129 protein-coding genes and 1 tRNA gene (2 of these 130 running past the window's edge) are annotated in these 112528 nt (G+C 43.0%); 95 read left to right on the plus strand and 35 right to left on the minus strand.

Annotation, left to right across the window (positions count from 1 at the left end):
• Positions 1–794, plus strand: the 3' portion of a protein-coding gene (locus MgSA37_RS04680) for a glycoside hydrolase family 30 protein (protein WP_232010784.1). 628 nt of this gene lie to the left of the window's left edge; the window shows 794 of its 1422 coding nt (coding positions 629–1422); the start codon falls outside the window, past its left edge; its stop codon occupies positions 792–794.
• Positions 795–899: 105 nt separating this feature from the next.
• Here the strand turns inward: MgSA37_RS04680 and MgSA37_RS04685 are convergent, their stop codons facing one another.
• The 3 genes from MgSA37_RS04685 to MgSA37_RS04695 all read right to left on the minus strand — a co-directional run bounded on the left by MgSA37_RS04685 (position 900) and on the right by MgSA37_RS04695 (position 5756).
• Positions 900–1484, minus strand: coding sequence for a Uma2 family endonuclease (locus MgSA37_RS04685; RefSeq protein WP_096350077.1), 585 nt, complete (start codon positions 1482–1484; stop codon positions 900–902).
• Between the two features lie 304 nt (positions 1485–1788).
• Positions 1789–4452, minus strand: coding sequence for a TonB-dependent receptor (locus MgSA37_RS04690; protein ID WP_096350078.1), 2664 nt, complete (start codon positions 4450–4452; stop codon positions 1789–1791).
• A gap of 104 nt (positions 4453–4556) precedes the next feature.
• Positions 4557–5756 (minus strand): metallophosphoesterase family protein, encoded by a 1200-nt coding sequence (locus MgSA37_RS04695; RefSeq protein WP_096350079.1) that lies wholly within the window; start codon positions 5754–5756, stop codon positions 4557–4559.
• A 173-nt stretch (positions 5757–5929) separates the two neighbouring features.
• On the opposite strand from MgSA37_RS04695, the gene MgSA37_RS04700 reads away from it, so the two are divergent.
• Complete coding sequence (locus MgSA37_RS04700) at positions 5930–6502, plus strand: pyridoxamine 5'-phosphate oxidase family protein (protein ID WP_232010785.1); 573 nt, start codon at positions 5930–5932, stop codon at positions 6500–6502.
• Positions 6503–6812: 310 nt separating this feature from the next.
• On the opposite strand, the gene MgSA37_RS04705 is transcribed toward MgSA37_RS04700, so the two are convergent.
• Positions 6813–7562 carry a PIG-L deacetylase family protein gene (locus tag MgSA37_RS04705; protein WP_096350081.1) on the minus strand — a complete coding sequence of 250 codons (750 nt, stop codon included), beginning with the start codon at positions 7560–7562 and terminating at the stop codon, positions 6813–6815.
• 130 nt (positions 7563–7692) lie between these two features.
• Between MgSA37_RS04705 and MgSA37_RS04710 the strand changes: the two genes are divergently transcribed.
• Positions 7693–8589: an NAD(P)H-binding protein gene (locus MgSA37_RS04710; protein WP_096357279.1), complete on the plus strand. Its 897-nt coding sequence runs from the start codon at positions 7693–7695 to the stop codon at positions 8587–8589.
• 12 nt (positions 8590–8601) lie between these two features.
• On the plus strand, positions 8602–9525 hold the full coding sequence (locus MgSA37_RS04715; RefSeq protein ID WP_096350082.1) for a helix-turn-helix domain-containing protein: 924 nt from the start codon (positions 8602–8604) through the stop codon (positions 9523–9525).
• Between the two features lie 108 nt (positions 9526–9633).
• Here the strand turns inward: MgSA37_RS04715 and purU are convergent, their stop codons facing one another.
• Entirely contained in the window at positions 9634–10461 is an 828-nt protein-coding gene (gene purU / locus MgSA37_RS04720) for a formyltetrahydrofolate deformylase (protein WP_096350083.1), read from the minus strand.
• A 121-nt stretch (positions 10462–10582) separates the two neighbouring features.
• Between purU and MgSA37_RS28740 the strand changes: the two genes are divergently transcribed.
• From MgSA37_RS28740 to MgSA37_RS04785, 13 genes are all read left to right on the plus strand, one after another.
• Positions 10583–10912, plus strand: a complete 330-nt coding sequence (locus tag MgSA37_RS28740) for a YqaE/Pmp3 family membrane protein (protein WP_197706088.1) — start codon at positions 10583–10585, stop codon at positions 10910–10912.
• A gap of 18 nt (positions 10913–10930) precedes the next feature.
• Complete coding sequence (locus MgSA37_RS04730; RefSeq protein WP_096350084.1) at positions 10931–11323, plus strand: DHCW motif cupin fold protein; 393 nt, start codon at positions 10931–10933, stop codon at positions 11321–11323.
• A gap of 92 nt (positions 11324–11415) precedes the next feature.
• Complete coding sequence (locus MgSA37_RS04735; RefSeq protein ID WP_157750437.1) at positions 11416–11817, plus strand: hypothetical protein; 402 nt, start codon at positions 11416–11418, stop codon at positions 11815–11817.
• Positions 11818–11984: 167 nt separating this feature from the next.
• On the plus strand, positions 11985–13316 hold the full coding sequence (locus tag MgSA37_RS04740) for a Gfo/Idh/MocA family oxidoreductase (RefSeq protein WP_096350086.1): 1332 nt from the start codon (positions 11985–11987) through the stop codon (positions 13314–13316).
• A gap of 273 nt (positions 13317–13589) precedes the next feature.
• Complete coding sequence (locus MgSA37_RS04745; protein WP_096350087.1) at positions 13590–14939, plus strand: sigma-54-dependent transcriptional regulator; 1350 nt, start codon at positions 13590–13592, stop codon at positions 14937–14939.
• A 125-nt stretch (positions 14940–15064) separates the two neighbouring features.
• Positions 15065–16321, plus strand: coding sequence for a cation:proton antiporter (locus MgSA37_RS04750; protein ID WP_096350088.1), 1257 nt, complete (start codon positions 15065–15067; stop codon positions 16319–16321).
• 805 nt (positions 16322–17126) lie between these two features.
• The gene (locus tag MgSA37_RS29685; protein ID WP_091380852.1) at positions 17127–17204 is read left to right on the plus strand and encodes a potassium-transporting ATPase subunit F; all 78 of its coding nucleotides are present in this window, start codon (positions 17127–17129) and stop codon (positions 17202–17204) included.
• 34 nt (positions 17205–17238) lie between these two features.
• Positions 17239–18954: a potassium-transporting ATPase subunit KdpA gene (kdpA, locus tag MgSA37_RS04760; RefSeq protein ID WP_096350089.1), complete on the plus strand. Its 1716-nt coding sequence runs from the start codon at positions 17239–17241 to the stop codon at positions 18952–18954.
• A gap of 19 nt (positions 18955–18973) precedes the next feature.
• Positions 18974–21004, plus strand: coding sequence for a potassium-transporting ATPase subunit KdpB (kdpB, locus tag MgSA37_RS04765; protein WP_096350090.1), 2031 nt, complete (start codon positions 18974–18976; stop codon positions 21002–21004).
• Between the two features lie 95 nt (positions 21005–21099).
• The gene (kdpC, locus tag MgSA37_RS04770; RefSeq protein WP_096350091.1) at positions 21100–21669 is read left to right on the plus strand and encodes a potassium-transporting ATPase subunit KdpC; all 570 of its coding nucleotides are present in this window, start codon (positions 21100–21102) and stop codon (positions 21667–21669) included.
• 110 nt (positions 21670–21779) lie between these two features.
• Positions 21780–22868 carry a porin gene (locus MgSA37_RS04775; RefSeq protein WP_096357285.1) on the plus strand — a complete coding sequence of 363 codons (1089 nt, stop codon included), beginning with the start codon at positions 21780–21782 and terminating at the stop codon, positions 22866–22868.
• Positions 22869–23294: 426 nt separating this feature from the next.
• Positions 23295–24425, plus strand: coding sequence for a histidine kinase (locus MgSA37_RS04780; RefSeq protein ID WP_096350092.1), 1131 nt, complete (start codon positions 23295–23297; stop codon positions 24423–24425).
• Positions 24425–26140: a HAMP domain-containing sensor histidine kinase gene (locus MgSA37_RS04785; RefSeq protein ID WP_096350093.1), complete on the plus strand. Its 1716-nt coding sequence runs from the start codon at positions 24425–24427 to the stop codon at positions 26138–26140. Before MgSA37_RS04780 ends, MgSA37_RS04785 begins: the two co-directional genes overlap by 1 nt.
• A gap of 39 nt (positions 26141–26179) precedes the next feature.
• Here the strand turns inward: MgSA37_RS04785 and MgSA37_RS04790 are convergent, their stop codons facing one another.
• Together MgSA37_RS04790 and MgSA37_RS04795 are read right to left on the minus strand one after the other, a co-directional pair.
• Complete coding sequence (locus MgSA37_RS04790) at positions 26180–26563, minus strand: helix-turn-helix domain-containing protein (RefSeq protein ID WP_096350094.1); 384 nt, start codon at positions 26561–26563, stop codon at positions 26180–26182.
• A 64-nt stretch (positions 26564–26627) separates the two neighbouring features.
• Positions 26628–27113, minus strand: coding sequence for a hypothetical protein (locus MgSA37_RS04795; RefSeq protein WP_096350095.1), 486 nt, complete (start codon positions 27111–27113; stop codon positions 26628–26630).
• Between the two features lie 168 nt (positions 27114–27281).
• Here MgSA37_RS04795 and MgSA37_RS04800 point away from each other — a divergent pair, with 168 nt between their 5' ends.
• From MgSA37_RS04800 to MgSA37_RS04865, 15 genes are all read left to right on the plus strand, one after another.
• A complete protein-coding gene (locus MgSA37_RS04800) occupies positions 27282–28391 on the plus strand; it encodes an acyltransferase family protein (protein ID WP_172885292.1) in 1110 nt (369 codons plus the stop codon).
• Positions 28392–28486: 95 nt separating this feature from the next.
• Positions 28487–28990, plus strand: a complete 504-nt coding sequence (locus tag MgSA37_RS04805) for a hypothetical protein (protein ID WP_096350096.1) — start codon at positions 28487–28489, stop codon at positions 28988–28990.
• A 240-nt stretch (positions 28991–29230) separates the two neighbouring features.
• Positions 29231–30187: an acetyl-CoA carboxylase carboxyltransferase subunit alpha gene (locus MgSA37_RS04810; RefSeq protein WP_096350097.1), complete on the plus strand. Its 957-nt coding sequence runs from the start codon at positions 29231–29233 to the stop codon at positions 30185–30187.
• Positions 30188–30370: 183 nt separating this feature from the next.
• Positions 30371–31021, plus strand: coding sequence for an outer membrane beta-barrel protein (locus tag MgSA37_RS04815; protein ID WP_096350098.1), 651 nt, complete (start codon positions 30371–30373; stop codon positions 31019–31021).
• 100 nt (positions 31022–31121) lie between these two features.
• Positions 31122–31192 (plus strand) — tRNA-Gln (locus tag MgSA37_RS04820).
• 152 nt (positions 31193–31344) lie between these two features.
• Positions 31345–32289 carry a ribose-phosphate pyrophosphokinase gene (locus MgSA37_RS04825; protein WP_096350099.1) on the plus strand — a complete coding sequence of 315 codons (945 nt, stop codon included), beginning with the start codon at positions 31345–31347 and terminating at the stop codon, positions 32287–32289.
• 168 nt (positions 32290–32457) lie between these two features.
• Positions 32458–33042, plus strand: coding sequence for a 50S ribosomal protein L25/general stress protein Ctc (locus tag MgSA37_RS04830; RefSeq protein WP_096350100.1), 585 nt, complete (start codon positions 32458–32460; stop codon positions 33040–33042).
• A 185-nt stretch (positions 33043–33227) separates the two neighbouring features.
• A complete protein-coding gene (pth, locus tag MgSA37_RS04835; protein WP_096350101.1) occupies positions 33228–33788 on the plus strand; it encodes an aminoacyl-tRNA hydrolase in 561 nt (186 codons plus the stop codon).
• Positions 33789–33871: 83 nt separating this feature from the next.
• Positions 33872–34315 (plus strand): DUF6934 family protein, encoded by a 444-nt coding sequence (locus tag MgSA37_RS04840; protein WP_096350102.1) that lies wholly within the window; start codon positions 33872–33874, stop codon positions 34313–34315.
• A 42-nt stretch (positions 34316–34357) separates the two neighbouring features.
• A complete protein-coding gene (locus tag MgSA37_RS28550) occupies positions 34358–34525 on the plus strand; it encodes a hypothetical protein (protein ID WP_172885293.1) in 168 nt (55 codons plus the stop codon).
• A gap of 1645 nt (positions 34526–36170) precedes the next feature.
• Entirely contained in the window at positions 36171–37280 is a 1110-nt protein-coding gene (locus MgSA37_RS04845) for an outer membrane beta-barrel family protein (RefSeq protein WP_096350103.1), read from the plus strand.
• Positions 37281–37435: 155 nt separating this feature from the next.
• Positions 37436–37780 carry a Spx/MgsR family RNA polymerase-binding regulatory protein gene (locus MgSA37_RS04850; protein WP_096350104.1) on the plus strand — a complete coding sequence of 115 codons (345 nt, stop codon included), beginning with the start codon at positions 37436–37438 and terminating at the stop codon, positions 37778–37780.
• Between the two features lie 165 nt (positions 37781–37945).
• Positions 37946–39931, plus strand: a complete 1986-nt coding sequence (locus MgSA37_RS04855; RefSeq protein WP_096350105.1) for a M1 family metallopeptidase — start codon at positions 37946–37948, stop codon at positions 39929–39931.
• Positions 39932–40079: 148 nt separating this feature from the next.
• Positions 40080–40766: a peptidase associated/transthyretin-like domain-containing protein gene (locus MgSA37_RS04860; RefSeq protein ID WP_096350106.1), complete on the plus strand. Its 687-nt coding sequence runs from the start codon at positions 40080–40082 to the stop codon at positions 40764–40766.
• A 43-nt stretch (positions 40767–40809) separates the two neighbouring features.
• Entirely contained in the window at positions 40810–41193 is a 384-nt protein-coding gene (locus MgSA37_RS04865; RefSeq protein WP_096350107.1) for a hypothetical protein, read from the plus strand.
• A 173-nt stretch (positions 41194–41366) separates the two neighbouring features.
• Here MgSA37_RS04865 and MgSA37_RS04870 read toward each other — a convergent pair whose 3' ends face one another.
• A complete protein-coding gene (locus MgSA37_RS04870) occupies positions 41367–43121 on the minus strand; it encodes a DUF885 domain-containing protein (RefSeq protein ID WP_096350108.1) in 1755 nt (584 codons plus the stop codon).
• Between the two features lie 214 nt (positions 43122–43335).
• Between MgSA37_RS04870 and MgSA37_RS04875 the strand changes: the two genes are divergently transcribed.
• From MgSA37_RS04875 to MgSA37_RS28095, 3 genes are read left to right on the plus strand one after another with little or no spacing between them, the layout of a single operon-like run.
• Positions 43336–45846 (plus strand): XrtN system VIT domain-containing protein, encoded by a 2511-nt coding sequence (locus MgSA37_RS04875; protein WP_096350109.1) that lies wholly within the window; start codon positions 43336–43338, stop codon positions 45844–45846.
• Positions 45843–47156: an exosortase N gene (gene xrtN, locus MgSA37_RS04880; RefSeq protein ID WP_096350110.1), complete on the plus strand. Its 1314-nt coding sequence runs from the start codon at positions 45843–45845 to the stop codon at positions 47154–47156. The genes MgSA37_RS04875 and xrtN overlap by 4 nt, the downstream gene beginning before the upstream one ends.
• 12 nt (positions 47157–47168) lie before the next feature.
• On the plus strand, positions 47169–47312 hold the full coding sequence (locus tag MgSA37_RS28095) for a hypothetical protein (protein WP_157750438.1): 144 nt from the start codon (positions 47169–47171) through the stop codon (positions 47310–47312).
• Between the two features lie 130 nt (positions 47313–47442).
• Here the strand turns inward: MgSA37_RS28095 and MgSA37_RS04885 are convergent, their stop codons facing one another.
• Positions 47443–47970, minus strand: a complete 528-nt coding sequence (locus MgSA37_RS04885) for a hypothetical protein (RefSeq protein WP_096350111.1) — start codon at positions 47968–47970, stop codon at positions 47443–47445.
• A 191-nt stretch (positions 47971–48161) separates the two neighbouring features.
• Between MgSA37_RS04885 and MgSA37_RS29355 the strand changes: the two genes are divergently transcribed.
• Entirely contained in the window at positions 48162–48293 is a 132-nt protein-coding gene (locus MgSA37_RS29355) for a hypothetical protein (protein WP_260146977.1), read from the plus strand.
• Between the two features lie 199 nt (positions 48294–48492).
• Complete coding sequence (locus MgSA37_RS04890) at positions 48493–49248, plus strand: hypothetical protein (RefSeq protein WP_157750439.1); 756 nt, start codon at positions 48493–48495, stop codon at positions 49246–49248.
• Between the two features lie 28 nt (positions 49249–49276).
• Here MgSA37_RS04890 and MgSA37_RS04895 read toward each other — a convergent pair whose 3' ends face one another.
• On the minus strand, positions 49277–49816 hold the full coding sequence (locus MgSA37_RS04895; protein WP_096350113.1) for a DcrB-related protein: 540 nt from the start codon (positions 49814–49816) through the stop codon (positions 49277–49279).
• A 142-nt stretch (positions 49817–49958) separates the two neighbouring features.
• On the opposite strand from MgSA37_RS04895, the gene MgSA37_RS04900 reads away from it, so the two are divergent.
• The 6 genes from MgSA37_RS04900 (at position 49959) to rpsJ (ending at position 55087) form a co-directional block, all read left to right on the plus strand.
• Entirely contained in the window at positions 49959–50180 is a 222-nt protein-coding gene (locus MgSA37_RS04900; RefSeq protein WP_096350114.1) for a hypothetical protein, read from the plus strand.
• Positions 50170–50511, plus strand: coding sequence for a type II toxin-antitoxin system RelE/ParE family toxin (locus tag MgSA37_RS04905; protein ID WP_096350115.1), 342 nt, complete (start codon positions 50170–50172; stop codon positions 50509–50511). Before MgSA37_RS04900 ends, MgSA37_RS04905 begins: the two co-directional genes overlap by 11 nt.
• 992 nt (positions 50512–51503) lie before the next feature.
• Positions 51504–51926 carry a 30S ribosomal protein S12 gene (rpsL, locus tag MgSA37_RS04910; protein WP_096350116.1) on the plus strand — a complete coding sequence of 141 codons (423 nt, stop codon included), beginning with the start codon at positions 51504–51506 and terminating at the stop codon, positions 51924–51926.
• Positions 51927–51944: 18 nt separating this feature from the next.
• Positions 51945–52412: a 30S ribosomal protein S7 gene (gene rpsG, locus MgSA37_RS04915; RefSeq protein WP_096350117.1), complete on the plus strand. Its 468-nt coding sequence runs from the start codon at positions 51945–51947 to the stop codon at positions 52410–52412.
• Between the two features lie 103 nt (positions 52413–52515).
• Positions 52516–54627, plus strand: a complete 2112-nt coding sequence (fusA, locus tag MgSA37_RS04920) for an elongation factor G (protein ID WP_096350118.1) — start codon at positions 52516–52518, stop codon at positions 54625–54627.
• A 154-nt stretch (positions 54628–54781) separates the two neighbouring features.
• A complete protein-coding gene (rpsJ, locus tag MgSA37_RS04925) occupies positions 54782–55087 on the plus strand; it encodes a 30S ribosomal protein S10 (RefSeq protein ID WP_078347761.1) in 306 nt (101 codons plus the stop codon).
• Between the two features lie 267 nt (positions 55088–55354).
• On the opposite strand, the gene tnpA is transcribed toward rpsJ, so the two are convergent.
• Positions 55355–55822, minus strand: coding sequence for an IS200/IS605 family transposase (gene tnpA / locus MgSA37_RS04930; RefSeq protein WP_096350119.1), 468 nt, complete (start codon positions 55820–55822; stop codon positions 55355–55357).
• 267 nt (positions 55823–56089) lie between these two features.
• On the opposite strand from tnpA, the gene MgSA37_RS04935 reads away from it, so the two are divergent.
• The gene (locus MgSA37_RS04935) at positions 56090–56299 is read left to right on the plus strand and encodes a hypothetical protein (protein ID WP_096350120.1); all 210 of its coding nucleotides are present in this window, start codon (positions 56090–56092) and stop codon (positions 56297–56299) included.
• 22 nt (positions 56300–56321) lie between these two features.
• Here the strand turns inward: MgSA37_RS04935 and MgSA37_RS04940 are convergent, their stop codons facing one another.
• The 3 genes from MgSA37_RS04940 to MgSA37_RS04950 form a co-directional block, all read right to left on the minus strand.
• Entirely contained in the window at positions 56322–56768 is a 447-nt protein-coding gene (locus tag MgSA37_RS04940; RefSeq protein WP_096350121.1) for an EVE domain-containing protein, read from the minus strand.
• A 10-nt stretch (positions 56769–56778) separates the two neighbouring features.
• On the minus strand, positions 56779–56946 hold the full coding sequence (locus tag MgSA37_RS28745) for a glyoxalase superfamily protein (protein ID WP_183476416.1): 168 nt from the start codon (positions 56944–56946) through the stop codon (positions 56779–56781).
• Between the two features lie 67 nt (positions 56947–57013).
• Positions 57014–57763: a hypothetical protein gene (locus MgSA37_RS04950; RefSeq protein ID WP_096350122.1), complete on the minus strand. Its 750-nt coding sequence runs from the start codon at positions 57761–57763 to the stop codon at positions 57014–57016.
• Between the two features lie 191 nt (positions 57764–57954).
• On the opposite strand from MgSA37_RS04950, the gene MgSA37_RS04955 reads away from it, so the two are divergent.
• Entirely contained in the window at positions 57955–59214 is a 1260-nt protein-coding gene (locus MgSA37_RS04955) for a prephenate dehydrogenase (RefSeq protein ID WP_096350123.1), read from the plus strand.
• A 101-nt stretch (positions 59215–59315) separates the two neighbouring features.
• On the opposite strand, the gene MgSA37_RS04960 is transcribed toward MgSA37_RS04955, so the two are convergent.
• Both MgSA37_RS04960 and MgSA37_RS04965 read right to left on the minus strand, forming a co-directional pair.
• Positions 59316–60728, minus strand: a complete 1413-nt coding sequence (locus MgSA37_RS04960; protein ID WP_096350124.1) for a C45 family autoproteolytic acyltransferase/hydolase — start codon at positions 60726–60728, stop codon at positions 59316–59318.
• The gene (locus MgSA37_RS04965; protein WP_157750440.1) at positions 60725–61369 is read right to left on the minus strand and encodes an energy transducer TonB; all 645 of its coding nucleotides are present in this window, start codon (positions 61367–61369) and stop codon (positions 60725–60727) included. The genes MgSA37_RS04960 and MgSA37_RS04965 overlap by 4 nt, the downstream gene beginning before the upstream one ends.
• Before the next feature lie 192 nt (positions 61370–61561).
• On the opposite strand from MgSA37_RS04965, the gene MgSA37_RS04970 reads away from it, so the two are divergent.
• Positions 61562–62146, plus strand: a complete 585-nt coding sequence (locus MgSA37_RS04970; protein WP_096350126.1) for a c-type cytochrome — start codon at positions 61562–61564, stop codon at positions 62144–62146.
• A gap of 62 nt (positions 62147–62208) precedes the next feature.
• Entirely contained in the window at positions 62209–62337 is a 129-nt protein-coding gene (locus MgSA37_RS29360; protein ID WP_260146976.1) for a type II toxin-antitoxin system Phd/YefM family antitoxin, read from the plus strand.
• 500 nt (positions 62338–62837) lie between these two features.
• Here the strand turns inward: MgSA37_RS29360 and MgSA37_RS04975 are convergent, their stop codons facing one another.
• Both MgSA37_RS04975 and MgSA37_RS04980 read right to left on the minus strand, forming a co-directional pair.
• Positions 62838–63338 (minus strand): DUF6155 family protein, encoded by a 501-nt coding sequence (locus MgSA37_RS04975; protein ID WP_096350127.1) that lies wholly within the window; start codon positions 63336–63338, stop codon positions 62838–62840.
• Between the two features lie 316 nt (positions 63339–63654).
• Positions 63655–64734, minus strand: a complete 1080-nt coding sequence (locus tag MgSA37_RS04980) for an IS110 family RNA-guided transposase (RefSeq protein WP_096350128.1) — start codon at positions 64732–64734, stop codon at positions 63655–63657.
• 583 nt (positions 64735–65317) lie between these two features.
• Here MgSA37_RS04980 and MgSA37_RS04985 point away from each other — a divergent pair.
• The 36 genes from MgSA37_RS04985 (at position 65318) to dnaK (ending at position 84872) form a co-directional block, all read left to right on the plus strand.
• A complete protein-coding gene (locus MgSA37_RS04985) occupies positions 65318–65533 on the plus strand; it encodes a hypothetical protein (RefSeq protein WP_096350129.1) in 216 nt (71 codons plus the stop codon).
• The gene (locus tag MgSA37_RS04990) at positions 65530–65808 is read left to right on the plus strand and encodes a type II toxin-antitoxin system RelE/ParE family toxin (protein ID WP_157750441.1); all 279 of its coding nucleotides are present in this window, start codon (positions 65530–65532) and stop codon (positions 65806–65808) included. The genes MgSA37_RS04985 and MgSA37_RS04990 overlap by 4 nt, the downstream gene beginning before the upstream one ends.
• Positions 65809–65879: 71 nt before the next feature.
• Positions 65880–66164, plus strand: a complete 285-nt coding sequence (locus tag MgSA37_RS04995; RefSeq protein ID WP_197706089.1) for a barstar family protein — start codon at positions 65880–65882, stop codon at positions 66162–66164.
• Positions 66165–66348: 184 nt separating this feature from the next.
• Positions 66349–66966, plus strand: a complete 618-nt coding sequence (rplC, locus tag MgSA37_RS05000; protein ID WP_096350132.1) for a 50S ribosomal protein L3 — start codon at positions 66349–66351, stop codon at positions 66964–66966.
• Position 66967: 1 nt separating this feature from the next.
• Positions 66968–67597 (plus strand): 50S ribosomal protein L4, encoded by a 630-nt coding sequence (gene rplD / locus MgSA37_RS05005; RefSeq protein WP_096350133.1) that lies wholly within the window; start codon positions 66968–66970, stop codon positions 67595–67597.
• Positions 67598–67599: 2 nt separating this feature from the next.
• A complete protein-coding gene (rplW, locus tag MgSA37_RS05010; protein WP_096350134.1) occupies positions 67600–67890 on the plus strand; it encodes a 50S ribosomal protein L23 in 291 nt (96 codons plus the stop codon).
• A gap of 8 nt (positions 67891–67898) precedes the next feature.
• A complete protein-coding gene (gene rplB / locus MgSA37_RS05015; protein ID WP_096350135.1) occupies positions 67899–68726 on the plus strand; it encodes a 50S ribosomal protein L2 in 828 nt (275 codons plus the stop codon).
• Positions 68726–68992, plus strand: coding sequence for a 30S ribosomal protein S19 (gene rpsS / locus MgSA37_RS05020; protein ID WP_096350136.1), 267 nt, complete (start codon positions 68726–68728; stop codon positions 68990–68992). The genes rplB and rpsS overlap by 1 nt, the downstream gene beginning before the upstream one ends.
• A gap of 6 nt (positions 68993–68998) precedes the next feature.
• Positions 68999–69430 (plus strand): 50S ribosomal protein L22, encoded by a 432-nt coding sequence (rplV, locus tag MgSA37_RS05025; protein WP_197706090.1) that lies wholly within the window; start codon positions 68999–69001, stop codon positions 69428–69430.
• A gap of 6 nt (positions 69431–69436) precedes the next feature.
• Positions 69437–70357: a 30S ribosomal protein S3 gene (gene rpsC, locus MgSA37_RS05030; RefSeq protein WP_096350137.1), complete on the plus strand. Its 921-nt coding sequence runs from the start codon at positions 69437–69439 to the stop codon at positions 70355–70357.
• A 171-nt stretch (positions 70358–70528) separates the two neighbouring features.
• Positions 70529–70951, plus strand: a complete 423-nt coding sequence (gene rplP, locus MgSA37_RS05035; RefSeq protein ID WP_096350138.1) for a 50S ribosomal protein L16 — start codon at positions 70529–70531, stop codon at positions 70949–70951.
• A gap of 111 nt (positions 70952–71062) precedes the next feature.
• Positions 71063–71266, plus strand: a complete 204-nt coding sequence (gene rpmC / locus MgSA37_RS05040) for a 50S ribosomal protein L29 (protein ID WP_096350139.1) — start codon at positions 71063–71065, stop codon at positions 71264–71266.
• 18 nt (positions 71267–71284) lie between these two features.
• Complete coding sequence (gene rpsQ / locus MgSA37_RS05045; protein ID WP_096350140.1) at positions 71285–71539, plus strand: 30S ribosomal protein S17; 255 nt, start codon at positions 71285–71287, stop codon at positions 71537–71539.
• Position 71540: 1 nt separating this feature from the next.
• Entirely contained in the window at positions 71541–71909 is a 369-nt protein-coding gene (rplN, locus tag MgSA37_RS05050; RefSeq protein ID WP_073405786.1) for a 50S ribosomal protein L14, read from the plus strand.
• Position 71910: 1 nt separating this feature from the next.
• A complete protein-coding gene (gene rplX / locus MgSA37_RS05055; RefSeq protein WP_096350141.1) occupies positions 71911–72255 on the plus strand; it encodes a 50S ribosomal protein L24 in 345 nt (114 codons plus the stop codon).
• The gene (rplE, locus tag MgSA37_RS05060) at positions 72255–72824 is read left to right on the plus strand and encodes a 50S ribosomal protein L5 (RefSeq protein WP_096350142.1); all 570 of its coding nucleotides are present in this window, start codon (positions 72255–72257) and stop codon (positions 72822–72824) included. Before rplX ends, rplE begins: the two co-directional genes overlap by 1 nt.
• Positions 72817–73086: a 30S ribosomal protein S14 gene (gene rpsN / locus MgSA37_RS05065; RefSeq protein ID WP_096350143.1), complete on the plus strand. Its 270-nt coding sequence runs from the start codon at positions 72817–72819 to the stop codon at positions 73084–73086. Before rplE ends, rpsN begins: the two co-directional genes overlap by 8 nt.
• Before the next feature lie 126 nt (positions 73087–73212).
• Complete coding sequence (rpsH, locus tag MgSA37_RS05070) at positions 73213–73611, plus strand: 30S ribosomal protein S8 (protein ID WP_096350144.1); 399 nt, start codon at positions 73213–73215, stop codon at positions 73609–73611.
• Positions 73612–73628: 17 nt separating this feature from the next.
• Complete coding sequence (rplF, locus tag MgSA37_RS05075) at positions 73629–74186, plus strand: 50S ribosomal protein L6 (protein ID WP_096350145.1); 558 nt, start codon at positions 73629–73631, stop codon at positions 74184–74186.
• Positions 74187–74191: 5 nt separating this feature from the next.
• On the plus strand, positions 74192–74545 hold the full coding sequence (gene rplR / locus MgSA37_RS05080) for a 50S ribosomal protein L18 (RefSeq protein WP_096350146.1): 354 nt from the start codon (positions 74192–74194) through the stop codon (positions 74543–74545).
• Between the two features lie 12 nt (positions 74546–74557).
• Complete coding sequence (gene rpsE / locus MgSA37_RS05085) at positions 74558–75076, plus strand: 30S ribosomal protein S5 (protein ID WP_096350147.1); 519 nt, start codon at positions 74558–74560, stop codon at positions 75074–75076.
• Positions 75077–75082: 6 nt separating this feature from the next.
• Positions 75083–75262, plus strand: a complete 180-nt coding sequence (rpmD, locus tag MgSA37_RS05090) for a 50S ribosomal protein L30 (protein ID WP_096350148.1) — start codon at positions 75083–75085, stop codon at positions 75260–75262.
• Positions 75263–75266: 4 nt separating this feature from the next.
• Positions 75267–75713: a 50S ribosomal protein L15 gene (rplO, locus tag MgSA37_RS05095; RefSeq protein WP_096350149.1), complete on the plus strand. Its 447-nt coding sequence runs from the start codon at positions 75267–75269 to the stop codon at positions 75711–75713.
• Between the two features lie 6 nt (positions 75714–75719).
• Positions 75720–77057, plus strand: a complete 1338-nt coding sequence (gene secY, locus MgSA37_RS05100; RefSeq protein ID WP_096350150.1) for a preprotein translocase subunit SecY — start codon at positions 75720–75722, stop codon at positions 77055–77057.
• A 9-nt stretch (positions 77058–77066) separates the two neighbouring features.
• Entirely contained in the window at positions 77067–77858 is a 792-nt protein-coding gene (map, locus tag MgSA37_RS05105) for a type I methionyl aminopeptidase (RefSeq protein ID WP_096350151.1), read from the plus strand.
• A 63-nt stretch (positions 77859–77921) separates the two neighbouring features.
• Complete coding sequence (infA, locus tag MgSA37_RS05110; protein WP_008506260.1) at positions 77922–78140, plus strand: translation initiation factor IF-1; 219 nt, start codon at positions 77922–77924, stop codon at positions 78138–78140.
• Positions 78141–78147: 7 nt separating this feature from the next.
• Positions 78148–78264, plus strand: a complete 117-nt coding sequence (gene rpmJ / locus MgSA37_RS05115; RefSeq protein WP_096350152.1) for a 50S ribosomal protein L36 — start codon at positions 78148–78150, stop codon at positions 78262–78264.
• A gap of 73 nt (positions 78265–78337) precedes the next feature.
• Positions 78338–78715 (plus strand): 30S ribosomal protein S13, encoded by a 378-nt coding sequence (gene rpsM, locus MgSA37_RS05120; protein ID WP_096350153.1) that lies wholly within the window; start codon positions 78338–78340, stop codon positions 78713–78715.
• A 166-nt stretch (positions 78716–78881) separates the two neighbouring features.
• On the plus strand, positions 78882–79271 hold the full coding sequence (gene rpsK / locus MgSA37_RS05125) for a 30S ribosomal protein S11 (protein ID WP_096350154.1): 390 nt from the start codon (positions 78882–78884) through the stop codon (positions 79269–79271).
• A 68-nt stretch (positions 79272–79339) separates the two neighbouring features.
• Positions 79340–79948: a 30S ribosomal protein S4 gene (gene rpsD / locus MgSA37_RS05130; RefSeq protein WP_096350155.1), complete on the plus strand. Its 609-nt coding sequence runs from the start codon at positions 79340–79342 to the stop codon at positions 79946–79948.
• Between the two features lie 177 nt (positions 79949–80125).
• Entirely contained in the window at positions 80126–81118 is a 993-nt protein-coding gene (locus MgSA37_RS05135; protein ID WP_096350156.1) for a DNA-directed RNA polymerase subunit alpha, read from the plus strand.
• A 186-nt stretch (positions 81119–81304) separates the two neighbouring features.
• Positions 81305–81889, plus strand: coding sequence for a 50S ribosomal protein L17 (rplQ, locus tag MgSA37_RS05140; RefSeq protein ID WP_096350157.1), 585 nt, complete (start codon positions 81305–81307; stop codon positions 81887–81889).
• Positions 81890–82013: 124 nt separating this feature from the next.
• Complete coding sequence (locus MgSA37_RS05145; protein ID WP_096350158.1) at positions 82014–82292, plus strand: type II toxin-antitoxin system RelE/ParE family toxin; 279 nt, start codon at positions 82014–82016, stop codon at positions 82290–82292.
• A 9-nt stretch (positions 82293–82301) separates the two neighbouring features.
• The gene (locus tag MgSA37_RS05150) at positions 82302–82598 is read left to right on the plus strand and encodes a HigA family addiction module antitoxin (protein WP_197706091.1); all 297 of its coding nucleotides are present in this window, start codon (positions 82302–82304) and stop codon (positions 82596–82598) included.
• Positions 82595–82717 carry a hypothetical protein gene (locus tag MgSA37_RS29365; protein ID WP_260146897.1) on the plus strand — a complete coding sequence of 41 codons (123 nt, stop codon included), beginning with the start codon at positions 82595–82597 and terminating at the stop codon, positions 82715–82717. Before MgSA37_RS05150 ends, MgSA37_RS29365 begins: the two co-directional genes overlap by 4 nt.
• A gap of 247 nt (positions 82718–82964) precedes the next feature.
• On the plus strand, positions 82965–84872 hold the full coding sequence (dnaK, locus tag MgSA37_RS05155) for a molecular chaperone DnaK (RefSeq protein ID WP_096350160.1): 1908 nt from the start codon (positions 82965–82967) through the stop codon (positions 84870–84872).
• A 133-nt stretch (positions 84873–85005) separates the two neighbouring features.
• Here dnaK and MgSA37_RS05160 read toward each other — a convergent pair whose 3' ends face one another.
• From MgSA37_RS05160 to MgSA37_RS05175, 4 genes are all read right to left on the minus strand, one after another.
• Positions 85006–85512 (minus strand): hypothetical protein, encoded by a 507-nt coding sequence (locus MgSA37_RS05160; protein WP_096350161.1) that lies wholly within the window; start codon positions 85510–85512, stop codon positions 85006–85008.
• 21 nt (positions 85513–85533) lie between these two features.
• On the minus strand, positions 85534–85722 hold the full coding sequence (locus MgSA37_RS05165) for a type II toxin-antitoxin system HicB family antitoxin (protein ID WP_096350162.1): 189 nt from the start codon (positions 85720–85722) through the stop codon (positions 85534–85536).
• 354 nt (positions 85723–86076) lie between these two features.
• Positions 86077–86979, minus strand: a complete 903-nt coding sequence (locus MgSA37_RS05170; RefSeq protein WP_096350163.1) for a nucleotidyltransferase family protein — start codon at positions 86977–86979, stop codon at positions 86077–86079.
• A 108-nt stretch (positions 86980–87087) separates the two neighbouring features.
• Entirely contained in the window at positions 87088–88203 is a 1116-nt protein-coding gene (locus MgSA37_RS05175; RefSeq protein WP_096350164.1) for a M42 family metallopeptidase, read from the minus strand.
• Between the two features lie 297 nt (positions 88204–88500).
• Here MgSA37_RS05175 and MgSA37_RS05180 point away from each other — a divergent pair, with 297 nt between their 5' ends.
• Complete coding sequence (locus MgSA37_RS05180) at positions 88501–89412, plus strand: hypothetical protein (protein WP_096350165.1); 912 nt, start codon at positions 88501–88503, stop codon at positions 89410–89412.
• Here the strand turns inward: MgSA37_RS05180 and MgSA37_RS05185 are convergent.
• From MgSA37_RS05185 to MgSA37_RS05215, 8 genes are all read right to left on the minus strand, one after another.
• Positions 89390–89815 (minus strand): GNAT family N-acetyltransferase, encoded by a 426-nt coding sequence (locus MgSA37_RS05185; RefSeq protein WP_096350166.1) that lies wholly within the window; start codon positions 89813–89815, stop codon positions 89390–89392. The genes MgSA37_RS05180 and MgSA37_RS05185 overlap by 23 nt on opposite strands.
• A 137-nt stretch (positions 89816–89952) precedes the next feature.
• On the minus strand, positions 89953–91494 hold the full coding sequence (locus MgSA37_RS05190; protein WP_096350167.1) for an acyl-CoA carboxylase subunit beta: 1542 nt from the start codon (positions 91492–91494) through the stop codon (positions 89953–89955).
• A gap of 150 nt (positions 91495–91644) precedes the next feature.
• The gene (locus MgSA37_RS05195) at positions 91645–92823 is read right to left on the minus strand and encodes an MFS transporter (protein ID WP_096350168.1); all 1179 of its coding nucleotides are present in this window, start codon (positions 92821–92823) and stop codon (positions 91645–91647) included.
• Between the two features lie 96 nt (positions 92824–92919).
• Positions 92920–93096, minus strand: a complete 177-nt coding sequence (locus tag MgSA37_RS05200; RefSeq protein ID WP_157750442.1) for a hypothetical protein — start codon at positions 93094–93096, stop codon at positions 92920–92922.
• Between the two features lie 160 nt (positions 93097–93256).
• The gene (locus MgSA37_RS05205; protein WP_096350170.1) at positions 93257–93625 is read right to left on the minus strand and encodes a PIN domain-containing protein; all 369 of its coding nucleotides are present in this window, start codon (positions 93623–93625) and stop codon (positions 93257–93259) included.
• A complete protein-coding gene (locus MgSA37_RS28100; RefSeq protein WP_157750443.1) occupies positions 93612–93779 on the minus strand; it encodes a hypothetical protein in 168 nt (55 codons plus the stop codon). The genes MgSA37_RS05205 and MgSA37_RS28100 overlap by 14 nt, the downstream gene beginning before the upstream one ends.
• A gap of 82 nt (positions 93780–93861) precedes the next feature.
• Positions 93862–94566, minus strand: coding sequence for a DsbA family oxidoreductase (locus MgSA37_RS05210; protein ID WP_096350171.1), 705 nt, complete (start codon positions 94564–94566; stop codon positions 93862–93864).
• Between the two features lie 382 nt (positions 94567–94948).
• Positions 94949–95827 (minus strand): ankyrin repeat domain-containing protein, encoded by an 879-nt coding sequence (locus tag MgSA37_RS05215; RefSeq protein ID WP_096350172.1) that lies wholly within the window; start codon positions 95825–95827, stop codon positions 94949–94951.
• A gap of 146 nt (positions 95828–95973) precedes the next feature.
• On the opposite strand from MgSA37_RS05215, the gene MgSA37_RS05220 reads away from it, so the two are divergent.
• Complete coding sequence (locus MgSA37_RS05220) at positions 95974–96471, plus strand: DUF6932 family protein (protein WP_157750444.1); 498 nt, start codon at positions 95974–95976, stop codon at positions 96469–96471.
• A gap of 10 nt (positions 96472–96481) precedes the next feature.
• Positions 96482–96775 (plus strand): hypothetical protein, encoded by a 294-nt coding sequence (locus MgSA37_RS05225; RefSeq protein WP_096350174.1) that lies wholly within the window; start codon positions 96482–96484, stop codon positions 96773–96775.
• 106 nt (positions 96776–96881) lie between these two features.
• Here MgSA37_RS05225 and MgSA37_RS05230 read toward each other — a convergent pair whose 3' ends face one another.
• From MgSA37_RS05230 to MgSA37_RS05240, 3 genes are all read right to left on the minus strand, one after another.
• Entirely contained in the window at positions 96882–97349 is a 468-nt protein-coding gene (locus MgSA37_RS05230) for a type 2 periplasmic-binding domain-containing protein (protein WP_096350175.1), read from the minus strand.
• Between the two features lie 120 nt (positions 97350–97469).
• Entirely contained in the window at positions 97470–98897 is a 1428-nt protein-coding gene (locus MgSA37_RS05235; protein ID WP_096350176.1) for a M16 family metallopeptidase, read from the minus strand.
• Positions 98898–98920: 23 nt separating this feature from the next.
• The gene (locus MgSA37_RS05240) at positions 98921–100255 is read right to left on the minus strand and encodes a M16 family metallopeptidase (RefSeq protein ID WP_096350177.1); all 1335 of its coding nucleotides are present in this window, start codon (positions 100253–100255) and stop codon (positions 98921–98923) included.
• Positions 100256–100395: 140 nt separating this feature from the next.
• On the opposite strand from MgSA37_RS05240, the gene MgSA37_RS05245 reads away from it, so the two are divergent.
• Together MgSA37_RS05245 and MgSA37_RS05250 are read left to right on the plus strand one after the other, a co-directional pair.
• Positions 100396–100788, plus strand: a complete 393-nt coding sequence (locus MgSA37_RS05245) for a DUF1801 domain-containing protein (protein ID WP_096350178.1) — start codon at positions 100396–100398, stop codon at positions 100786–100788.
• Positions 100789–100957: 169 nt separating this feature from the next.
• Entirely contained in the window at positions 100958–101662 is a 705-nt protein-coding gene (locus tag MgSA37_RS05250; RefSeq protein ID WP_096350179.1) for a hypothetical protein, read from the plus strand.
• Between the two features lie 414 nt (positions 101663–102076).
• Here the strand turns inward: MgSA37_RS05250 and MgSA37_RS05255 are convergent, their stop codons facing one another.
• Complete coding sequence (locus tag MgSA37_RS05255; RefSeq protein WP_096350180.1) at positions 102077–103687, minus strand: tetratricopeptide repeat protein; 1611 nt, start codon at positions 103685–103687, stop codon at positions 102077–102079.
• A 178-nt stretch (positions 103688–103865) separates the two neighbouring features.
• Here MgSA37_RS05255 and MgSA37_RS05260 point away from each other — a divergent pair, with 178 nt between their 5' ends.
• The 7 genes from MgSA37_RS05260 to MgSA37_RS05290 all read left to right on the plus strand — a co-directional run bounded on the left by MgSA37_RS05260 (position 103866) and on the right by MgSA37_RS05290 (position 112008).
• Positions 103866–104432 (plus strand): carboxymuconolactone decarboxylase family protein, encoded by a 567-nt coding sequence (locus tag MgSA37_RS05260; protein WP_096350181.1) that lies wholly within the window; start codon positions 103866–103868, stop codon positions 104430–104432.
• Positions 104432–105631, plus strand: a complete 1200-nt coding sequence (locus MgSA37_RS05265) for a DUF3179 domain-containing (seleno)protein (RefSeq protein WP_096350182.1) — start codon at positions 104432–104434, stop codon at positions 105629–105631. The genes MgSA37_RS05260 and MgSA37_RS05265 overlap by 1 nt, the downstream gene beginning before the upstream one ends.
• A 257-nt stretch (positions 105632–105888) precedes the next feature.
• Positions 105889–107586: a GMC oxidoreductase gene (locus MgSA37_RS05270; RefSeq protein WP_096350183.1), complete on the plus strand. Its 1698-nt coding sequence runs from the start codon at positions 105889–105891 to the stop codon at positions 107584–107586.
• 190 nt (positions 107587–107776) lie between these two features.
• Complete coding sequence (locus tag MgSA37_RS05275; RefSeq protein ID WP_096350184.1) at positions 107777–108805, plus strand: class I fructose-bisphosphate aldolase; 1029 nt, start codon at positions 107777–107779, stop codon at positions 108803–108805.
• 88 nt (positions 108806–108893) lie between these two features.
• Complete coding sequence (locus MgSA37_RS05280) at positions 108894–109898, plus strand: type I phosphomannose isomerase catalytic subunit (RefSeq protein ID WP_096350185.1); 1005 nt, start codon at positions 108894–108896, stop codon at positions 109896–109898.
• Positions 109899–110236: 338 nt separating this feature from the next.
• A complete protein-coding gene (locus MgSA37_RS05285; RefSeq protein ID WP_096350186.1) occupies positions 110237–111004 on the plus strand; it encodes an HAD-IIB family hydrolase in 768 nt (255 codons plus the stop codon).
• A gap of 2 nt (positions 111005–111006) precedes the next feature.
• Complete coding sequence (locus MgSA37_RS05290; protein ID WP_096350187.1) at positions 111007–112008, plus strand: glycoside hydrolase family 130 protein; 1002 nt, start codon at positions 111007–111009, stop codon at positions 112006–112008.
• Positions 112009–112157: 149 nt separating this feature from the next.
• Here the strand turns inward: MgSA37_RS05290 and MgSA37_RS05295 are convergent, their stop codons facing one another.
• Positions 112158–112528, minus strand: the end of a protein-coding gene (locus MgSA37_RS05295) for a glycoside hydrolase family 3 C-terminal domain-containing protein (RefSeq protein WP_221199444.1). 1783 nt of this gene lie beyond the right edge of the window; the window shows 371 of its 2154 coding nt (coding positions 1784–2154); the start codon falls outside the window, past its right edge; its stop codon occupies positions 112158–112160.

Consider the following 112528-nt stretch of genomic DNA (forward strand, 5'->3'; position numbering starts at 1 on the left):
TACCGATTTGGGGATTGAGTGTACAAAATGAGCCGATGGCTACGCAAAGCTGGGAATCATGCCTGTATACAGCCGAAGATCAGCGTGATTTTATCAAGAATTTTTTGGGCCCCACTTTGTATAAGGCGGGTATGGCCAACAAAAAGCTGATCGCCTGGGACCATAACCGCGACCTGATGTACCAGCAGGCCAGCACTATATTGGAAGACCCTGAAGCAGCAAAATATGTTTGGGGTATAGGTTACCACTGGTACGAAACCTGGACCGGCGCCAATATGAATTTTGAAAACGAGCGCCGCGTGGCCGAATCTTTTCCCAATACGCATTTGATATTTACTGAAGGCTGCGCCGAAAAGTTTGACCTGAGCAAAGTAAATGATTGGGCACTTGGCGAAAAATACGGTACTTCAATGATCAATGATTTTAATGCAGGCACCGTTGGCTGGACCGACTGGAACGTATTGCTGGACGAAAAAGGCGGACCAAACCATGTGGGTAATTTCTGTTTCGCGCCGGTACATGCGGATACCAAAACCGGGCAGATCACCTATACCAATGCTTATTATTACATCGGGCATTTCTCCAAATTCATCCACCCGGGAGCGAGGCGCATCGTTAGCGCTGCCAGCCGCGACATGCTTTTGAGCACTGCTTATATCAATACTGACGGCAAAATAGCCGTAGTAGTAATGAACAAAACCGATAAGGATATTGATTACCTGCTATGGATAAAAGGTAAAGCAGCTAAAACAACCAGCCCTGCACATTCAATGGAAACGTTGGTGGTGGAATAGTTGATTAGTGATCAGAGACTGGAGATTAGTTAAAAAGGCTTGCAATGGTATAAAAAAACCTGCAAGCCTTTTTTGTAATTCCCAAAGACTTCCGAAGGCTGATATTTAATTTTCTTCGAAGATCTCGTTAATATCCATTGAAAAACCCGGCAATACATTTGAAGTTAGCTCATCCCCGGCTATAAGTAATCTTGAAGGCTGGAAAAGCCCTTTGTCATCAAGCGTATACTTTAGAAATGTGCGCTCACTTGGATGGATGATCCAATATTCTTTTACGCCGGCTTCTTCGTAAACCTCATATTTATTGCGAAGTTCTTTCTTATTATTGCCGGGAGAAAGTATCTCAACAACTATATCCGGTGCACCGATACAGCCGCGATCATCTAACTTTGAAAGATCGCAAACGACGCATATATCTGGCTGAACAACTGTAATAATTGCATTGTCTTCTTTGGATGAACGGGGCAACCGTACATCGAAAGGTGCAGTGTACACTTTACAAGGTTTTCCTTTTAAGTAGTTGCCGATTTTTAAAGTTATCGCCAGTGATATTTCCTGATGTGAACGGCTTGGCGCCGGACTCATTGTAAATATTTTGCCCTTAATAAGTTCAAGGCGCTCGTCAAACTGCCATTTAAAGTAATCGGCATAGGTATATGTTTTCGAGAAATCCAGATCTGATAATTGCATACCGTTAACCTTGTGAGTGGATAATTATTACAATAATACTAAAAATAATGTTTTATGTCAGGGCCGTGACAGGGAAATCGCGTTTAAAACTTGCCGCTCAAAATGTGGCTAAAGCCTTTATCTTTTTGTTTACTTTTTCCGTTCCTTAAAAGGAACGGCAATGAATTTTGGAAGCATGGCTTTTCATTTATTGCCGTTGGCTTTAGCCAACGGGTAAATTGAAGCAATAAAAATGGCTTTAGCCTCAATTAAATATGCCGGTTTTTTTAAACGCGATTTCCCTGATGGCTGTGAATCCCTTTCACTACTTAAACTTATTAAAATGATAGGTATAAGTTAAAAGCACATAACGTTTAAGCACCTGGTTTTGAACATCGTTTATACTGTTTGCAACCACGTAATGGCTGAAGCTTACATTTTGATTTAACATATCATAACAGATCAGCCCGATCTCTCCTTTGCCATCTTTCTGGATCCGCTTTGAGATGGAAAGATCGAGTAAATTGGCACTCCGCTGAAAGCCGGGGGCTACCAAAGGGTTGTAGTTATAATTATAGCTTACTCTCCACCTAAAATTTACCGGAAGGCTTACATCTGCGGCCATACCTGCTCCTTGCGTAGTGAAGCTAGTATTGGGGTAATTAACCAACTGATATTTGGTAATGGCGTAGTTAATATTGTACGAAGGTTCAAGTGTCACAACATCGTTCCAATCAAGGTCAAGCTCGGGCTTGAAAATGATATTTTGGGTATTTTGAAAGCCGTTCTGGCCATTCACAATGAAAAAATTATGCCCGGCAGCCGCCGAAAGGTTCGATACAAGCATCAGTTGCCATTTATTACGCTTTTTAAATTGCATGCTGAAGTTGCCGTTTAAGTAGGCAGTGAACCGGCCATTCCGGTTTATCGGGGTGGTAATATTAGCCCCCTCCGGGGTGATGGTCTGCTCATTAACGATGGTGTTTTTTTCGATGACGATATGCGAATTGATGTTAATATTCAGATGGGTTTGATAATTGTATTTGCGGTATTCCAAATTGATGTTATTAAAATAGGTGGGTTTTAGATCGGGGTTACCTATAAAAGTATAAAGCGGGCTATATACAATGGTGATGGGCTGCAAATTATTGATGGATGGTTGCTGCACCGATTCGCTATAACTTAAAGTAAAATCATTTACATGTACTTCCGCCGACGGCAGTGTATAGAAAAAGTTCTGGTTCAAATCATTGGTATAGCTGTTAAAGTGATTGCCAATTTGCTGGCCCAGCGCGGTAACGCCCGCCTTTATGGATATGTTATCGGTGAAATTATAAGTAAGCTGCGGCATCACGCTCTCTCCCCAAAGGTTGCGGATAAGGTTGCTGCTTTGGTCGGGCAGGAATATGGTGTACAGGCCAGTTTTCAGGTTTTCATCATAAGTAAGCAAATCGCCTTTGTTTTGGTCGTGTAAACCTATCAGCACAATGTCGCCGGACAATTTTTTAGTGATAGGATAATGATAGGCAACATTTAAACCGGCAGAAATATCGTTGCTGGTATTTTTTGCCGAGCGCCTCAGGGTATCGGATGCTAAAGCGGCGATGTAGGATAGCAGGTTGTCAGTATTAAAATCAAGGCTGTTTTCGGGATGTATGCCTACGCTGTTTCCGATGGTTATTGAAGCCCCTTTTTTGTTTAATTTACGGTAATAACTAAGGCTGTGCTGGTATTGAAACGAACTGCTGCTGCCACGATTGCTGCTGGTATCAGTATTCAGCAGCGGGAAATAGGTATTTGATTTAATACTGCCGGTGCTGCTTTTACTGTTGTTGTAACTATATGCCAGGTCTGGTACATACCTGATAATGGTGAGTGAATCAGGCTTCCATTCTGTTTCGGCGTGAAGCGTTTGTTCATTTGCCCTGTGGTGCTGTATGTTTTCTGTCAGGGTGTTAAACATCGTATCACTGATGTTTTGCTGTATCCTGGAATGGGTGGTATTATCACTGATGGTGTTGCTGAACCGGTATTCGATATGCAATTTTAATTTTTTAGTAATGTCTTTCGTGAAATCAAGGTTACCAGAGTTTGTTTTGTTGAGACCGCCATTGCCAAACTGAAACGTATTGAATCCGCCGTAATTCCCGGTGAAAAAGCCAGTGTTACTGAGGTTGTCTGCGCCAAGCCTGGCGCTTAACTGGAGGTCATCCTGAAATTTTGCTAAAAAACCTGCACCGGCATACCTATCCTCTGTACCTCCGCCGACGCCTAATGTGCTTAATATACCTTTGGCAAATTTCTTTTTAAATTTAAGGTTGATGATCTTTTTAACCTGGTAATCAGGGACCAGGTGATCCGGGTCGTCATCCCGGTCGTCATACACCTGCACTTTCGAGATCATATTTGCCTCCAGGTTTCGCGTGGCAATGGTGGGATCGTTCGCAAAAAACGTCTTACCGTTCACCTTTATTTTCGATATATCCCTGCCGTTTACGGTTATCTGACCGTTAAGGTCGACCTGTACGCCGGGTAACTTCCGGAGCAAATCTTCAACCAGTGCATTGGGCCGGGTTTTAAAGGCTTCGGCATCAAATTCAATGGCATCTTTTTTAATGATGACGGGGACACGCTCGCCCTTAACCACTACTTCGGTTAACATTTTTGTGTTTAGAAGTATTTTACCAAGATCAATGAGGCCTTCGCTATTAAATTTCAGACTGATATGCCTGCTCTGATACCCCACGTGTGAGATCAACAGGCGGGACGGCTCCTGGCGGAGGTTCCGTAACGTAAATACACCGTTTTTATCGGTAACGGTATAAGATACCAGCGAAGAATCTTTCAGCTCAAGCACCGAAACGGTGGCAAGCGGTATGGGTTGATTTGTTAAAGAGTCAAATACAGTTGCTTTTACTGTTCCATGATTTTGGGCTTTTAGTATTAATATTGACGCGGTAAGCAGCAGGAATGTAAAAATATAACGCATTCAAAAAGGCTTTGGATGCAGCAATATAAGGATAATAAACCCATCAACTAAAAGTTTAAGAGTTAATTTATCGTAATATTTTTGTTGCTATACCTCCGGTATCTTTAATTAAGCGATATGGTTTTACTTTCGCCGAAAATTACTTTGGCTGTGGGGGCGGTTGGGTTGGTGTCCCACAAACATTCTCTTGCAGTTAGTTTTAGGGCCACCGGATCAATTGAAATAAGCAGAAAAGACAGTTTGGTTTCATCTTTTGATGAGATTTCCCCTTTCATTGGTGAATCAACCCTGAATACCGGGAGCGAGATGTCTTTATCGGGGCCCTGGTAGGTATAAAACTCGTTAAAATTGGTGTTGCCATGTAAATACGCCTTTACATTGGGATGCGCTTTAAGGAATTTAACCCAGCCGCGCTGTTCCAAATCAGTTTGGCCTTTTACGGCGGCGTTGCCCTCTTTGTAATACTCGGTAACAAGGTTTTCAAACTTGTTTTGTTTGTTCATATCATGCGGAGCGGCCGGGTTGGTAAAATGTTTGGCCTCACTTTCGGGCTCGTCATGGCTAACAATTATTACCGGGGTGTTTTTAGCAACTTTATTGATATCCTTTTCCATCCAGATCCTTTCGGCAGAATCGGGCCAAAGGGTGATGAACATAAAATGAATGCCCTTTATATCCCTTGAGTAATTGATCTTATCGGTAGTATAGTTATAAGCCTCGTTAGTCATAGGTTTTGCCGGTTTCAGCATCAGGTTATAAATATTAACCATTGAACTTGGGTCGGTAAGTGGTTGCATCGGTTTATAAAAGCCAATAGCGTTGGTAATATCGTGGTTGCCGGGCACTATCAAAAACTGTGTCGGCTTTTGATCATGGCCCTTCAGGGTTATCCCATTAAAATAGGTTTCGCTAAACTGGGCAAATGAAGTGGCTGCACTCTGGATCGGAATTTCCATCCGGTTCGCAATATCCCCGCCTTCAATTAAATAATCAATCCCATCGATTTTTTTACCGGCATCAACGCCGTTATCGGCAGGGAAAGTTAAGCCCGGCAAACTGTTCATTTGGGCCACCATCGCTTTATTTACCTTTTCCGAAATTACGTTGCTATCGCCCCTGAAAGCTTTGCGGCTGATGCCAAAATGGGCATCCGAAGTAAATATCAACTCTATTGTTGAAGCATTTTTGGCCTGGCAAAAGCCTGTTGCGGGGATTAATAAGGCCAGGCAAAAAAGCAAGGCAATAGATAGGGTTGTTGTTGTTTTAATGTTCAGAAAGTGTTTACAGGAATAAATAGCCATCATAGATCGGGGGGGAAGTGTTAACCGCAAAAATAGGTTTGGCAAGGCATCTGTATATTACCGTTATATTAATAAATGGTAAACAAACCGGCCAATTGTTATACTATTATCAAATTCAGGGTAAAAAAGGGGGGCCGGGTGTTATTTTCCGCGCCTGAAAAAAAATATCTCTAAATTTGATCAGCATTAAAATTATGGGCAAGTTTTATAACGAAATACCTGAACAGCAAAAGGCGTTTATTGAAAAACAAAAAATGTTTTTTGTGGCTTCGGCGCCGTTGAGTGCCGATGGGCATGTTAACCTGTCGCCAAAGGGAATGGATTGTTTCCGGGTGTTATCACCCAACCGGGTGGCTTATATGGATATTATCGGGAGCGGGAACGAAACCTCGGCGCATATCCTTGAGAATGGCCGGATCACCTTTATGTTTTGCGCTTATGACGGCCCGCCGATGATCCTGCGCCTTTACGGCAAAGGATATTCCGTAATACCGGGCGATGAAGAATGGGAAGCGCTGGCGCAAAACTTTAACCTCGTCATGTCGACCCGGCAAATTATAGTGGCCGATATTGATATGGTACAAACTTCCTGCGGTTATGTGGTGCCCTACTATCAATACGGGGGCGAACGGGATACCATGCCAAAATGGGTCGCCAGTAAAGGCGCAGAGGCGCTTGAAACGTACAAGGCCGAAAAGAATATGCAGAGTATTGACGGCTTGCCTACCGGATTAGTTAAAGGTAGTTAATGGTTCATGGATCATAGTTCATGGTAAAAACAGTTAGTGAGATGTCAATCTAAAATTGACGTTCAGGCTTTATGAGAACGGCTTAAAAATACCGGGAGAGGTTATGTAAAATAGTGTAAACCCTGATAGTGCGCAAATTGCTTATTATCAGATATTTACTAATATAAAATCCCTGAATGTGTAAACCCTTTGTAAACCCTTTTTGTGCTCTTTTGCGTTCAATTAACTTGTAAATTGACGTTGGTCAATTTATGGTTGACAGGACATTCGTGTTTTTTACACCCTTTACACCCTTTACAACAACTGCAACCTAAGCAGAAAAACCGCCCATGCCTTTTCCTGTCATCCTTACAAAACCTTCGGCGGCCTTTACGCCCAGCTCGCGACCGCGGAACTCTTCCATGGACGCATGCCCGCAGCCGTAAATGCCCGGAGGATCCTGGCTGGTGTGGCAGTAAACTGATTTGCGTTTTTGTTCCTGGGTATCGGTAATATCAATAAAATCGGTCGGTTTAAAGCCCATAGTTTGTTCACCTACGCAAACCTCAAAAAAATACAGCGGGAACTTATTGTCGCTCCGCACCCATGTTTGTATGGTGAGCAGGCTGGCGCACTGGTGGTCCTTATGCGAATCAATGGGCCAATGGGTAAAAACCAGGTGGGGCCTCTCGGCTGCTATTAAATCCTGCACATGTTTAAGGGTTTCGTTGCTCACAAAGGTGTCGCCATCTATCTGCCCGGCAAAAACAGGTTTTGCGTTTAGTATCTTACAGGCATTAATTGCTTCTTGTTTGCGGATGCGGGCGGCCTCATCATGGCCGGTGCCGGGAATGCCCGCTTCGCCGGTGGTTAAATAAATGATGGTTACCTCGTGCCCTGCATTGGCGAGCTTGGCCAGCGTTCCCCCGCAGCCGCTTTCCGGGTCGTCAGGATGAGCGCCAACACAAACGATCTTTTTCTTTTCTAATGGATTTCGGGGGTCAGCGCTTAAAATACCCGGCAAAGTAAGCAGGCCTAAGCCTGCGGCAGTGGTTTTTACAAAATTGCGGCGTGAACTCATGATGTTTTGGGTTTTGACGAATGTACAAGTTTACTAATTAAAAGCTGTTTTGGCTACAACAACAGCAGATCCGGTTACATCTGCCTATTTACCGATATGCACCTTTGTAATATCAAATAAACAGAACACCATGAAGATTATATTAACAGGGTCATTAGGACATATCGGAAAACCACTGACCGAAACGTTAGTGCAAAAAGGGCATGCGGTTACTGTGATCAGCAGTAACCCCGAAAAACAAAAGGACATCGAAGTATTAGGCGCCACCGCGGCCATCGGTTCAATAGAGGACGCTGATTTTTTAACCGCAACATTTGCCGGTGCAGATGCCGTTTACACCATGGTGATGGGCGGTAATTATTTCGACCCCAACTTCGACCTGACAGCCTATTGCAGCAATATCGCCCAAAATTACGTGCAGGCTATCCGGCTGTCCGGCGTAAAGCGGGTGGTTCACCTCAGCAGTATCGGGGCGCATATGGATAAAAATTCCGGTCTTATTCTGGCGCATCATAACGTGGAGGTCATCCTGGATAAACTGGCAGATGTTGCCATCACGTTTATGCGCCCCGTAGGCTTTTATTACAATTTATTCAGCTTTGTGCCGATGATCAAAAATACTGGGATGATCGCCTCCAACTATGGGGCCGATGAAATGCTGGTATGGGTTTCGCCGATAGATATTGCTGCCGCAGTTGTCGAAGAACTGGAAACGCCGCTTGTTGGCCGAAAAATAAGGTACGTGGTGAGCGACGAACTTACAGGCAACGAAACAGCAAGTATTTTAGGTGCAGCCATTGGGAAGCCGGATCTGAAATGGATCCTGGTCTCCAATGAACAAATGCAGGGTCGGCTGGAATCTATTGGGATGAACCCGAAGATTGCTGCCGGTATGGCCGAAATGTTTGCAGCCCAGCATAGCGGCGAACTAACCGCAGATCTTTACCGGAATAGACCGGCGGTTTTAGGTGAAATAAAGCTGGCAGATTTCGCAAAGGAATTTGCAGCCGTTTACAACCAAAAATAAGTATATTGTGATATGGCAAACATCCAACCTCATAGGATCAGGACGATAAGCGAATACCACCAGGTGATGGGGCTTCCCAAACCGGAGCACCCGTTGATCAGTGTGATCGATCTGGCAACCATCAAGCCTTCGCCCGGCCATGAACCGATCAATTTGGTCTTTGATTTTTATTCCATCTCGCTGAAAAGAGATTTTAATGCCAAAATAAAATACGGCCAGCAGCAGTATGATTTTGATGAAGGCGTGATGTTCTTTATTTCGCCAGGCCAGGTTTTTGGAATAGAAACAGATGATAAAGATAAAGCCATAAAACGATCGGGATGGCTGTTACTCATCCATCCCGATTTTTTATGGCATACTAATTTAGCCAAAGCCATCAAGCAATACGAATATTTTAGTTATTCGGTACATGAAGCCTTATTTCTGTCGGAAAAAGAGGAAGCAACCATTATCGGCATTATGCAAAACATCCGGCAGGAGTATCATTCCAATATTGATAAATTCAGCCAGGACATCATCATTGCCCAACTGGAGTTATTGCTCCATTTTTCAAACCGGTTTTATAACCGCCAGTTCATCACCCGCAAAATAACCAATCATGCCATCCTTACCCGCCTGGAAGACCTGCTTGATGACTATTTTAACAGCGATGCCCTGGTAAAACAAGGTTTACCTACAGTTCAGTACATTGCCGATGCCTTAAACGTATCGCCGGGTTATTTAAGCGGATCGTTGAAAGCATTAACGGGGCAGAGCACGCAGCAGCATATACATGACAGACTGATTGAAAAAGCAAAGGAAAGATTATCTACTACCGGGTTATCCGTAAGCGAAATTGCGTATGAACTGGGCTTTGAACACCCGCAATCATTCAGTAAGTTATTCAAAACAAAAACAAAGCTTTCGCCTTTGGAATTCAGGCATTCGTTCAATTGAGAAAAACGAATCGGATTTTTGATTGCAATTAAAGGAAATCAGGCTTTATCTATTCAGCGCCGTCGTAGAGACGTGATGCATCATGTCTCTACCCCCGTTTCTTTCCCGTCAATCAAACACCACTGTTTTATTCTTATACACAAACACCCGGTCTTCAAAAACCAGTTTAAGGGCGGTTGCCAGTACGGCAGTTTCAATCTCTTTACCGGCCTTTACCATGTCGGCCACGGTGTAAGAGTGGTTTACAGAGATAATTTGCTGCGCGATGATCGGCCCTTCATCCAGTTCATTGGATACAAAATGTGCAGTGGCCCCTATCAGTTTAACACCGCGCTCAAAAGCTTTTTTGTAGGGGTTTGCGCCGATAAAGGCAGGTAAAAAAGAGTGATGGATATTGATGATCCGCATCGGGAATTTTTCCACCAGTGCCGGGGATAAAATCCGCATAAACTTGGCCAGTACAATATAATCCGGGTCGTATTGATCAATAATGGTCGCGATCTTTTCTTCGAACTCCGGCTTGCTGATATTTTCGTGCGACACAGCGTAAAAGGGCATATCAAAGCGTTTGCAGATATCCTCCAACACGGCGTGATTGCCGATAACTGCCATTACTGTAGCGCCCAGCGTGCCGTAATAATTGCGGATCAAAATATCGGCCAGGCAATGGTATTCTTTGGTAACCATCACAACTACCCTTTTTTGCGGAAGCGGATTGATATGCACAATCGGGTTTGCAGGGAGGATATCACGCAGTTTCCTTTCAAGGTGTTCGGGGTCGCTTTCGTGGGATACTTCCAGCCGCATAAAAAAGCGGTTTTGTGCCTGGTCCACATGCTCGCGCATCGAAACGATATTAAGCTGCTCGCGTGCCATAACTTTCGTTATAGAGGCTACCAGGCCCACCTGGTCGGTACATTGGATAACAATGATCATAAATTGTGAAAACGAATACGGGTAAAGATAAATTTTATTAGGTGTTGTACGGTTGTAATGTTGGAAAGTTTAAAAGTTGCAGCAAATATGCTGTACCCCTTTTTACCACGAACTATGATCCATGAACTATGAACAACTCAATCAGCCATCCTCTCCATCAACTTATTCAACTAAATTTTTTATTTTTATCCGTAACAAAACCCTGCATTTTAATATCATAGCGAATAGGAACAACCATATTAACTCAATGATCATGCGTTACTTTTTATGCTTTTTGTGCCCGCCGATAGCCATATTGACCACCGGCAGAATGGGGTCGTTTGTGTTGAACATTATTTTAACACTTTTATTCTGGATCCCGGGCATCATCCACTCCATTTTGGTGGTGAACGATTTTTATGAAGACAGGCGTTTCAGGCGTTATGCAAGGGCAACCCGCAGAGGGTTTTAGTCATCCGGAACAAAACGGATGGATGCTGAAAATATACCCTTCCCGGTAATCAACTGGGAAAATGTTGCCAAAACAACGCACCCCGGAACTACCGGCGCTGCCTGGTGGCAAACCCTGCAATTTGAGGCTTTGCGGGTAAGGATAGTTGAATACAGTGAAGGTTATTTGGCCGATCACTGGTGCCGGAAAGGCCATATAGTACACTGCCTGGAAGGTGCGTTTACCACTGAATTGGAAACCGGCGAAAGTTTTCAATTAACCGCGGGGATGAGCTATATGGTATCTGACGAGTTAAGTTCCCATCGTTCCGTTACCCAAAGCGGGGTAAAATTGCTGATCATTGACGGTGATTTTTTGAAATTGAAAGCCGCTGTTCAAACTGAATATTTACAAACTATCCTCCCCAAATAGTTGCGGCCAATTATTTAATAAATGATATTTTTTTATCGCCCTGTATCGTAATTGCTGACAGCCACGTAATCACTCCAATTAACCTGCTGTTTATGAGAACATTCGTTTCTATGGTACTTGCATTAATCATTTTGACCGCCGTATCCTGCAAAAAATCTACCCAGCTACCTTCAAACGCTTTAATCGGTAAATGGCGCTGGGTAAGATCAGTAGGAGGGATAGGCGGTTTTACCTATACTCCCCAAAGCACAGGTAATAATTTCAGGGATGAATTTTATGCTGACAGTACTTATAAACGCTTTGAAAACGATTCCCTGCTCATCCAGGGCAGCTATTCCATCATAAAAGGCTATAATTATACGCCCACACAAAAAGTTGATGTTTTAAAGATCGGCGACTGGAGAAGCAGCATTTCTATCAAAAATGACACCTTATTCATTGACGACTTGTTTATCAGCGACGGTTTTGGCGACACCTATGTCAGAATCAGATAAAGCTGAAAGCGGATGTTTTAATTTTTCGACAGATTTTAGCATCAATAACAAAGATGTTACCAAAAATCTGAAAAGGGTTAACATTTTACCCTGTTAATTGCATCAAAAGTATCATCGGGCATCCATAAAATTAGTTTAAATTTATCGCAACCATATAAATTAAACTAATGAGTTCACGAAGAGATTTTTTGCAAAAATCGGCCATAGTGGCCGGGGGCAGCCTGCTGGCCTCAACCTTTAACAATAAAGCCTTTGCTATTTTTAAAAACCGGATGATGCCCAGCGACCAGCTGAACATTGGCGCTATCGGCATCAATGGCATGGGCTGGGCCGATGTAACCGCCGCCTTAAAAGTGCCCGGCGTAAACCTGGTGGCCATTTGCGATGTGGATAAAAATGTAATGGACAAACGGATGGCCGACCTGGCCAAAATGAACTATGATACCTCGAAGATAAGGCGGTATGATGATTACCAGGCGCTGTTGGATCAAAAAGATATTGATGCCGTGGTAATTGGCACGCCCGACCATTGGCACGCCATGATTATGATGCATGCGGTAGAAGCGGGAAAAGATGTTTATGTTGAAAAACCGGTAGGCAACTCCATAGGCGAGTGCAGGGCGATGGTAAAGGCGCAGGAACGGTATAACAAAGTAGTACAGGCCGGCCAATGGCAGCGCAGCCAGCAGCATTTTAAGGATGCGGTAGACTTTGTACACAGTGGTCAGCTGGGTAATATCCGTACGGTAAAAGTTTGGTGTTACCAGGGCTGGATGAAACCCGGCCCGGTGGTAGCCGACAGTGCTGCACCGGCCGGCGTTAACTATGCAGGCTGGCTCGGCCCGGCAAAAACGGTTCCGTTTAACGCAAGCCGGTTCCATTTTAATTTCCGCTGGTTTTGGGATTATGCAGGCGGGTTGATGACCGACTGGGGCGTTCACCTGCTGGATTATGGTTTACTCGGGATGAATTCGCCCGTGCCTAAATCGGTATCGGCACTGGGCGGGCGTTTTGCTTACCCCGAATTGTATGAAGAAACGCCCGATACCTTAACCACGCTGTATGAATTTGACGGCTTCAATATGGTTTGGGATTCGGCCATGGGTATTGATAATGGCTCCTACAACCGCGACCATGGGATTGCTTATATTGGCAATAATGGTACGCTGATACTAAACCGTGGCGGCTGGGAAGTTATTGAAGAGCGGCAAAGCAAAAGCAAGGTGGCAAAGCCATTTGTGGCCTCGTCAGATAACGGGCTGGATAAGCATTGGGAGAATTTTGTAAGCGTGGTAAAATCGCGCAAGATGGAGGATCTGCATTGCCCCATCCAGGCCGGCGCACATGTGGCTACCGTTGCGCAAATGGGAAATATTGCCTATCGCACCGGCAAAAAACTGGAATGGAATGATGCTGCGCATGAATTTACAGACAAAGGAGTAAACCGGGAATACCTGATGAAGGAATACCATAACGGGTATAAACTGCCGAAGGTTTAATTTCGGATTTGGGATTTTAATTTAAGATTTTGTCATTTCGATCCGCCCGGAGGCGGAGAGAAATCTATACACATGCATCACAGCTTTGCATGGTGGAATAAGGCCTGTATAGATTTCTCCTCGTTTCCTACCTACCGGCAGGCTCGTCGAAATTGACAGAAAATCTTTAATTCCGAAATCGAAACTGCATAGCATTCTTGAGCGCCATTAAAAATAAACCGCAAGCGAAAAATTCCGAATTCCGAAATTAATAATCACTTTTGCCTTTTGATCATGCAAAAGGACAAGCTGTTAATAATTGACGATGAGGAGCGCCTGCGTAACCTGCTGGCCAGGATCCTGCAACTTGAAGGGTATGATGTGCTGGTAGCTGCCAATGGAAAAGATGGATTGAAAAAACTCCAGCAGGAGAATGTTCCGGTTGTTATTAGTGACGTAAAGCTGCCTGATTATAATGGTATCGATCTTACCCTGCAGATAAAATCAATACGCCCTGCAACCGAGGTTATTGTTTTAACGGCATTTGGGACGATAAATGATGGCGTAAAAGCTATTAAATCGGGCGCGTTTGATTATATAACCAAGGGTGATGATAACGAAAAGATCATCCCGCTGGTGAGCAAAGCGATGGATAAGGCTTTGTTGCAATACCGTGTACAGGAATTGGAACAAAAGCTGAATGATAAATTCGGTTTCGACCGGCTGATCGGTAAATCAGCGGCGGTAACCGAAGTGATCAAGCTTGCGCAAAAAGTTGCATTAACCGATACTACCGTTTTGCTCCTAGGAGAAACCGGTACAGGGAAAGAGTTATTCGCTGAGGCGATACACCAGGCCAGCCCGCGCCACAATAAGGCATTTGTTGCCGTAAATTGCAGCGCCTTTACAAAGGAGTTATTAGAGAGTGAGTTATTCGGGCACAAGGCCGGGTCATTTACCGGTGCTGTAAAAGATAAAAAAGGGCTTTTTGAAGAAGCTAATGGCGGTACTATTTTTTTAGATGAAATAGGGGAGCTGGACCACGAACTGCAGGCCAAATTACTCCGTGTGCTTGAGTCGCAGCAGTTTTTAAAAATTGGCGACACCAAGCCTACCCAGGTAAATGTGCGCATATTGGCGGCCACCAACCGCAATTTACAGGAAGAAGTAAGTAAAGAGGGTTTCCGCTCTGACTTGTATTACCGTTTATCGGTATTCCAGATCACACTGCCGGCATTGCGCGACCGGAAAAAAGATATCAAACTGCTTGCTGAGTATTTTATGAATTATTTTGGCCTTAAAGTCAAAAAACAATTCACCGGGATGACTGACAAGTTTGTAGAAAAGCTGGAAGCCTATGGCTGGCCCGGCAACATCCGCGAATTAAAGAATGTGATTGAACGGGCGGTTATATTGGCTGATGAGGCAGTACTTGATGAAAGCCTGCTGCCTTACGAAATGCAGGAACCTTCGCCGGTAAAGGCCGGCAATTCCCTATCCGCATTCGACCTGGCATCTATAGAAAAACTTCATATCCAGCGGGTTTTAAATCATACCCACGGCAACCGCGCCGAAGCGGCTCGCCTGCTTAATATCGGCGTTGCTACGTTGTACCGAAAATTGAAAGATTACGGGATGGAATGATTTTGGAATTAATTAAGATTGTACTTGTAATTGATCCGGTTACTAATTCAAGAAAAAAATTCCTATTTTAAGCCTCATAATACCAAACTTCATTCGGTTGGAGATCTATAATTAAGCCGGGTTAAATGAATATTGACGAGATTTTAACAGCAACCATCGTTTTAACATCTGTTTTCGCTTATGTCAACCATAGGTGGATCAAATGGCCGCCAACCATCGGGATTATGGTGCTTGCGCTGTTGTTTTCCATTTTGCTGGCTATCGTGGGTAAATTCGACCCGTCGTTAACTAAAAAGGCTGTTTCAATCGTCGCTTCCATCGATTTTCAGAAGGCATTGATGAATTTTATGCTCAGCTTCCTGCTGTTTGCAGGGGCCATCCAGATCAATGCTAATAAGCTGAAAAAGGAAAGATGGCCAATCATTATATTATCTACCGTAGGTACTATTATTTCCACTTTCCTGGTAGGGGGGCTTTCCTGGTACCTTTTTAAATTTTTCGGGATAAATATTGATTTTATTTACTGCCTTTTATTTGGTGCGCTGATCTCGCCAACTGACCCGATTGCTGTACTGTCAATTTTAAAAGCAGCAAAGATCCCTTCATCGCTTGAGATCAAAATATCGGGCGAGTCCTTATTTAATGATGGCGTTGCTGTGGTATTGTTTATCAGCATTGCTGAGCTGGCCAAAAACGGAACTGCCGATTTCCATGCTTTCGGCCTTGTGAAATTATTTATGCAGGAAGCTGTAGGCGGCCTTTTATTTGGCGTTATTTTAGGATACACGGGTTATTTAGCGCTGCGAAGTATCGATAATTATGCGGTCGAGATTTTAATCACCCTGGCAATTGTAATGGGCGGCTATTCTATCGCGGGGTATTTGCATATTTCGGGGCCCCTCGCTATGGTAGTTGCCGGAATCATCACCGGGAATAAAGTCAAAGACGAAGTAATGTCTGACGTTACCCAGGACTATTTAAGTAAGTTTTGGGAACTCATAGACGAGATATTAAACGCCGTGCTTTTTTTACTGATCGGCATGGAAATGCTGATCATCAAAATTAACGCAATTGTATTTCTTATCGGGATGATCATCATCCTGATAGTCTTGCTTGCCAGGTGGATCTCTGTAATTATCCCTGTTTACTTTTTGAAATTTTGGATCAGCTTTGAAAAAAATGTAGTGCCCATCCTCACCTGGGGCGGGCTTAGGGGCGGATTATCAGTAGCTCTTGCTTTGTCCCTTTCGCCTGCCATGCATAAAGATGAATTTGTACTGGTAACTTATATCGTGGTTGTATTTTCAATACTGGTACAAGGCTTAACCATCGGTGATTTTGTACGACGGCTTGCCAAACGCCAGGAACTAAAAGCAAACTGAGGCCGTAATTGCGGGCTAACCATTGCCAGGCTGTTTCATGTTCTCAATCCTTAGCCTTTTATACACTTTTGCTGGTTTAACTATCAGGTTCCAAAGAAATCTGCCTAAATCCTGAAAATTCAGCAAATCTAAATGCCAACCATTTACATTTTGATAAAAGCCTATCAAAATGATAGTGTCCTATGCTGTTTTCCCAGCCTTTCATTTTTATAAAATTTAATTATGTAATTGATTTTCAGTTTGTTGTTGTTGTTGTGCTTTTTGTGGCATTTGCTTGGTATAGGTGCCTGCAATCAAATCAAACAAAATGAATATTATAGCTGCGCTCACTTATGTATTATGCTTCATAATCATATCCTGTCTCTACAGTAAATCAATCAAATCCCTGAGAAAGATTTTATCCGGGTCAAAACATTTCCAGTCACCGCTGAATGATAACTGTCATTTAATTAAGTGACCATTGATATTTGTATAACTAATTGATTTGTAAATATTTATATAGGATTTCAAATTCTAAAGAAACTCCGGGGAAACAATGAAAAAACAACAACTGAAATACTCCTTTAAAGATGTTTTAACCATCGCCATATCATGGCTTTTTGCACTGGCGGTACTTTATATCATCTACATAAAAATCAAAACTTTTTAGCCCTTATAAATACTATTAAACTAAAAAAACAATCCAGGCCCTTTAAATCAAAACAAAAATGGACACCATTCTTACGCTCGCCTACGTCATATGCTTCATTGTCATATTCTGGCTTTTTTTCAAAACAGTTAATTACTTCGAAAAAATTTAAAAATCATGATCGCATTATTTATCGTAGCCATCGCCGTATTTTTTTATATGGTTTATGTGCTCCTCAAACCCGAAAAATTTTAATAATAACTATTAATTATCATCAAAATAAAAAATTATGAATACTGAAATCTTAGGTGTCATTTTTATGTACCTGGCAATGGTTGGCCTGGCCATACCGCTGGGCATGTACATAGCCAGGGTATTTAAGGGTGAGAAAACCTGGCTCGACTTTATGGCCCCGTTGGAAAGGCTGATATACAAACTAAGCGGCATCGACCCTACCCGCGAAATGAACTGGAAACAACATTTAAAAGCAATGCTAACCATCAGCGTCATTTGGCTGTTTTATGCTTTTTTCTGTTTAATCTTCCAGGGGCATTTACCATTAAACCCCGATCATAACCCAGGGCAAACGCCTGATCTTGCTTTTAATACGGCGTTGAGCTTTTTAACAAACACCAACATGCAGGATTACTCGGGCGAAAGCGGGGTAACTTATTATACACAAGTATTTGTGTTAATGTTTTTTCAGTTTGTTAGTGCCGCAACAGGCATTGCAGCCATGATGGTGGTAGTTAAGGCAATGAAAGATAAGGTTACCGATAAACTGGGCAATTTCTGGGATTTTTTGGTGAAATCTGTTACCAGGATTTTACTGCCTTTGAGTTTTGTAGTGGCTGTTATTTTGGCTTTTAACGGCACACCAACCAGTTACAAAGGGAAGGACACCGTAATAGGATTACAGGGCGATACGGTTCACATTTCACGCGGTCCGGCAGCAGCTATGATCGCCATAAAACAAATGGGTACTAACGGCGGCGGCTGGTTTGGCACAAATTCGGCACACCCGCTCGAAAATCCTAACTATTTAACAAATATGGTTGAAAATATCAGCATCGTTCTTATTCCGATCGCGCTGGTGTTTGCACTGGGCTATTATCTGAACAAAAAGAAGCTGGCCTGGGTGATTTTTGGCGTGATGACGGTAGGATTTATGTCGATGCTTATCCCTTCTATCCGGGCGGAAATTGGCGGCAACCCGGCGATAGCGCATTTAGGTATCAGCCAGCCGGGCGGATCAATGGAAGGCAAGGAAGTTCGTTTCGGCCCGGCCGCTTCAGCTTACTGGGGTATTACTACCACTGTAACTTCTAACGGTTCATGTAATGCTATGCACGACAGCATGATGCCGATATCCGGCATGGGGCAGATGTTTGATATGATGATCAACGCCTTTTATGGCGGGGTTGGGGTGGGCTATCTTAACTTCTACATTTTTATCATCATTGCCGTATTTATATCGGGATTGATGGTTGGGCGGACGCCTGAGTTTTTGGGACGAAAGATTGAAGCGCGTGAAATGAAAATTGCTTCGCTTATTGCTTTGCTGCACCCTTTTTTAATATTGGTAGGTACCATGATCGCATCATGGGTGTTGGTGAATTACCCGAATATAAACTGGTCTGTTAAGCCGTCGGCGTGGTTAAATAACCCAGGCTTTCACGGCTTTTCCGAAATGTTATATCAGTTTAGCTCAGCTTCGGCCAATAACGGTTCCGGTTATGCAGGGTTAACAGCAAATAACATTTTCTGGAACTTCGGTACCGGTTTGGTGATCTTCCTTGGGCGGTTTTTACCGATTATTGGTCCGGTAGCCATCGCTGGAATCCTGGCCAACAAAAAATTCATTCCCGAATCAGCAGGAACACTTAAAACTGATACTGTAACATTTGGTTTAATGATTTTTGCTGTGATCGTCATAATTGCTGCACTGGCATTCTTCCCGGCATTGACTTTAGGGCCTATAGCTGAACACTTTTCACTTAAATAATTTATAGAAAGAAATTATCATGAGATCAAATCAAAATACATTATTTCAGCGCGACCAGGTGAAAGAGGCGTTCCTGCATTCTTTCACTAAGCTGAACCCACGCTTATTATTCCGTAACCCGGTGATGTTCACCGTGGAGATCGGTGCGGCGATTATGCTGGTGGTAACTGTTTTCTCGCTGTTCAATAAAACACAGGGAAGCTTTGCTTACAACCTCACTATATTCATTATTTTATACCTCACCGTACAATTTGCCACTTTTGCCGAAGCGATTGCCGAAGCGCGCGGCAAGGCACAGGCCGAAAGCCTGCGCAAAACCCGCGAGGAAACACCTGCCCGCCTGCTGGTTGACGGCAAAGAAAAGACAGTAATGTCCTCTTTATTAAGAAAAGGAGATGTTTTTATCTGCGAAGCAGGCGACAATATCCCAACCGACGGCGAGATCATTGAAGGTATTGCTACCATTGATGAGTCGGCAATTACCGGTGAATCTGCGCCGGTGATTCGCGAATCGGGCGGTGATAAATCATCGGTAACCGGTGGTACAAAGGTACTGTCGGATAAGATAAAGGTGATGGTGACTACCCAGCCGGGCGAAAGCTTCCTGGATAAGATGATTGCCCTGGTTGAAGGTGCATCGCGCCAGAAAACACCAAATGAAATAGCATTAACCATATTGCTGGCGGGTTTCACGCTGATCTTCGTGATCGTGTGCGTTACCTTAAAGCCATTTGGCGATTATGCCAATACCCCTATTACCATTGCGGCATTTATTTCACTATTTGTTTGTTTGATACCCACAACCATCGGTGGCCTGTTATCGGCCATCGGTATTGCGGGTATGGACAGGGCGTTGCGTGCCAATGTAATTACCAAATCAGGTAAAGCCGTTGAAACAGCCGGTGACCTTGACACCCTGTTGCTTGATAAAACCGGTACAATCACCATTGGTAACCGTAAGGCTACTAACTTTTATCCTGCAAGCGGAGTAAATGAACTGGATTTTATTACCGCCTGTGTTTTAAGCTCGCTGGCTGACGAAACTCCCGAAGGTAAATCCATCGTTGAGCTGGGTGAAAACGGTAAAACTAAAGTAAACGCTAAGGTGCCTGATGGTTCGGTGTTTATTAAGTTCACGGCCGAAACCCGTTCAAGCGGTTTGGATACCCCTGATGGTTTGCGCATCCGTAAAGGCGCTTTCGACTCTATCCGTAACATCGCCCTTAAGGCCGGAAATTCATTCCCTGCAGATGTGGAAGAAAATGTGAAAGTGATCTCTTCAAATGGCGGTACCCCTTTAGTGGTATCACAAAACGAAAAGATCCTGGGCGTAATTGAATTACAGGACATTATTAAACCGGGTATAGCCGAGCGTTTTGAACGCCTGCGCAAAATGGGTGTAAAAACGGTAATGGTAACTGGTGACAACCCTTTAACCGCCAAATTTATTGCCAATAAAGCCGGTGTGGATGATTTTATTGCCGAGGCTAAGCCCGAAGATAAAATGAACTACATTAAAGCTGAGCAACAGGGCGGAAAACTGGTCGCCATGATGGGCGACGGTACAAATGACGCGCCCGCTTTGGCCCAGGCTGACGTTGGCGTAGCAATGAACAGCGGCACGCAGGCCGCCAAAGAAGCCGGTAACATGGTTGATTTGGATAACGACCCTACCAAACTGATTGAGATCGTTGAGATAGGCAAGCAGTTGCTGATGACCCGCGGTACTTTAACCACCTTCTCTATCGCTAACGACGTGGCTAAATATTTTGCTATTGTTCCGGCTTTATTCATGGTTTCCATTCCGGCCTTAAAATCGCTGAATATTATGGACCTGCACAGCCCGCAATCGGCTATACTATCAGCTGTGATATTTAATGCCATTATTATCCCGATGCTTATTCCATTGGCTTTAAGAGGCGTTGAATACAAACCGATAGGAGCAAGCGCTTTATTGCGCCGTAACCTGTTTATCTATGGCCTGGGCGGCGTATTGGTTCCGTTCATAGGTATCAAATTAATCGATCTTTTGGTCGGAATATTAATATAGATGTGAGATGTTAGATATGAGATTTGAGACAAAGTGACCGTTTCAATCTCATATCTCAAATCTCATATCTCAAATCTATTTTAAATCTTAAAAAAATGAAAACATATTTTTTGCCTTCACTAAGAATAACAGTTGTACTGTTAGTGCTGTTATCAGGCCTTTATCCGCTGGTAATAGCAGGCATCGGAAAATTTACACCGGGACAAGGTGACGGCGTTACCGTTACTTACAAAGGGCGCGTTGTTGGTTATGCCAACATCGGCCAAAAATTCACAAAGGATCAGTATTTCTGGTCGCGCCCGTCTGCCGCCAATTACCAGGCAGATGCCGGCGTAGGTTCTAACAAAGGACCTTCAAATCCGGATTACCTGAAAGGCGTTGAAAAACTGATTGACACCTTTATGGTACATAACCCAACTGTAAAACGTGGTGAGATCCCTGCCGAACTGGTTACTTCATCAGGTTCAGGTTTGGATCCTAACTTATCGCCTGCTGGCGCCGAAGTTCAGGTAGCAAGGATTGCCAAAGTACGCAATATCCCTGCTGCACAGGTGGAAAAAATTATTGCTGATAATACCGAAGGGCCGGTTTTAGGCCTGTTCGGACCATCAAAAGTGAACGTTTTGAAAATGAACGTTGCTTTGGATGAATTGACTAATAAGTAAGTGGTTGATTAAGTTGATTAAGTGAATAGTAAAAATAACAAATTTTGCCATTGCCAGGCACCAGGGTTACTTACCGATGCCTGGCAATAACAAGTTCTATCTTAAAAAAAATGAAATATAAAATAACATTACTCATAATGGCCATTGCAGGCCTTACTATAACCGCCAACGCGCAGGATACTATTAAAACAACCGGGGATGCGCCCTTAGTGCTGAGCGGTTCGGTAGATACCTATTTTAAAACCGATTTTTCGGGAAAACCAAATATCCCGACCAGCTTTGCAAACGAATTAAACTCTATTTCGATCGGCATGGTCGACCTGGGATTAAAAAAATCAGTGGGCAAAGCCTCATTTGTGGGTGAACTTTCTTTCGGCCCCCGCGGACAACAGGAATCCATCCCAAATACTGATCCGGGTTTAGCTTATGTGGGTAATTCAACCGGTGTAGCTTATTCCAGCTACCACATCCAAAACTTGTATGTATCGTATGCATTTACTGATAAATTCAGCATGACAGCCGGTTACATGTCAACCTTTATCGGTTATGAAGTGATCAGCCCTGCTGCAAACTTCAACTATTCAACTTCTTATTTATTTACCAATGGCCCGTTCCAGAATGCCGGCTTAAAAGCCACTTATGCTTTTTCGGATAAAGTAAGCTTAATGGCGGGTATATTTAATGACTACTGGAATGTTTACCAGTCGGGCGGAAAGGTTAATACATTTGGCGCTCAGTTAACCGTAACCCCTGTAAAAAACTGGACAGCCTACCTGAACGTGGTAACCGGTTCATCCTACGGAACAGAATTTGACCTTACAACTGCCTATCAAATTACAAGTGCTTTCAAACTGGGTTTAAATGCTGCTGATTTCTCTGCATCAAACGGGGTAACCGGTGGATTTTCAGGCGTAGCCCTGTATCCACAATTAGCGGTATCAAAAGCGGTAACCCTGGGTTTAAGAGGAGAGTATTTTACAACCAAAACCGGAACTTATTCAACCGGTGGCTTAGGCCCAGCAGCCGGCGAATCGGTAACTGGCATTACATTTACAGCCAATGTTAAAGCAGGCCCGTTAACGCTGATCCCTGAAGTAAGATTTGACAATACATCAAAAAGCGACCAGTTTGTAGATGGCAACGGTAATTTCACCACCGGTGCTTCACAATTTGTTTTGGCTGCTGTGTATGCATTTTGATAAAAGGATTTAAATATAAAAACGACTCAATGAGGGGAGCGTGTGTGGTTAGCCTCACCCCGACCCTCTCCAAAGGAGAGGGAGGCATAAGCTCTTCGTTTTTAAGTCCTCTCCTTTGGAGAGGATTTAGGTGAGGCAAAACGAATTGATTGAGTTGTGGAGTTAAGAGAAACGCGGATTATTGTATTATAATTAATTATTGTTTGTTAATTATAGTTTGGTTTGATTGAGATTCGCGTAAAAAAGGGGGTGCCCGCACCCCCTTTATAAGGTTTTGATGGTTAGGTGAGTGGTTGATTAAGTTGATTAAGTGAATGGTTATAAATTGAGTTAATTTTGCTGCAAATATTTTAAACGGAGTACTGCAAGCCCATCCGAAAATTAAACTTAATCAACTACTCACCTAATCAACCTTAAACTAATACAATGAACGACGAAAATAAAGAGCAGTCGGTTGAGCATTTTCTCGAGTTGATTAAAAAATCAAGGCGGGGAAAGTTTAAGATCTATATTGGCATGAGTGCCGGTGTTGGTAAAACTTACCGCATGCTAACGGAGGCGCGTACGCTGTTACGCAATGGTATTGATGTTAAGATCGGGTATGTCGAAACGCATAAACGCAGGGAAACTGAAGTCCTGGTGGAAGGATTGCCTATCATTCCGCGGCGTAAGCTTTTTTATAAAGGCAAAGAGCTGGAAGAGATGGATCTGAACGCCATTATCAACCTTCGGCCCGAAGTGGTAGTGGTTGATGAACTGGCCCATACCAATATTGAGGGCAGTAAAAACGAAAAACGCTGGCAGGATGTAATGGATATTTTAAATGCCGGCATCAATGTGATCAGCGCAGTTAACATACAGCATATCGAAAGCCTGAACGAAGAGGTGGAGAAGATTACCGGCGCATCCATCAATGAGCGCATCCCTGATAAGGTATTGCAGATGGCCGATGAGGTAGTGAATATTGACCTTACTGCTGACGAACTGGTTGACCGCCTGAAGGAGGGAAAAATTTATGATGAGAAAAAAATCCAGCAGGCTTTAAATAACTTTTTCCAGGCAGAAAGGATCCTGCAGCTGCGCGAGCTGGCATTAAGGGAAGTTGCCAACCAGGTAGAGCGGAAAATTAATACCGAGGTGCCAAAAAACATCAAATTGCGCCCCGAGATATTTTTAGCCTGCATCAGCACCAACGAGGAATCAGCAAAGATCATCATCCGCAAAACAGCGCGGCTGGCATCTTATTACCATTCAAACTGGTTCCTGCTGTATGTGCAAACATCCAACGAAAGCAGCGATAAAATAAACCTGGCGTCGCAGCGCCACCTCATCAATAACTTTAAGTTAGCCACGCAATTGGGCGCCGAAGTTTTGAAGGTGAAAAGCAATAACATCGCCAAAACGATATGGGAAACTGCCGAAAAATACGACGTGACAACTATTTGTCTCGGCAAGCCACACTTTAAGTTCTACCAGTTGGTAATGAAAACCGCTGTTTTTACCCAATTGCTTAATAAAATGTCAAAAACACATATTGATCTTGTAATACTATCATAATGACTATTAAAAATAAACTCCGGATCGGCATCAGCTTTTTATTCCTGCTGGCTTTAATATGCTGCGGTTTGTCTATCTATTATCTTAACCGTCTTTCGGCCGATGCAAAAAATATATTGAAAGATAATTACGAAACCGTAACGTTTACTAAGAATATGGGTGCTGCCGTTGACGCGAGTCCGGGCGAGCTGGGTAGCCGGCAGATAAAGATCATTGAGGAAAACCTGGTGAAACAGGAACACAATATAACAGAACGCGGCGAAAAGGAACTCACGGATTCATTACGCCGGAAATTTGAGGAACTTAAGAAAATGCGCAATAATCAGCTGGCAGCCGCAGGACTTCACTCCGATATGAAGCGTCTTCTGTATAGCATCATGCAGCTGAATATGAACGCTATAGAGCATAAGTATGAGAGAGCGGAAGGGACAGCAAATGAAGCTACATTGCTGGTGGCTTTTGTTGGTTCGTTCCTGTTTTTGGTGGCCTTTAGCTTTGTGGTTAATTTCCCCGGCTATATTGCCAACCCGATAAAGGAACTGACGGAGCGGATTAAAGAAGTTTCGAACCGGAACTACCACCAGCAGCTCAACTTTAAATCGAATGATGAGTTTGGCGAACTGGGGCAGGCTTTTAATACCATGACGACCAAGCTGGATGAATACGAACACAGCAACCTGGCCAGTATTTTATTTGAAAAGAAAAGGATCGAAACTATTATCAACTCCATGCACGATGCCATTATAGGCCTGGATGAAAAGTCGTTCATTATTTTCGCCAACGAAGTGGCCTGCACGATGATCGGCATTCCTGAACAGGGCCTTACCGGCCGCTCGGCGCCCGAACTCTCACAGGAGAACGACTTGCTGCGGAACCTTTTGATCAGCGATCAGCAGAAAATGAAAATATTTGCCGACGGGCGCGAAAGTTATTATAATAAAGAAGTGCTGGAGGTAACAAACAATGATAAGGTAATTGGAAGAGTGATCATCCTTAAAAACATTACTGAATTTCAGCAACTGGATGATGCTAAAACCAATTTTATAGCCACCATCTCCCATGAGTTAAAAACGCCGATATCTTCCATAAAAATGAGCCTGAAATTGCTTGAGGACGACCGCATAGGCGCGGTAAACCCCGAACAAAGGCAATTGCTGGAAAATATTGATGAAGATGCGCGCAGGCTGCTGCAGATAACCGGTGAACTATTGGATATGGCACAGGTGGAGACCGGTAAATTGCAATTGAATTTTGGCAAAACGCATCCCGGCAATATTGTGGACTACGCAGTTAAGGCCCTGAAAACAACGGCCGAACAAAAACAGGTTACGATTAATGTGCAATGCGACCAAAGTTTGCCCGATGTACAGGCCGACCTGGACAAAACAACCTGGGTATTGATCAACCTGCTGTCAAACGCCATTAAATACAGCCATGAGAAATCTGTTGTTGACCTGGTAGTAAAGATCTACAAGGCTGATGAGATCGAGTTCTCGGTACAGGATCATGGCCGCGGGATCGACCAGCGGTACCTGTCGCGCATCTTCGACCGGTATTTTAAAGTGCCCGGCGCCACTACCGAGCAAACCGGGACAGGTTTGGGTCTTGCTATCGCTAAAGACTTTATTGAAGCCCAGGCAGGCAAAATAGGCGTTGAAAGCGAAATTGGCGAAGGCAGCCGTTTTTACTTTACGCTGAAAAGGTTTGGGAAATGATGGGGGTGAATAGTGAGTGGTGAATAGTGAGTTGCGTCTTTACGTTGTTTTTAAAGCATACTCCTTTATAAGCGCATCAACCGGCAACCTCAAAAGTTGACTGAATTTCCGGATCATGGTTAGTGACAGCGCCTGTTTATAGTTGAGCACTTTGCTAACAGTGCCTTTGTCACCGTAAGCGGCTGCCAAATCGGATGGTTTATACCCGAAATCGTCCATCCGGATTTTGATCATTTGTATTGGGTCAACTTCCGGAAAATCCCAAAGACTGTTTTCGTACTTTTCAATTAAATGTACTAAAAGCATTTTTTCTCTATGCTCATCGGTGTTTTTGGGCGAGCGCTTAACTTCCTCGTACCGGGCAATTGCTTTATCATAAGCCTGCTCGCTATCAATCAAAAACCACTGTGGATGAATATTCATATTTCTTTTGGTTAAAGCTGAAAACTATAAGGAATTTCGGGTAAATAAAATGTTTTAAATCGCATTAGCGGTGCTTGAGTTTTTTTATCAGTTCGTGATACCGGCCAATGTTTACGCTGCTTATCTGTAATTTTTTCCCGTTCTTAAGCAACAAAATAGCTGTTTCGCCGATCTTTACCATATTCCTTGAAAACCCTGTTCTGTCTATGTCTATTTGGCTGTCTTTTTCTGAAATATTACTGATATTGGCCCTCGGCACAACCCGCCTGAAAAATATAAAGGGCCTGCTAATTATCAATTCCGTGTCAGTCAGGTAACAAACTTTGAATGTTATAACTAGCCATAAAGCCATTAATCCAAAAAGAAGAATGACCCCTGCAAATATCACCCTAATCACCAATGTGGTTGTATTACCTGTATTTGAATTTGCATCTGATGAACTTGTCCAAAAGGAATAAGCACCCCATAAACAAAATAACCCAACGGATAGCATCAATACAAGAAAAAAATAAGCAGGCCTGGTCTTAAAAATATGTTCGTCTGATTTCACTAATACTTTTGCTATAACTTAATTGGGTATGCTTTTAATTGAATTTCCAATACAAATGTAAAAATAATGACCAAAGAGTGCAATTTGAACCGTTTCACACTGATATAAACTTTAGGCCAAACTTATTTTTAATTCTTACCTTGAAATAATTTTTAAACCTCGTTTACAATGCCTTCAACCCACACTCCGGCACCGCTCACCGGGCGCCTGCTTTCGCTTGATTTTCTCCGTGGTTTTATCATGGTGCTGCTCGCCATCGAATCTACCGGCATCTATGATTATTTATTTAACTATTCCAAAGGAACCGCGTTTAATAATTTCATTATCCAATTCACACACCACCCCTGGCATGGTCTCCATTTTTGGGACCTGGTACAGCCGGCGTTTATGTTTATGGCCGGTGTTTCCATGGCTTATTCGCTCAATAAACAATGGGCAAATGGCGTAACATGGAGTCAATCATTCAAAAAAACATTAAAGCGCTGTGCATTACTATTCTTTTGGGGCGTTTTTGATTATGCGGTAAGGCCGAAAGGGTTAAGCTTTGAACTTTGGGATGTGCTTACCCAATTGTCATTTACAACGCTGGTGGCATTCCTGATCTTCAGGTGGAGCAACCTGGCGCAGATCGGCGTTTGTATAGGGCTGTTGATACTTACCGAAGTTTTATACCGGTTTACCCATGTTCCCGGTTTTGATATGCCGTTTACCGATCAGCATAATTTTGGCAACTACATTGATACGATCTTGATGCATAAAATCAACAAGGGCGGCTGGGTGGCTATCAATTGTATCCCTACCGCTGTACATACCATTGCAGGTGCGCTGGTAGGTAAAATGTTACTGAACGGGAACAACAAGCTCCGGACTTTACTTTTATGGGGATTGATTTGCCTTGTTATTGGTTTTGGTTTGGATGAATTTGGTATTACACCCATTATCAAACGGATCGCGACCAGCTCATTTACCCTGGCCTCCCTTGGCTGGTGTTTATGGTTTTTAGCGCTTTCGTATTGGTGGATCGATATCAAGGCTCACCGCAAACACTTAACTTTTTTTACTATAGTGGGTATGAATTCGCTGTTTATCTACCTGTTTTTTGAGATCGTGGGCGACAGGTGGTTTACCGCCTATATTACATTTATATCCAATGGTGTTTTAAGCTGGGTTAACGCGGGCGACTTAATAAAAGCCCTGGTAGCCGCCATTTGTGTTTTTGGGTTGGAATGGGGGATGTGCTACTTTCTGTATCGAAAAAAGATATTTTTTAAGCTGTAGGTAAACAATCTTAATGGTTTTTTGGTTGATAGGCTTAAATTAAAATTTGTTTTAATCAGCAAACCCTATACTTGCAATTTAAAAGAACGTGCCCTATGAAGAAATTTTTACTTATAGTAATAATAATCCTATTCTATAGTAATGCCAAGGCGCAATCTACTGCCGACAGCACTTTAAAACACTCCCCTTTAAAGACATTAAATGATGCCCAATACAATGCGCTTATCAGCGGTGACGATATTTCGGGGATGTCATTAGCGGCTGAATTGAATAATTATCCCCTGCCTGACAACGTGCTGAAACTGAAAGAAGAATTGGGTTTGAGTGCAGTGCAGGCAAGCAAAATAAGCGCTATTGCTAAAGAATTACACCGGAAAAAGCTGGAAATGGGGTTGATCATCATCAATAATGAACGGACTTTAGACAGTATTTTCAGGTACCACCGGCTGGATAACGGCTCGCTGATCTTTTATGCCAACAGGTATGGATTGTACCAGGGAGAGCTCAGGAACGCGATTTTACAGGCTTGTTTGGCTACCCACGGCCTTTTAACACCACAGCAATTAAAGTGGTTTAAAGGTTTACATAAAGCTAATTAAGCAGGAGCCTCACCCCGCCCTCTCCAGGGGAGAGGGTTTAAAGAATGCGAAAAATCAACTGAAATATATGAAAAAAAGTCCTCTCCTTTGGAGAGGATTATTCACGGCTATTTTATTTAAGGTGTTCATGAATGCTTCGCAGTTTAGGTGAAGCGGGCATAAAGTGAAGCTTTACATAAAGCTAATTAAAAAATAACATTAGTTTTAGTTAATTTAGCGGCCCCCAAGAAAGTTAAATATATGAAGATAAGTTTTGACTTTGAAAAGCCCCTTGCCGACCTGCAGCAGCAGATCGAAAAGGTGAAACAGGTTGAAGATAAAAACAAGCTCGATATGTCGGCGACGATAACCGAGCTGGAAAATAAGCTGGAAACAACCCGCCACGAAATATATGCCAACCTTACAGGCTGGCAAAAAGTGCAGATCTCGCGCCATCCTGAGCGGCCTTATACCCTGCAATACCTGGAGTTGATGTGCGATGATTTTATCGAACTGCACGGCGATAGGACCGTAGGCGATGATAAAGCAATTGTAGGCGGCTTCGGCACCATTAACGGGCAAACTGCTATGTTTATCGGTCACCAGAAAGGCAAAAATACCAAGGACAGGCAATACCGTAACTTTGGTATGCCCAACCCCGAAGGTTACCGCAAGGCCTTAAGGCTGATGAAACTGGCCGAAAAATTCAACAAACCGGTTATTACATTGATTGATACTCCCGGAGCATTCCCCGGCCTTGAAGCTGAAGAGCGCGGACAAGGCGAGGCCATTGCCCGCAATTTGCTGGAAATGTCTGTTTTAAAGGTGCCCATCATTTGTGTGATCATAGGTGAAGGAGCGTCAGGCGGTGCATTAGGCATTGCCATAGGCGATAAGGTAATGATGCTGGAAAACTCCTGGTATTCGGTGATCTCACCAGAAAACTGCTCCACTATCCTTTGGAAAACATGGGAAAATAAAGAGCGTGCGGCCGAAGTTTTAAAGCTGACATCTACCGAGATGTATAAAAATAAGCTGATTGACGGTGTGATTAAAGAGCCCCTTGGCGGCGCACACCAGGATCCCGTTGCCATGGCAGCTACACTAAAAAAACAACTGTTAAAAGACCTTAAAATATTGAAAGAGAAGAATGTTGATGAACTGGTAACAGACCGCATCAACAAATTCTGTGCGATGGGCGTGGTGATAGAGGATTAAGCATTACCTTACACACAAAAGGAAGCTGTCTCCAAAAAAGGCAGCTTTTTTTATGCAGCTATTCTTTAACGACCACACTTTCAGGATTGTGACTGTATTTTCTTTCCGGGATTAAAAACTAAATTTTTAGTTTTTAATAATAAAAGGAATTTTATGCTGTTTTAGTGCTATATAAAACTTATCATGAAAAAAATACTTCTTCTAATTTTTTTGAGCGCTGCCATGCAGCAATTATTTGCACAAACCTTAAAATTTGGCATTAAAGCCGGGTGGAATGAGTCGACTGCCGATCTTGGCACCACAACTTCAACTGTTTCAAGTTATTCCGGGTTTAAAGGCGGCGTATTTGGCGATTTTGGATTTAATAAAATAGTTATTGAGACTGGTGTTTTTTTTACCACATATGGTTATAACACCAGTACGACGTTCACCGAAACTCAGCCGCAGCCGATCGTTGTTACCCTTAAAGGACAGGCAACGTATAACTACTTGCAGATACCTGTAGACGTTTTGTATCGCACTCCTTTTGGGCCTGTTAAGGTGTTTTTTGGCGGAGGGCCATATTACGGGCTTGCCATATCGGGTGGAAGAAGACTAATTACGATCTCAGATGGGGCCGTTACTGCTTACCGGTCCAGCAAAATAGACTTTGGCAACCCGGATGATTTTAGCAGGACAGATTTGGGATTAAATGCATTGGCGGGCGTTTCATTACACAACGGCCTGTTGTTTAGCGTTGATTATGGCCTTGGTTTGAAAAACATCTATAGCGGGAATAATTCGGAAGTTAAAAACAGGGCGCTGAGCTTATCGGTGGGGTATGCGTTCCTGTAAAAACTGCGTTTTTACAACTTTTTAAAAAAACCTTTTAACTTCAAAAAAATCCTCCTATATTTGCATTCCTTTTTGGAGAGGATAACTGTCCTGAGGAGATTGCCTGATAGTATAAAGGTAGTACGACGGTTTTTGGTACCGTTTGTCTAGGTTCGAATCCTGGTCGGGCAACAAGAATTATATTTCGGATTTACGATTTACGATTTCAGATTTTTTGAAATGGTAATCTAAATCCGAAATTCTTTTTTAAGAAAGCTATAAAATCGAATTTCGGTGCCAAAACAAAATTCTGAAATCGTAATTCGTAACTCGTAAATCAAAAAATGCCATTACAATTTAATACCGTTAAATTATTTGCAGGCTCGGGTACCAAGGAGCTTGCTGCAAATATTGCGCAATCGTACGGCCATGAGCTTGGCGATGTGGTATTAACCCGGTTTAGCGATGGCGAATTTCAGCCCCATTTTAATGAGTCGGTACGCGGTTGCGATGTATTTTTGATCCAAAGCACCAACCCGCCAACAGACAACCTGGTGGAGCTATTGATGATGACGGATGCCGCCCGCCGTGCATCTGCCCATTATGTAACTGCTGTTATTCCATATTTCGGTTTGGCACGACAGGACAGGAAAGATAAACCGCGTGTTGCGATAGGTGCAAAGCTGGTAGCCAATATTTTGGTTGCGGCCGGCATTAACCGCATCATGACGATGGACCTGCACGCCGCGCAGATCCAGGGATTTTTTGATATCCCGGTTGATCACCTGGATGCTTCCATCATATTTGTACCATACATTAAAGCGCTTGGCCTGGGTAATTTAACCATCGCTTCGCCCGATATGGGTGGTTCGTACAGGGCCCGCTCTTTCGCCAAATATTTTAATGCGGAAGTGGTGATCTGCGATAAGCGCCGTAAACGCGCCAATGAAATTGAATCAATGACTTTGATTGGTGATGTTACCGATCAGGATATTGTGCTGATTGATGATATTTGCGATACTGCCGGTACACTGGCAAAAGCAGCAGGATTAATTATGGAGCGTGGTGCACGCAGCGTCCGCGCGGTTTGTACACACCCGGTATTATCAGGCAAAGCATACGAGACGATAGAGAATTCGGTATTAACTGAATTGATTGTTACCGATACGATCCCGCTTAAACAGGAAAGCAGCAAGATCAGGGTGTTAAGCACCGCCGACCTGTTTGCCAAAGCGATAATGAATGTAAACGAACACGGCTCAATAAGCCAGTTGTTTAAAGTAGATTAGTTTTTAGTCCATGGTCCATGGTCGATAGTCCATGGAAGAAATTGAATTGCATACAGAAAATATACCGTGGTCGATAGTCCATGGCAAAAATTGAAAAGAATACAAATAAATAATACATACAATACCATGGTCTATGGACCATCGACCATGGACTTAATTAAAAATCAAATGAAATCAATTGCTATTAGCGGTTCTCCAAGAGAGAACGTAGGGAAACGTGACGCTAAAGAACTGCGTTATTTAGGCCTTGTGCCTGCAGTGCTTTACGGTGGGGCTACCCAAACCCACTTTTCAGTGTCCGCAGCTGATTTGAAACCCGTTGTTTATACACCGGTGGTTCATTTCATCGACTTAGAAATTGCCGGAGTAAAATCACAGGCGATCATTAAAGATCTTCAGTTCCATCCATTAACTGAGCAGATCATCCACGTTGACTTTTTGTTGCTGGATGAAAAGAAACCGATCACTATCGAGATCCCTGTTAAATTAACCGGAACTTCTCCAGGTGTTAAAACTGGTGGTAAACTGGTACAAAAATTACGCAAGCTGCGTATCAAAGCGTTACCAAAAGATCATTTGGATGCTATTGAAGTAAGCATTGCAACTTTGGAAGTTGGTAAATCAGTAAAAGTTGGCGACCTGAGCGTTGGCAAATTAGTGATCACCAATGCAAAAGAAGATACCATTGTATCTGTAACTACTTCACGTGCGTTACGCCAGGCTGAACAGGAAGCTGCAGCAGGTAAAAAATAATTTCAGGCCCCCTAACCCCCTAAAGGGGGAACAAAAGTGGGTTAGTGAATTAACAGCGATAGGTTTTTACTTATCGCTGTTTTTATTTTAATTAATATCTTCGCGTTTATAATTTGAAAGTTTGTGTTCATTTACCCATTGCCTCCAAAGCCATGAACCATGAACCATGAACCATGAACTAAAAAATGAAATATCTCATCGTTGGTTTAGGAAACATAGGGCCCGAATATGCCGATACCCGGCATAACATTGGGTTTATGATACTGGATGCGTTTGCAAAAGAGGAGGGCGCTAAGTTTTATAACGACCGCCTGGCCTATTACAGCGAAGTAAACCATAAGGCCCGTACCCTGTACCTTATCAAACCAACTACCTATATGAACAACAGCGGAAAAGCGGTTAGCTATTGGATGAAAACGCTGAAAGTGCCTGTTGAAAATGTGTTGGTTTTGGTAGATGATATTGCCCTGCCGTTTGGCACCCTGCGTTTAAAACCTAAGGGGAGCGCCGCCGGCCATAATGGACTAAAACACATTGAAGCCACCCTTGGCAATAACGAATATGCCCGCCTGCGCTTTGGCGTAGGTAACGATTTCCCTAAAGGCCGGCAGATAGATTATGTGCTGAATGGCTTTGATAAAGAAGAACTGCCCGAACTCCCCGCTTTGATTGACCGCTCGATTGAAATGATCAAAAGTTTTGCTACGATAGGCACTGAACTGACCATGACGAGGTATAATAAGTAAGAGAATTACTTCAAATCAAAATAACGTGGATGCAATAATTTATTATGTTTGAAAATCAATACTAAGCGGAAAATCATTACTAAATGAATTTAGAACGTTATCCTTATTTTGCCAGTAATGATTTTAAGGATTATGAGTTTTATAGCGATGGACCTAAGGGTAGGATTAGAAAAGTAATTATGTACACAAAGATTCAGGATAATCCTGCGATGTACAATTTATCTTTTGGCGATGCGGATGTCGAAACAGGTATAGTTTACGATGATGTAATAAGCAATAACCAGGATAGGGACACTGTTCTCGCAACTGTCGCTAACACTATAAACGAATTCTGTGACCATTATGGAAACCATTGGATTTTTGCTACTGGAAGCACACAATCAAGAACAAGACTTTATCAGATGGGTATAGCAAGGCTATGGAGGGAAATTAATATAGATTTCGATGTGTACGGCGAGAAAAATGGCAAATGGCAGCCATTTCATATGGGTGTCAATTATGATGCTTTTTTGGTAAAAAGAAGATAAATAAGTATATTTGAAATAAGAAAATCAGGAAAAAGGGATATTATGTCAGCAAAAGATAAGAAGGCAGAAGTCATTGAGACTGGATACGGCAGAGCTATCGTAAGCGATAAAGTCAGAAGTCACGCTAATGATCCATTTTTTGTAAAAAAGGTGGAAGGCGCAAAGGAATTCATGCGCAAACATCCTTTCCCTGATCATTTGAAGAAATAAGAAAAAGGATATATCAACGGCCGGAATTAGTTCTGGCCGTTTTTGCTTGAAGCCATTGTTGCAAAGAGGAGTTGCCCGAACGCCCCGCCTTGATTGACCGCCCGATAGAAATGATCAAAAGTTTTGCTACGACAGGCACTGAACTGACCATGACGAGGTATAATAAGTAACAACCCCGTTACAAAACTAATATTTTAGTTAAATAGTGTTAAAAGGTGTTAAATCAACGGCGTAGTTCGTCACACTTCTATTAATTTCGGCGTCAATTAGCCGGAAAATACCAACCAAAAATTATGAAAAAACTTTTACTGCTGGCATTTTGCTGCTTTATGTGGGCCGGAATACGTGCCCAAACCACCCCACAAATGCTAACGGTGAAGGGAATCTCCATCGACTCGGCAGCCAACAAGCCACTGGGTTATGTTACTGTGGCACTGTATGATACCACCTCGAAAAAATCAATAAAAGCGGGCCTTACCAAAGACGACGGCAGTTTTCAGTTAATAGCCCCGGCTGGTAAGGCTTACCAGCTGGTTTTGGCATCTATCGGCTATAAAAACAAAACCATCAATATTTCCGGAAAAGATGCTGAACTGAATGTCGGGAAAGTATTTTTGCAGGCAGCAAGCAAGCAATTAAACGAAGTATCAGTAACCGCTGTAAGGCCCATCATGAAACGGGAGGTTGACCGCATCAGTTACGACGTACAGGCCGATCCCGAAAGCAAGGCGCTCACCGCGCTGGATATGATGCGCAAGGTGCCGTTATTATCAGTTGATGCCAATGATAATATCAAACTAAAAGGTAATGGCAACTATAAGATCCTGGTAAATGGCAAAGAGTCGGCCCTCGTGGCCAAAAACCCATCGGATGTGTTACGTTCAATGCCGGCAACCAATATCGAAAGGATAGAGGTGATCACTACCCCGCCCGCGAAATACGATGCGGAGGGGCTGGCAGGCATCATTAACATTGTTACCAAAAAAAATGCCGACCAGGGCTATACCGCCAATATCAGCGGTCGGTACAACAGTATTTTTGGTCCGGGTCTTAACGTACAGGGAAGTGCCAAACAGGGTAAATTAGGCTTAACCATGTTTGCGGGCGGAAGCAATAATAATGCTTTTGTTGCCGGAAACAGTAATGTGCAGCAAATTTTTGGCGGCCAGAGCACAACCCAAACGGGTACGGGCAGTAACCAGTTTGGCCACCATTATGCTGAGGCGGAATTAAGCTACGAGATTGACAGCCTTAATTTATTGACGGCCTCCTTCGAAGATTTTCACGGCAGGCAGAACCAAACCGGCAGCCTTTTTTCCAGTACTTTTAATAACGATGGTACGCTTTCCCAACAGTATCAGCAGCAAACATCCGGCTACAATACGTTCGGCGGCCTGGATGCTTCCATAAACTACCAGATCGGCTTTAAGCGCAACAAGGACCAGTTGTTAACCCTATCGTACAAATTCAACTTTTCGCCGGGCATAAACACCAGCAACAATACGTTTTCGCAAAGGGTAAATGATTACCAGAGCGACCTGCCCGACTTTATGCAGTACAATAACCAGGGCGAAAGAGCGCATACCTTTCAGATTGACTATGCCCAGCCGTTTAAAATATTAACGCTTGAAGCAGGGCCAAGGCAATCCTTAGGAATGACTTTAGCAACTTTAACAGGTCTGACCGCGACTCGGCAACAAATGTTTATGTTTTTAACCCGAGGTACACTGATGTTTTCAGTTACCAGCAAGATGTTTACAGCTTGTATAACTCGTACCAGTTTAAATTTGATAAATGGACAGCAAAAGCGGGTTTAAGGCTTGAGCACACGAGTATCAACGGCGATTTTGCAACAGTTAACGCGACGATCAACCAGGGATATAATAACCTGATCCCGTCCGTATCCATACAGCGCAGTTTTAAAACCAGCAGCTACAACTTTGGGTTTACCCAGCGCATCCAGCGGCCGGGCATCTTTCAGTTAAACCCCTTTGTGGATACCTCTAACCCACTATTCATCAGCACAGGCAATCCCAACCTGCGGCCTGAACTAAACAATACCTTTGAATTGAACTACAGTAATTTTGCAGCAAGTTCATTTAACATTGGCCTTAGCTACCAGTTCTCCAATAATTCCATCCAGAATGTGTCAAGCCTGAGGCGGGATACTGCAATCATCAACCCGCACGATACTACGTTTACTACATACCGCAACCTGGGCAGTAACAGTAGCCTCGGCCTTAATGTTAACACCAACTTAAATATTACCAAAAAACTTTCACTTAGCCTCAACGGGTTTATCACTAAAATATGGCTTCGCGGTACTTATAACGGGCAATTTTACCAAAACAGCGGTTTTACCGGCAACGCATTCGCCAACGCCGGTTACAAGTTCGACAACGGATTCAGGATCGGCATCGATGCCGGATTTTTTAGCGGGGATGTTAACCTGCAAGGGCATTCAAGCGCCTTTATTTATAATTCACTGGTGTTAACTAAAGAGTTTTTAAATAAAAAGGCAACCATTTCCCTGGTGGCAAACAACCCTGAGACCAAGTACCATAACAATACCTCTACTACCACAACTGCCCAATATTATCAATATTCCCTAAACCAGGATCCATACCGGACTTTTGCCGTTAGGTTTAGCTATAAGATAGGTAAACTAAACAGTGAGATCAAAAAGAACCAGCACGGCATTAATAACGATGATACCAAGGGCGGTGGCAAATCAGGCGGTGGTTCGGGAGGATAGCGTGTAGAACCAAGAGTCAAGAGCCAAGAGTCAAGAGTCAAGAAATGAGAGCCGGCAAGATTAAGGGAATGAAATTTTGCCTCAGGATTGTACCTTTTTAAAGCTTTTTTCCGTCACTATTTTTTGTCTTGATTCCTGGCTCTTATCTTTACCGCATGAAAGTTTACGGCATCACCAATTGCAATACAGTAAAAAAAGCGCTCGACTGGCTAAAAGCCAATAAAGTAGATTATGAGTTTCACGACTTTAAAAAGCTGGGCATCAGCGCCGAAAAGCTGCACGAGTGGGATAGCAAAGCCGGTTACGAAAAGTTTATGAACAAACAGGGCCTCACCTGGAAGGAACTTGCCCCGGAAGTAAAGGAAAGCATCAAAACCAAAGAAGACGCGCTAAAACTCCTGCAGCAAAAAACCAGCATGATCAAACGCCCGGTAATTGAAAAAGATGGCTTTTTGTTTTTTGGGTTTGATGAAGGGGCCTGCGGCCAGTTAATTAGGTGAGGGGTTGACTAGGTTGATTAAGTTAGTTCCCCGTTTTAACTTAATCAACTCAATCCAACTTATTCAACCTAATCAACCCACCCACGTAACAATTATTTTACCTGCCGGGCCATTTCCCTAAATTATCCTATACTTGCTTTTTGTAACTGACCAAATTATTTAACAATGAAATTAAACCTGATTGCCGGATTTGCACTGGCTTTTTTGACGGTGGCTAGTGTTACCCATGCACAGGATGCGGCTAAACCGGCCCAGCCAACTACTAATTATGATTACCACGAAACTTTCGGTCCGCCGTTTTATACCAAAAACGGCACAGAATACCGGGCGGCAAACGGTGAGCCGGGCCCCAAATACTGGCAAAACCGCGCCGATTACCAGATAGCGGCTACCCTTAACGAGGATGCAAATCAAATTACCGGCTCCGAAGTTTTAACTTATACCAACAACAGCCCCCAAAAACTGGGTTATTTATGGATGAACCTGGAGCAAAACCTTTTTAAACTTGACTCGAGGGGAACAGCCATTGTGCCGCCAACAGGCAGCCGTAACTGGGGCCGCGGGCAGGATTTTGATGCCGGTTTTAAAATAAAATCCATCAAACTTATAGGCGCGAAAGGGGCCGAAACCGATGTTAAATATTCGGTATCAGACACCCGGATGCAGCTTTTTTTACCAAAAGAAGTTACTGCGGACGGTGGTGTTGTAAAATTGAAAATTGACTATTCTTTCGTATCGCCTGATTACGGGTCGGACCGTATGGGCATCCAGCAAACCAAAAACGGAAAGATCTTCCAGGTGGCGCAGTGGTACCCGCGCATGTGCGTATATGATGATGTGTCCGGCTGGAATACTATTCCTTATACCGGCCCGGGTGAATTTTACCTGGAATACGGCGATTTCGACCTGAAAATTACCGCGCCTGCAAAAGATATTGTAGTAGCATCCGGGCAATTACTAAACCCGCAGGAAGTTTATACGCCTGAGCAATTAAAACGTTGGGAAGCAGCGGAGAATAGCGAAAAAACAGTTGTGATCAGAACAGCGGATGAAGTTACCGATCCGAAATCGCGCCCGGCCGGCAAAACCGAATTGACCTGGCACTTTGTGATCAAAAATGCCCGCGATGCCTCATGGGGCGCTTCTGCTTCGTTTATAGTTGATGCCGCCAAAATGGACCTGCCAAGCGGTAAAAAGGCAATGGCCATTTCAGCCTACCCTGTAGAGAGCGATGGCAACGACGCCTATGGCCGGTCGACCGAATATGTTAAAAAATCGATAGAATTTAACTCGGCCAAATGGTTTGAGTTCCCTTACCCAAATGCTACAGTCGTTGCAGGGATCACCGGCGGGATGGAATACCCGGGCATCGTTTTCTGCGGATACAAGGCCAGGAAAGCAAGTTTATGGAGCGTTAACGACCATGAATTTGGCCACACGTGGTTCCCGATGATCGTAGGTTCAAACGAACGCCTGTATGGCTGGATGGACGAAGGTTTTAATACGTTCATCAATACGCTGTCAACAGCCGATTTTAATAATGGCGAGTACAAAAACAAAAGGGGTAATGATATGCACCGGATGGCGGGAATAGTAACAAATCCGGCCCTGGAGCCTATTTTAAGTCAGCCCGCTAATTTAAAAGAAAAAAATACCGGCATCCTTTTATACTTTAAACCTAGCCTGGGCTTAACCATGCTGCGCGAGCAAATTTTAGGCCCGGAACGTTTTGATTTTGCTTTCAGGAACTATATTGACAAATGGGCATTTAAACACCCCACACCCGATGACTTTTTCCGCTCGATGGAAAACGCAGCTGGAGAGAACCTGCAGTGGTTCTGGCGCGGCTGGTTTTTGAACAACTGGCAGCTGGATGTGGCCGTTCGTGACGTGAAATATGTGAGCGACACCCCTTCAAAAGGATCCATCATCACAATTGATAACCTGCAGAAAATGGCGATGCCTGTGATCCTCGAAATTAAAACCACCAGCGGCAAAGTAAGCAGGATAACCCTGCCGGTAGAGATTTGGGAACGCAACAGCACGTGGACATTCAATTATCCTTCTACAGAAGAAATTGAATCGGTTACTTACGATCCTGACAAGGTTTTACCGGATATTAACCCGGATAATAATGTTTGGAAGAAATAGAGGTTAGTGATTGGAGGTTAGAGATTAGAGGTTAGTTGTTTTAATGTAAAGAAACATTGCTAACCTCCAATCGATAACCTCTAATCTTTAAAAAACAAAACTATTTCTCACTAAAAAGAGTTAAATTAACAGGATAATTCTCTACCCCATGAAAAAGATCTGCTTGTTAACTGCCATGCTATTTAGCCTGGCTTTTTTTGTTAAAGCCCAAACCACTTTAAAGGGCACTGTTTACGAAAACGGAAGCAATATCCGCCTCGATAATGTATTTATTCACGATAAAAATAATAAGCAATACACCATAGCGGATAAAAATGGCAACTTCGAGATCAAAACAGAGGCCGGCCACCTGCTGATCTTTGATTCTCCGGGTTATGTTTCAGATACCCTTTATGTGGTAGACCTTACGCCCAAAAAGATCAGCCTGGTAGTTAAAACCATTGCCTTGCGCGAGGTAAATATCAGCTCAACCCGCCAGATGTTTGATCCGCACAAGGAATATCCCGAAATATATGAGAAGAGCAAGGTTTATATCATGTCGCCATCATCCTGGTTCAGTAAAGAAGGTAAGGATGCACGCCGGCTAAAAAAATATTTTGTAAAGGAAGAACAGGAACGCCATATTGATGCCGTATTTACACGGGCTTACGTAGGCAGCATTGTGCCGCTGAAAGGGCAGGAGTTGGAGAACTTTATGACGATTTACCGGCCCAGCTACGCATTTGTAACCAATAATAACGGCCCGTCAATGGCGGCTTATATCAATGACAGTTACAAGAAATACATGGCATTGCCACCTGAGAAACGCGTTTTGCAAAAGTTGAGTGATCACTAGCCCGAGCCTGTTAAATAACCTGGTTGCAGTTCAAAAATAGCAAATGAAAATCCTCCTGACAAATTGGATAAATATTTGCGGACTGTTTATAACGACCTTTTTTACCTGTGTTATAATTTCGCTTAATTCGGATTCGTCTCCCAATTTCATCCAGGCAATCCTGGCATCATTATTTTCTGTTTGCTTATACGGGATGATCTTTTGGGGGTTATTTGTAGTGCTGATTGTTTTTCTCGACTTGATCTTGGTCGTATATAACCAAAACTACCTGACTTTAAAGCTATTGATCGAATGGTTTTTAATAAGCAGCCCTTTTGTATATTGGTTTTTTAAGTATAATGAATGGATATTTGCGGTAGTGGTTGCGTCTTTTCTGATAACGCAGTTGATGCGGAAAAGGTTGATAGTAAAAGTAATTGGCGCTTAAACTATATGTTTTTTTGTCATTTCGAACGAAAGAGAGAAATCTTATACAACTGATATTACCGCCTGCACAGTCCGGATGCAAAGCGTATAAGATTTCTCCCTACGGTCGAAATGACAATGGGTTTATAATTCCGCAATCGGCATTCCGCAATCCGCATTTGCTTAAATCCGAAATCAAAGCACCTCTTTCCATGTACTGCTATCCTTCAGCATCACTTCGCGCAGCAGCCTTACCTGCGGCATGCCATGGTTCAGCACTTCATCGTGAAATTTTTTGAGGCTGAAATTGGCGCCTTCCTGTTTTTGGTAATCCGTACGCAGTTTCAGTATCTCCAGTTTGCCAATGGTATAAAACAAATAGCCGGGATCAAAGGTGCCGCGCAGGGCCTCCTGGTACGATGGTTTTTGGCCCTGGTACCAGTTATCCATAAAAAATTTGGTAGCAGCGTCAAGCTTCATGCCCTGGCAATGAGTTTTTATAGAAACGCACAGCCGGCAAAGGCGCAACAGTGCATCGCCTGCCTGGGCCAGGCGGTATTTAGCTGCCAGTACCGTATCTCCGTTGTGGCCATAGCCCGCATCGGCCATCATTTGTTCACAGTAGTGTGCCCATCCTTCAACATAGGCATAGCTGCCAAAGATCTTTTCAATCCGTGTGGCATCCGAAGCATTTAAATGCAAAAACTGGGTATAGTGGCCCGGGTAAGCTTCGTGTATGGTCACATTATCTGTGGTATAATAATCAAACTGGCGCAGCCAGTCTTCTTTTTGCTGTGCCGTCCATTTAGCATCAACCGGGGTTACATAATAAAAAGCTTCTGTTGCTTTCGTTTCAAACGGACCGGGGTCATCATTTGAAGCCGTGCTGGTGGCCCGTGCGTATTGCGGCGTTTCGGTCACTTTTAAATTTACGGTGGCCGGCATGGTCACAATGTTTTTATCTGTCAAAAACTTGCGGATGGCTTCCACATTTTTCTTCACATCGGGTATCAGGTTTTCGGCAGTGGGGTGGTCCTTTTGCAGGTCGTGGTACACATCAACAGGTTTTTTATTTGGGTTGATCGTTTTGGCAGCAGCATTAAACACATCCTGTTGATGTTTAAGTTCTGCGAGGCCAATGGCCAGTATTTTTTCGGGCGATATGGTCAATCCCTCGCTGTACAGCAGCATTTTTTTATAGCTGGCTTCGCCAAGGGCGTAGTTGTTATTGGCTTTAGGCAATTTTTCCTTTTTTAGCCAGGCTGCATAGGCGTTGATGGCATCAATGGCGGTTTTATTGGCCGCATTAAAGGCTTTCATCAGTGTGTCGTTCTTCACATCTTTAAGGGCCACTTTCAGGTCACCCGCTAAAAACTCCGTGGTACCCTGGGCTATTTGTATGGCTGTTTCAACGTAGGGTTTTGCAAGGGTGTCCTTTAAATTCTCTTTTGCTGCCGCGAAAACTTTCGTCGCATTTTTTTCAATAGCGATGATAGAACTTATCCGCTCCTCGATAGGGGCGAAGTCGCGTTTGATATAGATGCTCACATCCACTGCTTCGGCATACGTCATGGGATTTTTGTTATAGGCGCCCATATCCTCAAAATTCAGAATCTCGTTTTTGATGGCCGAGCGTAATATGCGGTAATCATAAAACATTTTAGGGCTCAGGCTGGTAGTGTCTGTAGCGCCCAGTTTTTGGTCGTAATCTTTTAAGCGGTCCAGTTCTTTGCCCAATGATTCCTTGCCCAGGTCCGTTACTTTCCCGTCGTATTGGTGATAGCCGAGCGCAACGCCATTGCCTGGGCGCCAGTTGAGATAACCCAGCAGGAAATCATCCGAAAGTTTTTGAAAGGCGGCATCGCCGGATATTTTGGGTTGTGTGGTTTTTGTTTGCTGGCAACTGAAAAGTGCAGCTATGGGGATGAACAGGAAGCTTATTTTTTTCATTTGTGGGTCAGTTGTAAAAACCTAAGGTAGGACATAAAAGCCATTTGGGCAAATTGCCTTTGTTTATGAAGATTTATTTCGCCGAAAGTTTGCAAGTATAAAATGCGTTTATTTACTTTGTAGTTCAAAGTACTTTTATTCAAATAGACAATCCGCCTTGCGCAGTTTTTTTGATATAATCACTTTGAAATGCAAAGTACTTTAATTAAAAAATATGGAAACTGAACAACCTATTCTTCAAAACAAAACATTTGTAACAGGCTTAATCCTGCTGGCCGTTTCTTTCGCAGTATTTATGTTGGGCGAATTGACTATTCTTAATTCGGGAGACGATCCGGCCTTTGGTTTTTTTATGATCAATTACATGATCGCGATCGCATACCTGGTTATCCTGTTTGTAAAATATCGGTGGAAGTTATTTACAGCTAACCAGCCCTGTGCGGTTTTATACATGCTGTTGCTGCTCATCAGCGCATATGCACTTAACCGTTGTATGGATGTTTTCGATCAATCCACCTGGTGGTTATGTATCTACCTGTTGCTATCCGCCTTTGCACTCATCGCATCCGCCTTCATTAACCAATTAAATAAAGTGCTTTCAGCAACAGTTATGTTTTTGCTGGGCGCAAGCTTAGTGCTGTTTATTTATTTAAGTATATACCTGGTGCCGATTTATGGCTTTGGTTTAATCGGCGTCTTAGCTATTGGTGTTTCCTTACATGCTTTTGTGCCGCTGGTTTTATCTGTTTACAATGTCCGCATTATTTTAAAAAATGTGGGTGTTAACAAAAGGTCATGGTATCCGGCTGTGGCCGGGGTGATTTTGCCGCTGGTATTGGCGGGCGCTTACTCTGTTCAATGGCGGCACATCAATGTGCAGGCTAACCGGTCGGTAAATAATCACATCATTAGTGAAAGCACCTTGCCTGCCTGGACCTCGGTGGCGCAGCATATCCCTAAAGGCTGGATCGCTGAAGAAATTTTGAAAACAAACCTGGTTTATCATGTGCCCGACGCGGATAGATTTTTTGAATGGAACATGCCAAACCATTCGTTCGACGAGCAAAAAAAGCATGACCCGCTGGTGGTTATTGCCAGCCTGTTTGCCGGCCGCAGCGATCTGGACGATGATAATAAAATAAAAGTTTTAGAATCGATGTACGATTCGCGGCAACAGGCGCAGGAACGTTTGTGGGCCGGTGATAAGCTGGAAACCAGCAACGTGATCAGCCATGTAAAATTCTTCCCCGAATACCGCCTGGCCTATACCGAAAAGATAGTAAGCATCCGCAATAATATGGCGCCAAAAAGCTGGAGACCGCAGCAAGAGGCCATTTACACATTCCATTTGCCCGAAGGTTCGGTGGTTACGTCGCTGTCGCTCTGGATAGATAATAAAGAGGAAAAAGCGAAGCTTACCACCAAAGGATTGGCAGATTCGGCTTACAAAACAATTGTCGGGGTAGAAAATCACGATCCATCGGTAATTCACTGGCAGGAAGGCAACACGGTATCCGTAAGGATTTTCCCTTGTACGCCCGATGAAAACCGGCGTTTTAAAATCGGTATAACCTCGCCCTTAAAAAAAACCGGCGGCAATTTAAGTTACGAGGATATTTATTTTGACGGCCCCGATGCCAGCCATGCCGACGAGAGCGTTGTGCTGGAGTTTTCGCAAACCCCGGCGGGGATTGATCTGCCAGGGAGTTTTACCTCTGACAAGATCAACACCTATAAATGTGAGCGAGGCTATGAGCCTTATTGGGAAACAACGTTCAAAGCGCCTAAGTTAGACACGGAAGCCTTTTCTTTCGATCACCATAGCTACCAAATGAGCGAATATGATAAGCATTTTGAAAACTTTGATCCCGCGAAAATTTACCTCGACCTAAACAGCTCATGGACCAAAGACGAATTGATGCAGGTTTGGAACGCTGTTAAAAACCGGGAGGTTTACATTTACCAGGATGAAATGGTGCGGGTGACTAACGACAACATCAATACTGCGTATGAGCAAAGTAAAGCCCTTAACTTCAGCTTGTTTCCGATACAGGCCATACACCATCCGCAGCAATCGCTCATCATTTCCAAAAGCACTGCAGCATCACCTAATTTGCAGGACCTGGGTGATAGCCAGTTTTCCAAAAGCCTGACAACGTACATGCAAACTGCTCCCAAAATACACCTGTTTAATATCGGCGGAGACCTGTCGCCCTATTTAAAAACATTGAAAGAACTGCGGACATTTATTTATGATGAGGGCAGTGTTGACGATTTGAACCAGTTATTACAGAAGAAGCGATATGCTGTGCAGCAGGAGAACGATTCGACAGTAGTGATCGGGCATGCCGGGGTTAAAATCGCTTCAGTTGCCGGGGCGGCAGTTTCAAAAGCACCTGATCACCTGATGCGGTTATTTGCCTATAATGATATTATGAGGAAGGTAGCCGCTAATTATTTTACGCCGAAAAGCATTAACGAGGATATTATTAACGAAGCGCAACAAGCCTATGTGGTGTCGCCGGCATCAAGCCTCATCGTTTTGGAAACACAGCAGGATTACCAACGTTTTGGCATTACTGATAACGAAAACAGCTTGAAAAATGCATCCACAAAATCGTCCGGATCGGTACCCGAGCCCCGCGAATGGCTGCTGATATTGTTAACCGCATGTGTGGTTATTTACCTGCTTTATAAACCCCGCATAAAACTAAATGTTAAATGATGGCCCTTAAATTAAGGGCCATACAACCAGGCTACTTTACCACGGGCCTGGTTGTAATTTGCTTGGTAATGTTTTTTGTAGTGACGCCCTTTTACATTGTTGATGTAAACGTGTACTTAGGTATTTTGCTTGCCCCTTATATTTTAACGGTTGAAAAGGGCTGTTTTTCAAAGCGCCTGGTTATACCCGTGCTGGCTTTATTGGTGCTTGTGTTTTTTGTGCCGGTACGCACCGTTTTTGGGCTGGTACTTATTGGCGTAGTTTTATTGATGATTGAAAACAGCCTCGGCCGCATCAATAACCCCTTTATGTTTTTAATGCTCGTAATTTCGCCGCTTTATAAATATTGGTCGGGTTTTATTGAGTTCCCGGTGCGCCTGAAGCTGACGGAAGTGACGGCGTGGCTGCTGAATTTTACAGGCGCACACGCCAGTGCCGCCGGCAATATCATTACACTTGGCAGGGCCGAGTTTTCGGTTGACCCGGCATGCGCCGGCTTAAATATGATGGAAGTATCCTTTTTTATCGCGCTTTTTATTGTTGCTTATTATCAGCGCACTACCGGCAAACCTGTAAAATCAATTATAACTGCGGGGATTTTACTTGCGACACTGGCATTAAATATCGTATCAAATCTTTTCCGCATCATCATCCTGGTCATGTTCAGTATTATGCCGCAAAACCCGCTGCACGAAATTAACGGCTTGCTTTGTATGACGGTTTATGTAGTGATACCCTTGCTGGTGCTGATCCGGTGGGTTTTTAGCAGGTTGAAAGTACCCGGGTTGGTTCATGATTCAAAAGTAAAGGCACGTGCCAATTGGTCAGTTAATTTATTTTTAACCGGGATGGTTATTTTTGCAGGCTGCCGCGTATCCGAGACACCGTTTAATCGCCTGCCAGACCGGAACTATAGTTTACCCGGATACCATCGGGAGATTTTGCCAACCGGGGTAATTAAATTCGAGGACAAAAAATCATTGATCTATTTTAAACCGACCGAGTTTTATGCAATGGGGCACGATCCATCTATCTGCTGGCGGGGCAGCGGATACGAGTTTAATGTGATCAGGCAGGAGACCATAAAAGGCACCATGATTTATATAGGAACAATGAATAAAGGGAAGGACCTTATTTATTCATCGTGGTGGTTTGATAACGGAAAATGCCGCACCATCAACCAGTTCGACTGGCGGTGGAAGGCGCTGAAGGGCGAAGGCGAATTTAGCCTGGTGAATGTAAATGCCGCCAATGAACAAGATTTAAGAATGGAGACCCAAAAGCTGTTGGGAATGAAACGCTTGTTGTAAGCAGCAGCCTGAATGATTCAGAGAAATTGCTGCAAACGAAAATTCATTGCGGTTGGCTTCAGCCAACGGGATATCAGGGGTAAAGATGTTGGCTTTAGCCAAAATTACCGCAATGCCTGGAGGTCAAATTATTCGGCTAAAGCCGAAAGCCTTTAATTTATCGCAACCCGTTGGCTGAAGCCAACGGCAATGAAGGATTGATGTTGTTTTTAGACAGCTTCTAAAAAAAAGTAAAGATTTAAATATTTTTGGTTGTTTTGGCACCCGTGCCCGGGAGCCTATAAACCTACTTCGTTAAGTATTCCTTCGGGATAGGGTTATCTTTTCGTTCACCATCAAAAAACCAGCCCAATATCCAAAACCTGGTGCCATCGTAAAACAATTCAATGCTGTTGATGCCGCGCTCAATTATAGGGCCGGTTTTGGTATTGCGCGATTCGTAAGTGCTCCATACATGATAAATGGCCCCGAATTTTTCCACCTTGCGGGAGATTTCGCGTTCATCAAATCCCTTTGACGCCAGGTACTCGTCAGACAGGCGGTGGTATTCTTTCAAACTCACATATTTGATAACCGTTTTACCGCCTTTTGATTTTGTTGCCCAGCCCACATTTACATTGGGTACATGCAGGCTGCTGTCGCGCTGGTAACTGGGTTTTTCGCCTTTTTTAACAGTAACCACATCATAATAGGCTTTCATGATGCCATTCAGGGTACCCACATTGTCGCCGTATTGATCAATGACCTGTGCCCGGCAATTGTAATTGATCGATACGATTAGTGTTAAGGGAATTAAAAAGGCTACTTTTTTCATTGGGATCTTGCTATTGGTTGACCAAATATATTAATTCTGAATTGATGATTACACTGATTGTTTGATGATTACACCGATTAAGGAGCGTTTGCCTGCAGATATTCTTCTTCCATATTAATCCTTTTCAATTTTAAAGCGTCCTATATACAAACACCGGCAAATTGAGGTGTTGACATTAAAATTTTAACGCCATGAAAAAGAGATTTTTTGCATTCGCATTAATTATAGCAGCATTTGTATCGGTAACTTCAGGATGTTATGTAGAAGGCGGTGGCGGCTACCGTTACCATCATTACCACCGTTGGGATCGTGACCGTGATTAATTGGTTTAAGTATTATAGTTTTTAGTTTGGTTTAGTGTGTGTGAGTTAAGGCCCCGGTTAGCGCCGGGGCCTATTTTTTGACCACAGATTAAATTGATTTTTATGATTTCGTTGAGTTTGGTGGATATTGCAGCTGGGATTTATATCTCTTAATTATTTTATTTAGCTTTGGGTACAGACTTCATTAACCTGAATGCGCATGAAAAAATCTGCCTATGTTTTAGCGCTGATTATAGCCGTATTTTTAACAATAGTATCCTGCACAAAAAGTGGCCAGCTGAATGCGCCCGCCGGACAAATTGCCGCTACTAAAACCGTTTTGAAAGTTAATGAGCCCGATTTGCTTGCTTTAGTTGGTGCAGATTCAACCAAAAGCGTTTTTTGGACCGTTACCCCTGCAGGCCATGATACCTTAACCACCCAAAAAAATGGCGCCCGCCTTGTATTTACCAAATCGGGGGATTATGCTGTCACCGCAAATCAAAGCGGCGCAGCACCGGCCAGTATCACCATAAAAGTGACGGATTCCGTTTATAACCCTGACTATAATCCTTATTTTACGCCGCTAACCGGCGATGAAATTAAGCTGACACCAGGTTATTATAAAAATGCTGCGGGTGATACCACTGCCCTCGCTTTTACGGCCACCACCACAAACACTTACTGCACAAACAGCATGCTTTCATTGGGCTATTCGCTGTATCTGAACAAGTATTCACTCAGCTTTGTGGGCGCCACGCGCTCCATTGTTTGCGGCGCCGGCAGCAGTACGTTAAGCCAGTATTTTAATTTTTCGGTTTACCAGGCTACTTTAGCCAACGGCACATTTCCTTTTGCAGCTACGCTAAATGGCACCACTTATACCGGGAGCATCGAAATAACTACCACCAATATTATATTCCACTGGAACTATACCTCGGGTGTAGTGATTTCGCCGCTGACATTAACCAGGTAACGGAATATTAAAGGCGTAACCGACTAAGTTATTTAACTTTTAGCGATGCCACCATGGCTTCGGCGGTGGTTTTCCATTTGGGCAGCAGCGCCTGGGGGCAATTAAAAGTAAACATTAGTAATTTGCCTTCGAGGATGGTATAAAAATAAAAGGCAAACACTTTTTGATCCGCCGCAGTAGTCATCATTTTAAAATAGCCCACCTGTTTACCGTTAATGGTTTTAACGCCGCTATCAAGCCATACGGCATCGGGCCGCGCGTGTTTTAGGGTGTTGATCATAAAATCTTTGTATTGGCCGATCTGGTCGGGTGTCATCGTTTGCCCGGTCTGGCTGATCACTAAATTTACTTCGCCTTTCGTATCGTTAAAAACAGCAGCCGGTTGCTGCCCTTCATGGGCATATTTTGCAGCGAGCGCCTGGGCAGGCATCTGCTTAAAATTAGCAGGCACCGATAGCTCAACCTTCCCGTTCAGCAGGCTGCGGCGCACCAGTTTGATTTGGGCCTGGCCGAAAAAGGGGAGGAGTAACAATATAAACAGGGATGAGGTTATAATTTTTTTGATCATGAGATGGGTTTGCGTTGATGGGGTTAAACATAAGGAAAAAGTCTCTTAAAAATGGGGATAAGGAATAAACTTCGTGAGTGGCCTCACGTTGTGGAATAAATTCTTTTTTTGCATAAATCTTGGATATTGAGTATCTTTGAATATGACCACAATAACCATTCAAGTCCCTGGAAAAGCAAAAAACAAGCTTTCAGCATTTGTCAAAGAACTTGGTGGTGAGGTCATTTCAGTTTCTTCTGAAAGAGAACAGGCAAAAAAAGCGAAATTACTGGATGAAATAAGACAAGGGTTAAAAGAAGCGAAGGAAATCCACGAAGGGAAGGCAAAGGGTTATTCAATGTCTGATCTTTTCGATGGCAAATAATGTACGCCTTACCGCATTTTTCTTAAAAAAAGCTAAGCGGCTTTTAAAAAAATATCACACGCTGCAATTTAACTTAAGTCAACTTGAGCAGGATCTTATCCAAAATCCGAGGCTCGGCGATAACTATGGTGCGAATATATATAAAATCAGGCTGGCAGATGAATCGAAGGGAAAGGGAAAAAGTGGCGGCTTTAGAATAATTACCTACCTAATACAGGAAAACACGGACTCAACCGATATCTATTTAATTACCATTTTTGATAAGTCTGAAGAATCGTCTGTTAGCAAGGATGACATAAAAGAAATTATAAAATCAGAAGGGATAGTTTAGTTATAAATCTTAAGTTATTTAATTGATAAAATATCAAATCGTCAAAAATAATATTAGTCGATATTTATTATTAAAAATCAAAGAAGAGGAAGTACTATTAAAAATGTGGCTATTATTGGAATATAAATTATAAAAGTTAACCAAAGAAAAAATCGGCCGCTATTTTTCAACGTGAGTGATAAGATCAACGCGATCAAGGAATATGGAATAGATAAAAACATGGCATCTAATGCCAATTGGCCGACTGTGAAACCATTGAAAAGCAAACAATACACGACGGCCCAAAATACCGTATACAAAACAACTAACGTTGATGCATACGGATGCAATTTTATTTGATAGGTCAATCGTTCTTTAAACATTTTGTGATTGGATTATATTTGGTATGATAAGCGCTATTAATTCTCTTAATACTCTTTATTGGGAAAAGTAACCGTTCTAAATAATTTCCCTGCGTTCCTTGGCTCTGGCTATTTCTGCGGATTGTGTTCCCCCCTAAAATCCCGTATGTTTGTATCACCTCAAAGGCGTTCACCTAAACGCGGGAGACGCGATGCATCGCGTCTCTACAAACCGTACAACAATGACAAAAATTCCCATAATTACAAACTGACTGTAACCACAACCTTGCAGGTTTTCTTTTAAAACGATTATTTATACAAATATTTCTTTATAAATCCAAGTAAAATACAGAATTTATTTGCGTGCCAGGTGTTTCAGGTGTATTTATCCGTGCCGGGTGGTTCAGGCATGCCTCTCTTCAGGCCTTCTAATCCCTGCACAATTCCAACATTTACAACTTCGGCCTAACCTTACAACAACTACAACAATTCTAACATTTACAACCTATCTACAACCCTTATAACCAATAAGTAAACTTTTTTACCAAAGCCCTTGAAAATCAAAAAATAAGTACCTACCTTTGCAGTCCTTAAAATAAGTGTGCCGTGTTGGCACGCTGGGGATAAAAAAAGTAAAGACAAAAAGGAAAAATGCCTACTATTCAGCAATTAGTTAGAAAAGGTAGAGTAGCTCTGGTTGACAAGAGTAAGTCGCCAGCGTTGGACAGCTGTCCACAGCGAAGAGGCGTGTGCACCCGTGTGTACACCACTACCCCTAAAAAACCAAACTCAGCAATGCGCAAGGTGGCGCGTGTACGTTTAACCAACGGTAAAGAAGTGAATGCCTATATCCCCGGAGAAGGCCACAACTTACAGGAACACTCTATCGTGTTGATCCGCGGTGGTCGTGTTAAGGATTTACCAGGTGTACGTTACCACATCATCCGTGGTGCATTGGATACATCAGGTGTTGCAGGCCGTAACCAACGTCGTTCAAAATATGGTACCAAACGCCCTAAACCAGGTCAGGCAGCAGCTGCGACCAAAGGTGCACCGGCTAAAAAGAAAAAATAATCAGGAGGAAAGATAGCAATGAGAAAGTCAAAACCAAAAAAGAGAATTATCCTTCCTGATCCAAAGTTCAATGATACTTTGGTTACAAGGTTCGTAAATAACATGATGTATGATGGTAAAAAATCAACCGCATACGCTATATTTTATAACGCTGTTGAAATTGTTGAAAAGAAAACCAACGAAAGTGGTTTAGATACCTGGAAAAAGGCTTTAAACAATGTAATGCCTGCTGTTGAAGTAAAAAGCCGCCGTGTAGGTGGTGCAAACTTCCAGGTGCCAACAGAAGTTCGTCCTGAGCGTAAAATTGCTTTAGGTATGAAATGGCTGATCAGCTATGCCCGTCGTCGTGGTGAAAAAACCATGATGGAGAAATTAGCCGGCGAGATCATTTCAGCTGCTAAAGGTGAAGGTGCTGCTGTGAAGAAGAAAGAAGATACGCACAAAATGGCTGAAGCCAACAAAGCGTTCTCACACTTTAGGTTCTAATCAAAAGGATTACACCGATTTAATATTGGATTACACCGATTTTATTATGATTGCATAATTAATCGGTGTAATCATTACATAATCAGAGAAATCAAAAGAAATAATGGCAAGAGATTTAAGATATACAAGAAATATAGGTATTGCCGCGCATATTGATGCCGGTAAAACCACCACGACGGAGCGTATCCTTTATTATTCGGGCTTTAGCCACAAAATTGGCGAAGTACATGAAGGCGCTGCAACTATGGACTGGATGGCGCAGGAGCAGGAGCGTGGGATCACCATCACTTCGGCTGCTACTACTATCGACTGGAAATACCGTGGCCATAGCTACCATATCAACATTATTGATACCCCGGGACACGTAGACTTTACCGTTGAGGTAAACCGCTCATTACGTGTACTGGATGGTTTAGTGTTCCTGTTTTCGGCAGTTGACGGTGTTGAGCCGCAATCTGAAACCAACTGGAGGCTTGCCAACAACTATAACGTTGCCCGTATAGGCTTCGTAAATAAAATGGACCGCTCAGGCGCCGACTTTTTAAATGTTGTAAAACAAGTAAAAACTATGCTGGGCAGCAACGCTGTTCCGTTACAGTTACCAATAGGCTCTGAAGACAGCTTCAAAGGTGTTGTTGATTTAATTAACTGGAAGGGTATCGTTTGGAATGAGCATGATAAAGGGATGACCTTTACCGAAGTGCCTATCCCTGAGGATATGATCGAGGAAGCAACTGAGTGGAGAGAAAAACTCCTTGAATCAGTAGCTGACTATGATGAGAGCCTGATGGAGAAATTCTTTGATGCACCTGAGACCATCACCGAGCGCGAAGTATTGGACGCTTTACGTAAAGCTGTGCTTGACGCGAAGATCGTTCCTATGGTTTGCGGTTCATCATTCAAAAACAAAGGTGTACAAACCATGCTTGATTATGTGATGGAATTACTTCCTTCACCTATGGATGTTAACGGTATTGTTGGCCACAACCCTGATACCGGCGAAGAAATTGTTCGCCAGCCATCAGAAAAAGAGCCTTTTGCAGCTTTGGCGTTCAAAATTGCAACTGACCCTTTTGTTGGCCGTTTGTGCTTTATCCGCGTATATTCAGGCAACCTGGAAGCTGGTTCGTATGTATATAACATGCGTTCGGCTAATAAAGAACGTATCTCACGGATCTTCCAGATGCATGCCAACAAGCAAAATCCTATCCCTAACGTTGGGGCAGGTGATATTGCTGCGGTAGTAGGCTTTAAAGATATCAAAACAGGTGATACCCTTTGCGACGAAAAACACCCGATCGTATTGGAGTCAATGAATTTCCCTGAGCCGGTTATCGGTTTGGCTATTGAGCCTAAAACTCAGGCTGATATTGATAAGTTGGGTATGGCTTTAGGTAAATTATCTGAAGAAGATCCAACCTTCCGTGTAAAATCTGATGAAGAAACCGGCCAGACCATCATTTCAGGTATGGGCGAGCTTCACCTGGATATCATCATGGACCGTTTAAAACGTGAGTTCAAAGTTGAAGTTAACCAGGGCGCGCCACAGGTTGCGTACAAGGAAGCTATCACAGGTACTACACAGCACCGTGAAACTTACAAGAAACAAACCGGTGGCCGTGGTAAATTTGCCGATATACAGATCATTGTATCGCCTAATGACGAAGGTCAGGAAGGCCTGCAGTTTGTGAACGAGATCAGCGGTGGTTCAATCCCCCGTGAGTTTATTCCATCTGTTGAAAAAGGCTTTAAAGCGGCTATGGATAATGGCGTATTGGCCGGTTATCCGTTAACCAGCTTAAAAGTACGTTTGATTGATGGTTCGTTCCACGCAGTCGATTCAGATGCGTTATCTTTCGAGATCGCAGCGAAATCGGCTTACCGTGAAGCATTGCCAAAATGTAAACCGGTATTACTGGAGCCGATCATGAAGATCGAGATCCTTACCCCTGAAGAAAACATGGGTGATGTTATCGGTGACATGAACCGTCGTCGTGGCCAGCTTTTAGGTATGGACTCACGTGCAGGTGCGCAGGTAATTAAGGCAACAGTGCCATTGTCTGAAATGTTTGGTTATGTAACCCAGTTACGTACCATTACTTCGGGCCGTGCAACTTCAACCATGGAGTTTGATCACTATGCCGAAGCACCGCGTAACGTACAGGAAGAAGTAGTTGCGAAAGCAAAAGGTAAACGTGCTGCTGCAAACGCGTAATTAGAGATTAGTTGATTGGTGATTAGAGATTAGTTACCAATCAACTTAATATAAATAAACGGTCAGTGTATAGTTAATAGCTCTTATAGCTGGCCAAATTAAAAATCGGTGAAATCATCGTTAAATCGGTGAAATCCCAAAAAACAAAAACAAAATGAGCCAAAGAATCAGGATCAAATTAAAATCTTACGATTACAACCTGGTTGACAAGTCAGCCGAGAAGATCGTAAAAACAGTAAAGCCGACAGGCGCTGTTGTAAGCGGACCACTTCCCTTACCAACTGAAAAGAAAGTTTTCACCGTTTTGCGTTCACCGCACGTGAACAAAAAAGCACGTGAGCAATTCCAGTTATGTTCATACAAAAGGTTATTAGACATCTACAGTTCAAATTCAAAAACTGTTGATGCGCTGATGAAACTTGAACTGCCCAGCGGCGTTGAAGTTGAGATCAAAGTGTGATAGTACCGGAAGATCAAGCCTCACCCAACCCTCTCCAAAAGAGAGGGCTTGAAAAAGGATATAGAAAAGGCCATTCGTTTTGCGGGTGGCCTTTTTTGTTTGAGATAGACGCTGTTTTTAGCAAAGGAAAAATTTCGCTGAGTGAGGCCGGGAATACTTCAAACAAAATTGTGCTAATCATGCCGCAGAGCGGCTACCTATCTGTAGAAAAAATAAAAATAAGGTTATTTGCCCCGTCAGGGGCTACCTCTTTGGCAAGCTCTCTATTCAATCATCCAATAAATCCTGAAAAATATATTTTTCATCATAATCAACTTCATACGCTTTTAACATTTCAAGGTATTCTTCTCTGAACGTTTTTTTCAAATGATGTTGTTTTTGATTTAAAATATATTTCACCACGCCAGGTATTTGCGAACGGCTGTTACTGAATGCCCCATACCCATCCCGCCATTGAAATTTTCGGGGCGTAAATTGTTTTTTGTTGATAAATTCAGAACTATCGCCCTTTACAAGCTGCATCAATTGCGAAATGGATTGTTTAAGGTTGAGACCGGCAAAGAAATGCAAATGGTCTGGGACATTGTTTATAGCAAGCATCTTATGCCCGTTGTTTTGAACGATTCCCGTGATGTATTTTTGAAGTTCGTCCTCCCAATCGGGGAGTATCACCGCTTTGCGATATTTTACGGCAAATACAAAATGTATATAAACCTGGCTGTAGGTATTTGACATGGGCTGAAAATAGCAAAAAATGTTTGTTCAAAAAAAAGAATAGGTAGCCCCTAAGGGGCAAAATAAAGTGATTGCGGTTTTTCTACAAATAGGTTGCCCCTAGCGGGGCAGAATTTTCAGTTCTAGCCACAACCTATTACATTTTGCGTTAAGCCTGGGCTAAGAGAATATCGCACGACGACATAGTGCGAGAATAAAATAACAGAAAAAGTAAGTCACCCTGGAGGCCGCTTTTTGAGTTTGTAGTATTTTAATTAAATTTGATATATGGCAATCTACGTAATACACCCCACCGATGAGCAGGAAAAGTTCTTGATGGCTTTTCTCGAAGATTCTGAAATCCCGTTTGTAAAAGATGACGAGGGACCGTTGCCGCAGCATGTGCTTGACGGTATTGCCCAGGGACAGGCTGATATTGAAGCAGGTAGGTTTATCACATATGATGAGTTTAAAAAGCGGATGAAATCTACTAAATGACCTGCCCGGTTACAAATCAATTTCAAATTTCCCATTTCCCGGTCGAATCCAAAAAATTAAGCCAAACGCCTTCCAGTTCGTCAACCAGTTGTGGTTTTATGGAGATACCCGATGCCTGGGGCGTCCAGTTCTGTGCGGCAAGGTTACCGGTTTTTAAAATATCTAAAGTAAGAATTGGTTCTTTATCCGGGTTCAGCAAAACATCCAATGCCACCGTAATCCGATAATAATGCCTGCCATCACGAAAGGCCGGGTAAGCATCCGCAGCTATCGTGCCCGATGCAAATATGCCTTTCGGCTCAATGCCTACCCTAACAATATAGGCCCTGTCGCCGGGTTTAATACTTTTATGGCTGATTACGCTCCAGTTATCTTCCAGGTGCCCGGTTTCGGCCAGCTTTTTAATGTCGTCGTCTAAATCCGCCCATTTAAATTTTAACGGGTTCCAACCAAAAAGATAAGCTTTCATTTCACCTTCTCTATAAATGTGATCCTTTTCCCCACACTCTTAATGAAGCTTGCATAAATTTGGGCATACCCCGTTCAAAAACGTGTATCGAGTCGATCTTAAAGCCCAGCCAGTCAACATAAAACTCAATAGTTTTATCGTAATCAAAAATACGGAGTGTGGGTTTGATAACTGACATCGCAATTGAATTTGAAAAAATATTATTCTGAGAATTCTTCAATTCTGAAAATTCTGATTCAGACATCCTATCTCCCCAATAACTCATCCAACTTATTGCGCTCGGTTTGCAGTTCCCGGGCAAGTTTCTTTTCTTTTTCGTTGGCTTTGGTTTTATAGGTTTTAAATTCTTCTTCCAGTTCGCTGTAAAGCTGGGTGCGATAGGTAGCTTCGCGCTTTAAACTGCCTGAGCGAATGATCACCACCAGGGCAATCACACCAAAAAGAATTACCAGGCCCCAAACAATGAGGTTATAAGCGGTTTTTGAGAACAGCAACCCGAAGATTTCGATTCCGTCCACTTTGTTTATCTCTGCGTCTTTGGCGTTGATTTGGGTATTTAAACTGTCGATGGTTTTACTTTGTATGCTCAGCTTCTTCAACGCAGTATTCAACCTTGCGCGGTTTATGTTCAACGTATCCGAAGCGTTTTTCCAAAGTGCGGAGATCAGCGGCTGCTGGTAATGGTATACTTTGGATAAAAGATACTGGTACTGGCTGTTAAGGCTATTGTTTGCAGGTGCCGGGGCCGGCGCTGTGGTATCCTTCTTTACGGTGTCTTTATTTACCGCGGCCTGTTGAATAGCCGGCGGCCGAACTGCTGCCTTCTGCTGTGCAGCTTTGGCAGCTGAATCAATTTTATACCGGTGATATGCGGCGCCGGTATACTTATAAATATGGTGCGGCTTTGCGTTATGAGACTTCTTTACCGTATCCTGGGCAAAACCCGCGGCGGATAAGAAGCAAATAACAAGCGCAATCAATTTTATCCTCAACATAAAAACGTGTTTATAAAGTAAAATTAACATTTAGAAGTGAGAAGTGTGATATTTTTTTAGTCGGAAAGTCGGTAAAGTCCGGAAGTCCGGGAGATTTTTAGTATTACAGCCCAATCATCTATTTTTTTCTTTCTTACTTTCCGGACTTTCGGACTTTACCGACTTTCCGGACTTTCCGCTATCTTAGCACCATGAATATAGGCATGATTGGCCTGGGAGATATGGGACGTTTGTATGCGAAAGCATTTGCAACGGCCGGTTACCAGGTTTGCGGCTGTGACCTGCCCGGCAACAGGCAAAAGCTGGAAGATGAACTTAACCCTTTTGGTATACACATTGTGGATAGCGGGAAAGATGTTTCCCGTACTTCCGACCTGATCATCTACTCCGTTGAAGCCGAAAGCCTGGCAAGGGTGGTTGCCGAATGCGGCCCCGCGACTAAATACGGCGCCATCGTGGCCGGCCAAACTTCGGTTAAAACGCCGGAGATCGAGACCTTTGAAAAATACCTGCCCGCCGATGCACAGATCGTTACCTTTCATGCCATGCATGGGCCAGGTTTTGCGCCTAAGGGGCAAAAACTGATCCTGATCAACCACAGGGCTGATGCAGAAGCCTATCAGCGCATGCTCGACCTGTTTACCGCCCTCGAAACGGATATTGTGGAAATAGCCAATTACCACGATCACGATAAAATAGTGGCCGATACCCAGGCCGTAACCCACGTAGGTTTTGAGAGCATGGGTACCGCCTGGAAAGAGGCTGGGTTTTTCCCATGGGAAAATGCCTCCTATGTGGGCGGTATCGATAATGTAAAGATCCTCACCACCCTGCGGATCTTCAGCTATAAAGCACACGTTTATGGCGGCTTGGCTATCATGAACCCTTATGCCCGGCAACAGGTGAAGCGTTATGCGGTGTCCGAGTCGGAATTATTTAAGCTGATGATCAAAGAGGAGGAAGAGGCTTTTCGCCAGAGGCTTTACCGTGCACGCGATTTTGTTTTCCACGAAAGCCGCAAACCGATCATGCTGAATGATACTGTAATGAGGGAGTTTGCCCTGGGCCAGAAGCCGGAACATCAAAAACCAAACTCGCATTTAAGCATTTTAAGTATGGTTGATGCCTGGTACCACCTCGGCGTAAATCCCTATGATAACCTGATCTGCCAGACGCCGCCATTCCGCCTGCGCCTGGGTATTGCCGAATACTTGTTTAAAAATGAGGAGTTACTGGAAGAATCTATCCTTACTGCCGTTTACGATAAAACCATCCGCGGCGACGACCTGGAGTTTCATTCAGCGGTAAGGGAATGGTCGTCCATCATTGGCTATGGCGATATGGAAGGCTACAAAAAGCACTTTAATGATGTGCAGGCCTTTTTTAAAGGAAGGCTGGAAGAAGGAAATAAGCAAAGTGCTGAACTGATCAGAAGGCTGATGATGGAATAGGATCACAGATTTTTTGATTGATTACACAGGTTACACGGATTTAAATTAAGTAAAATCCGTGTAACCTGTGATTAAAAATTTGCTTAATCCCGGTTCAGATATTAATTCGATGCCGAAAACAGTGTCCAGGGATAAGCTTTCATATCCCTAAGGTATTTGCTTTGGGTCTTCGCATATTCGGGATGGGCTTTTAAAAACGGTGCGGCTAAAAAGTCGTCTCCGCCCGGATGGCCCATGTGCGCCCAGAACTGCATTTTACCCGCCAGTGCTGCCGTGGTTACTTTACCCTGCACAGCGCCCATCGGGAAAAATGGCCCTTCATGAAATTCTTTACACCCCAGCGGGTCCTGGTCCACATGCCCGTCAATTACGCAGCGATCATAGGCCGATTTATTATTAAGCGCATCAAAGTGATCGCCTTCAATGGCTTTCCCTGTGGAGTCATCCAGTTTGCCTTTATATTGCACATGCACCAATTGTTCCATCCGCTTCTTGCGGGCATTTGGCGAGGTCGTTTTGTCATTCACATCAAAAGTAGTTTCCTCTTTGATCAGTTTAGGGTCGCTGGCGAAGTTGGTGCCGATAAAAGCGGTATCCTTTGAGCGCCAGAGCTTAAAGTCTCTTAAACCCAGTTCCAGTTTGGCCACTTCGTTGGTTTTAGTATCACCAATCAGCCAGTCGTTGGCATAACCGCCGTTGTTATCCGTGGTCATAATCTTCACCGCATCATCAATGCTGTTACTGTATTGGGCCGCACGGCGGGCACGCACAAATTCAGGTGTTTTGGTGGTGTCGTAGCCTTTAAACTGTGTAATGGTGGTTTCGGTGATCAAAATTCCGCTTTTGGTGATCAGAAAATCATCCCCGCTATGGATAAAGCCGGGGCCGGTGTCCATCAAAAACTCATTGCCCTTTGCAGGTTTTATATCAGCAATCACATTCCAGCGTTCGCCCACGATGTAATCCGTCCAGTTATTATGGGCAATCACAATTTTATGATCTTTGGTATAGCTGCCTGTGGCAATAAAGGCACTGCAATTACCCGGGGCCCGGTTATCGCCACTGCCCGGTTTTTCCTTTTCCATCAACATCGGCACGTAGTAGCCTGGTAACTCGTAATAAGCATTCATCGCTGCTATATCAAGCGTATCATACTTAAATCCTTTGGCCTGCAAGCCGTCCACCATACCTTTTATTTCATCCTGGTATTCTTTGTCTATCTTCTTCCATATAAAGCGTTGTGCCGCACCCCGGTAAAACGCCCAGTCCTTGCCGCTGCTGGGTGGCAGGTAGTATTGCAATACTTTAATCATAGTATCAATCTCTTTGGCTACCAGGTAGCCATGCTGGTAACCGATATCAGCCGGCGCACCCGCAAGGTGGATATAGATCCAGCCGTTTTTGTCTTCGCGGGTGGCGTTGCCCAGGCGGCTGTCGGTTGGTGCTTTTGTTTTACAACTATAGAAAAGGGCTCCGGCAGCTAATAATGAAAGGAAGGTGATTTTTAATTTCATGATTTTTTTAAGATGATTAAGTAAACTTCTTTTTTATCGGGCATTTCAAATTTTTCAACTTTATTATAATTATAAAAAGGCTCGGCAACTTCTATCTGATCAGATGGAAACGACCTGCCAAGTATTTTTTCCGCCTCGTCAATAGTATATAAAACACCTTTGATATTGAACACAAAGCCATATTTTGAATTTCTTAAATTCCCGATATAGGTTGTCGCTGGTGCGCCGCCAAGCGAAAAACTGATGGGTACATTAAACTGTACTCTTACCGGGCGGCCATTTTGTATCGCCGGTCGCCAAACCGGCGAAGCTTCTAAAAGTCTTACGGCTTCAGCTTCGCAACCCGCACCTACACAATTTCTTGGCGTAGCATTAATGACATGTCCACCTTCATCTACCGTAAAAGACACCAAAAGCTTCCCGTTAACGCCAATTAAACGGGCTACTTTCGGGTATTGAAGGTTTTTAGCCAGGTAATTACTAAAGGCCTGGTATCCGCCCGGAAATTCTGGTATTTGTTCAACCGAGGTAAAAACCCTGCTATCATTTTTTGTTTTCCCGGCATCTGTACTTGTGGTATCCTGTGCATGGCTGAGTTGGCAGGTTAGCAGCAGTACAGGCAGAAAACAAAATAATTTCATAAGGTAAAGATAAAATATTTGATATTCTTTCCAACAAAGCCTTGTTTTTTTGCGGCTTTTTGTTTTTCTGAAAACCCTTCGCCCCGGTAACGATAACATATGCCCATATCATAACCATTTGATTTTATTTGGTTTATCGGTATTTTTTTTATTTTTGGTTACCTTTTACTATTTACAATTAAAGCCCAAAACATGAAAAAACTAGCCGCTATTTTCATTATTGCAATTTTTGCATGGTCGTTAAATTCCTGCGACCCAGGCAAAGGAGTTAAAAATGCTGACGCCGCAACACCGCCTTCAAAAGACAGCCTGGTGAAGCGCGGCAATTACCTGGTTACTACGCTGGGTTGCAATGATTGTCATTCGCCTAAAAAAATGGGACCGAAGGGGCCATATATTGATTCAGCACGAATGTTGTCGGGTTTTCCATCAACTGCTCCGATTCCGGTGGCAGGCGCGGACGACATAAAAAGAGGCTTGGTGGTATTTGCCGGCGATCTTACTGCAGCCATCGGCCCATGGGGGACGTCTTTTGCGGCAAATATTACATCTGATGCCACCGGGATCGGCAGCTGGAAGGAAGATCAATTTAAAAATGCCCTGCGCCACGGTAAATACAAAGGACTTGACAGTGAACGCTCCCTGCTGCCGCCAATGCCATGGCAGGACCTCACTAATTTAACCGATGCCGACATTGAAGCTATTTTCACCTATCTGCAATCAACAAAGCCGGTTAATAATGTAGTGCCCGCGTTCAGGCCGGCAGGGAAAGGGTGAAGGTGTGCTTTGCATGTTACCCCTGAAGGATCAATAAGCTAAGTGACACCAACAATCAGGTGATGAAAAAGAAATTAAATAAAGCGACAAAATATTTGATGAAGAGTAAGGTAAACAAAAAGCGTTTGTTATATGCTATTGATGAAATGAAAAAAGGAATTTATTATAAACACGACTTGATTGAAAACTAGAGCGACCAGGGATGGGTTTATCATTGACGATGCCATTCATAGATGGCATCGCACTTTTGGGTAACTGCCCGCTCAGGTAATCGATGACCGCGTTACTATCTATCACATATCCCATTCGTCGCGACTTTGCTTAATGTGATCCTGTAGTTTTTTTGCAGCATCTATGGTTAATTTGCCTGCAAATTTATCGGACAGCTTTTCGGTCGGAGCAGTTTCTTTTTTTTAAACTTTAATCAAATGCAGCTTTTCCAGTCCATTTAATAAACTGTAGGCGTTTTGATTAGTAACCCGTATGGTTAAAGTGTCCATGGTGATGATCTTATTTCAAATTTAATCAATTAATTCTAAAATTCTTTAAGTTTGGGCTTAACCAATTTTGTAAAACGCTTCACAGCGGTGGCACTGCTTCATTACCTGTCAGCGGCGCGCGAAAGCGCCACCTCTTTTGGCTTGTGCTGCATTTACACGAGGTTGGGGATGTAAACTTTCCGGATCATTTACTATTCATAAAATTGGTAAAATATTTCGGACAGACTGTCATGAAATCCCCAACCCATATCTTGAGTATCATCAATGATCTGCATAGATCGTTCTTTAAAAACATCCAATAGTCTTTCTTTATAAATAATTTTCAATGCGTTGGCATATGTACTCACCATACTGTTGTAAAAAGCTTCATTCATGTCGCCAAAGTCATTTGTAAATGTTACCCCGGTTTCAACATAAAAAAGCATCAAATCAGCCAATGATTCAGCCGATGGGCCAAGCTTCTTAAAATCAGTAATGCTCTGCTTGCCTTGTTTTAGATTATAGCCGAACCCCCGCTTAGGGAAAAAAGCTTCATAAACTTTAGCCCGGTATTTTTCAAATAAACCATCTTCGTCAGGTTTGATGTGAAAATTGAGGTACTCCTGCACCGCCTTATTCTTTTTATATAAGTCGCAAATTATTTCTACAAGCGCGCTTTTTTCAAGTTTTCCTAGTTCGGTTTTGATAGACATGAGGTTGGTTTTTTTTTGTGCGAAATAAATAACTTATTTTCCTTTCTGCAAAAAATCGAGATGGAGTTTGACGTATTTATATTAAATTATGAATTTAACTGTTGGGTTTAAACTGCAGGCAGGCCGTCAGATTTCCGAAGTTTTAAGGAGTGCCTTTGAAGCTAAAGCTCGTGCAATGCTTCATTACCTGTCAGCGGCGCACGAGGTACTGTCTTAAAAAGCAAGTTTTTTCCATGATATTTTTTCTATTAAATTTGTATAGCGAAAGAAGGCATACGTTGATACGTTGACGGATGACTATCTTGTGTAGCCCTGGTTATGCCGGGGCTACTTCATTAAGTTGACCTTCGGTCAAAGCGAAAGAAGGCGCCGTCTCCTCATTTCCGAATTTATTGATCTTGGCATCGCGGTTAAACGCTTCATTCTTTTTCCATAACGTATAGATCATTACCAGTAATTTTCTTTGTACGGCTACATAGGCTTTCATTTTTTGATGATGCCGTGCAAGTATCCGCTCAAAGAAGGTTTTAAAATTTCCTTTTTCGTATCGGACCACATTAAATGCCGGCATATACATGGCGCGCCTGATGTGGCTGTTGCCTTTTTTGGATATTTTGGTTTTTCCTCGATGACCGCCGGATTGGTTTTCAATTATATCATACCCCGAATACCTGACCAGTTGCGATGCAGATTTAAACAAGGCAAAACCGTTTGTTTCCGCAAGCACTACTGCCACTGTCATATAACTTAACCCTTTTATGTCAATAATATGATCCACTCTTTGGCCTACCTCATCGTTGCTGTAAAGATGGTCATGGATGCTCTGATCGGTTTCTTTAAGCTGCTTTTCAATTGTAGCAATCAGTTTTTTAAGCTGTTTGATTACGGCTTTAGTGCTGTAAATACTATGCTCATCGGCATGAAGCTGATTATTGATATTGGTTTTGAGTTCCTGAAGACTTTGATGATGACGGGTCATTGCCCTAAGTGTATAAAAGAACTCATCCATGGGCTGCCACAATTCCAGGCATTGCTCAGCACCCATACGGGCAAGTCCTGCTGCATCTATTTTATCATTCTTCGATCTAAGCCCCAGTGCCTGTAAATACTTTTTGGCTTTGTTTGGTAATACAACGGCAACGTCAAATCCGGCCTTAAACAAAAACAAGGCACATGCTTCGTAATATACACCGGTAGCTTCAATCACGTTAACTAAAGGAATGTCTGATTCCTTTTTGTGACGGGATAGCCATACAAGCAGGTCTTTAAACCCCTGCATGTCGTTAGCAAATTTACTGCTGGCTTTTACTTTTACCTGTTGCCTTGAGTCGATTACCGAAAGGCAGACATGAATATCTTTCATAGATGCATCCATGCCAAGTGAATACTTTAACATAAGATTTTACAATTAAGGTGTACAAATACAGGATCTTTTTATACTGCCTTTACTCATGTTTCATACAGGATTAATACGCAATGTACTATCCTTAAGTACTGTCCAGGCTTGGTAAAAAGAAAACTAATGGCAGGTTATCCTCGTGCTCAATATCCATTATTGGTATTTTTAACGCCCAGTCAAAGTACTGCCGTTAGCCCTGTTTGATTATCTTTACAAAGATATGAGAACGCCTCCTCTTTAGCCTGCGCGGCATTCTCGCGCGAGAGGGGATTAAATCGACGGCTTGTTATAAGAAATAATTGCTATAAATTTGTTATAAGACAACGCTCACTATCGAAATTCCGGAAAAGGTTGAAAAAACATTGTCTGACTTGATTGAACAGTTGGGCGGTAAAGTAGTTGCATCTGAGACAGGTAAGAAGCACTGCAAAGCGGCAAAGAAAAACAAATATTGGATGATCTTGAAGAATCGGTAAAGTGGGTAAGTTACACCAGGAAGGCAAAGTTCAGGCTAAATCTATTGACCAATACTGAATGAGCTTTAAAGCAGTATTAATAAATTATTTCCTAAATTTGAATAATGACAACTCAATTTATAACAAACAATAAAGGTGTAAAAACCGCTGCAATTATTCCCATCAATGAGTATGAGGATTTGCTGCATCAGCATCATTTAAATTTGGAGTTAACTGATGAATACAAAAAAATGATAGATGATATGCTCGACCAGGATGATACCGGAAAAGCTGAATATGTATCATTTAACCATATTAAAGACAGGTTTCAATCCAATTGAACTTTGAGTCGATATTCCGGATTGAAGCTGAACAGGATTTAGAAGATATCCAGGATTATTATAATAACATATCGCCTTCCATTACGGATAACTTCTTTAATGAGTTTTTTGAAACGATGCACTTTATTGAAGGTGAGCCTACATTATTCCAGGTAAGATATAGAGAAATAAGAATAGCACCGCTGTATCGCTTCCCCTATGGAATTCATTATAAAGAAACCAGCGGTAAGATTATTATTTACCGGGTACTTCATACGAAGAGGTATTTTAAATGAAGGTTGATTTAAATAATCGTTCACATGTTTGAAATCGTAAAATAAAGACGGCCAAGAAAATAAAAGGCATATTGAAAACTATTATTATCAATGGAAATAACTTCTCTGATTTAGAGTCATTCTACACCGGGATTGATAAAATCTTAACGAAAGACCTTACCTGGAAAACCGGCCATAATTTAAGTGCTTTTAACGATCTTTTATGTGGCGGTTTCGGCGTTTTTGAATACAATGAGGAGATCAAAATTATCTGGCGGAACTTTAAAAAAAGCAAATCGGGTCCCGGAGCCGATTTGACAGGCGTATTGGTTGAAATAATAAACGACCATAGTCACATCGATTTCGCTATGATTTAGCCGTTTAAACATTTTTTTAGCTAAGCCCCTCCCTTCAAAATCACCCCTCAAAATAATTATAAAAAATAATGCACTCACTATTTGGCATTTAATTTATAATCCCTATCTTTGCCGTCCCTTAACGGGGGATAATATGCTTTGAACGTGGCCCTACTGCTTCGATGAGCACAAAAAAATAAATAAAATGTCAGGAATAATTGGTAAAAAAGTAGGAATGACCAGCATTTTCGACGAGACAGGGAAAAACATCCCCTGTACTGTAATCGAAGCTGGCCCTTGCGTGGTAACCCAGATCAGGTCTGTTGAAACAGACGGATATGCAGCTGTACAGCTTGCATATGGTGAGGCAAAAGACAAGCACACTACTTCTCCCTTAAAAGGCCATTTCGCCAAAGCCGGTACAACGCCAAAACGTCGTCTGGTTGAATTCAAAACTTTCGAAGATCAAAAAAGCTTAGGTGATACCATCACCGTTGGGATTTTTGAGATCGGCGATTTTGTTGATGTGGTGGGTACTTCAAAAGGTAAAGGTTTCCAGGGTGTTGTAAAACGTCATGGTTTCGGTGGTGTGGGTATGCAAACTCACGGACAACACAATCGTTTACGTGCTCCGGGTTCAATGGGTGCATCTTCATGGCCTTCCCGCGTATTTAAAGGTATGCGTATGGCCGGCCAAATGGGTAACGAACGTGTTAAGGTACAAAACTTACAGGTAGTTAAGGTATTTGCTGAGCAAAACCTATTGGTAGTTAAAGGTTCCATCCCGGGAGCTAAGGGTTCATTCGTAATAGTGGATAAATAAGATGGAAGTTAACGTAGTAAATGTATCAGGTAAAGAAACAGGTGCCAAGGTGCAACTTTCTGAGTCCGTATTCGGAATCGAACCAAACGATCACGCTATCTATTTGGATGTAAAGCAATTCCTCGCTAACCAGCGCCAGGGAACGCACAAATCAAAACAGCGTAACGAAATTGCAGGTTCAACCCGTAAATTATATAAGCAAAAAGGTACAGGCGGTGCCCGTGCCGGTAGCGTAAAATCACCGTTGTTTAATGGTGGTGGCCGTGTATTCGGTCCGCAACCACGCGATTACAGCTTCAAGTTAAATAAAAAACTAAAAGTACTTGCCCGTAAATCAGCTTTATCCTATAAAGCAAAAGATAGCAGCATAGTAGTAGTAGAAGATTTTACTTTCGATACTGTAAAAACTAAAAGCTATGTACAGTTTACCACCGACTTAAATGCAGGTGACGTAAGAACACTTTTAGTATTAGGCGCTGCAAATAACAATGTGTATTTATCAAGCAGAAACCTGAAAAAAACCAAGGTTATTTTAGCCGACCAGTTAAACACCTATGATGTGTTAAACGCTGGCAAGCTGATATTAACTACAGGTGCTCTTAAAACTTTGGAGGAAGCATTAGCTAAGTAAATATGGAAATTTTAAAGAAACCCTTACTTACTGAAAAAGTAACCCGCTTAACCGAGAAGCTTAATCGTTATGCTTTCAAAGTTGACCACAGGGCCAACAAGATTCAGATTAAAGGAGCCATTGAGGCGATGTATGGTGTAAACGTTAAAGCGGTAAACACCATGAAATACGTTGGTAAACTAAAGACCCGCAATACTAAGGCCGGTGCCGTTTCAGGACGCGCAGCTACTTACAAAAAAGCGATCATTACGTTGAAAGACGGAGAAGTAATTGATTTTTATAGCGGCATATAAATAAAGAGATGGCAGTTAAAAGATTTAAACCGGTTACACCCGGTACACGCTTCCGGATTGATACCAGTACAGCTGATATCACAACTAATGTTCCTGAAAAAACATTGGTAGTTTCGGTAAACACACGATCGGGCGGACGTAACAACAGCGGTAAAATGACCATGCGCTATTTAGGTGGTGGCCACAAACAAGCTTACAGGTTAATTGATTTCAAACGTAATAAATTTGATATCCCAGCGAAAGTTGCAACTATCGAGTATGATCCTAACCGTTCGGCACGTATAGCATTATTGCACTTTGCCGATGGCGAAAAAAGATATATGATAGCCCCTGCAGGACTTACCGTTGGTATGACTGTTCTGTCAGGCGACAGCGTAGCACCCGAAGTAGGTAATACATTGCCGTTGAAGAGCATCCCGCTTGGTTCTATCATCCACAATATTGAACTTAACCCCGGCCAGGGTGGTACCATAGCACGCAGTGCAGGTACTTATGCCCAGCTTTCGGCACGTGATGGTAAATATGCCATCATCAAATTGCCTTCAGGCGAAACACGTATGATACTGGCAACTTGTTTGGCAACTATCGGTACCGTTTCAAATGGCGAGAAAGCTAACGCCGTATTAGGTAAAGCCGGCCGCAAGCGCTGGTTAGGCCGCAGGCCAAGAGTTCGTGGTGTAGCCATGAACCCGGTAGATCACCCTATGGGTGGTGGTGAGGGAAGGGCCTCAGGTGGTCATCCACGTTCACGCAAAGGTTTATTAGCCAAAGGCTTTAAAACTCGTGACAAAAAGAAAACATCGGATCGTTATATCATTGAAAGAAGGAAAAAATAATGGCTCGTTCAATTAAAAAAGGACCTTACATCGACCATAACTTAGACAGAAAAGTTACGGTTCTGAATGATTCAAACAAGAAGTCGGTTGTAAAAACATGGTCTCGTCGTTCCATGATCTCTCCGGATTTCGTTGGTCATACATTCGCGGTACACAACGGTAATAAATTTATCCCTGTGTACGTAACAGAAAACATGGTTGGACACAAGCTGGGAGAGTTTGCACCAACCCGTACATTCCGCGGTCACGCTGAAAAGAAAAAATAACAGGCAATGGAAGAAGCAAGAACAAAAATTAAAAAGTCTGTATTGATCAGGCAACGCAAAGAAGAGGAAAAAGCTCAGCAAGGCGGCGCTTCAATCGCAAAATTACAGAACTGCCCAACCTCACCCCGTAAAATGCGTTTGGTGGTTGACCTGATCCGTGGTGTAAACGTTGAGAAAGCGTTATACATCCTCAAATTCACAAATAAAGAAGCTGCAATTCGTGTTGAAAAGCTTTTGTTATCAGCCATCAAAAACTGGGAAGCAAAAAACGAAGACAAACGTGTTGAAGATAGCAACCTGTTTGTAAAAGAGGTTTCAGTAGGCGGCGGCCGCCAGTTAAAAAGGCTGCGTCCCGCTCCGCAGGGAAGGGGATACCGTATCCGCAAACGCTCAAACCATGTACACCTGGTTGTAGATAGTAAAAACGTTAACAATTAATTTGAAATGGGACAGAAAGCACATCCAATAGGTAACAGGTTAGGAATCATCAGAGGTTGGGATTCTAATTGGTTCGGTGGCAATCATTATGCCGACAAATTAGTTGAAGACGAAAAGATCCGTAAATATCTTTCAGCACGTATCTCAAAAGGTGGTGTTTCAAAGATCGTTATTGAGCGTACCTTAAAACGCATCACTGTAACTATCCACACAGCCCGCCCGGGTATCGTTATCGGTAAAGGCGGCCAGGAAGTTGACAAGATCAAAGAAGAATTAAAAAAATTGACTAAAAAGGAAGTTCAGATAAACATATTTGAGATCAAACGTCCTGAACTTGATGCACAATTAGTTGCTGAAGGTATAGCAAAACAATTAGAAGCACGTATTTCATTCCGTCGTGCCATGAAAACCACTATTGCTTCAACCATGAGAATGGGTGCTGAAGGAATTAAGGTGATGACATCGGGCCGTTTAGGCGGTGCGGAAATGGCACGTACTGAACAATATAAAGAAGGAAGAATTCCATTGCACACTTTCCGTGCTGATATTGACTATGCACTGGCAGAAGCATTAACTACCTATGGTAAAATAGGTGTTAAAGTATGGATCTGCAAAGGCGAAGTTTACGGCAAACGCGATCTTTCTCCAAACATTGGCGGTGCCAGCAGCGCAAGCGGCAAAGGCGGACGTCCTGAAGGAGCGGCAGCATTTGGCGGTCGTGGTAACGAAAGAGGCGGCGAACGCGGCGGTGAACGCAGAAGCGGCGACAGAAAAGGTGGAAACGATCGCAGAGGACCAGGCGCACCGGGTGGTGCTAACCAACGCGGTGGCGGAAGCCGTCCGGGTGGGCCGAACCGTACCGGTGGACCAGGCGCAGGTGGTAGCCGTCCAGGCGGAAATCGTCCGGGCGGTCCAGGAAAGAGATAAGTCAGGCAGATATGAGATGTGAGATATGAGATGTGAGAAGCATTTTATCGATCATCGAGGGTTTGCAGAAAGATAAAGTAATAATTAATAAGGTACAGATTTTCGATAAAGATTCGTAGAGTAACATCTCAAATCTCATATCTCAAATCTCATATCTCAAAGAATAATAAAATGCTACAGCCAAAAAGAACGAAGTTCAGAAAGATGCAAAAAGGCAGAATGAAGGGAAACGCCAGTCGTGGCGCTGAACTGTCATTCGGATCTTTCGGTATAAAATCACTTGAAGCAGCCTGGATCACCAGCCGGCAGATAGAAGCTGCACGTATTGCTGTTACACGTTTTATGAAACGTGAAGGACAGGTTTGGATCAGGATATTTCCTGACAAACCCGTAACCAAAAAACCAGCAGAAGTACGTATGGGTAAAGGTAAAGGTGCTCCTGAATACTGGGTTGCGGTAGTACGCCCCGGAAGGATCATTTTTGAAGCAGAAGGCGTGCCTTTGGATATTGCAAAGGAAGCATTGCGTTTGGCAGCACAAAAGTTGCCTGTACAAACAAGATTTATAGTACGTAGAGATTACGTAGAAGCATAAATTTGAAGAGTTGAAAAGTTGTAAAGTTGAAAGGTTGTAATGTTATACAGCCAACAGACAAAAACATTACAACATTGAAACTTTCCAACATTACAACAAACAATAAAGAAAATGAAGAACTCAGAAATTTTGGAGTTGTCGACTGAAGAATTGGTTGCCAGGATCAGCGAGGAAAGAGCAAATCTTACCAAACTGAAATTTGCACACGCGGTTTCTGCTATTGAAAACCCTAGCCGTATTACAAAAGTACGTAAGGATATCGCCCGTTTGACCACTGAAATAACAAAGCGTAAATCAGCGTCAGCTTCTGAATAATTTTAAGAATCGGGAAAAATGGAAAGAAATTTAAGAAAAACTCGTACCGGCCTGGTAGTAAGCAATAAGATGGATAAATCTGTTGTTGTTGCTGTAGAAAGGAAAGTAAAACACCCTATCTATGGTAAATTCGTAAAGAAGACCACCAAATTTATGGCCCATGATGAAGCAAATACCTGTGGTATAGGCGATACCGTATTGATTATGGAAACACGCCCGCTGAGCAAAAACAAAAACTGGAGACTAGTTCAAATTTTAGAAAGGGCTAAATAAAATGGTACAACAGGAATCAAGATTAAACGTAGCTGATAACAGCGGTGCTAAAGAAGTTTTAGTGATCCGCGTGTTGGGTGGTACCGGGAAAAGGTATGCCTCTATCGGCGATAAGATAGTAGTAACCGTAAAAAGCGCCCTGCCATCAGGCAACGTTAAAAAAGGTACTGTTTCAAAAGCTGTTGTGGTTAGGACCAAAAAAGAGATCCGCCGCAAGGATGGTTCATACATTCGTTTTGACGACAACGCAGCAGTTTTATTAAATAACCAGGATGAGCCAAGAGGCACACGTATCTTTGGCCCTGTTGCAAGAGAATTACGTGAGAAACAATTTATGAAAATTGTATCATTAGCACCGGAGGTATTGTAACATGGAAAATAAGAAGAATATAAAACCTGCCAAAATGAAGATCAAAAAAGGTGATCTGGTTAAGGTTATAGCCGGTGACTCAAAAGGCGCCCAGGGTAAAGTATTAGAAGTAATATTAGACAAGAACCGCATAATTGTTGAAGGTGCTAATTTAGTATCAAAACATACTAAGCCAAATGCAGCAAAACCCAATGGTGGTATTGTTAAGCAGGAAGCTGCCATACACGTTTCAAACCTGATGCTGGTTGACCCTCAATCGGGCAAACCAACCCGCGTTGGCCGTAAAAGAAACGAAGCCGGTAAATTAGTAAGAGTGGCAAAAATATCAGGAGAGGAAATTAAGTAATGGAATACGTACCAAGATTAAAAACAAAGTATAGAACTGAGATCCGTACTGCACTGAAAGATAAATTTCAGTATAAAAGCGTAATGCAGGTTCCTAAACTTGAAAAAATCGCTATCAACCAGGGTGTTGGTGGTGCAACTACTGATAAAAAACTGATCGAAAGTACAATTGCCGAGCTTACTACCATCACTGGTCAGCAAGCGGTTTCTTCAAAATCGAAAAAGGATATTTCAAACTTTAAATTACGTAAAAACATGCCAATCGGTGTTCGTGTTACTTTACGTGATAATACCATGTATGAATTCCTTGATCGTTTGATCGCTATCGCGCTGCCACGTATCCGTGACTTCAAAGGTATTAATGACAAGGGTTTTGATGGCCGCGGAAACTATACTTTAGGTATATCTGAGCAGATCATTTTCCCTGAGATCAATATCGACAAGATCAACAAGATACAGGGTATGGATATTACCTTTGTAACCTCCGCAACAAACGATGTTGAAGCATTGGAGTTGTTGAAACAATTTGGATTACCATTTAAAAATCAAAATACAACTACAAATGGCTAAAGAAGGTGTAAAAGCGCGTGAATTGAAACGTGCTAAATTAGTAGCTAAATACGCTGAAAAAAGAGCGGCCCTTAAGGCAGCAGGTGATTACCTTGCTTTGGATAAATTACCAAAAGCAGCTTCACCCGTAAAATTACACAACAGGTGTAAATTAACAGGCCGCCCCCGTGGTTATATGCGTCAATTTGGTATTTCACGTGTTACATTCCGTGAAATGGCATTGGACGGCAAGATCCCCGGAGTAAAGAAAGCAAGCTGGTAATTAAGTCTAAAGTCGTTAGTCTTGAGTCCTAAGTCGACTTAAGACTTTGGACTTAGGACTCAAGACTCAAATACTAACCGATAGCAGGTCCGGAAATAAAGGAAACCACTATCATAAAACAATAAAATGAATACAGATCCAATCGCAGATTATCTTACAAGAGTAAGGAATGCTATTAAGGCCAACCATAGGGTTGTTGAAATTCCTGCATCAAATCTGAAAAAGGAAATCACGAAAGTGCTTTTCGACAAAGGTTACATTGCCAATTTTAAGTTTGAAGACAACGGTCCTCAGGGTACTATTAAGGTAGCTTTGAAATACCACCCGATAACAAAAATTTCTGCTATCCGCAGCATTTCGCGCATCAGTAAACCAGGTTTGAGGAAATACGCAGGCATGGACAATATGCCAAGAGTATTAAATGGTTTAGGTATCGCCATCCTGTCAACTTCTAAAGGTGTAATGACCGATAAAGAAGCCCGTACACAGAATGTTGGTGGCGAAGTTTTATGCTACGTATATTAATAGGAGGAAATTAAGCAATGTCAAGAGTAGGAAAATCACCGATTGCGCTGCCCCAGGGAGTTACTTTCAGTATATCAGCAGATAATGTTGTTACTGTAAAAGGCCCTAAAGGCGAGTTGCATCAAGCCGTTGACAGTGATATCACTGTTGAGGTGGAAGAAGGACAACTGGTTGTAAAACGCCCTTCTGATCAAAAACGTCATAAAGCATTACACGGCTTATACCGTGCTTTAATCAATAACATGGTAGTTGGTGTAACCACCGGTTATAAATTAGAGCAGGAATTAGTAGGTGTAGGTTATCGTGCAACCAATACCGGTAATACATTAGACTTAGTGCTGGGATACTCTCACCACTATGTATTTGAATTACCAACAGAAATAAAAGTTACAACAACTGCTGAAAAGGGTAAAAACCCAACCATTATTCTAGAGTCAATTGATAAACAACTGATAGGCCAGGTAGCGGCAAAAATACGCTCGTTACGTGCTCCTGAACCATACAAAGGCAAGGGTATCAAGTTTGTTGGCGAAGTATTGAGAAGAAAAGCAGGTAAATCAGCATCTAAAAAATAATCGTCATGGGAGCTAAGTTATCAAGAAGAGACAGAATAAAAAAGGGAATCAGAAAACGTATTTCCGGTTCTTCAGCACGTCCGCGTCTGTCCGTGTACAGAAGCAATAAAGGTATTTACGCGCAGATCATTGACGATGTTAGCGGCAAGACATTAGTGTCGGCCTCATCATTATCAAAAGATTTCACTGCAGAAAAGGGTACAAAGATCGATCAGTCAGCTGCCGTAGGCAAGCTGGTTGCTGAGAAAGCTGTTGCCGCAGGAATTAAAGATGTGGTTTTTGACAGGAATGGTTATTTATACCATGGCCGTATTAAATCACTGGCTGATGGTGCACGTGAAGGTGGTTTAAACTTTTAATCGGAAAGAAAGATGTCAACAATCAACATAAAAAGAGTAAAAACCAGCGAGATCGAATTAAAAGATCGTTTGGTTAGCATACAACGCGTTGCCAAAGTAACTAAAGGCGGCCGTACTTTCAGCTTCAGTGCCATTGTTGTGGTAGGAGATGAAAACGGTGTAGTTGGTTATGGTTTAGGTAAGGCAAAAGAAGTTACCGAAGCAATTGCTAAAGGTATAGATGATGCCAAAAAGAACCTGGTAAAAGTTCCTATCATTAACGGTACTGTACCTCACGAACAAATTGGTAAATTTTCAGGTGGTTTTGTTTTCATTAAACCAGCTGCTAATGGTACCGGTGTAATTGCAGGTGGTGCAATGCGTGCCGTATTGGAGTCTGCAGGGATCCACAACGTATTGGCAAAATCAAAAGGTTCATCAAACCCGCACAACGTGGTTAAAGCAACCGTATCGGCATTATCACAATTGCGTGATGCGTATACTGTAGCCCAGCAACGCGGCGTTAGTTTAGGTAAAGTATTTAACGGATAATCAGTCATGGCAAAAATCAAAATAACTCAGATTAAAAGCGTGATCGATAGAAGTGAGCGCCAAAAAAAGACAGTTGAAGCCCTTGGTTTAAAAAGGATCAACCACAGTGTAGAAGTTGAAGCTACTGCGGCTATTATTGGTATGGTTAAAAAAGTTAATCACCTGGTAGCGGTAGAAAATATTTAATATCATGAATTTAAGTAATCTAAAACCTGCAAAAGGTTCTACAAAAAATAGAAAAAGGATTGGCCGTGGTACAGGTTCAGGCCGTGGCGGAACATCAACCCGTGGCCATAAAGGTGCAGGTTCACGTTCAGGTACCAGCACAAAAGTTGGTTTCGAAGGTGGCCAGATGCCTTTACAGCGCCGTGTACCTAAGGTAGGATTTAAAAACCCTAACCGTGTTGAATACACAGGTGTTAACCTTGACGTATTGCAAGCATTAACTGAAAAATATTCATTATCATCAGTTGATTTTGACACACTGAAAGAACACGGACTGGTTTCAAGAAGCGATGTGGTTAAGATCCTTGGCCGCGGCGAATTGAAAGCCAAGTTAGAAGTTAAAGCACACGCGTTTACTGCAACAGCGCAAAAAGCGATTGAAGCAGCAGGTGGTACCATAGTAAAGCTATAATTTTCGATGAAGAAATTTTTCACCACATTATCCAATATCTGGAAAATCGATGATTTAAGAGTGCGTATTACAAACACACTCTTATTTCTTTTAATATATCGTGCGGGTTCATTCATAGTATTGCCGGGCGTTAGCCCTGCATCGGTGAGTGGTAAAGGTGCCGAAGGAATTGCAGGATTACTGAATATGTTTTCCGGCGGATCATTTTCACATGCATCCATTTTCGCATTGGGGGTAATGCCTTATATATCTGCTTCAATTGTGGTGCAATTATTGGGTATAGCAGTACCTTACTTCGCTAAACTTCAAAAAGAAGGCGAAAGCGGCCGTAATAAACTAAACCAGTGGACCCGATATTTAACTATCGGGATCACGGCATTGCAGGCAGCGGCTTACCTGAAATCGCAGATCACTGCCGACCAGATGGAAATTGCAAATCCTTATTTTACTGTTTTAAATATGTTCGTGCTTACGGCAGGTACTATGTTTATCATGTGGCTGGGTGAGAAAATTACAGATAAAGGTATTGGAAACGGTATTTCGCTCATCATCATGGTGGGTATTATATCAGCTTTACCAGGTGCATTTTTATCGGAATTCCAGTCGCGTAATGCAGGTGCCGGCGGCCTGGTAACTTTCATCGTTGAAATTGTTGCGCTGATAGGTGTGGTAATGTTCACAATACTGATCGTTCAGGGTACCCGTAAAGTTGCGGTTCAATATGCCAAGCGTATTGTTGGTAACAAACAATACGGTGGTGTAAGGCAGTATATCCCTTTAAAAGTAAATGCAGCCGGTGTAATGCCGATCATTTTTGCCCAGGCATTAATGTTTATTCCGGCTACGGTGACGCAGTTTTTTCCAAAGGCGGCGTCTAACCCGATATTGATGTCACTGTCTGACTATACAGCATGGGGGCATAATTTATTGTTTGCGGTGCTGATCATTGTATTCACTTACTTCTATACAGCGATTACTGTAAACCCTAACCAGATGGCCGAGGATATGAAAAAGAATGGTGGATTTATCCCTGGTATCAAACCGGGTAAAGCTACCGCTGATTTTATTGACGGGGTTATCTCAAGAATTACATTACCTGGTTCTATTTTCCTTGCCATCATAGCCGTTTTCCCTGCATTGGCCAGTTTGTTACATGTTAACAGCGCATTTGCAAGGTTCTTCGGTGGTACCTCATTGATCATTCTTGTGGGTGTTGTGTTAGATACCTTACAGCAAATTGAAAGTCATTTGTTAATGCGTCATTACGACGGGTTAATGAAGACCGGCAGGATCAAAGGGCGTACATCCGTTCCGGCAAGTGGAACAAGTCAGCCGGTTATCTAAAATTATAACATGTCAAAGATCAATTATAAGTCTGTCGAAGAGATAGAACTCATAAGAGAAAGTTCTTTACTTGTTTCCAAAACACTTGGAGAAATTGCTAAAGTGATTGGTCCCGGTGTAAAAACCATTGAATTAAATAAATTAGCAGAAACCTTTATCCGCGATAACGGCGGGGTTCCTGCTTTTTTAAATTATCATGGCTTCCCTTATTCATTGTGTATCTCAATGAACGACCAGGTAGTTCACGGCTTTCCCGGTAACAGGGAGCTCGTAGACGGCGACCTGGTGTCAGTTGATTGTGGCGCTATCCTGAATAAATATATCGGCGACTCGGCATATACATTTGCCATAGGCGAAGTAAGCGATACTGTAAAGAAGCTGATGAGGGTTACCATGGAATGCCTTGACCTGGGGGTTGCAAAAGCTGTAACAGGCATGCGCATCGGTGATATAGGCTATGCCGTTCAGGAACATGCTGAGAAGAATGGTTTCGGTGTGGTGAAGGAGCTGGTAGGCCATGGCGTTGGACTAGCTTTGCATGAAAAACCCGAAGTGCCAAATTATGGTAAACGCGGTTCAGGTATTAAGCTGGAAGAAGGAATGGTGATAGCCATTGAACCCATGATCAACGCCGGTAAAGCCAGGGTGAAGTTTTGGGACGATGGCTGGACAGTGTCAACTGCTGACGGAAAACCTTCTGCTCATTACGAGCATACAGTGGCAGTAAAAAAGGGGAAACCCGAAATACTTTCTACATTTTCATATGTAGATAATGTTTTAAAAGAAAAAAATAAAAGTTAATAAATTTTTATTAATTTTGCATCCCGCTTTTAAGGCGGATAATAGAGTAATAATCAGTAAAATATGGCCAAACAAGCCTCAATTGAACAAGACGGTACGATTAAAGAAGCATTATCAAACGCGATGTTTAGGGTAGAGTTGGAGAATGGACACGAAATTATTGCGCATATTTCAGGCAAAATGCGTATGCACTACATTAAAATTCTTCCTGGCGACAGGGTGAAACTTGAAATGAGTCCATATGATTTAACAAAGGGTAGAATAACCTATAGATATAAATAAAAACGCGATGAAAGTTAGAGCATCCATTAAAAAACGCAGTGTTGATTGCAAGATCATCCGCCGTAAAGGGAAACTTTATGTTATTAACAAGAAGAACCCTAAGTATAAACAACGTCAGGGATAATTAAAAGAATTGTAGTAATCCGTACAACGGTGGCCCGCCGTTCGGTTACTATCTAAAAATACAAACAAAAAATATGGCAAGGATTTCAGGTATTGATTTACCAAAGAATAAAAGAGGCGAGATAGGCCTGACCTACATTTACGGTATCGGCCGCTCAACAGCGCAGCGGATTTTAACTGAAGCCGGTATTGATTTCAATACCAAGGTTCAGGATTGGAATGATGAGCAATTAAACGCTATCCGCGGTATAATCAACGATCAGATCAAGGTTGAAGGCTCATTGCGTTCAGAAGTTCAGCTTAACATCAAACGTTTAATGGATATCGGTTGCTATCGCGGTACCCGTCACCGTAAAGGATTGCCTTTACGTGGTCAGCGTACCAAAAACAACTCACGTACCCGTAAAGGAAAACGTAAGACTGTTGCTAACAAGAAAAAGGCTACGAAATAGTAATTAGAGAACAGAGACTAGCGATTAGTTAATGTTTTACCATTTGCTGAATAAATAGAAACCGATTGGCAACCCTGAAGGTTGCCAGGAATAAATGAAGTAACAAATATTAATGGGTCCGGGTTATTCACTAACTCAATAATTCATTAATTCAATAATTAAAAAAATGGCTAAGACCAAAAAAGTTACCAAAAAGCGTATTGTAATTGTTGAGCCGGTTGGCGAAGCACACATCAACGCTACCTTTAACAACATCATTTTAACCCTAACCAACAAAAGCGGCCAGGCTATTTCATGGTCGTCTGCAGGTAAAATGGGTTTCAAAGGTTCAAAAAAGAACACACCTTATGCTGCCGGTCAGGCTGCTGCCGATTGCGGTAAAGTTGCTTATGACTTAGGTTTACGCAAGGTAGAAGTATTTGTAAAAGGTCCCGGCGCAGGCCGCGAATCGGCTATCCGTACACTGCAAACTGCAGGTATCGAGGTAACTACCATAAAGGACATCACCCCGCTTCCGCACAATGGTTGCCGTCCGTCAAAAAGAAGAAGAGTTTAATTAACAATTTTTTTTAAAGCTAAGATTCGGCAGCTGCGGGCTGCTTGATACTTTAAAAACCACAAACAATGGCTAGATATACAGGTCCAAAATCAAAAATTGCGCGCCGTTTCCGCGAACCGATCTTCGGTCCGGATAAAGCGCTGGAAAGAAAAAATTATCCACCGGGAATGCACGGTGTTTCCAAAAGAAGAGGGAAACAATCCGAGTATTCAACCCAGTTGATGGAAAAACAAAAAGTTAAATACACTTACGGTGTATTGGAACGTCAGTTCGAAAACTTATTTCACCGCGCTTCTGCAAGAGAAGGTATCACCGGCGAAAACTTGCTTAAATTATTAGAAGCCCGCTTGGATAATGCAGTTTACCGTTTAGGTATCGCCCCAACCCGTTCAGGTGCCCGCCAGTTAGTTGGCCACAAGCACATTACTGTAAACGGCGAGGTAGTAAACATTGCATCATATACTTTAAGAGCAGGTGATGTGATCGCGGTTCGCGAAAAATCAAAAACACTTGAAGCTATTACGCATTCAGTTGCCGGCAGAAAGATCAACAAACATAGCTGGCTTGAGTGGGATGCTGCCAATTTAACAGGCAAATTCCTCAACTATCCAAATCGCGATGAGATTCCTGAAAACATCAAGGAAAACCTGATCGTCGAGTTGTACTCAAAATAAGATTTGAGATTTTAGATATGAGATTTGAGACAGACATCAAAATCTCATATCTCATTTTAATAAAAAAAGAAAAAAGGGATTTCAGATACAGTTTATGATATAAGGAGATAAAAATCTCACTTCTCATATCTCACATCTCAAATCTATTATCAAGTAAACAATAAATAAAGGATATAAATGGCAATTTTAGCATTTCAAAAACCAGACAAGGTTATCATGCAGAAATCGACTGATTTTGAGGGTACGTTTGAGTTTCGTCCCTTAGAACCAGGCTTCGGTATAACCATTGGTAATGCTCTCCGTCGTATATTACTTTCATCACTTGAAGGTTTTGCGATCACTTCAGTTCGTTTTTCGGGAGTGATGCATGAGTTTTCAACCATAAAAGGAGTTGTTGAAGACGTTACCGAGATCATCCTTAACCTTAAACAGGTTAGGTTTAAAAAATCAGGGGAAACAGGTGAGAGCGAAAAGATATTTGTGATCATCAATAACCAGGATGCGTTTAAAGCCGGTGATATCACAAAGTTCTCAAACAACTTTACAGTTTTAAATCCTGATTTGGTTATCTGTAACATGGATTCGTCAGTAACGCTTGAAATTGAGCTTACTGTAAACAAGGGCCGTGGTTATGTACCCAGCGAAGAAAATAAAAATCCTGATGCCAATGTAGGTGTGATCGCTATCGATTCTATTTATACGCCCATCAAGAACGTAAAATATACCATCGAAAACTATCGTGTAGAACAAAAAACAGACTATGAAAAATTAGTACTTGATATTGCTACCGATGGCTCGATCCATCCTGAAGATGCGCTGAAAGAAGCTGCTAAGATCCTGATTCAGCACTTTATGCTGTTCAGCGATGAAAACATGATGCTTGAAGCACAGGCTAAGGAAGAAACCAAAGAAGTTGACGAAGAGATCCTGCACATGCGCAAGATTCTGAAAACCGAACTGGTTGATCTTGATCTTTCTGTTCGTGCACTAAACTGCCTTAAAGCTGCTGATATCCGCAGCCTGGCCGATTTGGTTTCATACGACGTAGCAGATATGCTTAAGTTCAGGAACTTTGGTAAAAAATCATTAACAGAAATTCAGGACCTGGTTAAATCAAAAGGCTTGTCATTCGGCATGAACCTTTCGAAATTTAAACTGGACGAAGAGTAATTTAGAGATTAGCGATTAGAGATAAGAGAATAGATTCTCAAAACTTTAATCGCTAATTTATTTTATAAGGGTTGGCAGATAGAAACTAATCTCTAATCACCAACCTCTGATCACTAACATAGGCATAATTCCGCGGGCTTGACAAATAGCCGCCCAACGGTATGCACGTGAAAACATAACAAAACAATGAGACACGGAAAAAAAGTTAACCACTTAGGCCGCACCAACAGTCACCGCAAAGCGATGCTTGGTAACATGGCTACCTCGCTTATCTTACATAAGCGCATCACTACTACATTAGCAAAAGCTAAAGCATTACGCATATATGTAGAGCCGATCATCACCAAATCAAAAAATGATACTACGCACTCACGCCGTACAGTATTCAGCTATTTACAGGATAAAGACGCTGTTACCATATTGTTCCGCGAAATTGCTGAAAAAGTAGCAACCCGCCCAGGCGGTTATACCCGGATCATTAAAATGGAAAACCGTTTAGGCGACAACGCCGAAATGGCCATGATTGAACTGGTAGATTACAACACCGTTTACGGTACTGATACTGCTAAAACAGAGAAAAAATCAACACGCCGCCGTGGTGGTGCTGCTAAAGCAAAAACTGCTGCACCTGCAACTAAAGAAGAAGCTGCACCGGTTGCCGAAGAAGTTGTTGAAGTTGCTCCTGCAGTTGAAGAAGCACCAGCTGCTGAAGCTCCTGAAGCGCCAACAGCATCTGCAGAGCACGAAGAAAACGCAGAAAAAGGCGAATAATTTTAAATCCAAATAAATCTAATTATTAAGGAACAGCCCCGCTCTCTTGAGTGGGGCTTCTTTGTTTTGGTAAAAATCGCTTTATTGTTTGACACGTGTTACGTAATGCGTTACATTTGTATTAATGATTGAAAGCATTCAGCACAAAGGTTTGAGGTTGTTATGGGAAAGAGACGACATATCTAAATTACCTGCTGTCCAAATCATGAAAATCAAGATGATTTTAACTTTACTTGATAGCGCAATAAGGGTAGAGGATATGAATTTTCCCGGTGCAGGTCTTCATCCGCTTAAAGGCGATTTGGCTGGATTTTGGTCAGTAAAAGTTAACGGGAATTACAGGATAATTTTCCGGTTTGAAAATGAAAATGCTTTTGATGTGGATTATATTGATTACCACTAAAAATACGATATGATAAAGAGAGGTATGGCGCCGGTACATCCCGGGGCAGTATTAAAAGGGCTTTACCTGGATAGCATGGAAATTTCTATCACAGAAGCAGCGATGAAATTAGGGGTTGCACGTAAAACGTTATCGCAATTGGTTAATGGCCATATGGGTGTAAGCGCCGAAATGGCGATACGTTTATCAAAGGCATTAAATACAACACCTCAGTTATGGATGAATATGCAGCAAGGCTATGATCTATGGGTTGCTGAAAAGAAATCCGATAGTATTCACGTTGTTCCTTTTGCGATAGCATCATGAGTAAAAGGCAGCACGTTCTCGTTGATGTTGAAATTGATGAGGATGTGTTTTATGTTGTTTCCTGCCAGATGTTTAAACGTTGCCGCGCCGCCTGTAAAACTATTTTTGAGGCCATGTAAGATTTAAGTGCGGTTATTGAAATATGCCTTGAGGTGCAAATCAAGAGTTACTCTTTTCTAATCACCAACCTCTAATCTCTAATTCCTGCCAACCTGTCACCACCAAACATCCCTAATCTGACTATTTATTACCTTTCGCCTTACACCTTTCGCCTTTCACCGCCAAAAAAACTGCCAAACCTATATTGGCACAAGCATTGATAAACATAGTAATAAAACAATCATTCAATCAAGAAAATATAATCATATGTCTAAAATAATTGGAATCGACTTAGGAACAACGAACTCCTGCGTAGCGGTAATGGAAGGTAACGAACCTGTAGTTATTGCTAACAGCGAGGGAAAACGTACTACGCCGTCTGTAGTGGCTTTTATTGACAACGGCGAGCGTAAAGTAGGTGATCCTGCAAAACGTCAGGCGATCACGAACCCTACAAAAACCATTTCGTCTATCAAACGCTTTATGGGTAACAACTTTAACGAAGTTACCAAAGAGGCTGCCCGCATGCCATATAAAGTGGTTAAAGGCGATAACAACACCCCGCGTGTTGAGATCGGCGACCGCAAATATACCCCGCAGGAAATTTCGGCCATGATCCTTCAGAAAATGAAGAAAACTGCTGAAGATTTCTTAGGTACTGAAGTTACCGAAGCGGTTATTACCGTGCCTGCTTACTTTAACGATGCACAACGCCAGGCTACTAAAGAGGCTGGTGAAATTGCCGGCTTAAAAGTTCGCCGTATTATTAACGAACCTACTGCTGCTGCCCTGGCTTATGGCCTGGATAAAGCACACAGGGATATGAAAATTGTTGTGTTTGACTGCGGTGGTGGTACACATGACGTATCGGTACTTGACCTTGGCGATGGCGTGTTCGAAGTAAAATCAACCGATGGTGATACCCACCTTGGCGGTGATGACTTTGACCAGGTAATTATCGACTGGATGGCTGACGAATTTAAAAGCGATGAAGGTGTTGACCTGCGTAAGGACCCAATGGCTTTGCAACGTTTAAAAGAAGCAGCTGAAAAAGCAAAGATCGAGTTATCAAGCTCAACCCAGACTGAAATCAACTTACCATACGTAACCGCTGCTGACGGCGTGCCAAAGCACTTAGTTAAAACATTAACCCGTGCTAAATTTGAGCAACTGGCCGACAGCCTGATCAAACGTACCATCGAACCTTGCAGAACTGCGTTGAAAAATGCTGGTTACAGCACTTCAGATATCGACGAGATCATCCTGGTAGGTGGTTCAACCCGTATCCCTGCTATACAGGATGCTGTTGAGAAATTCTTTGGTAAATCACCTTCAAAAGGCGTAAACCCTGACGAAGTTGTTGCCATCGGTGCAGCTATCCAGGGCGGTGTGTTAACCGGCGATGTAAAAGATGTGTTGTTACTGGATGTTACCCCGCTTTCATTAGGTATCGAAACTATGGGTGGTGTGATGACCAGGCTGATTGAAGCCAACACAACCATCCCTACCAAAAAGACTGAGACCTTCTCTACCGCGTCTGATAACCAGCCGGAAGTGCAGATCCACGTTTTACAGGGTGAGCGCCCAATGGCAGCAGGTAACCGTACCATTGGCCAGTTCAATTTGGCAGGTATCCCGCCGGCTCCCCGTGGTGTGCCACAGGTTGAAGTAACTTTTGATATTGATGCCAACGGTATCTTGCATGTATCTGCTAAAGATAAAGCTACCGGTAAAGAGCAAAAGATCCGTATCGAAGCATCTTCAGGTTTAACTGATGCCGAAATTAAGAGGATGAAGGACGAAGCTGAAGCAAATGCTGATGCTGACAAAAAGGCAAAAGAAGAAGTTGAAAAACTGAATGCTGCCGATGCCCTGATCTTCTCGACAGAAAAACAACTGAAGGAATATGGTGACAAAATTTCAGCTGACAAAAAAGCCCCTATTGAAGAAGGCCTGACCAAACTGAAAGAAGCCTATGCTTCGAAAAACTTCGACGCGATTGAAACCGCACAGACCGAATTAAGCAACGCGTGGAACGCTGCATCTGAAGAGATGTACAAAGCCTCTGCCGATGGTGCACAAGGCGCACAGCCGGGCCCTGATGCAGGCGCAGGCCATGCAGGTCATGCCGAAGGCGACACCGTTACCGATGTTGACTTTGAAGAAGTAAAATAATACCTTTTCCTCTAAAAAGGTTTAAATAGAAGAACCCCGGTTATTAGCTTAGCCGGGGTTCTTTGTTTGTAGAGTTTTTAAGACTTAAGAAAAATAGTTAATTAATATACTAGTGCATTTTTAACCGAGATGTTCAGCTATTGTCATTACCAATCCAAATTGAAGTTATATACCCCATTTTATTGATGGCAAATGAAATGTACGCATCCGTGATTGTTTTATGGTTAGTGATATAAATCACAAGATTGTCGCCTTTTGATGCGCTTTTATACGATTGAGGAAAATATCTTTTGAATTTATCTATTTGATCACCAACGCTAAAAGTTGCTCCGGCAAGTAAAATAAAATAGGACGGGTTTGTAATTGTAGCTGATTCGAAACGCTGTTTAATAAAATAAACTTTAAGTCCGTTAAATTTATAAGTATAGACGGGCTCTCCTGAAATTTCGTCTTTACCTTTTATTCCTTTTATGTCACCCAGTGTCTTTTTTAACTCATATTGGGACCCCAGAGAATAAATATTCTTATTACGGTTTGAAATTTTGATTTTCGAGTTTTCGATGGAATCTTCTAATTGTTGGGGTTGCTTAAGACTGCCTGTAAGTATGCAAGCAAGTGAAACGGTCAATAAAAATTTCATAAGGATAAGGTCTAATAGTAGCTACATTAGGGGCAACTGAATAGCGTGCTCCGTTAAGCTCTCAATATACAATTCAATGGCTTCTCTGGCATTCGCTTTTGCCTCTTCCAAATCAGATCCGTATGTGATACAACCGGGTAATGCCGGCACATTAACGGTAAAGCCGCCCTCTGGTTCGGGTTTAAGGAGTATTTTGTATGATAATGACACGGTTAAAGTTAGTTATAGTTCGGTAAAAATCAATTTTCAATTATAAAAACAAAGCACGGTTATCAGATTAAACAGGGTTTGTTTGCGCAGTAGCAAATAGTAGCAAGGTAAATGATGAAAGTGTTCGTTTGTTTAAGGGAAGTAGTGTCTGAACCAGGATATGTGGAATTATAGAATTAACACAAATCCATAAATTCCTTAATTCGATGAATTCGAGTTCAGACAAAAAAGTGTTCGTTCATTTTTAGATGAAACAGCTGATGAAACAAACGGACGGATTTTCTTTATCAAAATACCCCAAACAAAAAATCCCGCCGTATCGGCAGGATTTTAATATTTTGAACAGCTAACCAATTACGGCCACAAATTCTCAGGATAAGCGCCGCTGGCTACCAGATCCGAGATGCTTTTTTGTACGATGGGTTTATCTTCTTTATAAGTAACGCCAAACCATTTGGCATCGGTTGGGATCACTTTAAATGAAGCCTCGCCGCTTTTGATCAGTTCATCACCAATTAATGGGATAAAGAACTCGGCTTTAGGGTCATTCTCGTTGGCTTCTACAAAAGCCTTAAACAATGGCTCCGTTTTAGCAAAAACTGCGGGTGTAAAACCCCAGAAATTCATAGATACCGGCGTGTTGGATGGCAACGGGATCTCTACGCCATTTTCTTCATATACTACGCTTCCGTCTTTTGCAAAATACACTTTCAGGCGCTCATTAATGGCAACCATATTACCGTTTTCGTCTACCTGGCAAACACCGCGGGATACGGTGCCGTAGTCAGATAACGTTTTATCCACCTGGTACCCGATGATAGAAAATTTATCATCAGCCACTTCCGTAGTTAAAAATTGGGCCATTTTATTAAATGCGTCAAAGCCGTAAAAGTCATCCGCATTAATCACACAAAAAGGCTCATGCACCTGGTTACGTGCCGAAAGCACCGCATGGGCAGTTCCCCATGGTTTTGCGCGTTCAATAGTTTTATCAATGCCGAAGGGTTTCAGGTCATAGCTTTGAAAAATATAATCAGTTTCAACACGACCTTTTAGTTTCGGCTCAAAAATCGCTTTAAATGGCTCTGCAAACTCTTCGCGGATGATGAAACTCACTTTCCCAAAGCCGGCTTTAATGGCATCATAAATGGAGTAGTCAATAATAGTTTCACCATGAGGGCCAAAGCCATCAACTTGTTTCATGCTTCCGTAACGGCTCGCCATTCCTGCAGCTAATATTACTAATGTAGGTTTCATATACTTTATAAGGGTAGATTTATTAAATGTAAAGATGACATTTTATTTCGAAATATTATTAAAATGATTAATATTTTTTACGAAAAAAGGTTGGTCTTTGTTGGATTATTATTTGATATATCTGAAATCCTGGCCCGCTTTTAAGTTTAACAATGTTTCATAAATCAACCGGATCACATTATCCACATCCTCTTTATGGATCATTTCAACCGTTGTATGCATATAGCGCAAAGGCAAAGAGATCAATGCCGACGGAACGCCGTCGTTTGAGTATGCAAATGCATCGGTATCTGTCCCGGTTGAGCGGGATGAGGCCTGGCGCTGGAACGGGATTTGAGCCTTTTCTGCTGATTCGATCAACAGCTTGTTCAGGTTGTTTTGTACCGCAGGGGCGTAAGATATTACCGGTCCTTTTCCACAAGCCAAATCGCCCTGTGTAATCTTGCTGATCATCGGGGTTTGCGTATCGTGCGTAACATCAGTTACAATGGCAACGTTAGGTTTGATATGATGTGCAATCATTTCTGCCCCGCGTAAACCTATTTCTTCCTGTACGGCGTTTACAATATACAGCCCGAATGGAAGCGTAATATTGTTTTCTTTTAACATACGGGCCACTTCAGCAATCATAAAACCACCTGCACGGTTATCCAGTGCACGGCCTACGTAGTAACGGTCGTTAAGTACTGTAAACTCATCCTCATATGTGATCACGCAGCCTACATGTACGCCCAATTTTTCAACTTCTTCTTTGGTTGTACAGCCGCAATCCAAAAAGATGTTTTTCAAAGTAGGGGCTTCTTCCTTTTCACCTGCACCGCGGGTATGGATTGCCGGCCAGCCGAAAACAGCCTTCACTATTCCTTTGTCGGTATGGATATTTACGCGTTTTGAAGGCGCGATCTGGTGATCTGATCCGCCGTTACGGATCACATAGATCAATCCATCGCTGGTGATGTAGTTTACAAACCACGAGATCTCATCTGCATGGGCCTCAATTACTACCTTGTATGCTGCATCCTTATTAATTATCCCTACCGCGGTGCCATAATTGTCAACATAATGGCTGTCGATATAGGGTTTGATATACTCCAGCCACATTTCCTGGCCTTTCCATTCAAAGCCGGTAGGCGAGGGGTTATTGATATATTTTTCGAAGAACGAAAGAGATTTTTTATTTACAACTGCTATATGCTCAGGAGCATCAGATTTTTTTTTAGCCATAACTATTATTCATCACCACTATGAGGTGGCTGCGGCAAATATAGTTAAAAAGAGGTTAGGGGTTAATTATTGGGAGTTAGATTTTTATAAGCTTTCAGAGGAAATTGAAACCATTATTTAATATTAAATACAGTATGATATAGCTTTTTCTTAACACTCAGTTTATTTTGTACCCGTTTCTTTGCGCCAGTTAATAATAATAGGATCAGTTTAGTTAGTTAAAGCCGGTTTGCGCAATGCAGACCGGCTTTTTTCATAATGCTTTCATAATATTATTGTATTTTGGGTGTGTTAATCATGAAGACGAAAATATTAAAGATCACTGCTCTTATTTTACTTGGCTTCTTATCTGCCTGCGAACCCACCCGCTTTGTATCCGTACCGGTTGAGTACTCGGCCCGCACTTTATTCCGGCCCGATTCAACTTCTATTCTGCTGATCAATCAATTCGATTTAAGCCAGCAAACAAGATATAATAAACGGCAGCTCTCAGTCATAAAATCCGGTATAACAACCTCTGTTAAATATGCACAGGCACAGTTGGTACAACTGTCAAATGTAAAAGTGATTAACCTGATTGATACCATGGGTTTTGTTATCAATAAAGATTCGGTAAACTACCTGGCATTAAAATACCATGCAGATTTTGTGCTGGCTCTTCAAGCCTTTAGCGCCGGTATTGATTTAGGCGCGATTGATAATTCTACACTATCATATAACAGTAATGTTGAAGTGCACTATAAGCTTTTTGCTAACGGGGGCGTGATTTACAAAGCATTAGACGGCTCAATAAACCAGGCGCTTACCGATTTGCCAAACATGGGCTTTTTCGGCAACCTCATCATGACACCCGGCATTGGCGGCAACCGCAAATCAATTGTCTCCCTGGCTGAACAGGCTACCAAAATGGCTCTGCAGGATTATTTGCCCTACACCATTACCCACAACCGGCCGCTTTATAATGATGACTGGCTGCAGCCTGCCATACAACAAATTTATGCGGGTAATTTTGAGAAGGCGGATACTTTGCTAAAGCCGTTTTTAAAGGATGCCAACGTGAAAACGGTTAGCAAAGCTGCTTATATGCTGGCTATAGTGTATGAGTCGGAAGGGGATGTAAACCTGGCGATAGACCTGGCGCAGCAATCGTACGATAAATTTAATAATGTGTACGCCGAAGCAATTCTTAATGATCTGAAGACGGAGTGAGCGTTTTCTCCATGATCTCGTAATTAAAACCATTTTTTGAATATTTTTCGCCGGTTAATACAAAGCCATCCTTCAGGTAAAACCCTGTGGCTGTATCCCTGGCGTTGCACCAGATCCGGGTGCCGCCATTCTTTTGGGCATGGTCGGTAATGTAATTCAGTAAACTGCGCCCGATGCCTTTATGCTGAAATTCCGGGTCAACCGCCAGCTTGCGGAACTGAAAATCGGTGCCTGTTTGAAACAGCGAAACCACCCCGGCAAGCTTTACATCATTAAACGCCCCGAAATGCATGCCGTAGGTATCCTCATCCATCTCCATTTCAAATAATTTCATGGAAGGGTACAGCACATCCCGGCGTAAATGCCAGGTAAGTTCGGGAGTTATTTGTTCGATAGAAATCATTTTATTAGCAGGTGAAAGGAAAAAGGCGAAAGGTAAAAGGTTTTATACCTCTAACTTTGCCACCCTTCAATATTACAACATATCTCTTCATCAATTAAAAATAAAGCTTTCGCCTTTACCCTTTTTACTTTCGCCTCCTACAAAGGGATATTTCCATGCTTTTTCCGTGGGTTATTCACCACTTTGTTTTCAAGCATTTTAAAGGCATGGATCAGCTTTATTCTTGTCTCTGATGGTTCTATCACTTCGTCAATAAAACCGCGTTCAGCAGCCCTGTAAGGGTTGGCAAAGATCTCCGAATATTGCAGTTCCATTTCTTTCCACTTGGCTTCTTTATCCTCAGCTGCGTTTATCTCCCGTTTAAATATAATTTCGGCAGCCCCTTTGGCGCCCATCACGGCAATCTCTGCTGTTGGCCAGGCATAATTCATATCCGCGCCGATATGTTTGGAGTTCATTACATCGTACGCGCCGCCATAAGCCTTGCGGGTAATAACTGTAATGCGCGGAACCGTCGCTTCGCAAAAAGCATACAGCAGTTTGGCGCCGTTGGTAATAATGGCGTTCCATTCCTGGTCGGTGCCGGGTAAAAAGCCGGGCACATCTTCAAAAACCAGCAAAGGAATATTAAAGCTGTCGCAAAAACGCACAAACCTGGCGCCCTTGGTGGAGGAGTGAATGTCCAGCACCCCTGCCAAAAAAGCAGGCTGGTTAGCCACAATACCAATGCTTCTGCCTGCCAGGCGGGCAAAACCAACTACTATATTTTCGGCAAAATCTTTATGTACTTCTAAAAACGACCCGCTGTCTATCACCTGTTCTATCACCTCGCGGATATCATAAGGCTGCGAAGCATTCTCGGGCATTATCGTATCCAATGCGGCCCGCAATTCGTTTTTTACTTCGTAGGGTAAGGCAGGCGCCTTATCTTCACAATTCTGCGGCATATAGCTCAAAAGCTTCTTCACATGCTGTATTGCCTCAATCTCATTGGCACAGGCAAAATGCGTAACGCCTGATTTGGTGGCATGGGTGGTTGCCCCGCCAAGCTCTTCAGATGTTACCTCCTCGTGTGTAACCGTTTTTACCACATTGGGCCCGGTTACAAACATGTAACTGGTATTTTCAACCATTAAAATAAAATCGGTAATGGCGGGCGAATAAACTGCCCCGCCGGCACAGGGGCCCATAATGGCTGATATTTGCGGTACCACGCCTGATGCCATGGTGTTTTTATAAAAGATATCGGCATAGCCGCCAAGGGATACCACGCCTTCCTGGATGCGCGCGCCGCCTGAATCATTTAATCCAACCACTGGCGCGCCGTTCTTCATGGCGAGGTCCATTATCTTGCAGATCTTTTCGGCATGGGTTTCAGATAACGAACCGCCAAAAACTGTAAAATCCTGCGAAAAAACATAAACCAGCCTGCCGTTAACCGCGCCATAGCCTGTTACCACGCCATCGCCCGGATATTTCTCTTTTTCCATGCCGAAATCCGTCGACCGGTGTGATACCAGCATCCCGATCTCCTGGAACGAGCCTTCATCCATCAAAAAATGTAAACGTTCGCGTGCGGTAAGCTTGCCTTTTTTATGCTGGCTTTCGATACGCGCCTTACCGCCCCCTAATTGTGCTTCTTCCCGTTTTTGTTTAAGTAGCTTTATCTTATTATCCACAGTTTTGGTTTATGTATGCAAGATGGTAAAAATAGGTGAAAGCTGAAAGGTAAAAGCTAAAAGGTAAATGGAAAAGTCAGAAAGACCGGCAGCCAGAAAGATGAATTAACGGCGACGGGGCGTCAGCGAAATCAGTTCAGGCATTAAAAATCAGCTGTCCAGTTTTGCCCGGGTAGATAGGATCACCACCAAAGCGCCCATCAACCCAACAAATAAAAACGATGCCCTTAAGGTAGCCAAACCGGCAATAAAACCAATTACAGGCGGCCCCACCAAAAAGCCAACAAAGCCAATAGTGGATACTGCTGCCAGCGCTACACCCGGCGACATGGTTTTTGATTTACCCGCAGCACTGTAAACCATAGGGACTACTGACGAAACACCCGCACCTACCAGCATAAAGCCTGCCATGGCGGTATAAACATGCGGGAAAATAACCGCGATGAGCAAACCTGTTACAGTTAACGAGCCGCTAACCTGTAATGTTCGTCTCAAGCCGAAACGATGTGAAAAATAATCGGCGATGAAACGGCCACCGGCCATTGTGAACATAAATGCTGCAAACCCATAACCTTCGATCGCGCTTGGTGCCGATAAAACGTTTTTAAAGTAGATCACACTCCAGTCGAACATGGCTCCTTCGCAGATCATGGAACAAAAAGCAATGCTGCCAAGTGGTAATAAAGGGATCATTAGCCTTAATTTTTCACGGATTGACAACGTATTCACCGGTGCGTTTTTTGCTTCCAGATGATCGTCGTATAAATATTTGGATGCAATTACAATTGTAATAAGCACAATCACCAGGATAATTATAAAATGGTGAAACGGGTCGATTCTTTTACCGATCATAAAAGCACCGATCATACCACCCATGAAACCAGCTCCGCTCCATAAGCCATGAAAGGATGCCATAATTGGCTTGTCATGCAATTTTTCTGTAGCTACTGCTTGTGTATTTACCGAAATGTTTACTGTGTTACCTGCAAATCCGTACAAAGCCAGACAGACCACCAATTGAATGGTGTTTTGTGCAAGCCCCAGCCCTATGAGCACCAGGCCGTAACCCGTTATTGCTGTTAATAATACACGTTTGCTACCAACTTTAGAAATGATCCAGCCTGAAAATGGCAATGAAAGGCTTAATCCTACAGGCAGGGAAAATAATACCAGGCCGAACGTACTGTATGATAGCCCAAGCTTATGCTGTACGGTACCAATACGCGATGCCCAGCTGGCAAAGCACAAACCCGCCATAAAAAACATCGCTCCAACGGCTATGCGGAGCACTGTTTTATGTATGGTTATGGGTTTCAATACGGTATCCATTTATTTCCCCTTTCTACTTAGTGTATTTATTACACTAAGCTAAGTTTACACAAAAATAGGGATTTTTGTTTTAAAATGCAACAGTGCAAAAGTAAGTCATTTAGTGAAGTTCCAGTCAGTAATATTTTCATCCGCGAAGAAATCCGGAATTACCATTTGATCGTCGCAGTTAGCAGCCATTTCTTTAAGAGCTTTAGCCCGGCCCTGGCGTTTTATGTCCTCAATGGTACTTAAAATGATTTGGCTGTCGTTTAATTCTATCTTAAGCCTCACTTTCAGCAAAGGCCTCTTTTAAGAGGTTTTCGGGGAAAATTACACCCCTTAATTTCCCCGTTTTTGTTAGCCTCGTTTTCATAATTCATGATCGGGAGTTTTCGATATAAATAACTAATCAATAGTTGGTTTTATAATAGCCAAGAATAGTTTTCGAGTTTTAAAAACTCAGGATAATACAGTCCAGTTCTTTAATGTTGACAAAGCCTTTATCAGCTGTAATAAGTGGTAATTTTAATAATTGTGACGATGCGGCTATTATAGCATCCGGAAGTTTAATATTATTGTTTCTTTTTAGTGTGATTGCTAAATCACTAAGTTTTTGAGAATGGTTTATTTTATAACAAGTATCCAACATTTCTCTTATCATGGAATCCTCGCGCCTGGTAAGTCCTTTTTTACTTAAAAGTTCAATTTCAGTAATATAAGAAAACGCCCAGTCGTGAGATAGAAATGGAGATATTATTGGATTTTGATCAAGTAGATAAATAAAACAGTTGGTATCTGCAAGATATTTAATTCCATTCATCCCTCAGTTTTTTCTGATATTCAAGGCCGTCACCAAACACGCCTTTAAGTTTTCCATAAAAGCTGCTTAGCTTTTTCTTTTTAGATTTTTGCATCTTTTTGAGCGCCTCATCTAATTCTTCGGGCTTCGTATCTTTATTTGTTGTAATTACCATATCAATTTACTTATTAAGCTCATAACAAAAATAATAAAAATTTATGGCTATCACTTATAGCAAATATCCCAAAGGTATTTCCTTAACAATCCCCATCCGGCCCGCAGCTTTCGCCTTCAATAATTTCCAGCTTTGGTTTGGGGTTTTCCTGTTGCCATTCGGTATAAGCTTTTTGCAGGGTTTGCTCAAATACCGGCACCGCCTGCGCGCCTGATACGCCGTATTTATTGTTCATCACAAAAAAAGGTACACCCTGTATGCCTAATTGCTGTGCTTCGGCTATATCGCGCTTAACCTCATCAGCAAAGGCGTTACTTTCAAGCGTTTTCCTTACTTCAGTTGCGTCCAGGCCTATCGCCGTGCCTAATTCAACCAAGGTATCCAGGTCGTCGATGTTTTTGCCATCGGTAAAATAGGCTCTAAACAACTGCTCTTCAGCCTCAATACCTTTGCCCTGCTTTTTGGCCAGGTGGCTGTACCTGTGTGCATTAAAGCTATTGGCGACCACCGATCTATCAAAATTATAGGTGAGCCCCACTTCGGCAGCCATTTGGGTAACATGGTTGTTTAATTGTTTGGCATGATCGAGGGTAAACCCTTTTACTTCGGCCAGGTATTGGTCTATGCTGATAGCAGGATTGGTAACCATGTTGGGGTTCAACTGGAAGCTTTTCCATTCCACTTCAATATCCTCCTGCTGCGCAAAACCTGCTAGCGCCTGCTCAAAGCGCCTTTTGCCAATATAACAAAAAGGGCACATCACATCCGACCATATTTCAACTTTCATAAATTCATTTTTAATAATGCAAAGTTAATTCGCCGCCCTAATATTGTAGTAAGCGTAAAGTAAAAATATGCGTTGCAACTTGTTTTGGCTGGTTGTAAGAAGTTGTAATGAGTTGAAAGGAGTGTTTGTTCGTTTTTGGATGAAACGGTGGATGAAACAAACGGACGGGGATATCCCAACAATAAGATAATCAATTTTGTCATTTCTCTCCGCCCAAAGGCGGAGAGAAATCTTATACACTTGGCATTACCGCCTGCATAGTCCGGATGTAAAACGTATAAGATTTCTCCCTACGGTCGAAATGACATATCGGAGGATTGGATGGGAAGATGTCCGTCCGTTTTTTGGTGAAATAAAAAATAAACAATCGGACGGTAATCACTTAGTATTTTTCCAGGTAATCTTTCGGGTATTGGTCAAGGTAATTTTCAGGGATTGGCGCTTTCCAGTAATCCATGCCATTTTTTTTCAGGTAATCAACAATCTGCATTTTCTTTTTGTATTCGTCTGATCCTAAAGGAAAACGCCAGGTTCTTAATGCATCGGTTATCAGAAAATCTTTGCCGCGAATGTTTTTCAGTACCGGCCGCCTGATATCCGCGCCTTTTTCGATCAAATAAAGCACAATATCCGGATTCTCTGCAAAAAACACTGCGGAGCCCAGCGGGTTCATATTATATTCGTTGTTGTAATTTACGTTGGCACCTGCCTCAACCAATAATTTCACATAGGCCAAATTTCCACTGGCACTGCTGCAAGCTCGTAACAAAGGGGTGTATCTTGTATTGTTTCCTTTCCTCCGTTTACCTTTTTCTTCGGCGTTAGGGTCACCCCCATGCACTAACAATAATCTTAAATACCGTATATCGCCCCCATATTTATCAGGGCCAATCCAATCGATTCTTGCAGCTTCCATAAACGGAGAAGAACCATCATAAGTATCCTGGATATTCGGATCAGCGCCTTGGTTAATAAGTGTTTTAACTGACTTGAATTTCAAAGTCCTAACCGCCATTTTTAGCAATGTCTGGCCAAACTTTGGCTCTCTCGATTCCAGCAGCTCTTTATTTTTTGTGACGATGCTAACGATTTTGCCGGTATCTTCATCCTCTACTGCTTTTGCCAAAGTCCATGATTGGGTGCCCTGGAACAGCTTGAAATCATACCCATTCATGTTAGTTTTATCAACAATGGTATCCCTGCTGGTACAACTAAACAACGTAAATGCCAATCCAATAAAGCCTGAGATCATTTTTTTCATTTAGGTTTTAAACACTAAAGATAGGATTTTGACTGACATAGAAAGTGTCCGTCCGTTTTTTGGTGAGACAGAAAATAAACAAACGGACGCTTTTTCCTTTGTTTTGTTTAAATCGACACAATTATCAAGATATTAAATGTGGATATTTGAACCTTATACTAACTATGCTGGAATTTAATTTAAAGGGCTTTCTTGTTCCGGATCAAAATATCCGATCTTCTATTGAAGAGTTTGAGACTGTTTTTGTGAATTCTATTCAATCGGCAAAGCGAAAAGAACTATTTAACAATTACATTTCGTATTCGACGGCGCTTAAGCAATTGTGCAACGGAGTTGATTTTAAGCAATGGATTGACGGATCGTATGTAACCAAAAAAATGGAGCCAAATGATATTGACCTGGTTACGTTTTTAGATTTTTCCATTGTGGAATCTTTAGGAGATAATTTGGACAATTATAAATACCCGGCATCACAGAACCTCTTTGGTGTTGATGCCTACATTGTCAAAATTTATCCTCCAGGTCATAAATGTCATCTTTTATATCAATCTGATATGGCTTATTGGATCAATCACTTCAATCAAACACGGAGAAATAGAATTGGAAAAAAACAGCCCAAAGGATTTTTGGAAATTATTACCTAAATTTGATTAGATGAAAAAAGCAGAAATTTATAAGCTGATGGACTTGATAGAAGATGTCAAGAAACTAGATGAGTTGATTTCACTTCATCGGCAGGCTGATACATCCGATTTTATGATCAGTCAATATGAAGCAAAAAAAACTAAATTAATGGGAATACTTATAGATGAATTAGCTTCTCCTCCTGTTCAATCTACTCAAAGCTATTTGCTAATTAAAATGCTTTTAAACAAATACTATCCTGCTAAATCGGAATTGGATTACATTGTTGACAGCGATATCAGCAAATTAGCTGCGGCTATTTAACTATTCACCTTTTAATTGGGTGCGGGCATTGCGGTATGTCGTTTATATCCGTCCGTTCGTTTTTTGGTGAGACAAAAAATAAACAAACGGACGCTTTTTGAAACACTCAGAAACAAAAATTCAGATCGCTTTTCTTCATCCCGAAATGCTCAAAGCTAAAGTCATCAAACTTAATAAAGCTTTTATCGCGGTAGTAAAGAAACACCTTGCCGCTGTGATTAACATTTACGGCTACGGAATCCACCGGGCCAAAGGTTTTATCCAGGTGGCCGGCAGCGAAGGTAGCTATACCGTCCTTTATTTTGATGGCATCGTCGTCATTGTAAACGCTGAAATCCTTTACACCGGCCGAATCCAGTTTTACGCATACCTGGTAGCATTTGCTCTTCATAAATTCATAGAACCGGACATGTATTACCTTGCCCTTAAACACTAAATTACCAAATTCAGCCTGCCTGGTTTTGTGCAGCTCAGCTTTATTAAGGGCATTGATATAAGTGGATACCCCCATGCTGATCACAAACAGGGCGATTACCCCCATCAACTGGTAAATTTTTTGTTCCTGGATTTTCATTTGCCAAATATAATTAATCTGCTGAATGACAGATTTAATAATAAATGACAAAAAGGTAAAAACAAGCCCCAAAAAAAAGAGCCTGCCTAAGCAAGCTCCTTCGCATTATGATAGGGTGGTTTATTGCTTTACAGCGGGTGCGGCAACCGGTGCGGCATATTTATCAAACATGTTTACCGGGATGCCGGTTTTCTTTAAGCCATCAGTTATTTGCCCGGCGCTGCCCACTACTACAATGCGCAGGTTATCGCCCAGCATGTATTTTTGTGCTACGCGCAACACATCATCAACCGTTACGGCGTTCACCTTTTGCAGGTAGGTTTTGTAAAAATCCTTAGGCAGGTTATAGATGAGGATATTGCTGGCGAAGGTTGCTGTACGTGCCGGGTCCTCCAACCCGCGGGCAAAGGAGCCTGCGTAAAGGGCCTTGGCATTTTTCAGCTCCTCGTCGCTTACCTTTTCGCTGCGCATTTTTTTGATCTCGGCTAAAAACTCGTTAACGGCGCTGTCGGTTTTAGCGTTGCGTACCGATGCACTGGCATCAAACAGCCCCTGCAGGCGGCTCGCCCCAAGTGATGAATAGGCGCCATAAGTAAAGCTGTGCTTTTCGCGCAGGTTCATAAACAGGCGGCTTTGCGCGCCACCACCCAAAATGTAATTGGCTATCAGCGCCGGAAAATAATCCGGGCTGTTCATTTTCAGGCTGGTCAGGTTAACTATATGGATCTCTGACTGCACAGCCGTAGGTACATCCACCAGGTCGATCTCGGTCTTAGCTGCGTTAGGGGCATCGGCTATCTTTTCCAATGTTAATTTTGCGCCCTGCCAGCTGCCTAAAACCTTTGCCGCCAGCAGTTGGGCATCGGCAGGTTTAATATCGCCGGTAATGGTTAAATAGCCCCTTGATGGCGTAATATATTTGGCATAAAAGTTTTTTACGTCCTGTAGAGTTAATTTCTGGATGCTTTCTTCGGTCTCAAACTCCCCGTCAGGGTGGTTTTTGCCGTAAGCCAGGGCATTGGTTACCCTGCCTGCAATGGCCTTGGCACTGCGGGCCTGCGCCTTTAAGCTGGTCAGCTCCTGCGATTTCAGTTTATCAAACGACTCCTGGGTAAAGGCCGGTTCTTTTAAACCCAAACCCATCAACCCAAAAGCCTTTTTAAAATAACGGGTAAGTGATGAAGCGTAACCGCCGTTCCAGCTCAGGCTAACGTTGGCGCCCAGTTTATCAACGGCTTCGTCAAACGCTGCTTTGGGCATACTTTTAGTACCCTCGTTCAGCATACTGCCCATCAGGTTCAATACGCCTGCTTTTTCTCCTTCGGTAACCGCGTTGGCATCTATCAGGTAATTGGCTGTAACTTTTGGCAGGCGATGGTCCTCAACCACCAAAACGGTAATGCCGTTGGCCAGTTTATAAATAACCGGGTCTTTTATTTTTAATACCGGCGCAGGCCCAGGGGTGGGTTCCTTGGCGCGGTTAATGTTTTGCGCCTGTGTGTATTGTATAAACAATGCCCCGACGGCTATCAATATCAATTTCTTCATGGTGTTTTTTCGTAATAGGTTTATTATTTAGCTTTTGCCTTACCGGGTAAATAATACAATTCAAGGCGCTGGTTGGCATCCAGGTATTTTTTTGCCGCATCCCTTATGTCTTCCCTGGTGATGGATTTATACACCGCCAGTTCCTCATTTAGTTCGTTGGTGTTTTTATGATAAAAAGTATAACCGGTGGCCAGGCTTTCAGCAATGCCTATCTGGCGGCTGTTGGCATTTACATAGTTGTCTTCCATCTGGTTTTCCAGTTTATCATAATCTTCCTGGCTTATCAGGTCGGTTTGCAGCTTAACTATTTCCTCGTTCATGTCCTTTAACAATGCAGCAGGGGTAGCGTTGTTATTGGGCAATGCGCCGACGATGTACATACCATAATCTTCCAGCCCGATATTAAAGGCAAGCACCTGCAGGGCGTCTTTCTTTTCGTCCACCATTTTTTTATACAGTTTGGAGGATCCGCCGGTTGACAATATGCTGCTGATCATCTGCATCACTTTGGCATCCCTGGTATTGCGGCCGGGCACACGGTAAGCTTCCAGTATCAGCGGGATCTGGATATTGGCATCATAAAAAGTGTCAATAATAGGTTTGGTTATCGGCGCCTCTTCTATTTTATGGTAAACTACTGCAGGGCCACCCGGTATAGGGCCAAAATAACTGCTGATGAGTGCCTTTGTTTTTATCGGGTCGATGTCGCCGGCAATGGTGAGCACCGCGTTGTTGGGTACGTAATATTGTTTAAAAAACTGTTTAAATTCATCCAGTTTGGCAGCATCAATATCCTTCATCTCGCCGATAACGCCGTTTTTGTAGGGGTGGGCGGCAAACAGGTCGCGGGCAACTACGTTGCTGAAGTTACCATAGGGGCGGTTATCAAAGCTCTGGCGGCGTTCCTCTTTCACCACTTCGTCCTGTATTTTTACGCCGATATCGTTAATTACGGGGTGCATCATGCGTTCGCTTTCCAGCCAAAGCCCTGTTTCCAGGTAGTTACTTGGAAAAACCTCGAAATAAAAGGTACGGTCCTGCGTGGTATTAGCGTTATTGGTGCCGCCATTGGCCGAAACGATCTTCATAAACTGGCCACGTTTAATGTTATCGCTGCCTTCAAACAGCAGGTGCTCAAAAAAATGCGCGAAGCCGGTACGGCCAGCCACTTCGTTTTTTGATCCTACGTGGTACATTACCGATACCGCTACCACAGGTGCATGGTGGTCGGTATGCAAAATTACGTGCAATCCGTTAGGGAGGTCGTATTCGGTGAAGTCAACTTTTTGCGCCCTGGCGCTTAAGCTTATAAACGCCGCAGCAGTTAGAACGCACCATACTTTTTTTCGTATTTGCATAAAGATTTAAGATTTTAAGGCTAAATTAAGATTTTAGTTTGAAAATTGCGCAGAAAGCGAAAGTTAAGTTATGTTAATTTTTATCCGCAATTAGCAGCAAGAATTTAATAAATGTAAATTTAAACAGCCAATGCAATAAAATGACGATACCCGAATTTTTAGCCGCTTTGCCGGCCGACAGGCAGGAATTGATGAACAGCCTTCACGAGGCAATTGTTGCGAACGACCCGAAAGTGACCTGCTCCATTAAACCGATGATGGGCAAAGAAATGATCATGTACGAGGAGGGCCATTATATGAAATACGCACTGGCCAGCGTAAAAAGTCATATGTCGCTGCATTGTATGCCCATTTATATGAATGCGGCTTTCCATACCAAATATACGCCGCTGTTGCCTGCCGCCAAATTTCAAAAGGGTTGTATCAATTTTACAAGCGCCGACGACATGCCGGTTGCCATTGTTGCCGCCCTGATTGCTGATTGCGCGCCCGTCAATATCCCGGCAATGCTGGAGAACAGGAAAAAGAAATAAAGATTAATTTGAATATAATGAGCATGATGGATGCTTTTTTCTTAAGTACTGCGTCTTCCCCTGGCGTATCGCAGGGCACGGACGCTGCCTTAACGATAGCTTTTTGTTTCCTTGGTTTTTATGAATAAACACCTATCTTGCAATAAATTACCTTCGCAATTTACGCTTCATGGAATCCGGTTACAAAAATGTCAGCCTGCTGTTTATTGTTATTTTCGGCATTGTTTTTTTGGGTTTTTTTAAAACCTATTTCGGGCTGTTCCCCTCGTTCAACAATGTAACCCTTATTCAGCATATCCATGGCCTGATGTTTACCACCTGGTTTGTGCTGCTATTTGTTCAGCCGCTGCTCATCCGTTACGGCAAGTACAAGGCGCACCGCATCATAGGCAGGTTTACGTACCTGCTGGTGCCCTGCATTCTTATTTCCATTCATTTTATTGCCCGCGAGGCGTATTTAAACGCAGTTGCAGCCCATAAACCCCAACCGGCCATTCTTGCAGGGATGTACTTTCCCACTTACCAGATCTTTGATTTTTTTGTGCTGTATGTGCTGGCCGTTGCCAACAAACACCGCACACCCTACCACATGCGTTATATGATCGCCACTTCGCTTGCCATTCTTGGGGCTGGTTTGCGGCGGGCCTTTGCACATGTTTTCGGCATGAGTGGTGCAGAAGCCGTGTTATACGGCTTTTTGGTACCCGACCTGATCCTTGCCGGACTTATTGTGTATGATAAGGTTAAAGGTCAAAACAGCCGGGCCTATGTTATCGCCCTTATTGTTTTAGCCATATCCCATTACAGCTATTATTTCCTTCCCGAATCTGCATTATGGCAGTCTGTTGCAGCGTATTTTGTGAGATTTTTTTAATTGAAATACCTCGCCTAAACCTGGTTTGTCATTAAGCTAAGTGTAACCGGTTTTGATAATAAATTTCATGCTTTCCGTTTCGGCAGGGCCCCTTTACCGGAAACCCTGCGAAGCCGGAAAGTTTACCGCTTGCCCCTGATAGCGCATCAGGCTGGTAAATATCGTTTCTCAGATATTTGCAACTAGTGAGTTGCGCAAATATTTTTGTTTTTTTTCAAGGCTAACAACAGGATATGAATTATACCCAATAACGACAGCTATTTGATTACAAATAATCAATTTTAAAAACATAAAACGCTATTATCGCCTATAGTTTTACAGGCTGTTTTTTGGGGTACCCGATTGTTTTAAAAACACCAGTCTCAATAAACAAACTAACACCGTTCCACAATCCAATCACTACCTCCCCCACAACTATTCGTACCCCGTACCATGGCAGCGGTAACAGGTTTGGTAAACCCTGGCAATGGTTGTGCTGCTGCTATTTGACCAGTCTTCGAGCCTGGATGTTTGGCCTGACCCAAAACATACTGAACAGGTGGTACGGATCCGTTGCACCTTACGTGTTACCGGGGCCGTATTGTTGCCGGTTTGGCTGTTGTTCTGCCGCGCTTGCTCCTGCCGGTCAAATTCTTCGAGCGATACGCCGGGGCCGTCTACAATTCTTATGGCATCAGCCGCTGCAATAGGCCAGTAAATGGTGTATAACCAGGCGGGCCCGTCGGCTTTAAAGGGATAGGTTTTGGCTTTTTTATTGCGTACGCTGTAATATTTGCCGTCGCAATCAAAGGGGCTGTCTTTATCATCGTTTTTAAACATGCCTTCAATCACATCGTGGGTGCCCTTAGGTGTAAAAGTAACCGTGGCTGTTGGCCGGCTCCAATCATTGCTGGTCCAGGTTCCGTTCATATAATCGCTGTAATGGATATAAGTGCGCTTACCTTCCTTTTGAACGTTATCCAGGTAACGGCCCGATAACACCGCAATGGTATCGCCATTGCCGGATGCATCAAAAAAGCTCACTTTTGCATCGCCGTTTAAGGCGTCGTTGCTGAAAAAGCCATCCCACTCCACTACCGTAACCCAGGCTTTTTTGCCGGCATTCCACGTTTTTTTAAATGCGCGGCTTTTACCCTCTTTTTTATCATTGCTAAAGTTCCCTTCGTAACAAATGAGGTAGGGTTTATCGCCGCCTGTTGAATCCTTTGAAGATCCCTGTCCATTGCGTAAGCCATTAACGAAGTGCCCTTTATATTGCCACGAGTTTTTGCCGTCAGCGCTCTTCAGGTATGCAAGGCCGTCGCCGGTATTGCAATTACCGCTTTTACAACCTTGTGCTACTGTCCTGTTTTTATTATCCGCAGTCGCTATGTTTTGGTCAACCGGCAGTAGTTGCAGGGCCTTGTTCAGGTATTCGCGGGTATATTCATCTTTGGGCGTCAGGGCAAGCGCTTTTCTAAACCAATCAACAGATTCACGGTATTTGCCCCTGTCAAGGTTTAGCCTCCCTAAAATATAGTACCAGGGCGCTTTATCTTTATCGGCATCCATTAATTTGGTGAACAGCGCCTGCGATTCGTCCCAGCGTTTTAAGGTGTAATAGCTAACTGCAATACCCCGGGTTGCGTCGGCATTACCGGGCGACAGTTCAAGCACTTTGTTAAAATTTTCAAGCGCTTCTGTGCTTTTATCCTGCGAATTATAGAAGTTGCCGAGTGTGAGATAAGCATCGATATACTGCGGATCGAGCTTTATGGCTTTTTTAAAATCGGCGATGGCATCATCGTATTTTTTCAGGTCGCGGTAGCATTCTCCGCGTAGCAGGTAGGCTTCAGCGCAGTCGTCCATTCGCAAAGCCTTTTTTGCTTTTTCCATGTTCCAGTTATACATATTGGTGTCCCAGGCACGTGCAATTTCACCTCGCAACTCAGCCCGCAGTGCTGCAGCTTTTTCCTTAGTGGTTTGTGCAGAGGCCAGTAAGCCTGCCATTATAAAAAATAGAAAAGCAAATATCCTGGTGGTCATAGCATTAGGTGGTTAGTGGAAGTATAAACGTACCTATTTTGCAACAGGCGGTCAATACCCTTCAATACGTATATTTTTTTACGTAGCGTTACCCAAGATCCGCCTTCCCGACAAAAATTTGGAACATTTGCAACAAATTACAACATTTACCACTAAATTACAGCCCATTAATAAACCAATGCCTCATATTCCCTTAGACGAGAACTTACCCGGTATTACCGGTTTGCTGAATTTTCGGCAGGATACCGCTTTACCTATCCGCCAACTGACACAAATTTTGCTTCGCGGAGAGTCAACACTGTCTGAAGGCGAGCGCGAACTGATCGCCACGGTAACCTCCTTTGGTAACCAGTGCAAGTTTTGCACCGCCGCACATACTGCCGCTGCCGATGCATTGCTGGGTGAACACGAAACCGCCGAAATGGTAAAACACGACCCGGAAAACGCGCCCGTAAGCCATAAGATGAAACAATTGCTGGAGGTGGCCCGCCGTGTGCAGGCCGATGCCCGCACCGTTAGCCCCGAACTTGTAGCCAAAGCCCGTGAAGCCGGCGCTACCGATATGGAACTGCACGATACTGTGCTGATTGCCGCGCTGTTTTGCCTGTATAACAAATATGTGGACGGGCTGGCAAGTGTTACCCCCACTGAACCGGCCTTTTATGATCGCCTGGCTAATATCCTCAAAAACAACGGCTACCTGCCATCGCCAAACAGGTATGCCAGCCTGAATGAAACTAAATAATGAAGAACCAAACTAATCCATGGCTTTTTTGGACGGGCATGATATTGCTTGTTGTCCCCGGTTTAATACATGCTTACCTGCTGATGCCTTTCCCGGGCAGCCAGGAATTAAATGCGATGACCGTATCGTACTATCTTGAAAAAATGGTATGGCCCTTAAGGGCGGCAGGCATATTGATGCTGGTGAGATACCTGATCAAATACTTTCCCCGAAACAGCAAAACAGCAAAGATTGTTAAAGCTTCGGCGCTGGCAATTTGCCTGGTTAGTTTTTATTATACCGATTTTGCGTACAAGGCCTCCACCATGTTTGAGGAGCCGCGTACCATTAAATTCGCAACAGCTGCCGGTAATAAAGTGCCCGAAAATTTTGTGGTGATCGGCGTCGTAAACGATGGCGTGGCAAAAGCCTACCCGGTTGATTATTTGGGTTATCACCATAAAGTGCAGGACAATGTGGGCAAGCTGCCCGTATTGGTTACCTATTGCACCATGTGCCGCACAGGCAGGGTTTACAGCCCTATTGTTAATGGCAAAAGGCAAAACTTCAGGCTGGTAGGGGCAAGGCATTATAACGCCATTATTGAAGACGAAGACACCAAAACCTGGTGGTACCAGGCCACAGGGCTGGCTGCGGCAGGTAAACTGAAAGGACAGCGTTTAAAAGAGCTGCCATATGAGCAGGCCACTTTGAAGTCATGGCTGGCAAAGTATCCAAACTCGCTCATCCTGCAATCCGATGCACATTTTATCAGCGATTATAACGACCTGAAAAACTACGACCGCATACAATATGTTGACCATGACAGCACTATTAAAAACAAGGATACCCTGATGCGCAAAAGCTGGGTGCTCAGCGTTATTGTACACGGGCAGGCAAAAGCGTACGACTGGCGACACCTGTTTAAAAAACGGGTACTGAACGACCGGGTTGCCGTTACACCGGTAGTAGTAACCATTGAGCCCGACAGCCTTACCCACCATGCTTTTAACAGTTATGTAAACGGCAAAACCCTGCACTTTAAAGCGGATACGACCGGCACTTTAACCGACCTTGAAACAGCATCCACCTGGGATTGGGACGGCCTAAGCACCGCCGGAACCCTGAAAGGTACCCAATTAACCAAAATACAAGCCTACCAGGAGTACTGGCACAGCTGGAAGCATTTTCATCCGAATACTTTGTTTTGGAAGGAGTAGGGGATAGGTATTAACCAATTTTGTCATTTCGACGAGGAACGGGGAGAAATCTTCACCTCCATGCCCGCTGGTGCATATCGCCCGTTTAAGATTTCTCTCTTCGAAATGACAGTGGGTTTTATATGAAAATCCATCCGTTTGTTTCATCAACTGTCTCACCCAAGAACGAACACCCATTAACAAACTCAATCAACCTAATCCAACCCAATCAACCAATTCAACCAAAACTCCTACCTTTACCCCACCAATTAAACTACATGCCAACAGAACAAACAACATACGATGCCATTGTGATCGGCTCGGGCATCAGCGGTGGATGGGCCGCTAAAGAACTTTGCGAACTGGGTTTAAAAACCCTCGTACTGGAGCGCGGCCGGGATGTGGAACACATTAAAGATTACCCCACTGCCACTATGGATCCCTGGGAGTTTAAACACCGCGGCCAGATGACATTGGAGTATCTTAAAGAGAATCCCTACATCAGCAAAGCAGCAGGTTTGGGCGAGGAATGCGCACACTTTTTTATAAAAGACAAAGATCATCCCTATATACAGGAAAAGCCTTTTGAGTGGATCCGTGGCTACCAGGTGGGCGGTAAATCGCTCACCTGGGGGCGTGCCTGCCAGCGCTGGAGCGAATTTGAATTTACCAACCCGGCAAAGTTTGGCTACGGTATCGAGTGGCCCATTGGTTATACAGATGTGGCGCCATGGTATTCGCACGTGGAGAAATTTATTGGCGTATGCGGCAATAAGGACGGGATTGAGGCCATGCCCGACGGCGAGTTCTTACCGCCTTTTGATATGAATGCGGTGCAATCGCATTTAAGCCGCAGCATCAAACAAAACTACCCCGACCGCCACCTGGTACATGCCCGCTGGGCGCATTTAACCCAGCCCAACCAGATCCACCTTGACCAGGGCCGTGCCAAATGCCATGCCCGTAACGAGTGTATGCGCGGTTGCCCTTTTGGCGGGTATTTTAGTTCTAACAGTTCAACTTTGCCGTGGGCAAAGCGTACGGGCAACCTTACCATAAGGCCTTTTTCGGTGGTGCACTCTATCATTTATGATGAGCAAAAAGGCAAAGCCAGCGGCGTAAGGGTGATTGATGCCAATACCAAAAAAGTAACTGAGTTTTCGGCGAAGATCGTGTTTGTGAATGCATCTGCGCTCAATACCAATCTGGTGCTGCTCAACTCTACTTCAAACCGTTTCCCCAATGGTTTGGGTAATGACAACGGTTTGCTTGGTAAATATGTCGCCTTTCAGAATTACCGGGCATCTATCACCGCTACGGTGGATGGCTTTGCCGATAGCTACTATTTCGGGCGAAATCCTACCGAACTCATCCTGGCCAATTATACCAACCTGCACCGGCACGAGAAGGATTATTTTGGCGGATTTACCACGTTTATGGGGGCCTACAGGCCTAATCACCCGGATGTTGTGCCGGGCAATGAGATTGGGGGCGAATATAAAGATGCCTTAACAGAACCCGGCAACTGGCGCCTGTATATGTACATGCAGGGCGAAACAGTGCCCAAAGCAAGTAACCACGTACGCCTCAGCAAAGATCAAAAGGACCAATGGGGCATACCTTTATTGATTACATCGGTGGAGTATGATGATAATGATGAACGCATGATTCAGGATTTTTTAAAGCAAAGCCGCGAAATGCTGGAGAAAGCCGGTTGCAAAAACATCGAAACCAATGAAAATAAACAGGCCCCGGGTTTGGATATCCACGAAATGGGCGGCTGCCGTATGGGTAAAGACCCGGCAACATCCCTGCTAAACGAACATAATCAGCTGCACCATTGTAAAAACGTGTTTGTTACTGATGGCGCCTGCATGACGAGTACCGGCAATCAAAGTCCTTCGATACTATACATGGCTTTAACGGCAAGGGCCGCTAATTTTGCTGCTGATGAGTTGAAGAAGGGGAATCTTTAGATTTGTCATTAGGTCATTGCGTCATTAGTCATTGCATTGGCGGGTTATGTGTTTTGGTAACACGCTTTGTTGTTGTGCTAAAAATTAACCTTAAATAAACAATTATTGAGTAAACTTGTATGTCATGAAAACTGTTTAATGTAAAGCGGGCCTGATGCATCCCAGCCCCTAAAAGGAAGCATCATCATTTATGAAAACAAAAGAACTCAGTAATACCATCAAATCACTATTGGCCGGCGACAAAGGCCTGCTGGCCATGGACGAAAGTACAGGCACCTGTAATAAGCGCTTTGAAGAAGCCGGCATCCCCCAAACCATAGAATACCACCGTGCTTACCGCGAAATGATTGTTACTGCTCCCGGACTCGGCAAGTGCATCAGCGGTGCTATTTTGTTTGATGAAACCATTCACCAGGCTACAAAAGAGGGCGTGCTGTTTATTGACATACTGAAGAAAGCAGGAATAGTACCCGGTATTAAAGTTGATGAAGGCACCACCGACCTTGCTGGTTTTCCGGGCGAAAAAATAACCCTGGGTTTGGATGGCTTAAAGGAGCGCTTAGCCAGGTATTACCAATTGGGCCTGCGCTTTGCCAAATGGCGGGCGGTAATTTCCATCAGTTCTGTACTGCCCGGCAGGGGGTGTATCGAAGCCAATATGCATGCCCTTGCCCGGTATGCGGCCCTGTGCCAGGAAGCGGGTATTGTGCCGATAGTGGAGCCCGAAGTATTAATGGATGGCCCGCACGACTTAAAAAAATGTTTTGATGTAACCTCGCGCGTACAGCATGTTTTGTTTGACCAGTTATATGGCCAAAATGTTAATTTAAAATACCTGATACTGAAGCCCAATATGGTATTGCCCGGTTTAAGCAACCCAAAACCGGCAAGCATTGATAAAGTTGCCGAAGCTACGGTTAACTGTCTTTTACAATCCGTCCCGGCAATGGTACCCGGGATAGCTTTTTTATCAGGCGGACAATCGGCTGAGCTGGCAACCGCGCATCTTAATGCCATGCATGTAAATTTTAAGGGCAAACTACCCTGGGCGCTCACTTTCTCCTTTGCCAGGGCCATACAGCAACCCGCTATGGAATTATGGAAAGGCAAGGATGAAAATGTAGCTGTCGCCCAAAAAATGCTTTACCATCGCGCAAGTTTGGATAACGCAGCCCGCCGGGGTGAATATACGCCGGAGATGGAGAGGGTGTTTGTTTAGTCTGGAGTCTTAAGTCGAAAGTCTTGAGTCGGAAAAGACTTCAACCTTGTTACAAACATTAAGGCATGGCCAGGTGTTAATAGCCTGAATGGCACCAACAGCACTTTATCCCTTAAAATTCGACCCTATTTACCAGTACCGGATCTGGGGCGGCAGAAGATTGTCAAATCTGTTATTGAAACCCTTACCGCCGGATGACCCCATAGGCGAGGCCTGGATTTTAAGCGATCGGGATGATCACCCCAGTAAAGTCAGCAACGGTAACTTGCAGGGCCAAACTATTAACCAGCTGATTGAAAACTCGTCAGCCGAATTATTAGGTAAGCTTGCAGGCAAGTTTAAAAGATTTCCATTATTATTAAAATTTTTGGATTGCCAGAAGGTGCTGTCGGTACAGGTACACCCGGCCGATCAGCTTAAAAAATATATCCCCAAAGGCGAAAACGGCAAAACAGAAGCCTGGGTAGTGCTGCAAACCGGTAAGGATGCCCTGATTTACGCAGGATTAAAACCAGGTACTACTAAAGAACTAATAAGGACGGACCTGGATGCGCATACCGTTGGCGACGACCTGGCCAGTTTTAAACCAACCGTTGGCGACGCGGTATTAATAAAGGCAGGCACGGTACACACCCTGAATGATGTGGTGGTATTTGAGGTGCAGGAAAACAGCGATGTAACCTACCGACTGTACGATTGGGACAGGGTAGACGAAAAAACCGGCCAGCCCCGCGATTTGCAGGTAGAAGAAGCCCTGGCTTGTATTGATTTTAGTAAGACAGATATTAAGCCATCAATACCCATAAAAATTGACGAGGGCATAGATAAAGGCCATGCGCTTTGCGAAAAATTATTAAGCGATGAGCATTTTAAAGTTTGGCGGCTAACCAGCGAATTGCCATTTATGGTAGGGAAAATGGCTACCTGCCGCATACTGGTAAATATTGAAGGCGACGGAGAAATTGAATACAATGACGAATTGTACCCCTTTAAAAAAGGAGAAGTAATGCTGCTGCCGGCGTCGGTCGGTTCGTGCCCTTTTGTGCCTAAAGGAAAGGTGGTTTTGCTGGAGGTTGCCCTACCGGAGGGGTGAGACAAATCATTAAGTCATTGGGGCATTAAGTCATTGTCGCATGGTAGTTAATTTATAGTTTGAAATAATTGCGCCCGCCAAACAAAAAAATCACATTTAATGACCTAATAACCAATGTCATTAAGTTAAAGGAAAAAGAAGGAAATTAATATCGAATAATGAATTTTGAATGTCAAATTTCGAACTTTCTTATTTCATTACCAGCCCGCCGGCAGGCTGGTTCAACGTTCGGCATTGGGTGTTCGATATTAAAATTCCTTAACTTAATGACATTGCCCAATGACCCAATGACTTAATGACCCAATGACCCAATGACCCAATAACCCAATAACCCAATAGTGAAGAAACTAATTGTATTTGACCTTGACGGCACACTTGCCGAAAGTAAGGCCGCCATTGATGAAGAAATGTCGGTCAGGCTGGCAGCGCTGTTAAAGGTTGCCAAAGTTGCCATCATCTCCGGCGGTGACTGGCCGCAGTTTAATAAACAGGTGCTTGCCCATTTACCAAAAGGAAAGATCTTGCAAAACCTGTCAATTTTACCTGCCTGTGGTACCAAGTTCTATCAGTATAAGTCGGGCTGGAAATTGCTTTATGCGGAGAATTTTACGGATAAGCAAAAAGAAAAGATCATTACATCCTTAAATACAGCAGTTGAGAAATCGGGCTTTAAGGCTAAAAAAACATGGGGCGAAGCGATTGAGGACCGTGGGAGCCAGATCACTTATTCGGCGCTGGGGCAGCAGGCGCCGCTGGAGGAAAAGAAAAAATGGGATCCTGATTTTAAAAAGCGCGAAAAGGTTAAAAAGCTGCTGGACAAAATCATCCCTGAATTTGCGGTAAACCTGGGTGGTGCAACTTCCATTGACATCACCAAACATGGCATCGACAAAAAATATGGGATCCATAAGCTGCGGGATGTTTTGGGGATTGCCATCAGCGAAATGTTATTTATAGGTGATGCCATTTTTCCGGGCGGGAATGATTATCCGGCAAAACAGGCCGGCGTATTTTCGGTATGTACCAGTAACGCAGATGAAACAAAAAAAATAATCGAAGGCATAATCGGATGCCTGGATGACGGTAAATTTAAAAAAGGCTTTTAAGCATGATAACTGTAAAAAAAGAGGGCGTGCTGTTACAAAAAGCAGGTTTTGAATTTGAAGATGAAAGCGTATTAAACCCTGCAGTGATAAAAGAAGGCGATCATATTTATATGTTTTACCGGGCGGTACATACACACAATTATTCCACTATAGGTTATTGTGAACTGGATGGCCCCTTGTCTGTTAAAACGCGTTGGGAAAAGCCTTTTTTAACACCGGGATTTGAGTATGAATCGCATGGGATGGAAGATCCCCGGATCGTGAAAATAGAGGGCACCTATTATCTTTCCTACGTAGCGTTTGACGGCGACAACGCGCTTGGGGCCTTAGCCACTTCAACAGATCTCAAAACTTTTACCAAACATGGAATCATCGTACCAAAAGTAACTTATGGTGATTTTGACCGGTACACCAAAGCGCAAAGCAAGTTAAATGAAAAATACCTGCGCTATAACCGGGACGCCCATATTTTGGCAGACAAGGACCTGGTTTTTTTTCCGAGGAGAATAAATGGTAAATTAACCTTTTTGCACCGCATAAAGCCTGATATCCAGTTAACGGCTGTGGATGAGCTTACAGATTTAACGGATGAGTTTTGGGTGAATTACTTTTTGCATTTTGATGAGCATATTTTTCTTTGCCCCAAATACCCTCACGAGGTAAGTTATGTGGGCGGCGGCTGCCCTCCGATTGAAACAGCGCATGGTTGGTTAATTATTTACCACGGCGTTAAAGATGCAATAAAAGGTTATGAGTATTCGTGCTGTGCGGCTTTGATGGATCTTGACGAACCTTTTAAAGAGATAGCCCGATTACCTTACCCGCTTTTTAAACCCGGACTGGACTATGAGTTGAAAGGAGATGTAGATGATGTTTGTTTCCCCACCGGCACTGTTTTACAAGGCGATACCCTCTATATTTACTACGGCGCAGCGGATGAACTGGTTGCCGCCGCTTCGGTAAGTTTATCAGGGTTGATTGAGGAGCTATTGAAAAATAAGTAGATATGCAATTTAAGGATGTGCAAATGTGCAGATTTCAGATGTGCAGATGGTAAATGATCATATTGTCATGGCGCCAGCGTATGGTTCCCGCCGACCCATCAAAAAATCATCTGCACATCCGCACATTTGCATATCTGCACATTAAAAAATTAATCTACCGTAATAGTTGCGCTTTGTTCAATATCCCGTGAGGAAGTACCGGCCAGCAGTTTATATTTACCCGGTTCAACTACCCATTTGCTGGTTTTTACATCGTAATAAGCCAGGTCTTTTACCGGGATACTCAGGGTAACAGCAGCAGTTTCGCCAACGGCAACGCTGATCTTTTTAAAGGCTTTTAACTCTTTGTCGGCGCGCTCAACTACCGAGCCTGTTTTGCTTACGTACAATTGTACGGTTTCTTTACCGGCGTATTTACCTGTGTTTTTTACCTTTAAACTAACGGTGATATGATCGGTTGTTTTATAGCTCTTTTTATTGGTATAAAAGCCCGAATATTTAAAGCCAGTATAGCTCAAGC

Source organism: Mucilaginibacter gotjawali, from assembly GCF_002355435.1.
Lineage (GTDB): Bacteria > Bacteroidota > Bacteroidia > Sphingobacteriales > Sphingobacteriaceae > Mucilaginibacter > Mucilaginibacter gotjawali.

Excerpts from the sequence above, each read along its gene's own strand:
- MgSA37_RS05290 (WP_096350187.1), top strand. The coding sequence starts at position 111,007 with ATGATAACTGTAAAAAAAGAGGGCGTGCTGTTACAAAAAGCAGGTTTT.
- MgSA37_RS04980 (WP_096350128.1), bottom strand. The coding sequence starts at position 64,734 with ATGTTAAAGTATTCACTTGGCATGGATGCATCTATGAAAGATATTCAT.
- MgSA37_RS05270 (WP_096350183.1), top strand. The coding sequence starts at position 105,889 with ATGCCAACAGAACAAACAACATACGATGCCATTGTGATCGGCTCGGGC.
- rplB (WP_096350135.1), top strand. The coding sequence starts at position 67,899 with ATGGCAGTTAAAAGATTTAAACCGGTTACACCCGGTACACGCTTCCGG.
- MgSA37_RS05175 (WP_096350164.1), bottom strand. The coding sequence starts at position 88,203 with ATGGCTAAAAAAAAATCTGATGCTCCTGAGCATATAGCAGTTGTAAAT.
- MgSA37_RS04810 (WP_096350097.1), top strand. The coding sequence starts at position 29,231 with ATGAAGATAAGTTTTGACTTTGAAAAGCCCCTTGCCGACCTGCAGCAG.
- rplC (WP_096350132.1), top strand. The coding sequence starts at position 66,349 with ATGTCAGGAATAATTGGTAAAAAAGTAGGAATGACCAGCATTTTCGAC.
- MgSA37_RS05265 (WP_096350182.1), top strand. The coding sequence starts at position 104,432 with ATGAAGAACCAAACTAATCCATGGCTTTTTTGGACGGGCATGATATTG.
- rpsC (WP_096350137.1), top strand. The coding sequence starts at position 69,437 with ATGGGACAGAAAGCACATCCAATAGGTAACAGGTTAGGAATCATCAGA.
- MgSA37_RS04790 (WP_096350094.1), bottom strand. The coding sequence starts at position 26,563 with ATGAATATTCATCCACAGTGGTTTTTGATTGATAGCGAGCAGGCTTAT.
- MgSA37_RS05185 (WP_096350166.1), bottom strand. The coding sequence starts at position 89,815 with ATGATTTCTATCGAACAAATAACTCCCGAACTTACCTGGCATTTACGC.
- xrtN (WP_096350110.1), top strand. The coding sequence starts at position 45,843 with ATGATGGCCCTTAAATTAAGGGCCATACAACCAGGCTACTTTACCACG.
- kdpC (WP_096350091.1), top strand. The coding sequence starts at position 21,100 with ATGAAAACATATTTTTTGCCTTCACTAAGAATAACAGTTGTACTGTTA.
- MgSA37_RS28100 (WP_157750443.1), bottom strand. The coding sequence starts at position 93,779 with ATGGTAATTACAACAAATAAAGATACGAAGCCCGAAGAATTAGATGAG.
- MgSA37_RS05250 (WP_096350179.1), top strand. The coding sequence starts at position 100,958 with ATGGAATCCGGTTACAAAAATGTCAGCCTGCTGTTTATTGTTATTTTC.
- MgSA37_RS05245 (WP_096350178.1), top strand. The coding sequence starts at position 100,396 with ATGACGATACCCGAATTTTTAGCCGCTTTGCCGGCCGACAGGCAGGAA.
- MgSA37_RS04865 (WP_096350107.1), top strand. The coding sequence starts at position 40,810 with ATGAAAATCCTCCTGACAAATTGGATAAATATTTGCGGACTGTTTATA.
- pth (WP_096350101.1), top strand. The coding sequence starts at position 33,228 with ATGAAATATCTCATCGTTGGTTTAGGAAACATAGGGCCCGAATATGCC.
- rpsH (WP_096350144.1), top strand. The coding sequence starts at position 73,213 with ATGAATACAGATCCAATCGCAGATTATCTTACAAGAGTAAGGAATGCT.
- MgSA37_RS04965 (WP_157750440.1), bottom strand. The coding sequence starts at position 61,369 with ATGAAATTATTTTGTTTTCTGCCTGTACTGCTGCTAACCTGCCAACTC.
- MgSA37_RS04735 (WP_157750437.1), top strand. The coding sequence starts at position 11,416 with ATGAGAACATTCGTTTCTATGGTACTTGCATTAATCATTTTGACCGCC.
- MgSA37_RS04850 (WP_096350104.1), top strand. The coding sequence starts at position 37,436 with ATGAAAGTTTACGGCATCACCAATTGCAATACAGTAAAAAAAGCGCTC.
- MgSA37_RS05230 (WP_096350175.1), bottom strand. The coding sequence starts at position 97,349 with ATGAAAATCCAGGAACAAAAAATTTACCAGTTGATGGGGGTAATCGCC.
- rplF (WP_096350145.1), top strand. The coding sequence starts at position 73,629 with ATGTCAAGAGTAGGAAAATCACCGATTGCGCTGCCCCAGGGAGTTACT.
- MgSA37_RS04970 (WP_096350126.1), top strand. The coding sequence starts at position 61,562 with ATGAAAAAACTAGCCGCTATTTTCATTATTGCAATTTTTGCATGGTCG.
- purU (WP_096350083.1), bottom strand. The coding sequence starts at position 10,461 with ATGATCATTGTTATCCAATGTACCGACCAGGTGGGCCTGGTAGCCTCT.
- MgSA37_RS04940 (WP_096350121.1), bottom strand. The coding sequence starts at position 56,768 with ATGAAAGCTTATCTTTTTGGTTGGAACCCGTTAAAATTTAAATGGGCG.
- MgSA37_RS04905 (WP_096350115.1), top strand. The coding sequence starts at position 50,170 with ATGGCAAATAATGTACGCCTTACCGCATTTTTCTTAAAAAAAGCTAAG.
- MgSA37_RS04985 (WP_096350129.1), top strand. The coding sequence starts at position 65,318 with ATGACAACTCAATTTATAACAAACAATAAAGGTGTAAAAACCGCTGCA.
- rpsN (WP_096350143.1), top strand. The coding sequence starts at position 72,817 with ATGGCTAAAGAAGGTGTAAAAGCGCGTGAATTGAAACGTGCTAAATTA.
- rpsS (WP_096350136.1), top strand. The coding sequence starts at position 68,726 with ATGGCTCGTTCAATTAAAAAAGGACCTTACATCGACCATAACTTAGAC.
- rpsD (WP_096350155.1), top strand. The coding sequence starts at position 79,340 with ATGGCTAGATATACAGGTCCAAAATCAAAAATTGCGCGCCGTTTCCGC.
- MgSA37_RS29365 (WP_260146897.1), top strand. The coding sequence starts at position 82,595 with ATGAGTAAAAGGCAGCACGTTCTCGTTGATGTTGAAATTGATGAGGAT.
- MgSA37_RS04740 (WP_096350086.1), top strand. The coding sequence starts at position 11,985 with ATGAGTTCACGAAGAGATTTTTTGCAAAAATCGGCCATAGTGGCCGGG.
- MgSA37_RS05210 (WP_096350171.1), bottom strand. The coding sequence starts at position 94,566 with ATGAAAGTTGAAATATGGTCGGATGTGATGTGCCCTTTTTGTTATATT.
- MgSA37_RS28095 (WP_157750438.1), top strand. The coding sequence starts at position 47,169 with ATGATTCAGAGAAATTGCTGCAAACGAAAATTCATTGCGGTTGGCTTC.
- MgSA37_RS05195 (WP_096350168.1), bottom strand. The coding sequence starts at position 92,823 with ATGGATACCGTATTGAAACCCATAACCATACATAAAACAGTGCTCCGC.
- MgSA37_RS04955 (WP_096350123.1), top strand. The coding sequence starts at position 57,955 with ATGAATATAGGCATGATTGGCCTGGGAGATATGGGACGTTTGTATGCG.
- rplX (WP_096350141.1), top strand. The coding sequence starts at position 71,911 with ATGGAAAATAAGAAGAATATAAAACCTGCCAAAATGAAGATCAAAAAA.
- MgSA37_RS04745 (WP_096350087.1), top strand. The coding sequence starts at position 13,590 with ATGCAAAAGGACAAGCTGTTAATAATTGACGATGAGGAGCGCCTGCGT.
- MgSA37_RS04830 (WP_096350100.1), top strand. The coding sequence starts at position 32,458 with ATGAAATCAATTGCTATTAGCGGTTCTCCAAGAGAGAACGTAGGGAAA.
- MgSA37_RS04900 (WP_096350114.1), top strand. The coding sequence starts at position 49,959 with ATGACCACAATAACCATTCAAGTCCCTGGAAAAGCAAAAAACAAGCTT.
- MgSA37_RS05255 (WP_096350180.1), bottom strand. The coding sequence starts at position 103,687 with ATGACCACCAGGATATTTGCTTTTCTATTTTTTATAATGGCAGGCTTA.
- MgSA37_RS04695 (WP_096350079.1), bottom strand. The coding sequence starts at position 5,756 with ATGATGGCTATTTATTCCTGTAAACACTTTCTGAACATTAAAACAACA.
- MgSA37_RS05280 (WP_096350185.1), top strand. The coding sequence starts at position 108,894 with ATGGCACCAACAGCACTTTATCCCTTAAAATTCGACCCTATTTACCAG.
- rpsE (WP_096350147.1), top strand. The coding sequence starts at position 74,558 with ATGTCAACAATCAACATAAAAAGAGTAAAAACCAGCGAGATCGAATTA.
- rplD (WP_096350133.1), top strand. The coding sequence starts at position 66,968 with ATGGAAGTTAACGTAGTAAATGTATCAGGTAAAGAAACAGGTGCCAAG.
- MgSA37_RS05150 (WP_197706091.1), top strand. The coding sequence starts at position 82,302 with ATGATAAAGAGAGGTATGGCGCCGGTACATCCCGGGGCAGTATTAAAA.
- rplN (WP_073405786.1), top strand. The coding sequence starts at position 71,541 with ATGGTACAACAGGAATCAAGATTAAACGTAGCTGATAACAGCGGTGCT.
- MgSA37_RS05205 (WP_096350170.1), bottom strand. The coding sequence starts at position 93,625 with ATGAATGGAATTAAATATCTTGCAGATACCAACTGTTTTATTTATCTA.
- MgSA37_RS05170 (WP_096350163.1), bottom strand. The coding sequence starts at position 86,979 with ATGAAACCTACATTAGTAATATTAGCTGCAGGAATGGCGAGCCGTTAC.
- MgSA37_RS04805 (WP_096350096.1), top strand. The coding sequence starts at position 28,487 with ATGAAGAAATTTTTACTTATAGTAATAATAATCCTATTCTATAGTAAT.
- tnpA (WP_096350119.1), bottom strand. The coding sequence starts at position 55,822 with ATGTCAAATACCTACAGCCAGGTTTATATACATTTTGTATTTGCCGTA.
- rplO (WP_096350149.1), top strand. The coding sequence starts at position 75,267 with ATGAATTTAAGTAATCTAAAACCTGCAAAAGGTTCTACAAAAAATAGA.
- rpsJ (WP_078347761.1), top strand. The coding sequence starts at position 54,782 with ATGAGCCAAAGAATCAGGATCAAATTAAAATCTTACGATTACAACCTG.
- MgSA37_RS04860 (WP_096350106.1), top strand. The coding sequence starts at position 40,080 with ATGAAAAAGATCTGCTTGTTAACTGCCATGCTATTTAGCCTGGCTTTT.
- MgSA37_RS04825 (WP_096350099.1), top strand. The coding sequence starts at position 31,345 with ATGCCATTACAATTTAATACCGTTAAATTATTTGCAGGCTCGGGTACC.
- MgSA37_RS04705 (WP_096350081.1), bottom strand. The coding sequence starts at position 7,562 with ATGAGTTCACGCCGCAATTTTGTAAAAACCACTGCCGCAGGCTTAGGC.
- MgSA37_RS04730 (WP_096350084.1), top strand. The coding sequence starts at position 10,931 with ATGGATGCTGAAAATATACCCTTCCCGGTAATCAACTGGGAAAATGTT.
- MgSA37_RS04785 (WP_096350093.1), top strand. The coding sequence starts at position 24,425 with ATGACTATTAAAAATAAACTCCGGATCGGCATCAGCTTTTTATTCCTG.
- MgSA37_RS04840 (WP_096350102.1), top strand. The coding sequence starts at position 33,872 with ATGAATTTAGAACGTTATCCTTATTTTGCCAGTAATGATTTTAAGGAT.
- MgSA37_RS05225 (WP_096350174.1), top strand. The coding sequence starts at position 96,482 with ATGAAAAAAGCAGAAATTTATAAGCTGATGGACTTGATAGAAGATGTC.
- MgSA37_RS04690 (WP_096350078.1), bottom strand. The coding sequence starts at position 4,452 with ATGCGTTATATTTTTACATTCCTGCTGCTTACCGCGTCAATATTAATA.
- MgSA37_RS28550 (WP_172885293.1), top strand. The coding sequence starts at position 34,358 with ATGTCAGCAAAAGATAAGAAGGCAGAAGTCATTGAGACTGGATACGGC.
- MgSA37_RS05135 (WP_096350156.1), top strand. The coding sequence starts at position 80,126 with ATGGCAATTTTAGCATTTCAAAAACCAGACAAGGTTATCATGCAGAAA.
- rplV (WP_197706090.1), top strand. The coding sequence starts at position 68,999 with ATGGAAGAAGCAAGAACAAAAATTAAAAAGTCTGTATTGATCAGGCAA.
- MgSA37_RS04935 (WP_096350120.1), top strand. The coding sequence starts at position 56,090 with ATGGCAATCTACGTAATACACCCCACCGATGAGCAGGAAAAGTTCTTG.
- rpsG (WP_096350117.1), top strand. The coding sequence starts at position 51,945 with ATGAGAAAGTCAAAACCAAAAAAGAGAATTATCCTTCCTGATCCAAAG.
- rpsQ (WP_096350140.1), top strand. The coding sequence starts at position 71,285 with ATGGAAAGAAATTTAAGAAAAACTCGTACCGGCCTGGTAGTAAGCAAT.
- fusA (WP_096350118.1), top strand. The coding sequence starts at position 52,516 with ATGGCAAGAGATTTAAGATATACAAGAAATATAGGTATTGCCGCGCAT.
- secY (WP_096350150.1), top strand. The coding sequence starts at position 75,720 with ATGAAGAAATTTTTCACCACATTATCCAATATCTGGAAAATCGATGAT.
- map (WP_096350151.1), top strand. The coding sequence starts at position 77,067 with ATGTCAAAGATCAATTATAAGTCTGTCGAAGAGATAGAACTCATAAGA.
- infA (WP_008506260.1), top strand. The coding sequence starts at position 77,922 with ATGGCCAAACAAGCCTCAATTGAACAAGACGGTACGATTAAAGAAGCA.
- MgSA37_RS04960 (WP_096350124.1), bottom strand. The coding sequence starts at position 60,728 with ATGAAATTAAAAATCACCTTCCTTTCATTATTAGCTGCCGGAGCCCTT.
- MgSA37_RS04890 (WP_157750439.1), top strand. The coding sequence starts at position 48,493 with ATGAAAAAATCTGCCTATGTTTTAGCGCTGATTATAGCCGTATTTTTA.
- MgSA37_RS04685 (WP_096350077.1), bottom strand. The coding sequence starts at position 1,484 with ATGCAATTATCAGATCTGGATTTCTCGAAAACATATACCTATGCCGAT.
- MgSA37_RS05260 (WP_096350181.1), top strand. The coding sequence starts at position 103,866 with ATGCCTCATATTCCCTTAGACGAGAACTTACCCGGTATTACCGGTTTG.
- MgSA37_RS04750 (WP_096350088.1), top strand. The coding sequence starts at position 15,065 with ATGAATATTGACGAGATTTTAACAGCAACCATCGTTTTAACATCTGTT.
- MgSA37_RS04775 (WP_096357285.1), top strand. The coding sequence starts at position 21,780 with ATGAAATATAAAATAACATTACTCATAATGGCCATTGCAGGCCTTACT.
- rplQ (WP_096350157.1), top strand. The coding sequence starts at position 81,305 with ATGAGACACGGAAAAAAAGTTAACCACTTAGGCCGCACCAACAGTCAC.
- MgSA37_RS04975 (WP_096350127.1), bottom strand. The coding sequence starts at position 63,338 with ATGTCTATCAAAACCGAACTAGGAAAACTTGAAAAAAGCGCGCTTGTA.
- dnaK (WP_096350160.1), top strand. The coding sequence starts at position 82,965 with ATGTCTAAAATAATTGGAATCGACTTAGGAACAACGAACTCCTGCGTA.
- MgSA37_RS04885 (WP_096350111.1), bottom strand. The coding sequence starts at position 47,970 with ATGAAAAAAGTAGCCTTTTTAATTCCCTTAACACTAATCGTATCGATC.
- MgSA37_RS04895 (WP_096350113.1), bottom strand. The coding sequence starts at position 49,816 with ATGATCAAAAAAATTATAACCTCATCCCTGTTTATATTGTTACTCCTC.
- MgSA37_RS04780 (WP_096350092.1), top strand. The coding sequence starts at position 23,295 with ATGAACGACGAAAATAAAGAGCAGTCGGTTGAGCATTTTCTCGAGTTG.
- MgSA37_RS29355 (WP_260146977.1), top strand. The coding sequence starts at position 48,162 with ATGAAAAAGAGATTTTTTGCATTCGCATTAATTATAGCAGCATTTGTA.
- MgSA37_RS04950 (WP_096350122.1), bottom strand. The coding sequence starts at position 57,763 with ATGTTGAGGATAAAATTGATTGCGCTTGTTATTTGCTTCTTATCCGCC.
- rpsK (WP_096350154.1), top strand. The coding sequence starts at position 78,882 with ATGGCTAAGACCAAAAAAGTTACCAAAAAGCGTATTGTAATTGTTGAG.
- MgSA37_RS28745 (WP_183476416.1), bottom strand. The coding sequence starts at position 56,946 with ATGTCAGTTATCAAACCCACACTCCGTATTTTTGATTACGATAAAACT.
- rpmC (WP_096350139.1), top strand. The coding sequence starts at position 71,063 with ATGAAGAACTCAGAAATTTTGGAGTTGTCGACTGAAGAATTGGTTGCC.
- rplW (WP_096350134.1), top strand. The coding sequence starts at position 67,600 with ATGGAAATTTTAAAGAAACCCTTACTTACTGAAAAAGTAACCCGCTTA.
- rpmJ (WP_096350152.1), top strand. The coding sequence starts at position 78,148 with ATGAAAGTTAGAGCATCCATTAAAAAACGCAGTGTTGATTGCAAGATC.
- kdpB (WP_096350090.1), top strand. The coding sequence starts at position 18,974 with ATGAGATCAAATCAAAATACATTATTTCAGCGCGACCAGGTGAAAGAG.
- rplR (WP_096350146.1), top strand. The coding sequence starts at position 74,192 with ATGGGAGCTAAGTTATCAAGAAGAGACAGAATAAAAAAGGGAATCAGA.
- MgSA37_RS04855 (WP_096350105.1), top strand. The coding sequence starts at position 37,946 with ATGAAATTAAACCTGATTGCCGGATTTGCACTGGCTTTTTTGACGGTG.
- MgSA37_RS04815 (WP_096350098.1), top strand. The coding sequence starts at position 30,371 with ATGAAAAAAATACTTCTTCTAATTTTTTTGAGCGCTGCCATGCAGCAA.
- MgSA37_RS05215 (WP_096350172.1), bottom strand. The coding sequence starts at position 95,827 with ATGAAAAAAATGATCTCAGGCTTTATTGGATTGGCATTTACGTTGTTT.
- rplE (WP_096350142.1), top strand. The coding sequence starts at position 72,255 with ATGGAATACGTACCAAGATTAAAAACAAAGTATAGAACTGAGATCCGT.
- MgSA37_RS29360 (WP_260146976.1), top strand. The coding sequence starts at position 62,209 with ATGAAAAAGAAATTAAATAAAGCGACAAAATATTTGATGAAGAGTAAG.
- rpmD (WP_096350148.1), top strand. The coding sequence starts at position 75,083 with ATGGCAAAAATCAAAATAACTCAGATTAAAAGCGTGATCGATAGAAGT.
- MgSA37_RS05275 (WP_096350184.1), top strand. The coding sequence starts at position 107,777 with ATGAAAACAAAAGAACTCAGTAATACCATCAAATCACTATTGGCCGGC.
- MgSA37_RS05180 (WP_096350165.1), top strand. The coding sequence starts at position 88,501 with ATGAAGACGAAAATATTAAAGATCACTGCTCTTATTTTACTTGGCTTC.
- MgSA37_RS04710 (WP_096357279.1), top strand. The coding sequence starts at position 7,693 with ATGAAGATTATATTAACAGGGTCATTAGGACATATCGGAAAACCACTG.
- MgSA37_RS04800 (WP_172885292.1), top strand. The coding sequence starts at position 27,282 with ATGCCTTCAACCCACACTCCGGCACCGCTCACCGGGCGCCTGCTTTCG.
- MgSA37_RS04870 (WP_096350108.1), bottom strand. The coding sequence starts at position 43,121 with ATGAAAAAAATAAGCTTCCTGTTCATCCCCATAGCTGCACTTTTCAGT.
- rpsM (WP_096350153.1), top strand. The coding sequence starts at position 78,338 with ATGGCAAGGATTTCAGGTATTGATTTACCAAAGAATAAAAGAGGCGAG.
- MgSA37_RS05145 (WP_096350158.1), top strand. The coding sequence starts at position 82,014 with ATGATTGAAAGCATTCAGCACAAAGGTTTGAGGTTGTTATGGGAAAGA.
- MgSA37_RS05160 (WP_096350161.1), bottom strand. The coding sequence starts at position 85,512 with ATGAAATTTTTATTGACCGTTTCACTTGCTTGCATACTTACAGGCAGT.
- MgSA37_RS05235 (WP_096350176.1), bottom strand. The coding sequence starts at position 98,897 with ATGAAGAAATTGATATTGATAGCCGTCGGGGCATTGTTTATACAATAC.
- MgSA37_RS05240 (WP_096350177.1), bottom strand. The coding sequence starts at position 100,255 with ATGCAAATACGAAAAAAAGTATGGTGCGTTCTAACTGCTGCGGCGTTT.
- MgSA37_RS29685 (WP_091380852.1), top strand. The coding sequence starts at position 17,127 with ATGATCGCATTATTTATCGTAGCCATCGCCGTATTTTTTTATATGGTT.
- MgSA37_RS04875 (WP_096350109.1), top strand. The coding sequence starts at position 43,336 with ATGGAAACTGAACAACCTATTCTTCAAAACAAAACATTTGTAACAGGC.
- rplP (WP_096350138.1), top strand. The coding sequence starts at position 70,529 with ATGCTACAGCCAAAAAGAACGAAGTTCAGAAAGATGCAAAAAGGCAGA.
- rpsL (WP_096350116.1), top strand. The coding sequence starts at position 51,504 with ATGCCTACTATTCAGCAATTAGTTAGAAAAGGTAGAGTAGCTCTGGTT.
- MgSA37_RS04715 (WP_096350082.1), top strand. The coding sequence starts at position 8,602 with ATGGCAAACATCCAACCTCATAGGATCAGGACGATAAGCGAATACCAC.
- kdpA (WP_096350089.1), top strand. The coding sequence starts at position 17,239 with ATGAATACTGAAATCTTAGGTGTCATTTTTATGTACCTGGCAATGGTT.
- MgSA37_RS28740 (WP_197706088.1), top strand. The coding sequence starts at position 10,583 with ATGAACTATGAACAACTCAATCAGCCATCCTCTCCATCAACTTATTCA.